Annotated in this window: 101 protein-coding genes, 19 tRNA genes, 2 rRNA genes, 1 pseudogene and 1 other annotated feature (2 of these 124 running past the window's edge); of the genes and pseudogenes, 93 read left to right on the forward strand and 30 right to left on the reverse strand. The window is 38.8% G+C overall.

Annotation, left to right across the window (positions count from 1 at the left end):
* The 23 genes from MKY06_RS03130 to aceA all read left to right on the forward strand — a co-directional run.
* Window positions 1-504, forward strand: a 23S ribosomal RNA gene (locus MKY06_RS03130); it begins 2,432 nt to the left of the window's first position.
* A 63-nt stretch (window positions 505-567) separates the two neighbouring features.
* Window positions 568-683: ribosomal RNA gene (gene rrf, locus MKY06_RS03135) — 5S ribosomal RNA — on the forward strand.
* A 104-nt stretch (window positions 684-787) separates the two neighbouring features.
* Window positions 788-863: transfer RNA gene (locus tag MKY06_RS03140), tRNA-Val, on the forward strand.
* Between the two features lie 4 nt (window positions 864-867).
* Window positions 868-943: transfer RNA gene (locus MKY06_RS03145), tRNA-Thr, on the forward strand.
* Window positions 944-951: 8 nt separating this feature from the next.
* Window positions 952-1,035: transfer RNA gene (locus tag MKY06_RS03150), tRNA-Tyr, on the forward strand.
* Between the two features lie 7 nt (window positions 1,036-1,042).
* Window positions 1,043-1,117: transfer RNA gene (locus tag MKY06_RS03155), tRNA-Gln, on the forward strand.
* Between the two features lie 4 nt (window positions 1,118-1,121).
* Window positions 1,122-1,194: transfer RNA gene (locus MKY06_RS03160), tRNA-Lys, on the forward strand.
* A 9-nt stretch (window positions 1,195-1,203) separates the two neighbouring features.
* A tRNA-Gly gene (locus MKY06_RS03165) sits at window positions 1,204-1,278 on the forward strand.
* Between the two features lie 6 nt (window positions 1,279-1,284).
* Window positions 1,285-1,361 (forward strand) — tRNA-Arg (locus tag MKY06_RS03170).
* A gap of 4 nt (window positions 1,362-1,365) precedes the next feature.
* Window positions 1,366-1,442, forward strand: a tRNA-Pro gene (locus MKY06_RS03175).
* A gap of 5 nt (window positions 1,443-1,447) precedes the next feature.
* Window positions 1,448-1,523, forward strand: a tRNA-Ala gene (locus tag MKY06_RS03180).
* 30 nt (window positions 1,524-1,553) lie between these two features.
* Window positions 1,554-1,630: transfer RNA gene (locus tag MKY06_RS03185), tRNA-Met, on the forward strand.
* A gap of 27 nt (window positions 1,631-1,657) precedes the next feature.
* A tRNA-Ser gene (locus MKY06_RS03190) sits at window positions 1,658-1,750 on the forward strand.
* A 25-nt stretch (window positions 1,751-1,775) separates the two neighbouring features.
* A tRNA-Met gene (locus MKY06_RS03195) sits at window positions 1,776-1,852 on the forward strand.
* A gap of 4 nt (window positions 1,853-1,856) precedes the next feature.
* Window positions 1,857-1,932, forward strand: a tRNA-Asp gene (locus tag MKY06_RS03200).
* 10 nt (window positions 1,933-1,942) lie between these two features.
* Window positions 1,943-2,018, forward strand: a tRNA-Phe gene (locus tag MKY06_RS03205).
* Window positions 2,019-2,028: 10 nt separating this feature from the next.
* Window positions 2,029-2,104: transfer RNA gene (locus tag MKY06_RS03210), tRNA-His, on the forward strand.
* Between the two features lie 11 nt (window positions 2,105-2,115).
* Window positions 2,116-2,189, forward strand: a tRNA-Gly gene (locus MKY06_RS03215).
* 6 nt (window positions 2,190-2,195) lie between these two features.
* Window positions 2,196-2,272, forward strand: a tRNA-Ile gene (locus tag MKY06_RS03220).
* 3 nt (window positions 2,273-2,275) lie between these two features.
* Window positions 2,276-2,350: transfer RNA gene (locus MKY06_RS03225), tRNA-Asn, on the forward strand.
* A 4-nt stretch (window positions 2,351-2,354) separates the two neighbouring features.
* A tRNA-Glu gene (locus tag MKY06_RS03230) sits at window positions 2,355-2,426 on the forward strand.
* A 209-nt stretch (window positions 2,427-2,635) separates the two neighbouring features.
* Complete coding sequence (locus MKY06_RS03235) at window positions 2,636-3,895, forward strand: M48 family metallopeptidase (RefSeq protein WP_013055342.1); 1,260 nt, start codon at window positions 2,636-2,638, stop codon at window positions 3,893-3,895.
* A gap of 392 nt (window positions 3,896-4,287) precedes the next feature.
* Window positions 4,288-5,571, forward strand: a complete 1,284-nt coding sequence (gene aceA, locus MKY06_RS03240; protein ID WP_013055343.1) for an isocitrate lyase — start codon at window positions 4,288-4,290, stop codon at window positions 5,569-5,571.
* A gap of 195 nt (window positions 5,572-5,766) precedes the next feature.
* Here the strand turns inward: aceA and MKY06_RS03245 are convergent, their stop codons facing one another.
* The gene (locus MKY06_RS03245) at window positions 5,767-6,003 is read right to left on the reverse strand and encodes an IDEAL domain-containing protein (protein ID WP_013055344.1); all 237 of its coding nucleotides are present in this window, start codon (window positions 6,001-6,003) and stop codon (window positions 5,767-5,769) included.
* Window positions 6,004-6,179: 176 nt separating this feature from the next.
* Between MKY06_RS03245 and MKY06_RS03250 the strand changes: the two genes are divergently transcribed.
* The 8 genes from MKY06_RS03250 (at window position 6,180) to MKY06_RS03285 (ending at window position 22,700) form a co-directional block, all read left to right on the forward strand.
* The gene (locus MKY06_RS03250) at window positions 6,180-8,159 is read left to right on the forward strand and encodes a S9 family peptidase (protein WP_146273764.1); all 1,980 of its coding nucleotides are present in this window, start codon (window positions 6,180-6,182) and stop codon (window positions 8,157-8,159) included.
* 162 nt (window positions 8,160-8,321) lie between these two features.
* On the forward strand, window positions 8,322-8,939 hold the full coding sequence (locus tag MKY06_RS03255; RefSeq protein ID WP_013055346.1) for a TVP38/TMEM64 family protein: 618 nt from the start codon (window positions 8,322-8,324) through the stop codon (window positions 8,937-8,939).
* A gap of 580 nt (window positions 8,940-9,519) precedes the next feature.
* Window positions 9,520-10,260, forward strand: a complete 741-nt coding sequence (gene fabG / locus MKY06_RS03260; protein WP_013055347.1) for a 3-oxoacyl-ACP reductase FabG — start codon at window positions 9,520-9,522, stop codon at window positions 10,258-10,260.
* Window positions 10,261-10,522: 262 nt separating this feature from the next.
* Window positions 10,523-14,023, forward strand: a complete 3,501-nt coding sequence (gene addB, locus MKY06_RS03265) for a helicase-exonuclease AddAB subunit AddB (RefSeq protein WP_098278220.1) — start codon at window positions 10,523-10,525, stop codon at window positions 14,021-14,023.
* On the forward strand, window positions 14,016-17,753 hold the full coding sequence (gene addA / locus MKY06_RS03270) for a helicase-exonuclease AddAB subunit AddA (protein WP_013055349.1): 3,738 nt from the start codon (window positions 14,016-14,018) through the stop codon (window positions 17,751-17,753). Before addB ends, addA begins: the two co-directional genes overlap by 8 nt.
* Before the next feature lie 53 nt (window positions 17,754-17,806).
* Entirely contained in the window at window positions 17,807-18,991 is a 1,185-nt protein-coding gene (locus MKY06_RS03275; RefSeq protein ID WP_029324680.1) for an exonuclease SbcCD subunit D, read from the forward strand.
* Window positions 18,988-22,380, forward strand: a complete 3,393-nt coding sequence (locus MKY06_RS03280) for an AAA family ATPase (RefSeq protein WP_029324682.1) — start codon at window positions 18,988-18,990, stop codon at window positions 22,378-22,380. Before MKY06_RS03275 ends, MKY06_RS03280 begins: the two co-directional genes overlap by 4 nt.
* 14 nt (window positions 22,381-22,394) lie before the next feature.
* Entirely contained in the window at window positions 22,395-22,700 is a 306-nt protein-coding gene (locus tag MKY06_RS03285; protein ID WP_013081707.1) for an HNH endonuclease, read from the forward strand.
* A gap of 46 nt (window positions 22,701-22,746) precedes the next feature.
* On the opposite strand, the gene MKY06_RS03290 is transcribed toward MKY06_RS03285, so the two are convergent.
* The 6 genes from MKY06_RS03290 to MKY06_RS03315 all read right to left on the reverse strand — a co-directional run bounded on the left by MKY06_RS03290 (window position 22,747) and on the right by MKY06_RS03315 (window position 24,960).
* Window positions 22,747-22,965, reverse strand: coding sequence for a spore germination protein (locus MKY06_RS03290; protein ID WP_013055353.1), 219 nt, complete (start codon window positions 22,963-22,965; stop codon window positions 22,747-22,749).
* A gap of 59 nt (window positions 22,966-23,024) precedes the next feature.
* The gene (locus tag MKY06_RS03295; protein ID WP_013055354.1) at window positions 23,025-23,456 is read right to left on the reverse strand and encodes a spore germination protein GerPE; all 432 of its coding nucleotides are present in this window, start codon (window positions 23,454-23,456) and stop codon (window positions 23,025-23,027) included.
* A 12-nt stretch (window positions 23,457-23,468) separates the two neighbouring features.
* The gene (locus tag MKY06_RS03300) at window positions 23,469-23,645 is read right to left on the reverse strand and encodes a hypothetical protein (protein ID WP_013055355.1); all 177 of its coding nucleotides are present in this window, start codon (window positions 23,643-23,645) and stop codon (window positions 23,469-23,471) included.
* Window positions 23,642-24,343, reverse strand: a complete 702-nt coding sequence (gerPC, locus tag MKY06_RS03305) for a spore germination protein GerPC (protein ID WP_098278222.1) — start codon at window positions 24,341-24,343, stop codon at window positions 23,642-23,644. Before gerPC ends, MKY06_RS03300 begins: the two co-directional genes overlap by 4 nt.
* 89 nt (window positions 24,344-24,432) lie before the next feature.
* Window positions 24,433-24,708 (reverse strand): spore germination protein GerPB, encoded by a 276-nt coding sequence (locus MKY06_RS03310; protein WP_029324687.1) that lies wholly within the window; start codon window positions 24,706-24,708, stop codon window positions 24,433-24,435.
* A gap of 30 nt (window positions 24,709-24,738) precedes the next feature.
* Window positions 24,739-24,960 carry a spore germination protein gene (locus MKY06_RS03315; protein WP_013055358.1) on the reverse strand — a complete coding sequence of 74 codons (222 nt, stop codon included), beginning with the start codon at window positions 24,958-24,960 and terminating at the stop codon, window positions 24,739-24,741.
* Between the two features lie 198 nt (window positions 24,961-25,158).
* On the opposite strand from MKY06_RS03315, the gene MKY06_RS03320 reads away from it, so the two are divergent.
* Entirely contained in the window at window positions 25,159-26,331 is a 1,173-nt protein-coding gene (locus MKY06_RS03320) for a DUF418 domain-containing protein (RefSeq protein WP_098278223.1), read from the forward strand.
* 78 nt (window positions 26,332-26,409) lie between these two features.
* A complete protein-coding gene (locus MKY06_RS03325) occupies window positions 26,410-26,757 on the forward strand; it encodes a DUF1516 family protein (protein WP_013055360.1) in 348 nt (115 codons plus the stop codon).
* Between the two features lie 41 nt (window positions 26,758-26,798).
* On the opposite strand, the gene MKY06_RS03330 is transcribed toward MKY06_RS03325, so the two are convergent.
* Window positions 26,799-27,359 carry a DUF2777 domain-containing protein gene (locus tag MKY06_RS03330; protein ID WP_013055361.1) on the reverse strand — a complete coding sequence of 187 codons (561 nt, stop codon included), beginning with the start codon at window positions 27,357-27,359 and terminating at the stop codon, window positions 26,799-26,801.
* A 171-nt stretch (window positions 27,360-27,530) separates the two neighbouring features.
* On the opposite strand from MKY06_RS03330, the gene asnB reads away from it, so the two are divergent.
* From asnB to MKY06_RS03385, 11 genes and pseudogenes are all read left to right on the forward strand, one after another.
* Window positions 27,531-29,378, forward strand: coding sequence for an asparagine synthase (glutamine-hydrolyzing) (asnB, locus tag MKY06_RS03335; protein WP_013055362.1), 1,848 nt, complete (start codon window positions 27,531-27,533; stop codon window positions 29,376-29,378).
* 315 nt (window positions 29,379-29,693) lie between these two features.
* A complete protein-coding gene (locus MKY06_RS03340; protein ID WP_029324694.1) occupies window positions 29,694-31,226 on the forward strand; it encodes a phytoene desaturase family protein in 1,533 nt (510 codons plus the stop codon).
* Complete coding sequence (locus tag MKY06_RS03345; RefSeq protein ID WP_218812823.1) at window positions 31,223-32,680, forward strand: phytoene desaturase family protein; 1,458 nt, start codon at window positions 31,223-31,225, stop codon at window positions 32,678-32,680. Before MKY06_RS03340 ends, MKY06_RS03345 begins: the two co-directional genes overlap by 4 nt.
* A 58-nt stretch (window positions 32,681-32,738) precedes the next feature.
* Entirely contained in the window at window positions 32,739-33,587 is an 849-nt protein-coding gene (locus MKY06_RS03350; protein ID WP_016763013.1) for a phytoene/squalene synthase family protein, read from the forward strand.
* A 122-nt stretch (window positions 33,588-33,709) separates the two neighbouring features.
* Window positions 33,710-34,495 (forward strand): annotated as a pseudogene (locus MKY06_RS03355) (ammonium transporter); the annotation flags it as partial.
* Between the two features lie 149 nt (window positions 34,496-34,644).
* Window positions 34,645-36,159 carry an alpha-amylase family glycosyl hydrolase gene (locus MKY06_RS03360; protein WP_013055368.1) on the forward strand — a complete coding sequence of 505 codons (1,515 nt, stop codon included), beginning with the start codon at window positions 34,645-34,647 and terminating at the stop codon, window positions 36,157-36,159.
* A 57-nt stretch (window positions 36,160-36,216) separates the two neighbouring features.
* On the forward strand, window positions 36,217-37,251 hold the full coding sequence (locus MKY06_RS03365) for a LacI family DNA-binding transcriptional regulator (RefSeq protein ID WP_013055369.1): 1,035 nt from the start codon (window positions 36,217-36,219) through the stop codon (window positions 37,249-37,251).
* Window positions 37,252-37,633: 382 nt separating this feature from the next.
* Window positions 37,634-39,181, forward strand: a complete 1,548-nt coding sequence (gene pruA / locus MKY06_RS03370; protein WP_013055370.1) for an L-glutamate gamma-semialdehyde dehydrogenase — start codon at window positions 37,634-37,636, stop codon at window positions 39,179-39,181.
* 23 nt (window positions 39,182-39,204) lie between these two features.
* Window positions 39,205-40,410, forward strand: coding sequence for an ornithine--oxo-acid transaminase (locus MKY06_RS03375; protein WP_194758032.1), 1,206 nt, complete (start codon window positions 39,205-39,207; stop codon window positions 40,408-40,410).
* Between the two features lie 103 nt (window positions 40,411-40,513).
* Complete coding sequence (locus MKY06_RS03380) at window positions 40,514-42,193, forward strand: M20/M25/M40 family metallo-hydrolase (protein ID WP_194758031.1); 1,680 nt, start codon at window positions 40,514-40,516, stop codon at window positions 42,191-42,193.
* Window positions 42,194-42,216: 23 nt separating this feature from the next.
* Window positions 42,217-43,635 carry an amino acid permease gene (locus MKY06_RS03385; RefSeq protein ID WP_013055373.1) on the forward strand — a complete coding sequence of 473 codons (1,419 nt, stop codon included), beginning with the start codon at window positions 42,217-42,219 and terminating at the stop codon, window positions 43,633-43,635.
* Between the two features lie 27 nt (window positions 43,636-43,662).
* On the opposite strand, the gene MKY06_RS03390 is transcribed toward MKY06_RS03385, so the two are convergent.
* The 3 genes from MKY06_RS03390 to MKY06_RS03400 form a co-directional block, all read right to left on the reverse strand.
* Window positions 43,663-45,075, reverse strand: a complete 1,413-nt coding sequence (locus tag MKY06_RS03390) for a sigma-54 interaction domain-containing protein (protein ID WP_340960233.1) — start codon at window positions 45,073-45,075, stop codon at window positions 43,663-43,665.
* 104 nt (window positions 45,076-45,179) lie between these two features.
* A complete protein-coding gene (locus tag MKY06_RS03395; protein ID WP_013055375.1) occupies window positions 45,180-46,043 on the reverse strand; it encodes an SDR family oxidoreductase in 864 nt (287 codons plus the stop codon).
* Between the two features lie 140 nt (window positions 46,044-46,183).
* Window positions 46,184-46,675, reverse strand: coding sequence for a YajQ family cyclic di-GMP-binding protein (locus MKY06_RS03400; RefSeq protein WP_013055376.1), 492 nt, complete (start codon window positions 46,673-46,675; stop codon window positions 46,184-46,186).
* Between the two features lie 255 nt (window positions 46,676-46,930).
* On the opposite strand from MKY06_RS03400, the gene MKY06_RS03405 reads away from it, so the two are divergent.
* The gene (locus MKY06_RS03405) at window positions 46,931-47,794 is read left to right on the forward strand and encodes a CvfB family protein (RefSeq protein WP_013055377.1); all 864 of its coding nucleotides are present in this window, start codon (window positions 46,931-46,933) and stop codon (window positions 47,792-47,794) included.
* Between the two features lie 34 nt (window positions 47,795-47,828).
* Here the strand turns inward: MKY06_RS03405 and MKY06_RS03410 are convergent, their stop codons facing one another.
* Both MKY06_RS03410 and MKY06_RS03415 read right to left on the reverse strand, forming a co-directional pair.
* Window positions 47,829-47,960 (reverse strand): DUF3941 domain-containing protein, encoded by a 132-nt coding sequence (locus MKY06_RS03410; protein ID WP_013055378.1) that lies wholly within the window; start codon window positions 47,958-47,960, stop codon window positions 47,829-47,831.
* A gap of 52 nt (window positions 47,961-48,012) precedes the next feature.
* Complete coding sequence (locus tag MKY06_RS03415) at window positions 48,013-48,873, reverse strand: DegV family protein (RefSeq protein ID WP_013055379.1); 861 nt, start codon at window positions 48,871-48,873, stop codon at window positions 48,013-48,015.
* Window positions 48,874-49,129: 256 nt separating this feature from the next.
* On the opposite strand from MKY06_RS03415, the gene MKY06_RS03420 reads away from it, so the two are divergent.
* Window positions 49,130-49,969 (forward strand): YitT family protein, encoded by an 840-nt coding sequence (locus MKY06_RS03420; protein WP_025749916.1) that lies wholly within the window; start codon window positions 49,130-49,132, stop codon window positions 49,967-49,969.
* A gap of 37 nt (window positions 49,970-50,006) precedes the next feature.
* On the opposite strand, the gene MKY06_RS03425 is transcribed toward MKY06_RS03420, so the two are convergent.
* The 3 genes from MKY06_RS03425 to MKY06_RS03435 all read right to left on the reverse strand — a co-directional run bounded on the left by MKY06_RS03425 (window position 50,007) and on the right by MKY06_RS03435 (window position 51,855).
* Complete coding sequence (locus MKY06_RS03425) at window positions 50,007-50,768, reverse strand: DUF3813 family protein (RefSeq protein ID WP_098321937.1); 762 nt, start codon at window positions 50,766-50,768, stop codon at window positions 50,007-50,009.
* A 3-nt stretch (window positions 50,769-50,771) separates the two neighbouring features.
* Window positions 50,772-50,921: a hypothetical protein gene (locus MKY06_RS03430; protein ID WP_013081728.1), complete on the reverse strand. Its 150-nt coding sequence runs from the start codon at window positions 50,919-50,921 to the stop codon at window positions 50,772-50,774.
* A gap of 121 nt (window positions 50,922-51,042) precedes the next feature.
* Complete coding sequence (locus tag MKY06_RS03435) at window positions 51,043-51,855, reverse strand: Cof-type HAD-IIB family hydrolase (protein WP_289911251.1); 813 nt, start codon at window positions 51,853-51,855, stop codon at window positions 51,043-51,045.
* A 235-nt stretch (window positions 51,856-52,090) separates the two neighbouring features.
* On the opposite strand from MKY06_RS03435, the gene MKY06_RS03440 reads away from it, so the two are divergent.
* Complete coding sequence (locus MKY06_RS03440; protein ID WP_013055384.1) at window positions 52,091-52,399, forward strand: metal-sulfur cluster assembly factor; 309 nt, start codon at window positions 52,091-52,093, stop codon at window positions 52,397-52,399.
* Window positions 52,400-52,429: 30 nt separating this feature from the next.
* Here the strand turns inward: MKY06_RS03440 and MKY06_RS03445 are convergent, their stop codons facing one another.
* A complete protein-coding gene (locus tag MKY06_RS03445; protein ID WP_029324714.1) occupies window positions 52,430-53,128 on the reverse strand; it encodes a Crp/Fnr family transcriptional regulator in 699 nt (232 codons plus the stop codon).
* 351 nt (window positions 53,129-53,479) lie between these two features.
* Between MKY06_RS03445 and argC the strand changes: the two genes are divergently transcribed.
* The 11 genes from argC (at window position 53,480) to MKY06_RS03500 (ending at window position 67,181) form a co-directional block, all read left to right on the forward strand.
* Window positions 53,480-54,523, forward strand: a complete 1,044-nt coding sequence (gene argC / locus MKY06_RS03450; RefSeq protein ID WP_029324716.1) for an N-acetyl-gamma-glutamyl-phosphate reductase — start codon at window positions 53,480-53,482, stop codon at window positions 54,521-54,523.
* A gap of 48 nt (window positions 54,524-54,571) precedes the next feature.
* Window positions 54,572-55,804, forward strand: coding sequence for a bifunctional ornithine acetyltransferase/N-acetylglutamate synthase (gene argJ / locus MKY06_RS03455; RefSeq protein ID WP_371410265.1), 1,233 nt, complete (start codon window positions 54,572-54,574; stop codon window positions 55,802-55,804).
* A 12-nt stretch (window positions 55,805-55,816) separates the two neighbouring features.
* Window positions 55,817-56,641: an acetylglutamate kinase gene (argB, locus tag MKY06_RS03460; RefSeq protein ID WP_013055388.1), complete on the forward strand. Its 825-nt coding sequence runs from the start codon at window positions 55,817-55,819 to the stop codon at window positions 56,639-56,641.
* Window positions 56,607-57,761, forward strand: a complete 1,155-nt coding sequence (locus tag MKY06_RS03465; RefSeq protein WP_029324719.1) for an acetylornithine transaminase — start codon at window positions 56,607-56,609, stop codon at window positions 57,759-57,761. Before argB ends, MKY06_RS03465 begins: the two co-directional genes overlap by 35 nt.
* 70 nt (window positions 57,762-57,831) lie before the next feature.
* Window positions 57,832-58,905 (forward strand): carbamoyl phosphate synthase small subunit, encoded by a 1,074-nt coding sequence (locus tag MKY06_RS03470; RefSeq protein WP_013055390.1) that lies wholly within the window; start codon window positions 57,832-57,834, stop codon window positions 58,903-58,905.
* On the forward strand, window positions 58,898-62,008 hold the full coding sequence (locus MKY06_RS03475) for a carbamoyl phosphate synthase large subunit (RefSeq protein WP_218812820.1): 3,111 nt from the start codon (window positions 58,898-58,900) through the stop codon (window positions 62,006-62,008). The genes MKY06_RS03470 and MKY06_RS03475 overlap by 8 nt, the downstream gene beginning before the upstream one ends.
* Window positions 62,005-62,955, forward strand: coding sequence for an ornithine carbamoyltransferase (gene argF, locus MKY06_RS03480; protein WP_013055392.1), 951 nt, complete (start codon window positions 62,005-62,007; stop codon window positions 62,953-62,955). The genes MKY06_RS03475 and argF overlap by 4 nt, the downstream gene beginning before the upstream one ends.
* A 103-nt stretch (window positions 62,956-63,058) precedes the next feature.
* Entirely contained in the window at window positions 63,059-63,703 is a 645-nt protein-coding gene (locus tag MKY06_RS03485) for an SDR family oxidoreductase (RefSeq protein WP_013055393.1), read from the forward strand.
* Between the two features lie 129 nt (window positions 63,704-63,832).
* A complete protein-coding gene (locus MKY06_RS03490; RefSeq protein ID WP_013055394.1) occupies window positions 63,833-64,012 on the forward strand; it encodes a YjzC family protein in 180 nt (59 codons plus the stop codon).
* A gap of 114 nt (window positions 64,013-64,126) precedes the next feature.
* Entirely contained in the window at window positions 64,127-66,730 is a 2,604-nt protein-coding gene (gene clpB, locus MKY06_RS03495) for an ATP-dependent chaperone ClpB (RefSeq protein WP_028407457.1), read from the forward strand.
* Between the two features lie 199 nt (window positions 66,731-66,929).
* Window positions 66,930-67,181, forward strand: a complete 252-nt coding sequence (locus MKY06_RS03500; protein ID WP_029324741.1) for a hypothetical protein — start codon at window positions 66,930-66,932, stop codon at window positions 67,179-67,181.
* 28 nt (window positions 67,182-67,209) lie between these two features.
* Here the strand turns inward: MKY06_RS03500 and MKY06_RS03505 are convergent, their stop codons facing one another.
* Window positions 67,210-68,103 (reverse strand): helix-turn-helix domain-containing protein, encoded by an 894-nt coding sequence (locus MKY06_RS03505; protein WP_013081740.1) that lies wholly within the window; start codon window positions 68,101-68,103, stop codon window positions 67,210-67,212.
* 338 nt (window positions 68,104-68,441) lie between these two features.
* Between MKY06_RS03505 and MKY06_RS03510 the strand changes: the two genes are divergently transcribed.
* Together MKY06_RS03510 and galT are read left to right on the forward strand one after the other, a co-directional pair.
* Window positions 68,442-69,620, forward strand: a complete 1,179-nt coding sequence (locus MKY06_RS03510; RefSeq protein ID WP_013055397.1) for a galactokinase — start codon at window positions 68,442-68,444, stop codon at window positions 69,618-69,620.
* Window positions 69,621-69,650: 30 nt separating this feature from the next.
* Window positions 69,651-71,174, forward strand: a complete 1,524-nt coding sequence (gene galT, locus MKY06_RS03515; protein WP_098278227.1) for a UDP-glucose--hexose-1-phosphate uridylyltransferase — start codon at window positions 69,651-69,653, stop codon at window positions 71,172-71,174.
* A 42-nt stretch (window positions 71,175-71,216) separates the two neighbouring features.
* Here galT and MKY06_RS03520 read toward each other — a convergent pair whose 3' ends face one another.
* Both MKY06_RS03520 and MKY06_RS03525 read right to left on the reverse strand, forming a co-directional pair.
* Window positions 71,217-72,101 carry an NAD(P)-dependent oxidoreductase gene (locus MKY06_RS03520; RefSeq protein WP_029324745.1) on the reverse strand — a complete coding sequence of 295 codons (885 nt, stop codon included), beginning with the start codon at window positions 72,099-72,101 and terminating at the stop codon, window positions 71,217-71,219.
* A 203-nt stretch (window positions 72,102-72,304) separates the two neighbouring features.
* The gene (locus MKY06_RS03525) at window positions 72,305-72,493 is read right to left on the reverse strand and encodes a YjzD family protein (RefSeq protein WP_013055400.1); all 189 of its coding nucleotides are present in this window, start codon (window positions 72,491-72,493) and stop codon (window positions 72,305-72,307) included.
* Between the two features lie 209 nt (window positions 72,494-72,702).
* On the opposite strand from MKY06_RS03525, the gene MKY06_RS03530 reads away from it, so the two are divergent.
* From MKY06_RS03530 to MKY06_RS03540, 3 genes are all read left to right on the forward strand, one after another.
* A complete protein-coding gene (locus MKY06_RS03530) occupies window positions 72,703-73,443 on the forward strand; it encodes a hypothetical protein (protein ID WP_013055401.1) in 741 nt (246 codons plus the stop codon).
* A gap of 182 nt (window positions 73,444-73,625) precedes the next feature.
* Window positions 73,626-74,510, forward strand: a complete 885-nt coding sequence (locus MKY06_RS03535) for an NAD-dependent epimerase/dehydratase family protein (RefSeq protein ID WP_013055402.1) — start codon at window positions 73,626-73,628, stop codon at window positions 74,508-74,510.
* Window positions 74,511-74,588: 78 nt separating this feature from the next.
* Window positions 74,589-74,783: a ComZ family protein gene (locus MKY06_RS03540; RefSeq protein ID WP_029324748.1), complete on the forward strand. Its 195-nt coding sequence runs from the start codon at window positions 74,589-74,591 to the stop codon at window positions 74,781-74,783.
* Between the two features lie 28 nt (window positions 74,784-74,811).
* On the opposite strand, the gene MKY06_RS03545 is transcribed toward MKY06_RS03540, so the two are convergent.
* Entirely contained in the window at window positions 74,812-75,012 is a 201-nt protein-coding gene (locus MKY06_RS03545; RefSeq protein WP_029324750.1) for a hypothetical protein, read from the reverse strand.
* A 256-nt stretch (window positions 75,013-75,268) separates the two neighbouring features.
* Here MKY06_RS03545 and MKY06_RS03550 point away from each other — a divergent pair, with 256 nt between their 5' ends.
* The 9 genes from MKY06_RS03550 (at window position 75,269) to MKY06_RS03590 (ending at window position 85,352) form a co-directional block, all read left to right on the forward strand.
* On the forward strand, window positions 75,269-76,207 hold the full coding sequence (locus tag MKY06_RS03550; RefSeq protein ID WP_013055404.1) for a beta-ketoacyl-ACP synthase III: 939 nt from the start codon (window positions 75,269-75,271) through the stop codon (window positions 76,205-76,207).
* Between the two features lie 39 nt (window positions 76,208-76,246).
* Window positions 76,247-77,488 (forward strand): beta-ketoacyl-ACP synthase II, encoded by a 1,242-nt coding sequence (gene fabF / locus MKY06_RS03555; RefSeq protein WP_098321938.1) that lies wholly within the window; start codon window positions 76,247-76,249, stop codon window positions 77,486-77,488.
* A gap of 105 nt (window positions 77,489-77,593) precedes the next feature.
* Window positions 77,594-78,367, forward strand: a complete 774-nt coding sequence (locus MKY06_RS03560; RefSeq protein WP_013055406.1) for a DUF2268 domain-containing protein — start codon at window positions 77,594-77,596, stop codon at window positions 78,365-78,367.
* Window positions 78,368-78,593: 226 nt separating this feature from the next.
* Entirely contained in the window at window positions 78,594-79,616 is a 1,023-nt protein-coding gene (locus tag MKY06_RS03565; protein ID WP_013055407.1) for an ABC transporter ATP-binding protein, read from the forward strand.
* Window positions 79,616-80,599, forward strand: coding sequence for an ABC transporter ATP-binding protein (locus MKY06_RS03570; RefSeq protein WP_078081464.1), 984 nt, complete (start codon window positions 79,616-79,618; stop codon window positions 80,597-80,599). The genes MKY06_RS03565 and MKY06_RS03570 overlap by 1 nt, the downstream gene beginning before the upstream one ends.
* Before the next feature lie 43 nt (window positions 80,600-80,642).
* Window positions 80,643-82,382, forward strand: coding sequence for an oligopeptide ABC transporter substrate-binding protein (gene opp4A, locus MKY06_RS03575; protein WP_078081465.1), 1,740 nt, complete (start codon window positions 80,643-80,645; stop codon window positions 82,380-82,382).
* Window positions 82,383-82,410: 28 nt separating this feature from the next.
* Window positions 82,411-83,376 (forward strand): oligopeptide ABC transporter permease, encoded by a 966-nt coding sequence (gene opp4B, locus MKY06_RS03580; protein WP_013055410.1) that lies wholly within the window; start codon window positions 82,411-82,413, stop codon window positions 83,374-83,376.
* 11 nt (window positions 83,377-83,387) lie between these two features.
* A complete protein-coding gene (gene opp4C / locus MKY06_RS03585; protein WP_013055411.1) occupies window positions 83,388-84,302 on the forward strand; it encodes an oligopeptide ABC transporter permease in 915 nt (304 codons plus the stop codon).
* 300 nt (window positions 84,303-84,602) lie between these two features.
* Window positions 84,603-85,352: a YjbA family protein gene (locus MKY06_RS03590; protein ID WP_013055412.1), complete on the forward strand. Its 750-nt coding sequence runs from the start codon at window positions 84,603-84,605 to the stop codon at window positions 85,350-85,352.
* Between the two features lie 27 nt (window positions 85,353-85,379).
* On the opposite strand, the gene trpS is transcribed toward MKY06_RS03590, so the two are convergent.
* Complete coding sequence (gene trpS, locus MKY06_RS03595) at window positions 85,380-86,369, reverse strand: tryptophan--tRNA ligase (protein ID WP_097824320.1); 990 nt, start codon at window positions 86,367-86,369, stop codon at window positions 85,380-85,382.
* Window positions 86,370-86,445: 76 nt separating this feature from the next.
* Window positions 86,446-86,650: a binding site (T-box leader), on the reverse strand.
* A gap of 666 nt (window positions 86,651-87,316) precedes the next feature.
* Between trpS and MKY06_RS03600 the strand changes: the two genes are divergently transcribed.
* The 5 genes from MKY06_RS03600 to MKY06_RS03620 all read left to right on the forward strand — a co-directional run bounded on the left by MKY06_RS03600 (window position 87,317) and on the right by MKY06_RS03620 (window position 92,929).
* Window positions 87,317-88,963 (forward strand): peptide ABC transporter substrate-binding protein, encoded by a 1,647-nt coding sequence (locus tag MKY06_RS03600; RefSeq protein ID WP_013055414.1) that lies wholly within the window; start codon window positions 87,317-87,319, stop codon window positions 88,961-88,963.
* 97 nt (window positions 88,964-89,060) lie between these two features.
* Entirely contained in the window at window positions 89,061-89,996 is a 936-nt protein-coding gene (locus MKY06_RS03605; protein WP_013055415.1) for an ABC transporter permease, read from the forward strand.
* A 2-nt stretch (window positions 89,997-89,998) separates the two neighbouring features.
* The gene (locus MKY06_RS03610) at window positions 89,999-90,925 is read left to right on the forward strand and encodes an ABC transporter permease (protein ID WP_013055416.1); all 927 of its coding nucleotides are present in this window, start codon (window positions 89,999-90,001) and stop codon (window positions 90,923-90,925) included.
* A gap of 14 nt (window positions 90,926-90,939) precedes the next feature.
* The gene (locus tag MKY06_RS03615) at window positions 90,940-92,010 is read left to right on the forward strand and encodes an ABC transporter ATP-binding protein (protein WP_013055417.1); all 1,071 of its coding nucleotides are present in this window, start codon (window positions 90,940-90,942) and stop codon (window positions 92,008-92,010) included.
* A 1-nt stretch (window position 92,011) separates the two neighbouring features.
* Window positions 92,012-92,929, forward strand: a complete 918-nt coding sequence (locus MKY06_RS03620) for an ABC transporter ATP-binding protein (RefSeq protein WP_098278230.1) — start codon at window positions 92,012-92,014, stop codon at window positions 92,927-92,929.
* A gap of 283 nt (window positions 92,930-93,212) precedes the next feature.
* Here MKY06_RS03620 and MKY06_RS03625 read toward each other — a convergent pair whose 3' ends face one another.
* The gene (locus MKY06_RS03625; RefSeq protein ID WP_013055419.1) at window positions 93,213-93,788 is read right to left on the reverse strand and encodes a GNAT family N-acetyltransferase; all 576 of its coding nucleotides are present in this window, start codon (window positions 93,786-93,788) and stop codon (window positions 93,213-93,215) included.
* A gap of 451 nt (window positions 93,789-94,239) precedes the next feature.
* On the opposite strand from MKY06_RS03625, the gene MKY06_RS03630 reads away from it, so the two are divergent.
* The 7 genes from MKY06_RS03630 (at window position 94,240) to madM (ending at window position 100,815) form a co-directional block, all read left to right on the forward strand.
* On the forward strand, window positions 94,240-95,604 hold the full coding sequence (locus MKY06_RS03630; RefSeq protein WP_335406100.1) for an amino acid permease: 1,365 nt from the start codon (window positions 94,240-94,242) through the stop codon (window positions 95,602-95,604).
* 137 nt (window positions 95,605-95,741) lie between these two features.
* Window positions 95,742-95,867 (forward strand): hypothetical protein, encoded by a 126-nt coding sequence (locus MKY06_RS03635; RefSeq protein ID WP_255260804.1) that lies wholly within the window; start codon window positions 95,742-95,744, stop codon window positions 95,865-95,867.
* 259 nt (window positions 95,868-96,126) lie between these two features.
* Window positions 96,127-97,533, forward strand: coding sequence for an amino acid permease (locus tag MKY06_RS03640; RefSeq protein ID WP_013055421.1), 1,407 nt, complete (start codon window positions 96,127-96,129; stop codon window positions 97,531-97,533).
* Between the two features lie 418 nt (window positions 97,534-97,951).
* Complete coding sequence (gene spxA / locus MKY06_RS03645) at window positions 97,952-98,350, forward strand: transcriptional regulator SpxA (protein ID WP_013055422.1); 399 nt, start codon at window positions 97,952-97,954, stop codon at window positions 98,348-98,350.
* A 201-nt stretch (window positions 98,351-98,551) separates the two neighbouring features.
* Window positions 98,552-99,448, forward strand: a complete 897-nt coding sequence (locus MKY06_RS03650) for a LysR family transcriptional regulator (protein ID WP_029324765.1) — start codon at window positions 98,552-98,554, stop codon at window positions 99,446-99,448.
* 195 nt (window positions 99,449-99,643) lie between these two features.
* The gene (madL, locus tag MKY06_RS03655) at window positions 99,644-100,057 is read left to right on the forward strand and encodes a malonate transporter subunit MadL (RefSeq protein ID WP_013055424.1); all 414 of its coding nucleotides are present in this window, start codon (window positions 99,644-99,646) and stop codon (window positions 100,055-100,057) included.
* Window positions 100,054-100,815 (forward strand): malonate transporter subunit MadM, encoded by a 762-nt coding sequence (gene madM, locus MKY06_RS03660; RefSeq protein ID WP_029324768.1) that lies wholly within the window; start codon window positions 100,054-100,056, stop codon window positions 100,813-100,815. Before madL ends, madM begins: the two co-directional genes overlap by 4 nt.
* A gap of 96 nt (window positions 100,816-100,911) precedes the next feature.
* On the opposite strand, the gene MKY06_RS03665 is transcribed toward madM, so the two are convergent.
* The gene (locus MKY06_RS03665) at window positions 100,912-101,577 is read right to left on the reverse strand and encodes a TerC family protein (protein WP_029324771.1); all 666 of its coding nucleotides are present in this window, start codon (window positions 101,575-101,577) and stop codon (window positions 100,912-100,914) included.
* 360 nt (window positions 101,578-101,937) lie between these two features.
* On the opposite strand from MKY06_RS03665, the gene mecA reads away from it, so the two are divergent.
* The 4 genes from mecA to pepF all read left to right on the forward strand — a co-directional run bounded on the left by mecA (window position 101,938) and on the right by pepF (window position 107,632).
* The gene (gene mecA, locus MKY06_RS03670) at window positions 101,938-102,618 is read left to right on the forward strand and encodes an adaptor protein MecA (RefSeq protein ID WP_013055427.1); all 681 of its coding nucleotides are present in this window, start codon (window positions 101,938-101,940) and stop codon (window positions 102,616-102,618) included.
* Between the two features lie 214 nt (window positions 102,619-102,832).
* Window positions 102,833-104,350 carry a cardiolipin synthase gene (gene cls, locus MKY06_RS03675; RefSeq protein WP_013055428.1) on the forward strand — a complete coding sequence of 506 codons (1,518 nt, stop codon included), beginning with the start codon at window positions 102,833-102,835 and terminating at the stop codon, window positions 104,348-104,350.
* A 119-nt stretch (window positions 104,351-104,469) separates the two neighbouring features.
* A complete protein-coding gene (locus MKY06_RS03680) occupies window positions 104,470-105,651 on the forward strand; it encodes a competence protein CoiA (protein WP_029324772.1) in 1,182 nt (393 codons plus the stop codon).
* A 163-nt stretch (window positions 105,652-105,814) separates the two neighbouring features.
* Complete coding sequence (pepF, locus tag MKY06_RS03685) at window positions 105,815-107,632, forward strand: oligoendopeptidase F (RefSeq protein WP_029324773.1); 1,818 nt, start codon at window positions 105,815-105,817, stop codon at window positions 107,630-107,632.
* Window positions 107,633-107,663: 31 nt separating this feature from the next.
* Here the strand turns inward: pepF and MKY06_RS03690 are convergent, their stop codons facing one another.
* The 5 genes from MKY06_RS03690 to MKY06_RS03710 form a co-directional block, all read right to left on the reverse strand.
* Window positions 107,664-107,843: a hypothetical protein gene (locus tag MKY06_RS03690; RefSeq protein WP_013055431.1), complete on the reverse strand. Its 180-nt coding sequence runs from the start codon at window positions 107,841-107,843 to the stop codon at window positions 107,664-107,666.
* A 294-nt stretch (window positions 107,844-108,137) separates the two neighbouring features.
* Window positions 108,138-108,989: a ClpXP adapter SpxH family protein gene (locus tag MKY06_RS03695; RefSeq protein WP_013055432.1), complete on the reverse strand. Its 852-nt coding sequence runs from the start codon at window positions 108,987-108,989 to the stop codon at window positions 108,138-108,140.
* Window positions 108,990-109,015: 26 nt separating this feature from the next.
* Window positions 109,016-109,426, reverse strand: coding sequence for a globin domain-containing protein (locus MKY06_RS03700; RefSeq protein ID WP_013055433.1), 411 nt, complete (start codon window positions 109,424-109,426; stop codon window positions 109,016-109,018).
* A 286-nt stretch (window positions 109,427-109,712) separates the two neighbouring features.
* Window positions 109,713-110,402 (reverse strand): lytic transglycosylase domain-containing protein, encoded by a 690-nt coding sequence (locus MKY06_RS03705; protein ID WP_013055434.1) that lies wholly within the window; start codon window positions 110,400-110,402, stop codon window positions 109,713-109,715.
* A 4-nt stretch (window positions 110,403-110,406) separates the two neighbouring features.
* Entirely contained in the window at window positions 110,407-110,997 is a 591-nt protein-coding gene (locus tag MKY06_RS03710; protein WP_029324774.1) for a CYTH domain-containing protein, read from the reverse strand.
* Between the two features lie 216 nt (window positions 110,998-111,213).
* On the opposite strand from MKY06_RS03710, the gene MKY06_RS03715 reads away from it, so the two are divergent.
* The 4 genes from MKY06_RS03715 to MKY06_RS03730 all read left to right on the forward strand — a co-directional run bounded on the left by MKY06_RS03715 (window position 111,214) and on the right by MKY06_RS03730 (window position 114,045).
* Complete coding sequence (locus tag MKY06_RS03715) at window positions 111,214-111,600, forward strand: UPF0738 family protein (protein WP_013055436.1); 387 nt, start codon at window positions 111,214-111,216, stop codon at window positions 111,598-111,600.
* Window positions 111,601-111,627: 27 nt separating this feature from the next.
* Window positions 111,628-112,263, forward strand: coding sequence for a GTP pyrophosphokinase (locus MKY06_RS03720; RefSeq protein WP_014461566.1), 636 nt, complete (start codon window positions 111,628-111,630; stop codon window positions 112,261-112,263).
* A gap of 61 nt (window positions 112,264-112,324) precedes the next feature.
* Window positions 112,325-113,122: an NAD kinase gene (locus MKY06_RS03725; protein WP_025749877.1), complete on the forward strand. Its 798-nt coding sequence runs from the start codon at window positions 112,325-112,327 to the stop codon at window positions 113,120-113,122.
* 14 nt (window positions 113,123-113,136) lie between these two features.
* Entirely contained in the window at window positions 113,137-114,045 is a 909-nt protein-coding gene (locus MKY06_RS03730) for an RluA family pseudouridine synthase (RefSeq protein WP_013055439.1), read from the forward strand.
* Window positions 114,046-114,063: 18 nt separating this feature from the next.
* Here MKY06_RS03730 and prpE read toward each other — a convergent pair whose 3' ends face one another.
* A complete protein-coding gene (gene prpE / locus MKY06_RS03735; protein WP_025749875.1) occupies window positions 114,064-114,804 on the reverse strand; it encodes a bis(5'-nucleosyl)-tetraphosphatase PrpE in 741 nt (246 codons plus the stop codon).
* A 177-nt stretch (window positions 114,805-114,981) separates the two neighbouring features.
* Here prpE and mgtE point away from each other — a divergent pair, with 177 nt between their 5' ends.
* A protein-coding gene (gene mgtE, locus MKY06_RS03740) for a magnesium transporter (protein WP_029324775.1) crosses the window boundary here: on the forward strand, window positions 114,982-115,343 show its 5' end (the start). The gene runs 1,015 nt beyond the window's last position; only the first 362 of its 1,377 coding nucleotides appear in the window; it begins with the start codon at window positions 114,982-114,984; its stop codon lies off the right edge, out of view.

Consider the following 115,343-nt stretch of genomic DNA (forward strand, 5'->3'; position numbering starts at 1 on the left):
GGTGGTTCCGCATGGAAGGGCCATCGCTCAACGGATAAAAGCTACCCCGGGGATAACAGGCTTATCTCCCCCAAGAGTCCACATCGACGGGGAGGTTTGGCACCTCGATGTCGGCTCATCGCATCCTGGGGCTGTAGTCGGTCCCAAGGGTTGGGCTGTTCGCCCATTAAAGCGGTACGCGAGCTGGGTTCAGAACGTCGTGAGACAGTTCGGTCCCTATCCGTCGTGGGCGTAGGAAATTTGAGAGGAGCTGTCCTTAGTACGAGAGGACCGGGATGGACACACCGCTGGTGTACCAGTTGTCTTGCCAAAGGCATCGCTGGGTAGCTATGTGTGGACGGGATAAGTGCTGAAAGCATCTAAGCATGAAGCCCCCCTCAAGATGAGATTTCCCATAGCGCAAGCTAGTAAGATCCCTGAAAGATGATCAGGTTGATAGGTCAGAGGTGGAAGCGTGGCGACATGTGTAGCTGACTGATACTAATCGATCGAGGACTTAACCAAAACTTTAAAAGCGTAAGCTTTACTCAGCAAACTGTTATCTAGTTTTGAGAGAGCAATCTCTTGTCTGGTGGCGATAGCGAAGAGGTCACACCCGTTCCCATACCGAACACGGAAGTTAAGCTCTTTAGCGCCAATGGTAGTTGGGACTTTGTCCCTGTGAGAGTAGGACGTTGCCAGGCAATGAATAAGACCCCTTTTTATGCTCTTATAAAAGAGTCTAGGGGTTTTTTATTTGGCTCATTTATAAAAATCTTCTATACAATGAATATTGTGTATGATACGTGGAGGATTAGCTCAGCTGGGAGAGCACCTGCCTTACAAGCAGGGGGTCGGCGGTTCGATCCCGTCATCCTCCACCACCGTGCCGGTGTAGCTCAACTGGTAGAGCAACTGACTTGTAATCAGTAGGTTGGGGGTTCAAGTCCTCTTGCCGGCACCATTTATATCGGAGGGGTAGCGAAGTGGCTAAACGCGGCGGACTGTAAATCCGCTCCTTCGGGTTCGGCAGTTCGAATCTGCCCCCCTCCACCATTTTTATTGGGCTATCGCCAAGCGGTAAGGCAACGGATTTTGATTCCGTCATGCGTTGGTTCGAATCCAGCTAGCCCAGCCATAGAGAGCCATTAGCTCAGTTGGTAGAGCATCTGACTTTTAATCAGAGGGTCGAAGGTTCGAGTCCTTCATGGCTCATTTTAATAAGCGGAAGTAGTTCAGTGGTAGAACACCACCTTGCCAAGGTGGGGGTCGCGAGTTCGAACCTCGTCTTCCGCTCCATATAAAGCGCCCGTAGCTCAATTGGATAGAGCGTTTGACTACGGATCAAAAGGTTAGGGGTTCGACTCCTCTCGGGCGCGCCATAAACGGGAAGTAGCTCAGCTTGGTAGAGCACTTGGTTTGGGACCAAGGGGTCGCAGGTTCGAATCCTGTCTTCCCGACCATTTATGGGGCCTTAGCTCAGCTGGGAGAGCGCCTGCCTTGCACGCAGGAGGTCAGCGGTTCGATCCCGCTAGGCTCCACCAATTAAACTGAATAATTGTAACGAATAATATGGCGGTGTAGCTCAGCTGGCTAGAGCGTACGGTTCATACCCGTGAGGTCGTGGGTTCGACTCCCTCCGCCGCTACCATATAAGTTACATTTGTTATAAATATACGGAGGAATACCCAAGTCCGGCTGAAGGGATCGGTCTTGAAAACCGACAGGGGTGTTAAAGCCCGCGGGGGTTCGAATCCCTCTTCCTCCGCCATTTATTTATATCATATTCATATCATCGCGGGGTGGAGCAGTTCGGTAGCTCGTCGGGCTCATAACCCGAAGGTCGCAGGTTCAAATCCTGTCCCCGCAACCAAAGTGGTCCCGTGGTGTAGCGGTTAACATGCCTGCCTGTCACGCAGGAGATCGCGGGTTCGATTCCCGTCGGGACCGCCATTTACATAAAGGCTCGGTAGCTCAGTTGGTAGAGCAAAGGACTGAAAATCCTTGTGTCGGCGGTTCGATTCCGTCCCGAGCCACCATTTTAAGACGGCGATTGTGGCGAAGTGGTTAACGCACCGGATTGTGGTTCCGGCATTCGTGGGTTCGATTCCCATCAGTCGCCCCATCTTAAGTAACGCGGGTGTAGTTTAGTGGTAAAACCTCAGCCTTCCAAGCTGATGTCGTGAGTTCGATTCTCATCACCCGCTCCAAATGAAGGGCCTATAGCTCAGCTGGTTAGAGCGCACGCCTGATAAGCGTGAGGTCGGTGGTTCGAGTCCACTTAGGCCCACCATATTCCACAGTAGCTCAGTGGTAGAGCTATCGGCTGTTAACCGATCGGTCGTAGGTTCGAGTCCTACCTGTGGAGCCATACTGGCCCGTTGGTCAAGCGGTTAAGACACCGCCCTTTCACGGCGGTAACACGGGTTCGAATCCCGTACGGGTCATCTTAAAAGCAGTTTGCATATGCAAACTGCTTTTTTTGTTTGGAAACAGAGTTTATTCTTTTGTCTAAACTCTATTTTTCGTTTTTCTATGATTTCCTCGCCCTAAATTGCATTTCTTATAGCACATCTATAAACGCTTGTTCTAAATTTCGAAAAAAAACCTACAATAGTAATAACGGCATACTGTTTGTACAAAAGGAGGGGAATGCGTGAAAAAAATTGTTTGGTGGTCCATCGGAGTTTTTCTTGTGTATGGAGCGTGTATTTGGGTTTATTTATTCTATATAAGCGATACCTCTATTCCACAATCATTAAAAGGCACCAGCGTAGACCCGGCTACGTTTATGAATGCACGAGAACTTATGTTAACCGAAAAATATTCAAAAATTAGAGATGCGCTCTTTTTTATCCGAATTCCATATGAGTGGCTAGGGTTTATTTTAATTTTAGTGTTAGGTGTGTCTAAGAAAGTTAATAAGTGGTCTAAAGACGTCAGCCGTTTCAGTCTTCTCCAAACTGCTATTTATGTATTTTGGTTATCCGTTCTGCTGCTGATCTATTCTTTTCCTATGGACTGGATTAGCTATAAGCTTTCAAAGGCTTACCATATTACGACGCAACCTTTCCAAGGATGGATGAAAGATCTTTTTACAGATTTTTGGGTGAACTATGCCACCATGTTTTTAGTGATTGCTGTGTTATATGCATTCATTCGTAAGTTTTCAAAAAGATGGTGGCTGTATGCGTGGATAGTATCTATTCCATTTACGCTATTTTTGACGTTTATTCAACCAGTGGTTATCGATCCGTTATATAACGATTTTTATCCATTAAAGAATAAAGAGCTGGAGACGAAAATTTTACATTTAGCAGATGAAGCTCACATACCTGCTAAGCATGTATATGAAGTAAACATGTCTGAAAAAACGAACTCTCTTAATGCATATGTGACGGGAATAGGTTCTAATTCAAGAATTGTGTTATGGGATACTACTCTTAATAAATTAACGGAACGTGAAATTTTGTTTATCATGGCGCATGAAATGGGTCATTATGTAAAGAAGCATATTTATGTGGGGATTGCTTCAGCATTAGTTTTATCGATCGTAGGCTTATGGCTAACGAAGCACTTAGCTCGCTTTGTGATTAAGAGATGGGGGAAAGCATTAAAAATTACTTCTCTTAGTGATTTAAATTCTTTACCGCTTATTCTACTTATTTTTTCTATTCTTACATTTGCTGTGAGTCCGTTAACAAATATGCAGTCGCGTCATCATGAACTTCAATCTGACACGTACGCCATGGACCTAACAGGAGATAAGCAAGCTGCTATTAAAACGTTTCAGGACTTAACGAAATCAGGACTGTCTCAGGTAAATCCGCCGTATTTAGTGAAGATTTTTCGATATGGTCACCCAACAATACTGGAAAGAATTTCATTTGTTGAGAAGTATGAAAGAAATGAATAAGTGATATAAGAAAAAGTAAAGGATATATGAAGCCTTTTATACGTAGGTATTAATAGAAAAGCCTCCTTGCGAGTAGGAAAAAAATTCTAAAAGGAGGTTTCATTTTCGAAAGTACTGTTATATAATAACGTATGTAAAATAAAAACTGTTTTATAACAATAGGGAGGAATAGTTATTTGTGATTGAAAAGATAGCAGTCTAAATTCTCAGCGTATATTCACCTCAGCTAAGTCTTACTACATGTCCTTCAACTACTTACTTATTTCATCTACGTTCTTGCTAATATTATGGCAAGCTGCTAATTTACTTCATCATGAAACAGACATATTCTAACTGCTGCGTTTTATATTTTTATGAATATAGAATTTTAAATTCATTAGGGGGTATAAAGAATGAAAGACATTCGTGTAAAAAACCTTGAAGAGAACTGGAAAAGCGATGAGCGTTGGAAAGGAATTGAACGTCCATATTCTGCAGAAAAAGTCATTGGGCTAAGAGGGTCCATTGATATTGAACATACGCTTGCTAGAAGAGGAGCCGAAAAGTTCTGGAACTTATTAAAAACAGAGCCATACGTTCATGCCTTAGGAGCTTTAACAGGAAATCAAGCAGTACAACAGGTAAAAGCAGGGTTAAAAGCAATTTACTTAAGCGGATGGCAAGTAGCTGCAGATGCAAATCTTTCAGGAAACATGTATCCTGATCAAAGTTTATACCCGGCAAACAGCGTGCCGCATGTTGTGAAACGAATCAATCAAGCGCTGCAGCGTGCCGATCAAATTCAGCATTTAGAAGGAGAAGGGAATATCGATTACTTTGCTCCAATTGTAGCAGATGCAGAAGCAGGGTTTGGAGGACAGTTAAACGTATTTGAACTCATGAAAGGAATGATTGAGTCGGGAGCATCTGCCGTACACTTTGAAGATCAATTATCCTCTGAGAAAAAGTGTGGTCATCTCGGCGGGAAGGTATTGCTTCCAACTCAAACCGCTGTGAAAAACTTGATTGCTGCTCGTTTAGCTGCTGATGTAATGGGTGTTCCAACACTTCTGATTGCTCGTACCGATGCTGATGCTGCTGATTTAATTACAAGTGATGTTGATCCTGTAGATCGCCAGTTTATTACAGGTGAACGCACTGCTGAAGGTTTTTATCGCACGAGAGCCGGAATCGATCAAGCTATTGCTCGCGGCTTAGCATATGCGCCATATGCGGATCTAGTGTGGTGTGAGACGTCTGAACCAAACTTGGAACAAGCACAAAAATTTGCAGATGCTATTCATGAAAAATTCCCAGGTAAAATGCTTGCTTATAACTGTTCACCATCTTTCAACTGGAAGAAAAAATTAGATAAGAAAACGATTGAAAAATTCCAAAGAGAAATCGCAAAAATGGGCTACAAATTCCAATTCGTTACGCTTGCTGGCTTCCACGCTTTAAATCACAGCATGTTTGAGCTGGCACGAGGATATAAAACAAGAGGAATGGCAGCTTATTCAGAGTTACAAGAAAGAGAGTTTGCTAGTGAAATAAATGGATATACTGCTACAAGACATCAGCGTGAAGTAGGCACGGGTTATTTTGATGAAGTGGCGCAAGTAGTTTCTGGTGGGACTTCCTCTACAACAGCTTTAAAAGGTTCAACGGAAGAAGAGCAGTTTCAAGCCCATAAATAACAAAAAACCTATGGGTGGAACGGTTGGTTACTTCCACTCATAGGAAAAATCCTAACAAAAAAGATTCTTACAGATGTAAGAATCTTTTTTTATGTAGTAAACACGATTTAACAGACAGCTGTTCTTCCTGAGAAGAAAGGATCTGCCTGTTAAACGTACATATAAATCATTAACATGAATTAAGTTCTTAAAATATTAAGTAGATGTTTGAAGCAGGGATTGGTACTGGGCTGATAGCTCATAAAAAGCAATTTCATCACGTTGATCTAATGCCGTGTTAATGTTTGTTTCTAACAGTTCTTTTTGACGCTTAAAAAGCGATTCATCAATTACCATTTCGATATAAACATCCAACATACTCACAGTATCAATTACTTTTTTCTTGCGAGCGAGGGACTTCATCATTTCCGTGTACGATTTTTCATTGTTCATACCTCATCACCTCTGCACCCTTTTTATTATTATATAGATTAAAAGAAGAAAAAACAACTAATTTTCTAAATTTTTAGATTTTTATTTTTGGAAATGATAAAGTAAGAGGGAAACACTACTTTCGTTTTTATCGATTGACTATTTGATTTAAAAATGAATCCTTGGGGGCGAAGAAATTGAATGATTTAAAAAAGCGTACGGTAATGATAGAGGATTTGTATGAATTGAAGTCTGTTTATAATCCTCAGATTTCTCCAGATAGAAAAAGTGTAGTTTATACGGTTCGAGAAACGAAGAAAATAGAAAACGCGTATGAAACGCAGCTGTTTATGTTAGATCTTGAAACGAAAGAAACTAAGCAATTAACGTACTACAAAGGAAATAATCATTCTCCAGTATGGTCTCCTGATGGCAAGTGGATTGCTTTTTTATCCGATCGCAGTCAAGCCGTTCAGCTCTACCTATTAGCAGCGACAGGCGGGGAAGCAGAAGCACTCACAGATCTTGAAAAAGGCGTTAGTAATCCGGTGTGGTCTCCTTATAGTGACGAAATTATGTTTTCTACAAAAGTAGGAGAAAAAGCTGTAAGAGTTGAACAAAATCATGAACATCCCCAGCCGTATGAAGTGGAACGTTTACTTTACAAATCCGATGTTAGCGGTTATTTAAAAGGTGAATATACTCACGTTGCTGTCGTTAAACTTAAAAATAAAGAAGTGACGTTTTTAACGGATGGACCTTATCATCACTCTGTTGGGTGCTGGTCCCCTGATGCAAACTCAATTGTATTTTGCAGCAGCCGAGGAGAGAATCCGGATTTATCATTAACTATGGACGTGTTTATTTTGCATCGCGATACTAAAAAAGTAACATCTATTACAGCAGAAACAGGATATTTTCATCAAGTTTCGTGGTCACCGGATGGGTCATACATAGCATACATTGGAAATGAACGTACATATGGATCAGCTTCAATGAATGACATATACATTTATCAGATCTCTAACCAAAAAACAGCTTGTATCACTGCTGGCATAGACTTAGAAGTAGGAGATATGGTAGCAGGAGATTTTCACTTTGGCAGAACCGCAGCGGGAATTATGTGGGGCAGTAATGAAGAATTTTATTTTGTCGTAAGTGAAAAGGGGTCTGTAGGCATATATAAAGGAAATGTGAATGGAAAGTTAGACCCTGTATTTATGGATAATGCTCACGTATATGGGGTATCTGTTCTTCCAAATTGTGAGAAAGCTATCGTGGCAATCAGTACATTTACACATCCCGGAGATCTTTATTCTCTAAATTTAAAAACAGAGGAATTAGTGAAGCTGACAAACGTTAATGACTCATTTTTAAAGCATGTGCAGCTCACACAAGCAGAATCTTTTTACGCGACTTCTACGGACGGTATACATATCCACAGTTGGGTAGTAAAAGCTGCTGCCACAAACCATGGATCTCCAACCATTTTAGAAATCCACGGAGGTCCGCATCTTATGTATGGTCATACATTTATGCTTGAATTCCAAGTACTTGCATCAAAAGGGTTCAATATCCTCTTTTCTAATCCAAGAGGCGGCAGAGGATATGGTCAAGCATTTACAGATGCGGTTCGAGGGGATTACGGAGGCATGGATTATACGGATTTGATGACAGTGACCGACGAAGCAGTTAAGCGCTACTCTTATATTAATGAAGATAAGCTTGGCGTAACAGGAGGAAGCTACGGAGGGTTTATGACAAACTGGATTGTAGGAAGTACAAATCGATTTAAAGCAGCGGTAACGCAACGGTCTATTTCAAATTGGACAAGTTTTTACGGCGTTAGTGATATTGGCTATTATTTTACCGAATGGGAATTAAAAGCTGATATTTATGAAAATCCGGAAAAACTTTGGAACCACTCGCCGCTTCGTTTAGCGGAGAACGTTAAAACACCGCTGTTAATCTTGCATAGCGAACAGGATTATAGATGTCCAATTGAACAAGCTGAACAGCTTTATGTGGCACTGAAAAGAAAAAATAAGGAAGTAGAATTTATTCGTTTTCCCCAGTCTAATCATGAACTTTCTAGAAGCGGTAAGCCTAATTTACGAACGGCAAGACTAAAATATTTAACAAGCTGGTTTAAACGTTATTTAAAACAGTCTCAGTAAAAAGTGCATGGCTGTTCAACCAAATATGTGTGCGTAAATAAAGGCTGTATGACAAACGTAAAAGGACAGGAAAGGTAAAACGCTGTAAAACTTTTGTTTGGTAAAGGAAAGTAGTACAATAAGTGAAAAGTAGCACAGTTGTTTAAATAAGGAGAACATTCGATGGATTTTGAAACATTAAAGCATTATTTGACATTAGACGGCGTCCTCGAGTTATTAAAACAATATCAATCATTTGGAATCATTCCAGGGCTGCTGTTTCCTATTTTAGAAGCGTTCATCCCCATCTTGCCGCTTTTTGCGTTTGTAATGGCCAATGCTGCCGCTTTTGGCTTATGGTTAGGTTTTTTAATTTCATGGGTTGGCAGCTGCGTTGGATCACTGCTTGTCTTTTTGATTTTTAGAAAATATGGACAGGCGAGGTTTTTACATTTCATCAGCCGGCATGCGCAAATTCGAAAGATTATGATTTGGGTAGAAAGACACGGGTTCGGACCGCTGTTTATTATGCTTTGTTTCCCTTTTACCCCGTCTTCGGCGATTAATGTAGTAGCAGGGCTATCACGTGTTAGTATGGCTCAGTTTATGCTTGCTGTATTAGCCGGTAAAATGGTGATGATATTTATGATGAGCTTTATTGGGGCCGATTTTGTTTCATTTGTGAAACAGCCTCTAAAAGCAGTACTTGTTTTAGTCATCATTTTTGTTCTATGGCTTGTTGGAAAACAAATTGAACGAAGATTAAATGAAAAATCTAAAGTGAAACAGTATGACAAATAGTTTGTTTATATATAACAAATAGTGATGGAAGACTGCTTTTTAATAGGCAGTCTTTTGTTATACATACAGCCAAAAGGGGTATTGTAAACTATAGAAAAACCTTTTCTTATAGGGATACAACAGCATTTTTGAAAGGATCTTAAAATTTTTCTTAAAGAAGTTATTTGTCTGTTTATTCGGTTGGCAGAACAATGCACATGCAGAGTATCTGTCCAGTAATGAACAAGTTTTTTGTTTATCAATTATGAAAAATATGCTAAAATAAAAGAAAAAACTGGGAATAAATTAGACGTCTATTCCTAGTTGCACCTAAGTAATGAACCCTTTGTTTTCTAGAGATATACATGTTTTTTCTCAACATGTATTATCACCTCATGTATTTCAAAACGTTTTCTTAAAAATTATATGAATGATTTTTGAGCTTGACTACTAAGATGTAAGTAGAGGGATCATTACTAGAAAAGCACCGAATGGTCATTAAGACGTGCTTGGCGTCGTTTTGAGGAGGGGAATGCGCTACTAAGATTCAAGCGACTTGCTGATTAATCGTTGTTAGTAAGCATCTTATAGCGCGGGTGACATGAGATTAAAAGATAAAGTGGCAATTATTACGGGTGCAGCAAATGGATTAGGGTTCGAAGCTTCTCGAATATTCGCACAAGAGGGTGCAAAGGTCGCTATGGTTGACTACGATGCAAAAACGGGAGAAGAACGAGCAGCTCAGCTAAAAGAAGAAGGCGGAGATGTAGCATTTTTTCAAGTGAACGTAGCGGATCGAGACAGTGTAGATGCAATGGTAGAAGAAGTAGTGAAACGCTACTCTAAAATAGATATTTTAATTAACAATGCAGGTATCACCAGAGATGGAATGCTAACCAAATTATCAGTTGAAAATTTTCAAGCAGTAATCAACGTAAACCTTACAGGCGTTTTTCACTGTACACAAGCAGTGGTACCGCATATGATTGCTCAAGGTAAAGGGAAAATTATTAGCACATCTTCGGTATCTGGCGTATATGGAAATGTTGGTCAAACAAACTATGCGGCGACAAAGGCAGGCGTAGTAGGAATGACAAAAACATGGGCTAAAGAGTTGGGGCGAAAAGGAATTAATGTAAACGCTGTAGCTCCCGGGTTTATTGAGACGGATATGGTGAAGGCGATGCCAGACAAAATCATTGATCAAATGAAATCCACTATTCCTTTACAAAGATTAGGTCAGCCTTCTGACATTGGTTATGCGTATCTGTATTTAGCATCTGATGAATCCAACTATATTAACGGTACAACACTTCATGTAGATGGTGGAATCATGATGTAAAAGTAGAAAATAATTCGCTTTTCTAAAACTTTTCAGTGGTCTTTTGACTACTGAAAAGTTTTTTTGTTGCATCCAGCATTTCACATATCGGCAAAGTGGAATTTTGTCTGCAAGTTCAGTAAAATAATAAGGAGAGAGATAGAGAGATTTAGATGATTATCACTATAAAATTTTGACGACTGCGTCACGTGTTTACGTGGCGTTTATCCATTTTGTACTTAAACAAATGAAAACATAGAGAAAAAAATGAAGGGGTGAAAACGTGGGGCTACAGTTTTTATTAGGACGTTCAGGAAGCGGGAAAACGGAATATCTTTTAAATAGCATGCGCCAAGAGCTGTTAAATGCTCCGCTTGGGCATCCACTTATTTATATTGTACCTGAACAGATGACATTTCAGTCGGAGTATGCGCTTGTTCAAACACCTGGGTTAGAAGGCATGATGCGTGCTCAAGTTTATAGTTTTACACGTCTTGCATGGCGTATCCTGCAAGAAGTGGGAGGTATTAGCCGCTATCATGTGGATCAAACAGGTATTCATATGATGCTTAAAAAAATTATCGAACATCAAAAAGAAGAGCTTCGACTGTTTGCGAATTCTTCAGAACAAGCAGGGTTTATTGAAGAACTAGAAAAAATGGTTAAAGAATTTAAACAGTACACAGTAGATGCCCCGTCTCTCGAAGAGATGAAGAAAAAGCTTCAAGCAGAAGATGAGAAAGTCCTTGCTGATAAATTACGTGATTTACATCTCATTTACGGAGAATTAGAAAAACAGCTGATGACGAAATATGTAGATGGAGAAGATTATTTGAAGCTGCTGAGTGAAAAAGTAGCGTCTTCTGCCTACCTTGCTCAAGCAACGATTTATGTAGATGGATTTCATCACTATACTCCTCAAGAATTAACCGTATTAGTAGAGCTGATGAAAGTTTGTAGAGAAGTAAAAATAGCGGTGACTTCTGATTATTCATATCAAGATTTTATTCCAAATGACTTGCACTTGTTTCGATTAACGAGCGAAACGTACCAAGAACTAATGGGCCTGGCGGCTGAAAACGGGATAGAGATTCAAGAGCCAATCGTATTTAACGAACAAAAAAGGCATCAAAACAGTCCAGAGCTTGCCTATTTAGAACGATATTATGATGAACGGCCAACGCCGGAATTTCAGTCAGAGCCCGAGAACATTCAGCTGCTGCCGGCTGTTAGCCGAAGAGCAGAAGTTGAAGGGATTGCAAGAGAAGTGCTTTCACTTGTGCGCGATCGCGGCTATCGCTACCGTGATATCGCCTTGATTGTTAGAAATGCAGAAGACTACCATGACTTGCTTCAAACCATTTTTCGAGATTATGAAATTCCGTACTTTATTGACCAAAAGCGAGCGATGTTTCACCATCCACTCGTTGAATTTGTTCGCTCAGTCTTAGAGGTGGTAAGCGGGTCATGGCGATATGAAACCATCTTTCGAGCAGTGAAAACAGATCTTTTATTTCCTTTGTCATCTGATGTGCACCAGCTTCGCGAAGAGATGGATGAGTTAGAAAATTATGTACTTGCTTACGGTATTCAAGGATCTAAGTGGACGAGCAAGGAACCATTTACCTACAGAAAATATCGTTCACTTGAAGACATGAACCTTGGGAAAACGGACGAAGAGCTTGCTTTTGAGCAAAAAATAAATGAATTAAAAAATATGATTGTTCCTCCTATTTATTCGCTTCAGCAAAAATTAAAACAAGGGAAAATAGGAAAAGAAAAAGCAGAAGCGCTCTATCGTTTTTTAACGAATTTAGATATTCCACAAAAGATAGAAGCGCTGCGCAATCGATGTGAAGAAGAAGGAAAGCTTCAAGAAGCAAGAGAGCACGAGCAGGTATGGAAAGCAATTCTTCACTTATTTGATCAGTTTGTTGAAATGATGGGAGAAGAGAAAGTATCGATTTCTTTGTTCGCAGATCTATTTGAGACAGGGCTTGACAGCATGCAGTTTGCACTTGTTCCGCCTGCGCTGGATCAAGTGGTTGTGGCAAGTTTTGAGCGTTCGCGTTTATCCGATATCAAAGCAAGCTTTGTGTTAGGTGTAAATGACGGTGTGATTCCAGCTAAACCAAAAAGCGATGGCCTGTTATCTGAGAAGGAGAGAGAGCAGCTGCTTGAATCAGGTTTATTACTTGCGCCAACCGGAAGACAAAAGCTGTTTGACGAACAATTTCTCATTTATTTAGCACTTTCCAGCTCTTCGGAAAAACTTTATGTTTCGTATCCTCTTGCCAATGAGGAAGGGAAGACCCTGCTGCCTTCACTCGTTATTAATCGAGTAAAAGAGCTATTTCCGCTCCTGCAGGAAAAGCTGTTAATGACGGAACCTACAGATTTAGAAGAAGAAAAGCAAGTTGATTATATAACAAATCCTTTAACGAGCATCGCGCATTTAGCCAGCCAGCTGCAAGGATGGAAACGCCATTATCCGATGAGTTCCGCTTGGTGGGATGTGTATAATTTTTATGTGAAAAATCCAGATTGGAACTCATACAGTGAGAAAGTACTAAGCAGCTTATTTTATCAAAATGAAGCAAAACGGTTAACAAAGAAAACTAGTCAGCGTCTGTATGGAAAGCATATTCAAGCAAGCGTATCCAGAATGGAAAAATTTGAAGCCTGTCCATATGCGCATTTTGCTTCTCACGGGCTCAAGCTTAAAGAACGAAAAGTTTTCAAATTGGCGGCTCCTGACATAGGCGAGTTATTTCACGCGGCGTTGAAAATGATTTCAGACGAACTTCGCGGCGGTCAAAAAGAATGGAAGAACTTAACGAGAAAAGACTGTCAGCAGCTTTCTACGGCTGCGGTGCATGAACTTGCTCCGCGCTTGCAAAATGAGATTTTATTGAGCTCGAATCGCCACCACTATTTAACACATAAGCTGCAGCAAATTATTGAACGTGCGTCGTTTGTGTTAAGTGAGCACGCTAAGATGAGCGGCTTTGTTCCTGTTGGATTGGAGCTTGGATTTGGACCTAGCGCAGAGCTGCCTTCTATGCAGTTCACACTGCCAAATGGCCATACGATGGAACTCGTTGGCCGAATTGACAGGGTAGATAAAGCGGAAAGCTCAAAAGGACTTTTACTGCGTATTGTCGACTATAAATCAAGCGATAAAGCATTAAACTTAGTGGAAGTGTACTACGGTTTATCTCTTCAAATTTTAGCTTATTTAGACATAGTCGTGACGTATGCTGAACAGCTTCTTCATGATAATAGAGGAGCATTGCCTGCTGGCGTTCTTTATTTCCACGTTCATAACCCAATGATCAACAGTACTAAAGCATTACAGCCTGATCAAATTGAAGCTGAAATCTTCAAGAAGTTTAAAATGAAAGGACTGCTTGTAGGAGACGAGGAAGCAGTAAGGTTAATGGACGAAACGTTAGAATCAGGGCACTCACAGGTTATATCAGCTGGCATTAAAAAGACAGGGGGCTTTTATTCCAATTCTTCGGTTGCGAGCGAAGAAGATTTTACACATCTCCGTCAGTATGTGCGAGGTAAATTTGTGGAGGCAGGTACAGAGATTACAAATGGGAAAATTGATATTTCGCCTTATAAACTAAAAGATAAAACACCATGTGCGTTTTGTGAATACCGCTCAATTTGTCAGTTCGATGAATCAATGGAAAACAACGAATATCGTCAGCTTAGTACAGAGAGTCAAAGTGTTATTTTAGATAAAATTCGAGAGGAGGCCAAACGAGATGAGTGAAGATATACACGTAAAACCGGCCGACTCCCAGTGGACGGATGATCAGTGGAACGCCATTGTTTCATCCGGTCAAGATATATTAGTAGCCGCGGCGGCTGGCTCAGGAAAAACAGCGGTTTTAGTTGAACGTATTATTAAAAAGATTACGATGGGTGATGAGCCAATCGATGTTGATAGATTACTCGTTGCTACGTTCACAAATGCTTCTGCAGCCGAAATGAGAAATCGAATTGGAGAAGCATTGGAAAAAGAGTTAAAAAAGAATCCATCTTCTTTGCACTTGCGCAGACAGCTTAATTTATTAAACCGTGCGTCGATTTCTACGCTCCATTCTTTTTGTTTAGAAGTCATTCGAACGTATTATTATTTGATCGATGTAGACCCTGGTTTTCGGATTGCAGATGATACGGAAGCGGATCTTCTGCGTGAAGAAGTATTAGAAGAATTGTTTGAAGAACAGTACAGTATTGAACAGAACGAGCGATTCTTTGATTTAATTGATCGTTATACAAGTGACAGAAATGACTTAGATATTCAGCTTATGGTAAGAAAGCTGTATGACTTTGCAAGATCTAACCCTGACCCAAACGGCTGGCTTGAAATGATCGTGAGTCAATATGATGTGACAGAAGACTCTTCTATTGATTCACTTCCGTTTCTATCTTTTCTTCTACAAGAAGTAACAACGCAGCTGATGGGCATTGAGTCGATTTTAAAACAGGGCTTAGAGTTAACAAAGCTGCCAGGAGGGCCTGCTCCTCGCGCCGTTAATGCAGAGGAAGACCTGGCTCAAATTCATCGGCTGATCAGCGCTTCTAAGCATTCTTTTGCTGATTTGCATGAGGAAATGCAGAATTTGAATTTTACTCGTTTAAAGCCATGTAAAGGAGAAGCATACGACTCGCAGCTTTTAGATGATTTCGGAGAGCTTCGCAAAAAAGCTAAAACAAGTCTTGAAAAACTTCATGCTGATTTGTTTTCTAGGCCTTTGCACGGCTACATGGCTGATTTTGAGAAAATGAAGCCCGTTATTGAAACGCTAATCTTTTTAGTTCAGCGCTTCGGTGAACGATATGAACATATGAAAAAAGAGAAAGGGTTAGTGGACTTTTCTGATTTAGAACATTATTGCCTGCAAATCTTGAGTGTAAAAGAAGATGGAGTGCTTAAGCCTTCGTCCATTGCCCAAAAATATCGCACTCAGTTTGAAGAGGTGCTTGTTGACGAATATCAAGATACAAATATGGTTCAAGAAACACTGATTAAATTAGTGACGAGAGATAGTGAAGAACAAGGGAATTTATTTATGGTTGGAGATGTAAAACAATCCATTTACCGCTTTCGTTTAGCGGAGCCATTTTTGTTTTTAACAAAGTACAAGCGCTTTACACAAGATGGTCGCCAGTTCGGAAAACGTATCGATTTGAATAAAAACTTCCGCAGTCGTTCTCAAGTGCTTGATGCTACAAACTTTATTTTTAATCAGCTGATGGATGAAGAAGTAGGAGAAATTGCATATGACGATGATGCTTCTTTAAAATTAGGAGCATCGTATCCAAAAGTGGAAGGAATGGAAACGGAGCTTCTGCTCATTGCAAAAGAAAATGCAGAAGAAGGAGGGGAAGAAGAATCGGATTCTTCTCTCGTCGCTTTTTCAGAAGCAGAGCTTGAAACGGCTCAGTTAGAGGCAAGAGCAATGGCGCGTAAAATCAAAGAACTCGTTCAAAACCGCTTTCAAATATATGATCGCAAGCTCGATATCATGAGAAATGTGACGTATCGTGACTTTGTTATTTTGCTTCGTTCCATGCCTTGGGCTGCGCAGATTATGGATGAATTTAAGCAAGAAGGCGTGCCCATTTATGCCAATTTATCAACAGGTTATTTTGATGCTACTGAAGTGATGATTATGATGTCTTTATTAAAAGTAGTAGATAACCCGCATCAAGACATTCCGTTAGCTTCTGTTCTTCGCTCACCGGTAGTAGGGCTTTCAGATGAAGAGTTAGCTACACTGAGAGCAGAGCAAAAGAAAGGAACGTATTACGATGCGTTAAAAACGTACTTAGCGGTTTCAGATGATGAAGAACTTCGCGATAAAGTAAAGTATTTCTATGAGCAGTTAAAAGCATGGAGAACACAAGCTAGACAAAGCTCTTTGTCAGAACTGGTATGGCAAATTTACCGCGATACGGGTTTCTTTGAATTTGTTGGCGGACTTCCTGGCGGGAAACAGCGTCAAGCCAATTTACGTGCTCTTTACGATCGCGCTCGCCAGTACGAGGCAACTTCATTTAGAGGTCTGTTTCGATTTTTACGCTTTATTGAACGCATGCAGGACCGAGGCAACGATTTAGGAGCTGCTCGAGCACTGGGAGAACAAGAAGATGTGGTGCGTTTGATGACGATCCACAGCAGTAAAGGTCTTGAGTTTCCTGTTGTTTTTGTAGCTGGTCTTGCTCGCCAGTTTAACTTAATGGACTTGAATAAAGCATATTTACTCGATAAAGAACTAGGTTTTGGATCTAAATATATTGATCCAAAACTGCGTATTACGTACCCTACTCTTCTTCAGCAGACCATGAAGAAAAAAATGAAAAAAGAAAGCATGGCAGAGGAAATGCGGGTATTATACGTAGCTTTGACTCGTGCGAAAGAAAAACTTATTTTAGTTGGAACAGTAAAAGATGCACCAGAAAAGCTCAGACAATGGAGCTCCGTTATGGCACATGAAGATTGGACGCTTCCAGCTCACGTGAGAAGAGATGCAAAATGTTATTTAGACTGGATTGGACCTTCTTTAATTCGTCACCAAAATGTTAGTCATATGGTTGAAGGAGAGGTCCAGCCGGCTGAGATGATTCATCAGCATGCTTCAAGCTGGAAACTTTCAACGTTATTAGCAGGTGATTTAGCCGAACAGCCTCTTGAAGAGCAGCAGCATCATGAAGAGCTTTTAAACGCTCTTCAAAAGCATGAGCCAGTTTCAGAATCGAGCGATTATAAAGACGAAGTGTATAGACGCTTAAATTGGTCTTATGATTATCGTGTAGCTTCCGTTCATCGTTCGAAGCAATCTGTTTCTGAATTAAAAAGGCAGCAGCAGCTGACGGATGCAGGTGGAAGCGACGATCTCGTTCGGGGATCTAAAGCACCTCTTGAAAATCGTCCGCTGTTTCTTCAAGAGAAATCTCTCACAGGAGCTGAAAGAGGAACAGCTACACATGCCGTTATGCAGCAGCTTCCATTAAATAAAGCTTATACCCTTGAAATGGTTCAAGACTTTATTCAATCAATGGTTACCAAAGAATTATTGACGCAAGAACAAGCGGATGCTGTTGATGCAAATGATGTAGCAGACTTTCTAGACAGTGACATTGCACAAGGTATTCGAACGGCTCGCACGGTTTATAGAGAGATGCCTTTTAGTTTAGGTGTCTCCGCTAAAGAAATCTATGATCACTGGGAGCAGGAAGACGAAACAATTTTAGTGCAAGGTATTATTGATTGTTTGTATGAAACGGAAGAAGGCCTCGTTTTACTTGATTTTAAAACAGATAATATTTCGGATCGTTTTCAAGGGGATTTTGAACGAGCAAAACCATTTCTAATTGACAGATACCGCATTCAGTTAGAGCTTTACGCAAAGGCCATTGAGCGGATTGTAAAACAACCTGTGCAGCATCGCTATCTGTACTTTTTAGATGGTGGACATGCTGTTGAAATATAAAAAAAGAAGAAGGCCCTAGTCTTCTTCTTTTTCAACAATAAGGAGAGAGTAACATGCGTTTATTACATACAGCGGATTGGCATTTGGGGCGAACGTTAGAAGGTCGAAGCCGTCTGGCTGAGCAAGCACAGTTTTTAGATGAACTGGCAGACATTGTGGAAGAAGAAAAGATAGATGCTATTCTCATGGCGGGAGATGCCTTTGATACGGTTAACCCTCCAGCAGCGGCAGAGCAGCTTTTTTACGAAAGTATGTCTAGGTTGAGCAACAATGGAAGACGTCCGATTATTGTTATTGCAGGTAATCATGATAACCCAGATCGGCTGTCGGCGGCTTCTCCATTAGCTGTTCATCAAAATATTACGCTTCTTGGTTTGCCTACTACCGATGTAGAAAGCATTCACATTCCTACATCAGATGAAATGTTAAAGGTTGCGGCTCTTCCTTACCCATCTGAATCAAGGTTAAAGGAACTGTTAGCAGAAGAAAATGATGAGCTGGCTCTTCGAAACTCATATGATGCCAGAGTAAAAGGTATTTTCGATAAAATGAGTGAACAGTTCACAACAGATAGCGTTAATATTGCCATGAGTCATATTTACGTAGCAGGCGGAAGTTCAACGGACTCAGAACGTCCAATTGAAGTAGGAGGAGCTTATACGGTGGCGGCAACTAGTTTACCTGCTAATGCTCAATATGTAGCTCTAGGACATTTGCATCGCCCGCAAATGATCAATCGCGCCAGCACCCTTGCAAGATATTCCGGTTCACCTCTTGCCTATAGTTTTTCAGAGTCAGGATATGCAAAGTCCGTTACCATTTTAGACGCTAAGCCAGGAAAAGAGATTGAGATGACTGAAATTCCATTATCTAGTGGAAAGCCTTTGGCACGTTGGAAAGCGAAAAACGGATTGGCAGAAGTATATACGTGGCTTGATGAGCAAAAAGATACGCAGGCATGGGTTGATTTAGAAGTTCACGTAGAAGATGCACTTTCACTAGAAGAAATCCATCGCCTTCGCAAGCTTCATCCAGGCTTTATTCATATTCGTCCGGTATTCAAAGCAGAAGAACTAGCACTTGAAACACGTTCACAGCGCGAAGTGCCGATCGAAGAACTGTTTACAAAGTTCTACAGCAGGCAAACCGGCGGAGGGGCACCAGATACTGAATTAGTCAAACTGTTTTTAACCTTGATTAACGATGAAGAAGTATCGGGAAAGGAGGATGAAAAATGAAACCTATTAACTTGACCGTTTCGGGGCTTCACAGTTTTAGAGAAAAACAAACTGTCGATTTTGAAGCGCTGTGTTCAGGCGGTGTGTTTGGAATATTTGGTCCTACAGGAAGCGGGAAATCTTCCATTTTGGATGCCATTACACTAGCTTTATACGGAAAAGTAGAGCGTGCAGCCAATAATACACAAGGAATTTTAAATCACGGGGAAAATGAACTGAAAGTATCGTTTACGTTCGAGCTGGAAAACGCTAATCATAAAAAACGCTATACTGTTGAACGAAGCTTTAAACGGACGGATGAGCTTCGTGTAAAATCAGCTTCAAGTCGATTGATTGAAATCGAAGATGAAACGTACGTATTAGCAGATAAAACAAATGATGTAAACCAGCAGGTACAGGAGCTTCTTGGTTTAACAATTGATGATTTTACAAGAGCTGTTGTATTACCGCAAGGAAAATTTGCGGAGTTTTTATCGTTAAAAGGAACGGAGCGTCGTCAAATGCTGCAGCGTCTTTTTAATCTCGAGCAGTACGGAGATCAGCTTAGTAAGAAAATACGCTATCAAGTTCAGCAGCTAAAGACAGACCTAGATAAAATCACGGCAGAACAAACGGGATTAGGTGAAGCTTCAACAGAGAAAGTAACGGAAGCGGAGCAGCTTGTAAGTGATAGCATTGTACTTTTGGAAAAACGAGAAAAAGAAGCGTCTGATTTGCAGGAAAGATACGATCAGCAGGCGTCTCTTTGGAAAGCGCAGCAGGAAAAAGCACTGATAGAAGAAAAACTAGTGCATGCTTCTAAGCAGGAAGAGGAGATTAGACAAAAGCAAGATGTGCTGACGAAAGCTCAGCAGGCAGAACGTCTTTTTCCCTATTTAGAAACATTTGAACAAGCTGAAAAACAGCAGAAGCTTTACGAAGATAAAGTAGAAAAATTAAAAGCACAAATTGTTCAAAAAAGTGAGGAATATAAGCGATCGAATAGTTTATATGAGCAGGCTCGCTTACAAAAAAATGAACAGCAGCCCAAATTAGTTGTTCAAAAAGAACAGCTTCAACAAGCATCTGATCTTCAAAAACAAATTAAAGAAGGACAGCAAGAAATAAAAGAAGGGGAAGTTTCTCTTCAGCAAAAGCAGCAGGCACTTCAAGCGAAAAATGATGAATTAATGGAAGCAGATAAGCGGTATCAGCAAGGCTTGACTCTTCAAAAAGAGTTAAAAGAAGCATTAACAAAAGTGGAGATTCAACCTGATTATCGGCAGGCTGTTCAGCAAGCATTTTACCGTTATCAAGTATGGAATAACGATAAAAAAAACCTAGATGAAGGTCAAAAAACGTATAAAGAAAAAGCCGAACAGCTTAAGCATTTGCACACACAAAAACAAACACACCAAGAGAGATATCAGCAAGCAGTAGAACAAAGTAAAGGGTTATTTTCAGATATTCAAGGCTTGTATCACACTGTATGTGAGCGGGAAAAAGAATTTCAGCAGCTTTTTCAACAAGCAGATCGTTTAATGAGCGATCTAAAAAGACGCAAAGAAAAAGAATGGTCACGCCGTCTGGCTCATCAATTAGCTGAGCAGCTGACCCAAGGTGAGCCTTGTCCAGTTTGTGGCTCTGAGCATCACCCTAACCCCGTGTTACACCAACAAGAAGATGACATCACAACTGAATCAGCGGATCAGTTCGAAGATCAAGTTAATCAATTGCGTGAACAGCGATTTAGTTATTCGTCGCTCAAAATGCAGCTTGAACAGCTAGCTAAACCTCTTGTTGAAAAAATACCTGAGTTAGCTGAGTTTATGAACGAAGCTGGCGAAGTTCCTGCTTTAGGAGAAATGGATACAGATGCCTTTGGCCATTATGCTAAGAAAATAGAAGTTGAAATCAAATCTCTTGAGCAGGATTATTTGCAGGTAAGTGAAAAACAGCAAGCAATTCTCGGGCAGATACAAAAGGTCCAGCAAAGTCTTGAAAAGATTGAATTAGAGCTTGCTCATTATCAAAAAGAACAAGCTGAATTAGAAGGAAAAGTAAATCAGCAAAAACAGGCGCTACAAGCGGGAAAAGAAGCTTTTCAACAAGACTATCCTTCCTTTGTATTTGAAGAGATGGAAAAAATTAATGAAAGGCTGACTGAAAGAGAAAAAGAAGAGCAGACAATAAAGGCTCGAATTGAAAAAAGCAGCGTATTTTTTGAAAATCAGCAAAAGAAAATCGAACGTCTAAAAGAAGAGAAATATGCGGGCGAAAAAGAATTTACAGAATTAAAAGCAATGCTGTCTCATAAACAATCTCTTGTTCACTCGCAAATTGAACGCTTGCGTACGCTTACAGATCAAGAAGATATTGAACAGGCGCTGCAAAAAACAGTTCTTTTACTTGCGGAGTTAGAGACGAATGAACAGCAGGCATATCAACATTGGCAGACTGTTCAAAAAGCGTATCAAACGCTGCAAATGGATGAAAAAGCAGCGAGCGAATCTCTAGAAACAGCTCATATGCAGTATAAAAAAGCAGCTGAAAAATGGGAAGAAGCTATAGGGAATTCTTTATTCAGCGAAGGAAAAGAAGTTCAGCAAGCTTTGTTATCACATGATGAGATGAAATTGTTGGATGAAACTGTTCAGGCTTATTGGGACAACATAAAACAGATGAAATCATCAATTGAACAGTTAAATATCCAGCTGAATCACCAGTCCATAGAAGAGCAGCAATTTGAAGAAACTCAGCAGCTGCTTCATGATATAAAAGCGGCTGTGAAAGAAGCCGTTCAGCTCAAGGGAGCAGCTGAGCAAACGTTAAAAAGCGTCAAAGAACGACATGAGCGATTTTTAGTGCTTGAACAAGACCGTGAAGAAAAACAAGCCTTATTTGAACAGTATCAAAAGCTTCAAACAGTATTTAAAGGAAATGCTTTCGTGGAATACATTGCTGAAGAACAGCTGATGTCCGTTAGCCGAGATGCTTCAGAGCGTCTGGGTATATTAACACGTCAGCGCTATGCGATTGAAGTTGATTCCCAAGGCGGCTTTATTATGAGAGATGATGCAAATGGAGGCGTAAAACGTCCGGTTTCAACTTTATCTGGTGGAGAGACGTTTTTAACTTCGCTGGCTTTAGCCCTTTCATTATCTGCACAAATTCAGCTAAGAGGAGAATATCCACTGCAGTTTTTCTTTTTAGATGAAGGATTTGGAACGCTTGATGGAGAGCTTCTTGATACGGTTGTTACAGCGCTTGAAAAGCTTCAATCAAATAATTTATCAATTGGAGTCATCAGTCACGTTCAAGAACTTCGCGCTCGTCTGCCAAAACGTTTGATTGTTGAGCCATCCGAGCCTTCTGGCAAAGGAACTAGTGTAAGAGTAGAAACTTTATAGGGAAGGAAATCTATATGAAGAAAAAAGACAGGCGGATAGGAACATGCGAATTATGCGGAAGGCAGGATGTCTTGACGACCGTACATCATTTAACGCCAAAGGAAATGGGCGGAGCGTTTGAACCAACGGCAAACTTATGTATTCCGTGTCATAAGCAAATTCATGCATTATACACAAATGATGAATTAGCCATTCGTCTTAACACGATTTCTTTATTACAAGCTGATTCTAAAATTAGCTCTTTTATTAAATGGATTCGTAAACAGCCTTCTTCTAAATTACCTAAAACCAAGAAATCAAACAGCCGAAAATCCAAGTGAATAAAAAACCCCTTATCCGCTTTAGTAGCAAAGATAAGGGGTTTTTTTAAGCATTTGCTGCTATATTTTGATCGAATAAATCTGGATCTAACGTATTTGTTCCGGAAATGCCGTTATTTGTATTAACAAAGTTACCTGTATTTAAAGAACCAGAGCCTGACGCTGTTTTAGCAGCGCTTTTTGGAGAAACATAAAACGTATCTCCAAACGTTACGACACCGCCTCCGACGCTCGTGATACTAACGGGTCCAATTATTGCTGGCATGAGATTCACACCCTTTTTTCGTGATATTAATTTAGTATATGAGCCGCTTTTTAAAAGGTTCACTCACTGCTGCTAGCTTGTGAAGAAGCACTACTTGATGTTCCTGCTTCAGCTTCCTTTGAAGGTTCATCGTTGATCAGTTCGCGAATATGCTTAATGCGAGCTTCTGCATAAACATTGCACGTTGAGCCAACATGAATAACTGATGAGAATGAGCATCCCTTTATATCAATTCTGTTAACACGGATCAAAGGTATTTCATTCCATGTTTGAACAGGAATAGGTTCGTAATCGCCATGAGGAATAGGCTCATTAAAGATAGCGTAATCATCAAAGTTTCCTTCTCGACCATAGAAAAACGGATACTGTCTCCGATCAGCTAAAGCTTTATTAAGTAGATGAATTTCTGTTGAATCTCCAATTTGGCAAAAGGAGCTCGCCGACAAGGAATTAATTTCTATATAATTAACAGAAGATGTGCGTGAAAGCATAGGTAAGCTCCTTTATGATAACGATAATGGAACATAAGGGCCGATAATCAAAGATTCAGCCGGCGTATCAAATGTTGAGGATAGAGAGATGTAATTGGCATCACCAATTAAAAAAAGAGAAGAAGAAGATACGCCTGTAATACTAACGTCTCCAACAAGCAATTCGCGGTTTACAACGTTAAAGTTCATGAAGGGGGTCCACCTTTCTTTAAAGATTCAGGTAAATACGTTAAAAATGCGTCAATTCCTTTTTTCATATCTTCATAAAGTTTACCGATAATTTGAGGTTTGATTTGTTCAAAATTTCGTTCCATTTCTTCCAGCTGAACTTGCTGTATATAAAAAGTAATCCGCTGCTGCAGCTGCTTTTTAATATCTTCTAAAATAAACTCGTAGTACGATTCATCAATCATCATCGAGCGCTCATCAAGCACATGTTGAACCATAGAAAATCCATATTGATTAAGTTCAGCTAAAATCGTTTCGTGGATATCAGAAACCCACTGTTTTTCTAGCTGGCGGTCCAATGGTTTTAAGCTAGGATTTTGCGGTCCAGGACCTCCGGGTTGTCCCGGCTGCTCACCTTGAGGCTGCTGCCCTTGCGAAAACGTTACTTCTGGTTTCTCATTGATAATGATATCTTCTAAATTATCAGGCGTAAGAGGATTTAATCCAATATTTAATGTTCCATCTAATGAATCAATTTTTAACTGTTCAAATTTATATTCAATTTTATCAATTTTAATAGGTGGCTGTTCACCTAACTCTTTTATTTTTTGCTGAAGTTCTTGTACGTTTTTTTCAAGCTGAGCAATGCGTCCTTCTTGCTGTTGAATATACGAAGACATTTGCTGAACATACTGATGTACTTGCTGAATATAGTTCATGTTATCCACCTTCAATCACCTCGATTCCCTTATCTTCTGATAAAGAAAATAGTTATATATATACATATGGCGATGAAGGTTGTAACATGTCAGTCGTTGTCTCGAGCTGGAGGAGTTAACGACTGTGAAAAAGGAGCTGGGGCAGTGCCCGCGCCGGTTCCGGGAGTAAAGGTAGAAGGAGAAACAGATCCAAGAATGCCTTTTTTTGTTTCAGTAGGTGCGGCGCCTGTAAATCCTCCTGTATTAAAGAGATTTGAGTTTGGTTTAATGACACCGACGCTTCCAATTTGAAGTACCGAAGAGTTACTTACAGCACTGATTTTCATACTTTGAATACAGATACTTTGATTCACATAAAAGTTCATAAGCATCCTCCTGTATGAGCTTCATTTCTATTATAGATTTCCAGCGACATTTTGATCATTTACGTCATTGTCTGACGTATTGGTTGAGCTCTGCTGATTCACAACATATAATCCGTCACCTGTATTAAACGAACCTGCGCCAGCAAATGTTTTAGCAGTGGAAATAGGGGCTATTGTATAAACATCTCCAATATGAAAGACGCTGGCTGAACCAACACTGTTAAGATTAACAACACCAACAATGGCAGGCATAGGCAAACACCCTTTTAATTTAGTCTAGTAACAGCATATGAAGCCTAGACAAAAAGGTGATTAATGCTTTTTCTTTATCTATATGCCGAGAGTAAGCAAAACATTAAAGAGAGGAATGGAAATAGTAAACATTGAAGAAAAACTTTTGCGTTCGATATAATGTGAAAGCAATAATGAAATAATGTAAGGTGTGAAAGAATGAAACGTTTCAAAATGAACGCAGCTGATAAAGAACAGCGTATTGAGGCAGCGGATGTATTAAAAGGAATCGCGCTTATTGGTATTTTGCTCATGAACATGCCGAATTTTTATTCACCTGCTTCCTATTACGACCATAATTTGTTGGACGGTTCAAGAATGAATTATGTTGCTAATGGATTAGTTGATGTAGTTGTAGGGCAGACAGGCTACGCGCTGCTCGCTATTTTGTTTGGATTTGGTTTTATGAAAATGTTCCAGCGTACATACGAAAGGCAAGTAAGCTTTACTCCTTTTTATGTACGAAGAATCACGGCTTTGCTTCTCATTGGGGCTATTCATGCTTTATTTATTTGGCACGGTGATATGATTGTGATGTACAGCTTCTTTGCTTTGATCATGCTATTTTTTCAAGAAGCAAAGAAAGAAGTGTTATTAGCGTGGGGAACCGGAATATTTAGCATTTATGCTGTGATTATGATTGTTATTTTAACAGCAGCGGCTTTGGTTAATGAAGGAGATACAGCAGCGGGAATTCACCAGCCTATTATTGACCAAGCGCTTCAAGCATATGGACACGGAAGTTTTGCGTCAATCTTTCATCAGCGCTTGCTTGATTGGTACTACGCGTATAATTTAAATACGGTTCCTTTTCTGTTTTTATCGCTATTTCCACTGTTTTTATTAGGCGGTTTTATGGCAAAAAGCGAGTGGTTCGAAGAAATAGAAGAATATATAGTGGAGACAAAGTGGCTTTGTCTTATTTCATTCATCGTGTATGCAGCATCATCTGTATTGCCGTATGTTTTAGATCACAATGTAGCGACATCTTATATTCACGATACAATCGGAGGAACGGCAGGAGCAATTTTTATTGTAACGTTGGTCACATTAGCTATGCGAAGTGTATCTATTCAAAAAGTCATGCAGCCATTTGCCTTTTTGGGGAGAATGATTTTAACTAATTATATTGTCCAGTCCATTGTATGTACATTTCTTTTTTACTCATATGGGTTAGGATACTATGGACATATTTCAATTGTAGAAGGCTTGGCTATTGCGGGGATTATCATTTTTGTTCAACTGCTGGGAAGCTGGATATGGATGAGCCTATTTTCAGATGGACCCCTTGAAAAACTCATTCGGTATGCTACTTATGGACGCAGCCGCTAAAAATCCTTTTCCTTCCTTATATCATTGGTGAAGGAAAGGTTTTCATGATATGATATTTTCAGAAAGGACGTGAGATAAATGGCTCCACTACATATTCATGTAACGCTTTGGACATTATTAATTATCTCGTTTGTGGTTTCGTTGATTTTACATCGAGCAGGTAAAGCTAAAGGTCAAAAAATCCTACATATGGTGGCGAGACTCCTATACTTATTAGTATTAGTATCAGGTCTGCATATGTTAGCAGCTTGGTACCATTTTCAAGGCGCAGCGCTCATTAAAGGGATTGCAGGCGTGTTAGTGCTTGTGGGAATGGAAATGGTACTTGTTCGTACTGAAAAAAGAAAGCGTACAGGCGTTGCTTGGGCAGTTCTTGTAATTGCGCTTATCTTAGTATTCTATTACGGATATGTCGTACTAGGATAAGAAAAAAGCTATCTTGGATAAGATAGCTTTTTTCTTTTGCTTTAATCTAAAAAAAGATTCATTGAACGTTCTCCATCATTAACGGTATATTCAAATCGATCTAGGTGATGCGTGCCTCGTTCGAATAAATGCTGAACGGCACAAATTTTTTCCTCATTGTCATAAATGATAAAATTAGCACCTTTTGTATCACCGTCTGTCGGTAAAAAACATAATGTGTTGTGACAGTAAATACAATCATAAAGAGAGAATTTTAATGAATTTAAGTGCTGAGTGAATGATAAAAAGGTCTCTTTCGGTAGTGATTGAAGAAGCTGTTCGTATGCATAAGGTAGCTTTTTAGTCAGTCTTAGCTTATCCCCATTTCGCAATAAATACGTTCCATCGTGAAGCTTTATTTGACGGTCATCAACCATAATGGCTTTTTCCCAGCGTGTATCAATAAGAAGTTCTAATGTATCATCCATTACTTCATGGAGCATGGAAGCTTCGTCACTTTCATCTTCAAAGAAAATCCACTGTGAATCAACACATTCAACCGTACCAATCACGAAGGAACGCGGCTGATTGTTCAGAGCTTGTTGTTTAGAATAATGATTCATAATCAAACCTCCGTGTGAAATTTATCCATATTTTTTTATTGCCTAAAAAAGCTCTCTTTATAACTCGAAAGTGAAAATAAAATATAAGGACAATTCAACTGTAACTATTGCGTGCATACAATGGCATTATTTCATTCATAAACAAGAGCGTGAAAGAAAGGATGATAAACGATGTGTGGTATAACGGGTTGGGTCGACTTAAAGCGATCGCTTTTAAATGAAACAGCAACAATAACAAAAATGGCTGACACTTTATCGAAAAGAGGTCCTGATGACACCAACGTATGGACACAGCAGCATGTTGCTTTTGGGCACAAACGCTTAGTTGTAGTAGATCCTCAAGGCGGAAGACAGCCGATGACAAGAGAAAAAAATGAACAGCGCTATACGCTTTGCTATAATGGAGAGCTTTACAACACGGAAGATATTCGGAAAGAATTACTAAAAAGAGGTTATCAATTTCAGGGACATTCAGATACGGAAGTACTTCTAACATCTTATATAGAATGGAAAGAATCATGCGTAGATCATTTTAACGGTATCTTTGCTTTTTCAATCTGGGACGAAGCCAATGAAAAGTTATTTATAGCACGCGACAGAATGGGAGTGAAGCCCTTATTCTATCGATCTTATGAAGGTGGAATTCAATTTGCATCGGAATTAAAAGCGATATTAGCTCATCCTGAGGTGAAAGCCGAAGTAGGATTAGATGGATTAGCAGAAGTGTTTGGCTTAGGACCTTCTCGTTCTCCCGGCCACGGCGTATTTAAAGAAATAAATGAATTGCGCCCGGCTCACGCCCTCACGCTTACGCGTAACGGGTTGAAGATTTGGCGATACTGGAACGTAAAAAGTGAGCAGCATACAGATGATTTAGGTGAAACTACAGAAAAAGTTAAATTTTTAGTGCAAGACGCGATTGTAAGACAGCTAGTGTCCGATGTCCCGGTTTGTACATTTTTATCAGGTGGAGTAGATTCAAGCGCCATTACAGCAATTGCTGCAAATGCGTTCAAAGAAAGCGGCAAGGGCTCTCTTCATACGTATTCTATCGATTATGAAGACAATGATAAATTTTTTAAAGCAAATGAGTTTCAGCCAAATTCTGATGGAACTTATATCAAGCTCATGTCGGATACGTTTCAAACAAATCATCACCGCTGCATTATTTCAACGGAGGACCTTGTGCAGCATTTAACAGAGGCTGTAGAGGTGAGAGACCTTCCTGGAATGGCTGATGTAGATTCATCGCTGCTTTGGTTTTGCCGCGAAATCAAACAAGATTTTGTTGTGAGCTTATCAGGAGAATGTGCGGATGAAATTTTTGGAGGATATCCGTGGTTTCACCGAAAACATGATTTGTCTTCGGATACCTTCCCATGGATGCGTTCATTAGATGCTCGAATTGATTTGCTGCAAAGTTCATGGAGAAAGAAATTACAGTTAGAAGATTATGTGCGTGCAAGATATGAAGAAACATTAAAGGAAGTGCCTGAATTAGAAGGTGAATCGTTAGAAGATGCGCAGCGAAGAAAGCTGTTTTATTTAAATCAGATTTGGTTTATGACAACTTTATTAGATCGTAAAGATCGTATGAGCATGGGCGCGAGCTTAGAAGTACGCGTACCTTTTGCAGATCATCGCCTTGTGGAATATGCATGGAATATTCCGTGGGAGATGAAAATGACGGGCAATAAAGAGAAGGGGATTTTACGAAAAGCGCTTGAAGGAATTTTGCCTCATGATGTTCTTTATCGCAAGAAAAGCCCTTATCCTAAAACGCATAACCCAGCTTATACAAAAGCTGTAACTGTATGGCTTCAATCTCTTTTACAAGATAAACAGTCACCTCTTCATGAATTTTTTGATAAGCAGCAGTTAAAGCATATTATTGATACAGGCGGAGAAGGATTTAAAGCACCTTGGTTTGGTCAATTAATGACAGGACCTCAGCTGCTAGCTCATCTAGCTCAAATTCACGTCTGGTTTACTCACAATAATATTCAAATTGTTGAATGACAGGACCCTCTCAGTACAGAGGGTTTTTTTTATGAAATAAGTCATCTGTTTCTCTTTTTTGTACGTTTAACTAGAGAAGAAGACCGCAGTCTATTTTTGTATAACTTTACATAGATATAAAATAAAAGCTTGAAAGCACCGAATAAAGGGAAAGTGTACTGAAACCCTGGAAAAATGGTACAAACGTCATGTTTTAATGGTTTAGTTATTGGTAATTTTATGATTCGAATAAAGACAAGCAGTTTATCGTTGTGTTTAATAATAAAGATTTGTATAATGTTTGTATAACTATTGTATAGGATTAGGAGTGTATGTATGCAAAAAAACGTAATCGTGATTGGAGCGGGTCCAGGAGGACTAGCGGCAGCGATGCTGTTAGCAAGTCATGGCTATAAAGTAGATGTATATGAAAAGCAAGGATACGTGGGCGGGCGAAATTCAGCGATTAAAATGTCAGGTTATACGTTTGATATGGGTCCTACATTTTTGAGCATGCCACAGATTTTTGAAGAATTATTTCAAGCTGCTAATCGCAATGCGCATGATTATATGGACTTAAAACGTCTAAATCTCATGTATGAGCTTATTTTCGATGATGCGCAGATTCAGATGACGGATAACCATAAAAAGATGAAAGAAGAAATCGAACGTTTATACCCAGGAAACGGAGAAGGCTATGAGCGCTTTATGAAAGACACCGAAGCAAAGATGGCGGCTTTGCTGCCTTTATTGCAGGGCGAGATGGATCGTTTTCATCACTATTTAAAGCCTGAAGCAATTCGAGCACTGCCGCATTTATCCTTAGGTAAAACGCTCTATGATGTACTTGGCAAGTATTTCACTGATGAGAAATTGAAATTAGCTTTTACTTTTCAATCTAAGTACTTGGGAATGTCCCCTTGGGAATGTCCAGGAGCCTTTTCTATTTTATCGTTTATGGAACACGCTTACGGTATCTTCCATCCGATAGGAGGAGTAAACCAACTATCTCAAGCAATGGCAAAAGTAGTGGAAGAACATCAAGGGCACATCCACTTAAACCAAGGTGTCCAAAAACTATGGATTGAAAATAAGAGAGTAAAAGGAATTATTCTAGAAAATGGAGAGCGAATAGGGGCAGACGACGTCATTATCAATGGAGATTTTGCTCATGCCATGACGAATTTAATAGATGAAGGTACCCTTAAAAAATATGCAGTTAAAAAACTTGAAAAGAAAAAATACTCTTGTTCTACTTTCATGATTTATCTAGGCATAGACAAACAGTACAAAGATCTGCCTCATCACACGATTGTGTTCGCTGAAGATTATAAAAAAAATGTAGAAGAGATCACAAAAACGCTAGCTCTTTCAGAGGACCCTTCTATCTACATCCAAAACCCAGGTGTAACAGACCCAACTTTAGCACCAGAAGGAAAGTCTGCTCTTTATATTTTAGCGCCGGTTCCAAATAATTTCAGCGGTGTAAACTGGGATGAAAAACAAAAAGATTTTCGGGATGCAGTATTAAAAATTGTAGAAAAGAAAACGGGTTTCAAAGATTTAGAGAGTCATATTGAAGTTGAAAAAATCATTTCACCAAAGCAGTGGGAAGAAGACGTGCTGGTCTATAAAGGAGCGACATTTAACCTTGGACATCAGCTCACTCAAATGATGGTGCTGCGTCCGCATAATAAATTTGAAGAATTAGAAAACTGCTGGCTAGTTGGAGGAGGAACTCATCCAGGAAGCGGTCTACCAACTATTCTCGAATCATCTCGCATTACGACAAAGCTCATCTTAAAAAGAGACGGACAATTACTGAATGAGCCGTTTAAAACCATGAAGGAAATGGAGAGTGCATTATGAGAACAGCAATTGTTGGAGGCGGCATAGGCGGTTTAATTACCGCTTTGTTATTAAGCAAACGAGGATTTTCTGTTGATATTTTCGAAAAAGAAAACAAGCTTGGCGGCCGGTTGGCGTTTGTAGAAAAAGACGGTTATAAAATTGATGAAGGTCCCACGATTGTCTTACTGCCTTTAATGCTTGAACGTATTTTAGATGAAGCAGGCATTTCTGCTTCTCAATATGAACTAATACGCTGTGATCCACTTTATGATATTCATTTTCCAGACGGTACGACCTATACAAAAAAAGCGACTGAAAAAGATCAGTTAGAGGAGATTAGCCGTTTGTTTCCAGGCGAAGAGCAAAACTACCGGCGTTTTATGACTGAATTAAAAAAGCGATTTGAATTAGGAAGTAAGGCATTTTTGGAAAAAACATTTGTAAATAAACGAGATTTTTGGACATGGCAAAACATCAAGGCATTAAAAAAAATGAATGCAAATAAATCAATGAGAAAATTTGTTTCAACGTATTTCCATGATGAACGTCTAGTAGATGCCTATTCCCTGCAATCTCTCTATATTGGAGGAAATCCTTATTCGGCGCCAGCTATTTATTCCCTTGTTCCTTACAGTGAGCATGCTCATGGCATCTATTACGTAAAAGGCGGATACGCAAGTCTTGTGCCACTTCTTGAAAAGGCGCTGATAGAGCAAGGTGTAAACATTCATTTGAATAAGGCGGTTCAAGAGCTTTCTATATCAGGAGACAAGACGGAAGGGGTTATTGTTGACGAAAAACTTTATCCGTTTGATCAAGTTGTTTTAAATGGCGACTTTCCTAATATGGCGAAAATTGCTCGAAAAAAAGAAAAGAAGTATGTGCCTTCGTCCAGCTGTCTGCTGCTTTATCTTGGTTTGAAGAGAAAATATGATCATCACAATGTGCATCAATACTTTATGGGCAATGATTTAGCTAAACATATGGAAGCAGTGTTTAAGCATAAAACGATTCCTGAAGATCCCGCTATTTATACATTTAATCCCTCTGTTATTGATCCATCGTTAGCCCCTGAAGGGAAAAGTGTGCTATATGCACTTGTACCGGTTCCATCAGGTGGCCACATTGATTGGAGCAATCAGCAAGATTTTGTTGATGGAATCATTCGAACTTTAGAAGAAAAAGGGTTTGAAGAGCTTTGTAAAGAAATAGAGTGGGTAAAAGTACGCACGCCAAATGATGCTCAAGCATTTGGACTTTACGAAGGAGGAAGCTTTGGTATTGCTCCTGAGCTGTTTCAATCGGGCGTATTCAGACCCCAGTACCAGCCGTACGAATATAAAAATGTTTTTGCGGTCGGAGCATCTATTCATCCAGGCGGAGGCGTGCCAATTGTTATGCAAGGAGCAAAAATGTTAGCTGATCATCTTATTGAACAATCATCTGTTCAAACGGTTGCAAAGCTTTCTTAAGATCTTGTAAGCCATAAGGAAATGATGGTTTATCCTTTAATAGAGAAAGGGGTCCTATATGATGAACATTTCGTTAGACAAAGCGTACAATCAGTGTGAAGAAATTATTAAAGAAAACTCAAAAACGTTTTACAAAGCTTTTTCCATGCTGCCGTCAAAACAAAGAAAGGCAGTATGGGCAGTATATGCATTTTGCCGTCAAGTCGATGATATTGTAGATGAAGGATGCAACCCTGAAATAGAGCTGCAGCAATTCGAATCAGAATTTGCCCGATTTAAAAATGGAGAACTATTAAACGAAAGCGCCATGTGGGTAGCTCTGCGCAATGTATTTGAACAATATGAGATGAATGTTCAAGCGTTTGATGATATGATTACCGGCCAGAGAATGGATTTAGTAAAAAAAGAATACGATACGCTTGATGAAGTGAAAACATACTCTTATCACGTAGCGAGTACGGTAGGGTTAATGCTTTTACCGATTTTAGCTCCAACTACTCATAAAGAATTAGAAGAAGAAGCAGTTGCATTAGGCATTGCGATGCAGCTGACCAACATTTTAAGAGACGTTGGGGAAGACTTAGAGCGAGGGCGCATTTATTTACCGAAAGACCTTATGAATTCTTACGGATATACGCGCATGCTATTAGAGAACCGGTGGGTCACTTCTGAATTCATAGAGATGTGGGAGCACCTGGCCAAAGAAGCGGAAATGTATTATATAAAAGGACTTCAGTCGATTCATAAATATCCGGTGGCTTCTCGTTTGCCTCTTACAGGAGCGGCGCATTTATACCGAGCGATTCTTGATAAAATTCGAAAAGAAAATTATGACGTATTTACAGAAAAGCACTTTGTCACAAGTCAAGTGAAAAAGAAAATTATGACATCTATTTCTACGGGGTAACGCAAAGGAATTACTTTTCCTTTGCGTTACTTTTTTTTGAAAAGGTATGAAAGCGTTAACTATTATGTAAATAAGAAAAAAGTCTCATTTTTATCACGTATTAACTTGGATATTCAGAAAATTACCCATATGATAATATAAATAACATTAAAGGACATAATATTCTACTTGGCGCATTAGGTGTATTTATCCTCCGGTTTGGATGGTTTGGATTTAATGGAGGAAGTACATTAGCAGCGGATCCTGCCCTTGTACCAGGAATCATCGCAACTACATTAATGTCTGGGTCATGCGGAGTCCTGTCTTCTGCTTTATATACAAAGTTTCGCTACAAACGTATTGACGCTAGCTTAACATTAAACGGTGCCTTAGCTGGACTTGTAGGGATTACAGCTGGAACAGCAAACGTATCGATTCCAGGTGCGATCGTCATTGGGCTAATTGCAGGAATTATTCTAGTAGAAGCTGTGCATTTTATCGATAGCAAAATGAAGTTAGATGATCCAGTTGGTGCTATTACTGTTCATGGAATTTGCGGTATTTGGGGGACGTTAGCAGTGGGACTGTTTGATACAGCTAATGGTTTATTTTATGGCGGTGGCGTACAGCTATTAGGTATTCAAGCTCTTGGAATTATAGCTGTGATGGGCTGGACAATTGGAACGGTTGGGTTATTCTTATTTGTTCTCACGCGTTTTTCTTCTATTCGAGTATCAAGCGAAGAAGAAATTGCTGGTTTAGATTTTGCTGAACACGGTTCATCCGCATACGAATTTCTTGAAAGTTTCGTAGCGACAGGAGATGGTAACCTTCATCCTGAATTTGGTGTTGGATTGATTGATCGATTAAATAAAGTTGGTAAAGTATCGGATAAACCTCATATATCGAACGTAAATGAGACGGTATAGCAGTATATAGATGGAAAAAAGTGATTAAAAGTAAAAACTTTTAATCACTTTTTTTGTTTTTATCAACTTATTTAACAATAATGTAAGCGTTAACGTTATAATGGAAACAAAAGTGAGTTTGAAACAGTTCGTCTATAGGAGGGGAATAGATGAAATGGAAAAGGACAAGTATGCTACTTATACTATTATTGCTTTTTGGAAGCAGTGCCTCAGCGCAAGATCATAAAGATATACGTGATGAGGTAATATACTCATTGATGATCAACCGTTTTTATAACGGAAGTGAACAGAATGATCGAAATGTTAACTATGAACGCTCAGATGCCTATTATGGAGGCGATTTACAGGGAATAGCACAAAAGTTAGACTATATTCAAGAGATGGGATTTACCGCTGTTTTATTAACTCCTTTTATGGAAAATGATGAGACAGGCTATCATGGATATGCGGTGACCAACCATTATAAAATAGACGATCATTTTGGAACGTTAAAAGACTTACAAAATCTTGTGAAGAAAGCACATGAGCGCAATATAAAAATTATGGTCGAATTTCCTTTGACAATCAGTAACAATCATACCTGGGTAGCAGATAAAGGAAAACAAACATGGATAAGTAATGAATCCGGTACAGATAACGAAGTAATTAAAGCATTGCCTCACCTTAATTTAAAAGAAAGTGCTGTGCAGAAATACCTTATTAAAAATGCTGCTTGGTGGAGCAAACAAGCAGATATTGACGGATATTACGTTAAAGATATCGATCAAGCTCCTTCTGCATTTATTTCATCCTTTTCTAAGACGCTAAAAAGCATGGATCCTTCTTTTCTATTAATAGGAGAAATAAACGGGCAACCATTAAAAAAAAATGAGCAGGCTGATTCGTTAGGAGTAGATTTGCTTGTAGATAGAACGCTAGCCGAAGCCACTGCTGCTACGTTTAGCGGTACTAATCGTCCGCAGAAAATGTTGTATGACAAGTGGGGGAAAAGAAGTAATCAGCCTTTAGCCAATTTTTTAGATGATGTTCATAGCACACGTTTTACAGCACAAGCATTAAAGAGTGAAAATCATCCTGGAGCCCGAACAAAGCAAGGGCTTTCCTACCTTTATACTTCGCCGAGTGTACCAATCGTTTTTTATGGAACGGAAATTGCGCTGAATGGGGGAAAGGGAGCAGAAAATTATGGCATGATGAATTTTTTAGCTAATCCCGATATTATAGATCATTTAAAAAAACTGGCTGAACTTAGAGCAAAGTCGCCTTCTCTTCGAAAAGGAAGCTTTACCCTTGTGTCTGAGCAAAAAGGTGTGGCTGTATACAAGAGAAGGTATAAGGACGAAACGACGTTTGTTGTGATTAATAATACAAAGGAAACGTCGGTCATTAATGTCCCGCTTAAAAAAGTTGGAAAAGAAAATGAACTAAGAGGGTTAATAACGGAAGGAATTATACGACCCGTTGACGATGTATACAACATTTCATCGGAGCCTGAGACCACAAATGTATATAAAGTAGTGAAAAAGTCAGGGTTTAATATTGGATATATCGCAGCGGTTGCTGCTGTTTATACGGGATTTGGCATCTTTTTGTACAAAGCATCTTCAAAAAGAAGAAAAGAAAAGAAAATTTCTCAATCTCGTAAAAAGGACAGCGCGTCGTAGTTGTCAAATTATATTGGATAAGTATTAATGAAGAAAACATAATTAAGAGGTGGAATTATGGGTGTAACAATAAAAGATGTGGCAAATTTAGCAAATGTAGCCCCTTCGACGGTATCTCGCGTCATTGCAGACAGCTCAAGAATTAGTGAAAAAACAAAACAGCGCGTGCGATCGGCTATGAAAGAACTTGGTTATCACCCAAATATTATTGCGCGAAGTCTAGCAAATCAAACGACAGAGGCAGTCGGCCTAGTGATGCCGAGCTCAGCAGACAAGGTGTTTCAAAATCCATTCTTTCCCGAAGTGCTAAGAGGAATCAGCACCGGAGCTCACGAAAACAAAAGAGCGATTTATATGTCCACTGGAGAAACGGAAGAAGAGATTTTTGCAGAAGTTGTTCAAATGGTACAGGGGAGACGAGTGGATGGATTAATTTTGCTGTACTCCAAAGTTGATGATCAAGTACTTTCTTATTTGCAAGAACAGAGCGTGCCGTTTGTAGTTATTGGAAAGCCGTTTAAACATAGTGAAAGCATCACGTTTGTTGATAATGATAATTTTAAAGCTGGAAAAGAAGCGACGGAATATTTAATTGAATCTGGGCATGAGCGTATTGCTTTTATTGGCGGAAGTCTTGAATTAGTCGTTACCATTGACCGTTTAACAGGCTATGATAAAGCGATTCAAAAAGCAAACATTCCTTACCGGGACGAGTATGTGATTCATGAAGAATTTCTACAGAAGGGAGGAAAAGAAGCTGTTTGCGAACTTTTATCTCTAAAAGAACGTCCAACGGCTCTGGTAGTAGCAGACGATCTAATGGCATTAGGCGTTTTAAATACATTGGATGAAATGGGGATTTCAGTTCCTGAAGACATTTCGATTGTCAGTTTTAATAATGTTCTGATCGCCGAAATGGCTAGACCTGCTCTCACATCTATTGATATTAATATTTTTGAACTTGGTTATCAGGCTGTACGCTGCTTGATTAAGCAGATTGAAACGCCATATGCTGTTGCAGAACAAGTGCGCGTTCCTCACAAAATGATTAAAAGACAGTCCTGTAAAACTATTCAAATGACGAAGAGATAACTTTATATACAAATAGAAAAGAGGCTGGAACAAAAGTATTGTAGTTGAAGGAAGATCCGAACGAGTTTGATTCTTGATGGAGAATCAAACTTGTTCGGATTTTTTCGTTGGGAGGGTAAACGTAGGTAGCTGCTTCTTAGCTGTTGATTGGGTTGATTTAGGTATGTCTCAATATATTCTTTATGCCAAAGATATTGGCGTTTGAAGTGCAAAAAAAATATACACATGCCAATTATTTTTTCCTTTATCAAAAAGAAAGAAAGAATGATATAAGTGGTGAAAACCTTGATGACAAATAGGCTGTAAAGTTTTATTAAAAGTTGGCACGCTATTTGCATAACTATAAAGTAAACAAAGATTTGCATACTAGGAGGTATATATCATGGTAGTTTCTTATTCTCATGAACCATTTACAAATTTTAAGGAAGAAAACAATAAAAAGGCATTTCAAGAAGCATTAACATATGTAAATACACAGCTTGGCAAAACGTACCCACTTGTGATCGACGGTGAAAAAGTGGAAACTGAAGAGAAAATTACGTCTGTTAACCCAGCGAATATAAAAGAAGTGATTGGATATGTCTCTACAGTAAATAAAGATCTAGCAGAGCAAGCGATGCAGTCAGCTTTAAAAGCTTTTGAAACGTGGAAAAAATGGAAAGTAGAACATCGAGCAGATATTCTTTTCCGTGCAGCGGCCATCATCCGTCGCAGAAAGCATGAATTTTCTAGCTATCTTGTAAAAGAAGCAGGAAAGCCTTGGAACGAAGCAGATGCTGATACAGCAGAAGCAATTGATTTTTTAGAGTACTATGCACGTCAAGTCCTGACGTTAAAAGATGGTTCTCCAGTACAGAGTCGAGACGGTGAGTATAATCAGTACAATTATATTCCGCTTGGCGTAGGTATTATCATTTCACCATTTAACTTCCCGTTAGCTATCATGGCTGGAACAGCAGTAGCAGCTATCGTAACAGGCAACACGATTTTATTAAAGCCAGCTGATGCCACTCCTGTAGTAGCAGCGAAATTTGTAGAAGTAATGGAAGAAGCAGGTTTACCGAAAGGCGTATTAAACTTTATTCCTGGTGCTACACCTGAAATCGGTGACTACTTAGTTGAACATCCAAAAACACGCTTTGTTTCATTTACCGGCTCGCGCGCAGTAGGTTGCCGCATTTACGAAAGAGCAGCAAAAGTACAGCCGGGCCAAAAATGGCTAAAACGCGTTATTGCTGAAATGGGGGGAAAAGATACGGTGGTTGTAGACAAAGATGCGGATCTTGATTTAGCTGCTTCTTCAATCGTATACTCTGCATTTGGTTTTGCAGGGCAAAAGTGCTCCGCTGGTTCGCGTGCTGTTGTGCATCAAGATGTGTATGATGAAGTGCTTGAAAAAGCAGTTGCGCTAACAAAAACATTAACTGTTGGAACCCCGGAAGAAGTTTCAACTTATATGGGACCTGTTATTCACGAGGCGTCGTATAACAAAGTATTATCGTATATTGAAATTGGAAAAGAAGAAGGACGGCTTGTTGCGGGAGGAGAAGCAGACAATTCAACTGGATACTTTATTCAGCCAACTATTTTTGCGGATGTAGATGAAAAAGCTCGTCTCATGCAAGAAGAAATTTTTGGTCCGGTAGTAGCATTCTCTAAAGCGCGAGATTTTGATCATATGATGGAGATTGCAAACAATACAGAATATGCATTAACAGGCGCTTTATTATCAAACAACCGCGAGCATATTGAGCGCGCTCGTGAAGAGTTCCATGTTGGAAATCTGTATTTTAACAGAGGATGTACGGGAGCGATTGTTGGTTACCAGCCTTTTGGCGGATTTAATATGTCAGGAACGGATTCAAAAGCAGGCGGACCGGATTATCTTGTTCTTCACATGCAAGCAAAAACAACATCTGAAACATTCTAATTGGAAAATAAGGAGGAGTAAATATGACAACTGAAACACAAAAAACGGTGAAAATCATTGAGCAAACAGAAAAATTTGGGGCACACAACTATCATCCGCTGCCGATTGTAATTGAAAAGGCAGAAGGCGTATGGGTACATGATCCAGAAAATAATAAATATATGGATATGCTAAGTGCTTATTCCGCTGTTAACCAAGGACATCGTCATCCAAAAATTATTGAAGCATTAAAACGTCAAGCTGATAAAGTAACGTTAACGTCACGAGCGTTTCATAATGATCAGCTTGGTCCATGGTATGAAAAGATTTGTAAATTAACAAATAAAAATATGGCTCTTCCAATGAATACGGGAGCAGAAGCGGTGGAAACAGCCATTAAAGCTGCACGCCGCTGGGCTTACGATGTGAAAGGCGTTCCTGAAAATCAAGCACAAATCATCGCATGTGTGGGCAACTTCCACGGTCGTACAATGACAGCTGTTTCCTTATCGTCTGAAGCAGAATATCAACGTGGTTTTGGACCGATGCTTCCAGGGCTTCAAACCATTCCTTATGGTGATTTAGAAGCGTTAAAAGCTGCTATTACACCAAATACAGCCGCATTTTTAATTGAGCCAATTCAAGGTGAAGCAGGTATCGTTTTACCTCCAGAAGGCTTCTTAAAAGCTGCAGCTGATTTATGTAAAGAACATAATGTGCTATTTATTGCTGATGAAATCCAAGTTGGCTTAGCGCGTACAGGCAAAATGTTTGCTTGTGATTGGGAAGGCGTAGAACCAGATATGCTGATTTTAGGTAAAGCGCTTGGAGGAGGAGTTTTCCCTATTTCTTGCGTAGTCGCTAACGAAGACATTTTAAGTGTCTTTAACCCTGGCTCTCATGGTTCAACATTTGGAGGAAACCCGCTTGCTTGTGCCGTATCATTAGCTGCTTTGGAAGTAATTGAAGATGAAGAACTTCCAGCGCGTTCATTAGAATTAGGTTCTTATTTCAAGCAGAAGCTCCAAAGCTTAAGCAATCCAGTTATTAAAGAAGTGCGCGGCCGAGGTCTATTCATCGGGGTAGAATTACACGAAGAAGCTCGTCCTTATTGTGAAAAATTAAAAGACCAAGGTTTGCTTTGTAAAGAAACGCACAGTACGGTTATTCGTTTTGCTCCGCCGCTAACGATTTCAAAAGAAGAGTTAGACTGGGCAATTGAACGAATTGAAAAAGTATTTGCTGAGTAATCGGTTTAAAATAAATAAAAATAGTACGATATGTATATATCGTACTATTTTTATTCATATGCAGCTAAATGACGTTTTTATTTGATAGGCAGGAGGAATAGAAGTGTATATCCAACTCTCACAGCTAAGCATGGAAGAGCAAGTTGAATGTTTAACAAAGGCGTTAGTGAAAATCAAAAGTATCAATGGGACAAGCGGCGAAGTAAAGATTGCTGATTTCATTAAAAACACGCTTCAAAGTTTTCCTTATTTCAAAGAAAATCCCCTTCACGTTTGGGAACAGAAAATTAATGGCGATACGCTAGGTAGAAAAAATGTATTTGCTTTTATTCAAGGCAGCAAAAAAAATGCTCAAACAATGATTTATCACGCTCACTTAGATACGGTTGGCATTGAAGATTTTGGTCCATTAAAAGACATAGCATTAGACCCAGAAGAACTTCAGCGCTATTTCTCTATGCATAACATTAATGAAGATGTACAGCGAGATGCTCGCTCAGGTGAATGGATGTTTGGAAGAGGAGCCGTTGATATGCAAAGTGGAATTGCTGTACATTTAGCCAATGTGCTGCATTTTACTAAGCATCCAAATAAATTAGAAGGAAACGTCCTTTTTATGGTCAACCCAGATGAGGAAAGTCAGCATGCTGGAATTATTTCTGCTGTTTCTGAACTGAACCGTTTGAAAAAAGAAAAAAATCTTTCATATGTAGCAGCGATTAATACCGACTTTATTACACCTCTTTACGATGGAGATTCCACGCGCTATATTTATACAGGAGCCGCTGGGAAACTGCTTCCATGTTTTTATATTTACGGAAGGGAGGTACACGTAGGAGATACGCTTGCTGGTATAGATCCTAATTTGATTGCATCTGAGATTACGGGAAGCATCCATAACAATATTAATCTAGCTGAAAATATTGAAGGAGAGCTGGTACTGCCACCTTCCTGTCTGTATCAACGAGATAATAAAGAGGCTTATAATGTGCAAACTGCTGTAAGCAGTCATTTGTATTTTAACTATTTCATCTATGAACGAACGGCAAAAGAAGTGATGAGTCAATTAATTGGATTATCAATCGAAGCATGTGAAAAAGTGGAGAAAAAACTTTCTGATTATTACGAACTTTTTGTTCGGAGAACGAATTTACCAAAGCGAAACTTGTCTTGGAAAGTGGATGTTGTGAGTTTGGAAGATTACCTGGAAGAATTGGATCAAAAAGGGATAAATGCTCAGGCTTGTATTGAACGAGCTTTCGAACAGTATGCGCATTTAGAACTTAGAACAAGGTGCTTTAAAGTAATTGAAGAACTTCAAAAGTTAGATCCGCATCAAAGTCCGCGCGTAATTGTCTTTTTTGCACCGCCTTACTTGCCTCATAATCACTTGAAGAAAGACGAAAGCAGAGATCAGCAGCTTCTTTATCCCTTGCAAGCAGCTGTGGAGAAGGTTGGAAAACAGACGGGAGAGACGTTTCAGTTTAAAAAATTTTTTCCCTACCTAGCAGATGGCAGCTTTTTATCTCTTCATGAGACAGATGAGGAAATCGATGCTTTTACACGTAACTTTCCGGGGTGGGGGATTGCAGGGGCGATTCCTTTCCGTGAAATTCGAGAGTTAAATATTCCGTCCATCAATATAGGAGTATATGGGAAAGACGGACATAAGTGGACAGAGCGAGTGTATAAGCCTTATTCGTTCGGAGTTCTTCCTAAGTTGATTCAAGAAACAACTGTTCAGATGCTAAAAAGTAGGAATGCTTGTACAAACCACATATAAGAAAATGAAGAACGGAGGTACCGATGAATAGACATACAGAACAAAACCAATTACAGAGAACAATGAAAAGCAGACATTTATTTATGATTGCGTTAGGAGGCGTGATTGGAACAGGCCTATTTTTAGGTTCGGGTTTTACTATTAGCCAGGCAGGGCCGGGAGGAGCCATTCTTGCATATATAATAGGCGGCTTCCTCATGTACTTAGTTATGCTTTGTTTAGGAGAGCTAGCGGTAGCAATGCCGGTTTCAGGTTCCTTTCAAGAATACGCTACAAGGTTTTTAGGACCTTCTACAGGCTTTATGATTGGATGGCTGTACTGGTTCAGCTGGGCAAATACGACAGGGCTTGAATTTACGTCAGCAGGAATTTTAATGCAGAGATGGTTTCCTGATGTACCTGTATGGTCTTGGTGCTTGATTTTTGGCGTCATTACATTTTTAATTAACGCTCTTTCTGCTCGAAGCTATGCTGAAACTGAGTTTTGGTTTTCGAGTATTAAAGTTACGGCTATTATTCTATTTATTTTAATTGGAGGAGCTGCTGTCTTTGGTTTTATCGACTTCAAGGGAGGAGAACCCGCACCGTTTCTTTCGCATTTCACGCAAGGTGCAGGTCTTTTTCCAAATGGAATACTGGCAGTTCTATTGACTTTAGTAACGGTTAACTTTTCGTTTCAAGGAACGGAGCTTGTCGGCATTGCAGCAGGAGAAAGTGAAAGTCCTGAGAAAACGTTGCCGAGATCTATTCGAAACGTCATTTGGAGAACGCTGTTTTTCTTTGTGTTAGCTATGTTTGTTTTAGTCTCTATTCTGCCATACAAAACAGCAGGCGTCATTGAAAGTCCGTTTGTTGCCGTATTAGATCAAATTGGCATTCCATACGCAGCGGATATCATGAACTTTGTCATTTTAACAGCCGTTCTATCAGTGGCGAACTCCGGCGTTTATGCTGCTTCTCGTATGCTTTGGTCACTGTCAAACAGCAATATGGGGCCAAAATCTTTGAAGAAATTATCTTCAAAAGGTGTTCCAATTAACGCATTAATTGTGACAATGATTATTTCAGGGTGCTCGTTGATTACAAGCATCGTGGCTGCTGAAACCGTATATCTTTGGTTTATTTCGATTTCAGGAATGGTGACCATTATTGTTTGGATGTCCATTTGTGCCTCTCAATTTATGTTCCGCCGTCGTTTTTTAGCGGAAGGAGGAGACATAAAGGAACTGAAATTTAAAACGCCGCTTTATCCGTTCGTTCCTATTCTAGGTTTTTGTTTGTATGGACTTGTATTAATCAGCTTAATTTTTATTCCGGATCAACGAATTGGTCTTTACTGTGGTGTCCCTTTAATCATTGTACTCTACGTGTATTATCACGTAGGAATCAAGAAAAATATTGATCAAAAACAATCGGATTCACCGGTTTATAAAGCAAAATAAAAAAGAAGTGCACTGTGCACTTCTTTTTTATTTAGAGCGGATGTTTAATCGTTTCATACGATACTGCAAGCTTTGTCTGGTCAGCCCTAGTATCTTAGCACTTTTTGAGATGTTGTGTCTGTGTTGTTCAAGCGTTTGTTTAATACATTCTGCTTCGAACGCTAACAGCTGTTCCTTTAAAGGAAGAGAAGGGTGAAAAGCGCTTGGATAAGAAGGTGCGTCACTGCTTGCTTTATTTTCAAAATGTTCATGCTGCTTTAGCTGGAACTTCGTTCTGTATTGGAAAGGAAGGTGAGAATAGTGAATAACATCTTCGTCCATTACCAAGTTCATTGCACCTTCAATAATGTGTTCTAATTCCCGTACGTTCCCTGGCCATTCATAAGAGAGAAAAGAAGACATGACTTGGTGATCTACGGTTTTTACATTCATCTGAAACAAATCATTGTATTTTTTGATGAAAAACTTTGTCAATTCAATAATATCTTCTTTTCGTTCACGAAGAGGAGGAATAAAAAGCGTCACGACGCCAAGTCGATAATATAAGTCTTTGCGTAATCGGTTTTCTGCAATTGCATCGATTGGATCTTCATTCATGTTCGCGATCACTCGAACGTTAACCGGTTTGTCCACTGTATCCCCAATTCTTCGTACGGTTTTTTCCTGCAACACTCGAAGAAGCTTAGCCTGAAGATTTGGGTTTAACGAGTTGATTTCATCTAGCAGTAATGTGCCTCCTTGCGCTTGTTCGAAAAGACCAGGATTATCCATTGCACCTGTAAAAGCTCCGCGTTTCGTACCGAACAAAAGGCTTTCAATTAAATTATCCGGTAGCGCAGCACAGTTTTGTGAAATAAAAGGAGCAGAAGAGCGGCTGCTGCCATTATGTATGCTCTGAGCAAACAGTTCTTTCCCTGTGCCTGTTTCTCCAATAATTAAGACATAAGAAGGAGTTCTAGTTGCACGCTTGGCATCTTCAATCACATCGTGAACCGCTTGACTGCTTCCGATGATGCTATCAAACGTAAAGCGTGTGTTTCCTTTTTGCCTAATGTTTTGCCGGATTAGACGCTCTAGTTTCGTCACGTCCTGAGCAATTTCAACCGCTCCTTGAATGACCCCGTCTTTTAAAATAGGGAAGGTATTATTAATCGTCGTGATTTCTTGTCCTTGATTGTTGAAATACGTTTGCTTGACGTTAACCGTTTCTTTTCCTTTTTGCAGCGCCTGTACAAGTGTGCTTTGCTGATTTTCTTTGAACATAAACACATCTAACAAGTTTTTATGTAAAACGTCTTGTTCATCCATCAGCTCCATCTTTGTCATCTTTTCATTATAAATAATAGTTTTTCCTGTTTCATCGACCGCATGGATACCGGCATCGACTTTATTTAAAATGGTTTCATATATATGTTTAAGAGTGCTTAATGTATCGGTCATTCAAATACTCTCCTTTAGCGGTGTTCATATCTCTATTTAAACAAAAATAACTGAATTCTGATAGTGTTTCCACATAAAAATAAATGAATGACCGAAGAGAAATGTTATCCGTTTACAATGGATCCCCCATTAATGTGCAGAACTTGCCCGGACATATAAGAAGAATCAGAGCTTGCCAAGTATACATAGGCCGGTCCGAGCTCAGAAGGCTGTCCTGCCCGTTTCATAGGTGTATTAGACCCAAATGTCGCAACTTGCTGTTCGTCGAACGTAGACGGAATAAGAGGTGTCCAAATGGGTCCCGGAGCTACGCCGTTTACGCGAATGCCTTTTGTTGCGAGCGAAGCTGATAAAGAACGTGTAAAAGCAACGATAGCACCTTTGGTTGAAGAGTAATCAATCAGCTGATCATGCCCATGGTAAGCTGTCACAGACGTTGTATTAATAATAGCGCTTCCTTGTTTTAAATGAGGCAATGCAGCTTTGGTGAGATGAAAAATTGAAAAAATATTCGTTTGAAACGTACGAGTAAGCTGTTCAGTCGTAATATCCGTAATACTTTTTTGAGGATGCTGTTCAGCTGCATTATTGACTAAGATGTCTATTTTTCCGAAAGTCTGAATGGCCTTTGAGACGACTTCTTGACAAAAATGCTCATCTCCTATATCACCAGCAAGCAATAAACAAGAAGCTTCCATTCGTTCAACTTGTTTTTTGGTTTCATTTGCATCATCATGTTCATTAAGATAGGTTATGACAACATTTGCGCCTTCTTTAGCGTAATGATAAGCGACGGAACGTCCAATGCCGCTGTCTCCTCCGGTGATAATGGCTACTTTGTTCTGTAATTTTCCGCTTGCCTTATAGTCTGGAGCGATAGAGGTAGGGATTGGATGCATATCTTTCTCAATACCTGGCTGAGTTTGCTGATGCTGAGGAGGGAAGTTTTGTTTTTGATTTTGATTCATTGGTATACACTCCTTAATTAATATGAGTATGTAAGCGTATACTAGTATTTGTTAAGAAAGTGTATCTATGCATAGGAATAAGCCTGAACGAATAAAAAAAGGCTTTAAAAGAAAAAATGAATGCCGGGGCATCCATTTTTTTAGCGGTAATTAATAAATTGTACGTCAATAGGTAAATCAGCGCTGCGAATAGCTGAAATAATTTGCTGCAGGTCATCACGATTTTTACCGCTTACGCGAAGCTGATCATCTTGGATCTGGCTTTTTACTTTTAAACCAGTATTTTTAATAATTGTATTTAGCTTTTTAGCGTTGTCTTTGTCGATACCTTGAATTAGCTTGGCGCGTTGTCTAACCGTTCCTCCAGATGCGTTCTCAATTTTTCCATATGAGATATTGCGTGTAGGTACGCCGCGTTTAATAAGCTTAGAGATCAGTACGTCTTTTAACTGTTCAAGCTTAAATTCATCATCAGAAATAAGAACAAGCTCTTCGTTTTCAAGCGAGATTTCGCTTTTACTGCCTTTAAAATCGTAGCGGGTTTTAATTTCTTTTGTTGCCATGGTAATGCCGTTTGTTACCTCTGATAAATCGACTTGTGACACAATGTCAAATGAACTATCTTTAGCCATAATAACCTCCATATGTAAAGAGTTTGTTCTTTTATTATAAATAAAACACAAACTGTATACAACTGATATTGAATAGAGAGCCGGTAATTGATACAATACAAGTTATGCTTTTTGTTGTAAGCTATAGAAGCAGCTTTTTTAAACAATGCATGCATTTAAGTTGATTTGAAATTTAAAATGCTGTTCGATGCAAAGTGAGAAGGTATGTGGTGACGGAATAGTCACTACTAATTTATATAAAGGATGGATAGAACGATGAATGTAGAAGCTGGGATGAAAGCGTATTTAACAGTAAACCGGGAAACGCCGATTGGTTATATGTTAGCAGAAGGTGAAGAAGAAATTTTGCTACATAAAAATGAAACAACAAGAGAACTTGCTGAAGGAGAAGAAGTAGAAGTTTTTCTATACCTTGATCAGCATGACCGTTTAACGGCAACGATGCACTTACCTCTTGTTGAAGAAGGTGTTTATGAGTGGGTCGAGGTCGTAGATGTTAATCCAGGTTTGGGCGTGTTTGTAAATATCGGCATGAACAAAGATATGTTAATTGGTTCAACAGACTTACCTGCGCTAGAAGATCTGTGGCCAGAAGTCGGAAACAAGGTTTACTGTACAATGAAGATTTCAAAGCGCGGTAAGATGTACGGAAAAATTGCTACAGACGATGTGATGAAAGCAATGGCATTAGATGCTCCGCCCGAACTTTTTAATCGTGAAGTGAGCGGATACATCTATCGCGTACTGCGCGTAGGTTCATTTATTATGACAGATGAAGGATATGTTGGATTTATTCATGAAAGCGAGAGACGCAAAGAACCAAAGCTTGGTACGTATGTAACAGGCCGCGTAATTAATGTAAAAGAAGACGGAACGCTAAACGTATCGCTTCTTCCGCGCAAGCAAGAAAGCATGGATGAAGATGCACAAGTACTATACGATTACATGGAAAGCCGCGGTGGCGTTATGCCATTTTGGGATAAAAGCTATCCGGAAGATATTCGCGAGCGCTTTAATATGAGTAAAGCTGCGTTCAAACGTGCGCTTGGTAAACTGATGAAAGAAGGAAAAGTTTATCAAGAAGAAGGATGGACATATTTTAAAAAAGAAGAAAACTAAAAGGAGAAGCCGCTGAAAATTCAGCGGCTTCTTTTTATAAGTGATCAGTTTTTTTAGAAAATGAATGTTTTCCAAGCTCACGGTTATGCTTAGCTTGCAGATTCTTTTCGTGAAGCTTTGCGTTATTATCTTTTGCTTTTTTATCGTTATCGCTCGTTTTTGGCATTGTGATACACCCCTTTTTGATCGTACCTTTAGAATGCCCTGACCTCTTTAAATTATTCGATGGTTTCGTTCAAAAAGAAGACTGCAATCGTCCCTGGGCCAGAGTGAGAACCTATGGCTGCACCAATAATATTAATAATAAAATGTTTGGTTCCAAAACGTTCTTGAATCATCTCTTTCAGCTGAAGAGCTGTTTCTAAATCATCTCCATGGCTAATTCCAATGGTTTGAGAAGAGAGGTTTTTTCCTCGCTCTTCCATTACATCAAGCATGCGCTTAAATACTTTTTTACGGCCGCGGATTTTTTCGATTGGAATCAATTTTCCATCTTCCACATGAAGCAGCGGTTTAATATTAAGCAGACCTCCTACAAAAGCAGAAGCTTTGCTCACGCGTCCTCCTTGAGCAAGAAAATCTAAGTCATCGACCGTAAAAATATGTTCCATATGCAGCGCGTATTGTTTTATTTTTTCTGTCATCTCTACTAGTGAGAGGTTTTGTTGTAGTAATTGTGCTGCATAATAAGTAACTACTCCCTGGCCAAGAGATGCACATTTCGTATCGATTATCTCTAATTGGAAATCGGGATACTTTTCTAGGAGTTCTTCTCGAATCATCATTGCTGTTTGATATGTACCGGATAATTCTGAAGAAAAAGCTAAATAAACGCAAGAATCACCTGATTTAGCTATGTCCTCAAAGACTTCATACATAGTAGTTGGAGCCGCTTGAGATGTTTTTGGCATCTTGCCTTTACGGATGGCTTCGTAGACAGAAGCTGGTTCAATCGTTTGTAGATCTAAAAATTCTTGATTATCCAGGCTTACGCGAAGCGGTAAAAAGCCAACGTTATTTTCTTGAAAAAAGGATAAAGGCAAATCGCTTGCACTATCGGTTAAAAGTTTAATTGACATAAATGTCACCTTCCTAATTGCATTTATAAAATATTAAATGAATTTGATGTATAAACATTGAGAAGCGTTATATACGACATAGTATTAGTGTATAAGCACTTTGAGGAAAATACAATTTTTGAATAAGTTTTTTTAATTCTGCCAAATCGTACATACTATATGTACTAACTATTTTAAAGATGCTGACTTTATTCATTTTATAAATGGGTATAGGAGAGTAAGAAGTTTTAAAAAAGCGGAGGTCGGTCATTTGAATATGTGGCTTGAAACAAAAAAAGCGATAGTCGTCTTGGTAGGAGCATTATTGAATGCGCTTGCGCTCAACTTGTTTTTGATACCTGCTAATGTATATTCGAGCGGCTTTACAGGAGTAGCGCAGCTTGTTTCGAGTATCGTGACAGATTACACCCCTTTTACTATTTCCACGGGAGTGCTGCTGTTGTTGTTAAATATTCCTGTAACTATTTTAGGGTGGAAAAAAGTTGGGAAGTCATTTACTGTTTACAGCTTTATCAGCGTTGCTGCAACAACTTTGTTTCTTGGAATTATTCCTATTCAAGCACTTTCTAAAGACATCATCCTTAACGCAGTTTTTGGAGGCGTTATTTTAGCGGTAGGGGTAGGAATTACGTTAAAATTTGGAGCTTCAACTGGTGGGCTCGATATTATTGCCCTGATTTTGTCTCGAGTAAAAGACCGACCAATTGGCACTTATATGTTCATATTAAACGCAATTATTATCGTGCTAGCAGGTCTTTTATATGGGGCTGAGAAGTCACTCTATACGCTTGTGACGCTTTATACAACTACTCGCGTCATTGATGTTATTCATACGCGTCATGTCAAACTCACAGCAATGATCGTAACGAAAAAAGGAGTGGAGCTAAGAAAGGCGATTCACGCCAAACTCGTGCGAGGGATTACGGCGGTGCCGGCTAAAGGCGGCTTTACAAACGAAGATAAAGAAATGCTAATGATTGTTTTGACCAGATATGAATTATTTGACTTGGAACGAGTGATTAAAGAGGTAGATCCTAAAGCATTTACTAATATCGTTCAGACAACGGGAATCTTTGGTTTGTTTCGCAAGGATTAAAAAAGGGTCCAGGTATTAATTACCTGGACCCTTTGTATTAATGTGTACCTTTTAAGTCATTAGAAAGTTCTTGAAGCTGAGCTTGTTCTTCAGGAGAAGCATTTTGCTGCGCATGAGACAGCATATCAGCTGCAATGTTTTCATCAGAAGCTGCAGACGTATGAGCTTGAGACGTTTGATGATTTTGACCAGCAGCTCCCAATGTATTCTGAAGCTGCTGAAGCTGAGCTTGTTCTTCAGGAGAAGTGCTTTGCTGTGCATGAGACAGCATATCAGCTGCTACGTTTTCACTAGACGTGTGAGCTTCACCGTGAGCATGAGGCTGACCGCCTTCTAAAGTGCTTTGAAGCTGTTCAAGCTGGCTCTTTTCTTCGGGAGAAGCATTTTGCTGTGCATGAGATAATATATCAGCTGCCACGCTTTCACTGGACGTGGGAGCTTTACCGTGAGCGTGAGACTGACCGCCTTCTAAAGTGTTTTGAAGCTGTTCAAGCTGTGCCTTCTCTTCTGGAGAAGCATTCTGAACGATATGAGACAGCGTATCAGACGTAATGTCTGCGCTTTTCTCTTGTGAATGTGATTCTCCATCTGTATCATACGCTTGATGCAATGAGTTTTGGAATTGCTTCAGCTGCTCTTGCTCCTCAGGAGAAGCGTTAGAAGCAATACTATTTAATACGCCTTCTGAAATATCAAGCTCACCATTGCCGTGCTTTTGACGGTGAAGCTGATCTTCTGAATGGCCGGATACTGCATTTCGAATCGCGTCTTTTACTTGACCAAAAAGTGAATTTTTCATAAGTTACTGTCCTCCATGAGGAGTTTGGCGCTGCTGAGCTTGAAATGCTTCTGCCTCTGCCATAGTCATATGATAAGGAATTCGTTCATCATGTTTTTGAACTGCGTCTGCACCTTGTTTCACAAAACGTTTTGATCGATTGCCTCTGCCCATCATAAATTCCTCCTCGTAATATAAATAAAACCGACACCTTAAGAAGTGTCGGTTATAGTGTGTGCTAAATAAAAAAAATGATAGCGATAAAAATTTACCTTGCTTTTCAAAAAAAGCTAAGTTATAAATTTAACGTTTTTTCCAAATAATAAGCAATACCATCATTTTCATTCGATTTTGTTACTTCACGCGCTAGCTGTTTTAATTCGCTAATACCATTTTCCATGGCGATACCGTGTCCTGCAAATTTAATCATTTCAAAATCATTGTCTTCATCTCCAAACGCAATAATTCGTTCGCGTGGAATTTGATAATGATTAGCTACGCGCTCAAGACCTACAGCTTTATTAAGTCCTTTTTTTACAATTTCAACGACATGCCAAGGTGCTCCCCAGCGTCTATGTTCTAGTACTTCTGCATGAACATCTGAAAGGTGAGAGCGTATATCTTGTACATGTTCTTCATCTGCGTGAATTAAAATAGACGTTGGATCGTGCAGCAGCGTATGACGCAAATCACCCATTTGTAATTTAGGATCCCCTAGGCTAAGTACATCCATTAATTTTCGATCTTCAAAATGAAGATACACATCATCTTGTACTTCTGCCATGATATTGTTGATGCGATAGTCTTGCATAGCTGTCACAATGTCATGGACAGTGCGGCGGTTTAAAGGTTCGTGATGCGTGCCGAAATCAGGCTGAAGGGGGTGATGGACAAGCGCTCCGTTAAAGTTTACGATAGGTGTGGATAAATCTAATTCGCTGTAATACATAGCACTGGAACGATAAGGTCTACCAGTTGCAATCATTACAATATGTCCTTCTTGTTTGGCTTTTTCTAATACCCGTTTTGTTGTAGGTGAAATGGTTTTTTCATTCGTTAACAATGTTCCATCCAGATCTAAGGCGATTAAGTGTTGATCGTTTCTCATATAGGGCTCCTTTTAAATTGAAGTAGTTATACGATTATATTGAATTCTACTAATATTCATGCTTGTATTCCCATATTTTACACAACTTTTCCTTAGGAGCAAAGCAGAACGATTGACATGCAAAAGCTGTCTTGTTACGGTGTAAGACATAGTTATTGATTGCTTACGATAAATTGTTTAAGGGTATATTTAATACGTGAAGATAATTACGGAAGTAAAAGAAAGGAGAATGAATATGGATAAACAGTTAGAAGATAAAATCATGGAATCACTAGAAGAAGTAATTGATCCAGAGCTTGGCGTTGATATCGTAAATTTAGGCTTAGTGTATGGTGTAGAAATGGAAGAAAACAACACGGTTATCGTGACGATGACGTTAACTTCTATCGGCTGCCCGCTAGCTGGTGTGATTGGCGAACAAGTGAAAAAACAATTAATTTCGCTTGAAGAAGTAGAAAATGTAGAAGTGAATATCACATTTAATCCGCCATGGGATAAAGATCGCATGACGCGCTACGCTAAAATTGCATTAGGTGTTCAATAAGAAAAAAGCCATCAACGATGGCTTTTTTTCTTACTCAATTCTGCACAATTCCACAGGGCAGTCCTCACAGTCTATTTCTTTCTTTAAAAAAGAAAGCTTATGAATGATAATTTTTCCATCTGCCATTGAAATCACTTCGTTTTTTCGCAACTCAGCGAGCATGCGGTTGACCACTTCTCGAGATGTCCCGCATAGATTGGCGATTTCTTGATTTGTCAACGTTACGTTTAATAAAATACCATTTGGCTTCATTACTCCAAAGCTATTAGACATGCGGATCAGAGTAGAATAGAGAGCACCTTTTTTTCCATTTAGAATTAAGTCTCTAAATTTTGTCTGCATTCGCTTAATTTGTAGTCCCATCCACTTCATATACTCCATAGAAAGAGCAGGGTATTGTGCTAGTTCGTTTTCTAACACCCCTTTTTGAATACTGATTGCCGTACAAGGTTCAATAGCTTTTGCTTGAAGCATATGGGGAGTAGATCCGCAAAATAGCATGACTTCCCCGACTAAGTCTCCTGAACTCGCCAGCTGAAGCGTCAGCTCGCGTCCTTCCGGTGTCACTTTACCTACTTGCACGGCCCCTGACGTAATAAAAAATAAATGAGTTGAAGTCGAACCTTCTTGAAAGAGAAAGTCACCTTTTTTAAACGAAATTTTATGATCAAAGTTCATAAAAAATTGCTGCAGCTCATTCGAAAAAGAATCCGTTGTGATGTTCATCATGTTATCACCTTTTAATTAAAAATTTTTCGACTGCTACTTATTAATCTATTAAGTTAGAACAGTCTGTATATGCTGTACGTCCACTAGCCGTATAAAAAATATCATACGGATGATTTTTATCGATATTCTTATTATACACAAAAACAACCAGTGTTTTCCAAAACTATCTGTGAACAATTTCTAAACAAAAATAGAAAGGTGGTTATAAAAATAAAAACTTATGAATAAATAAAAATGTTTAAAAATATAGAATAAAGTGTTGGATTTTTTAAATATTCATTTGATTTTATTTTTATACGGTATTATAATGATAAATAATTCAAATAGATACGTGGAAAAAGGAGTTTTAAAATGAAAGAATACAAGGTAGGAATTGTTGGAGCAACAGGGTATGGAGGAGTAGAACTGATTCGTTTGTTAGCGAATCACCCACATTTTCATGTTTATGCAGTTTATTCATCATCTCAGGATGGGACAGAACTAGCAGAAGTTTATCCTCACCTTTCTAATACTGTATATACACTGCAAGATATAAACCCTAAGAATATGGCTGAAGAATTAGATTTAGTGTTTACAGCAACTCCGTCCGGTGTTTCTAGCAAACTTGTACCTCAATTAATAGAAGAAGGAATAAAAGTGGTAGATCTATCTGGAGATTTTAGATTAAAAACAGAAGCGCTTTATGAAAAATGGTACAAAAAGCCTGCTGCAGCCGAAGCGTTTTTACAACAGTCTGTGTATGGATTATCAGAATGGTTTGCAGATGAAGTCGAAAGCAGTACATTCGTTGCGAACCCGGGTTGTTATCCAACAGCTACACTGCTTGGGCTAGCTCCCCTCGTTAGTAAACAAATGGTGAAATCAAACTCTATTATCATTGATGCAAAGTCCGGAATCTCAGGAGCAGGACGCGGTCTTTCGCAAATGGTTCATTATGCTGAAATCAATGAAAATATGAAAATATACAAAGTTAATCAACATCAGCATATCCCAGAAATCGAATCTATTTTAGAAAAGTGGGATGAGGAAATTGGCCACGTTACGTTCAGTACGCACTTAGTTCCAATGACGCGAGGGATTATGAGTACAATATACGCTGAACTTTCTGAAGAAAGCTCAGTACAAGAACTTCATCAGCTATATGTAGATACATATCAAAACTCCCCGTTCGTTCGCGTTCGAAAAGCTGGTGAATTTCCGTCTACTAAAGAAGTAAGTGCATCAAATTATTGCGATATCGGTGTTGCATTTGACGAACGAACAAAGCGTGTCACGATTGTTTCTGTCATTGATAACTTAGTTAAAGGGGCAGCCGGTCAGGCCATTCAAAATGCCAATATCATGATGGGATTTGAACAGCAAGCGGGTATCGGGCTACTGCCTGTCTTCCCATAAAGACACAGCATCACTAATCACGATAAAAGCAGGAGGGAACGTATAGTGATTACGGTTAAACAAACGAAAGAAAAGATAAAGAAAATAGAGAACGGTACAATTGTAACGCCGCTAGGTTTTTCAGCAGATGGCGTTCACGCTGGTTTACGTTATGCTAAAAAAGATTTAGGAGTTATTGTAAGCGACGTGCCAGCTAATTGCGCAGCTGTTTACACGCTTAATGCCTTTCAAGCAGCGCCTTTAGCTGTTACAAAAGAAAGTGTAGCGGTGGAGCAGAAGCTGCAAGCGATCGTTGTGAACAGCGCATGTGCAAATGCATGTACTGGAGAACAAGGATTAAAAGATGCATACCAAATGCGAAATACATGTGCAGAAAAGCTTAATATCCTACCTCATCATGTAGCGGTAGCTTCTACAGGCGTAATTGGAGAGCTTCTGGATATGGAAAAAATTGTTAAAGGTATTGGGTTATTAAGTCCTTCGTCGAACAAAGAAAAAGCAGAAGAATTTCAAACGGCTATTTTAACAACAGATACAGTGATGAAGTCAGCTTGCTATGAAACAAAAATTGACGGCAAAGTAGTTACCATTGGCGGCACAGCGAAAGGATCAGGCATGATTCACCCAAATATGGCTACGATGCTTAGCTTTATCACAACGGATGCTAAGGTTGAAGCTTCAGTGCTACAAGATGCGCTAGGTTCTATTACAAATAAAAGCTTTAATCAAATTACAGTGGATGGTGATACGTCAACCAACGATATGGTTGTTGTTTTAGCAAATGGAAAAGCTGGTCACCAGTCGCTTACACCAGATCATCCTGAATGGAATTCGTTTTATGAAGCACTGCGCTTGACGTGTGAAGATTTAGCCAAACAAATTGCACGCGACGGTGAAGGAGCAACAAAACTAATTGAAGTAAACGTATCTGGTGCTCATACAAACGAAGAAGCAAATGTGATTGCTAAACAAATTGTGGGCTCGAACCTAGTGAAAACGGCCATGTATGGAGCCGATGCTAATTGGGGACGAATTATTTGTTCAGTTGGGTACAGCGGAGTAGCGCTTAATCCAGAAACAGTGAATGTTTCGTTAGGCAATATCCAGATGTTAGAAAACAGTCAGCCTGTTTCATTTAGTGAAGAAGAAGCAAAGGCTTATCTAGAAAATGATACGGTCGAAGTCTATGTTGACTTGCAGCAGGGAAATGGAATTGGCAAGGCGTGGGGCTGCGATTTGACTTACGATTATGTCAAAATCAACGCCAGTTATCGAACGTAAGGAGAGAGTGAAATGAGCAGTGAAAAAATCGTCGTTGTAAAATGCGGAGGCAGCATTGTCAATCAGTTAACAAGCGCTTTTTTTGAAAGTATTCAGCAGTTAAAAGCGAGTGGATATCAAATCATTGTTGTGCACGGAGGCGGGCCTGATATTCAAGATACGCTTACCAAACTTCACATTGAAACGGAATTTGTAGATGGGCTTCGAAAAACGTCCAAAGAAGCATTAGAAGTTGTGACGATGGTATTAGCAGGCAAGGTTAATAAGCAGCTTGTAAAAGAACTACAAAAAGCGAACTTAAAAGCGGTAGGACTATCAGGAATTGATGGATTATTGCTTAAAGCAGAGGCTATCGATGTTGAACGTCTAGGTTACGTTGGAGAAGTAAAAGGCGTAAATGATACATTATTAAAACAACTAACTGACAGTCAGTATATTCCAGTTATTTCTTCCATTGGAGCCGATGAAGAAGGCAATAGCTATAATATTAATGCTGACGTGGCAGCCGGAGCCGTTGCACAAGCAGTAAATGCTGAAAAGCTGATGTTTGTAACGGATGTAAAAGGTGTGTTAAAGGATGGAGCATTGCTTCCTGAGCTTACAAAGTCAGAGATTGATGCACTTATTGAAGAAAAAGTAATTTACGGCGGAATGATTCCGAAAGTAACATCAGCGGTAAATGCGTTATCTCCTTTGCTTGAAGAAGTTCATATTATTAGCGGAACTGATGGATTTTTAGATAAGGAAGGAAAGCTGATTGGTACAGCAATTAAATATAGTGGAAAAGGTGGAGAAGATAGCGATGAGTTCATTGTTTCCAACATATCAACGGTTTGATATCCATGTGGAAGAGGCGCAAGGAACAAAATTAATAGATAACAAAGGAAATGAGTATTTAGATTTTATTTCAGGTATCGCTGTTTGTAACGTAGGTCATCGTCATCCTGATGTTCAAAAAGCGGTCGAAGAGCAGTTAAATAAAGTGTGGCACGTGTCAAATTTATTTCATCAATCGATTCAAGAAGACGTAGCAGGTAAGCTTTTGGAACACTCAAACGGTGATGCAGTATTTTTCTGTAACAGCGGTGCAGAAGCCAACGAAGCGGCGATTAAATTAGCGCGCAAGTACACGCAAAAACACAAAATTATTACGTTTACAAAATCATTTCATGGACGTACATTTGCTACAATGACAGCTACAGGGCAGGCAAAAATTCATGATGGCTTCGGTCCTCTTGTTAATGAGTTTGTTTACGTGCCATACAATGATGAAGAAGCATTAAAACAAGAAATGGACGATAGCGTAGCAGCAATTATGGTTGAAGTCATTCAAGGAGAAGGCGGAGTGGTTCCAGGAACCGAAGCATTTTTATTAACCATTCAAGAGCTGTGTAAAAAGCACGAAGCACTGTTTATAGTCGATGAAGTGCAAACTGGAATCGGCAGAACAGGAAAACCGTTCGCTTATCAGCATTTTAACGTGTCACCAGACATTATTACAGCAGCCAAAGGGTTAGGAAGCGGAATGCCGGTTGGTGCGATGATTGGAAAAGGCTATCTCAAAGATGCATTTGGACCTGGTACTCACGGAACAACCTTTGGAGGAAACCCAATTGCACTAGCTTCAGCCAAAGCAACCTTAAACATTATTTTTAATGAAGCATTTTTGGCAGAGGTTACAGAAAAAAGCCTTTATTTTACCAATGCTTTGAAAAATAGCATAGCAGATTATTCATTTGTAACCGATGTTCGTGGAAAAGGTTTTATGATTGGGATTGAATGCGGAGAACATCAGTCAGCATTGCTTGCAGCTATGCGTGAAAAAGGATTGCTAGCACTGGGAGCAGGACCGCACGTAGTACGATTGCTGCCGCCTTTAACTGTAACAAAAGAAGAGTTGGACCAAGCGATTCATATCATTGAAGAAGCGTTTAGCCAAACAAAAATTACTTCATAATACAAATTTTTTTGAATATGTTTGTATAAAAATTCTGTTTTATAAATAATTATTCGAAGAGGGATGCACAATGAACGGATATTTACACTTAGCAAACGGCGATTCGTTCGCCGGACACATTGAACATACAGCAACGCACCAGGCAGAAGGAGAAATTGTTTTCTTTACTGGAATGACTGGTTATCAAGAAGTTGTGACTGATCCATCTTACAAAGATCAAATTATCGTCTTTACGTACCCTTTGATTGGGAACTATGGTATCAATGAAAAAGATTATGAAAGCAAAAAGCCTCATGTAGCAGGCGTTGTCGTATACGAATGTTCAGATGAAGGGTTCCATTACGAAGCGATGTACAGCTTTAAACAATATTTAAAGAAATGGAACATTCCGCTTATTACACATGTGGATACGAGAGCGGTCGTAAAACGAATTCGAAAAGAAGGTACGATGCAATCTGCCTTTTCGACATCTGCTGAGCCGCCAGCATTTACTGCTGAATGCGATGGATATGTAGTAAAAGAAGTATCAACAAAAGAGCCTGTTACTTACGGAAACGGTGAAAAACACGTTGTATTAATGGACTTTGGCTATAAAAAATCAATTTTACAAGAGCTGTTAAATCGAGAGTGCAAAGTAACAGTTGTTCCTTATTCTACAAGTTCTTCAAAAGTAAAAGAACTGCAGCCGGATGGCATTGTCTTATCAAACGGACCTGGAGATCCAACTCAAGTGAGCAGTCAGCTGGATGAATTAAAAGAAATTATTTCATCTTATCCAACTTTGGGAATTTGCTTTGGACATCAGTTAATTGGGCTTGCTTTTGGGGCACAAACCAAAAAGCTGGCGTTCGGTCACCGAGGAGCTAATCAGCCTGTAATTGATTTAACGAATAACAAAGTGTGTATGACGTCTCAAAACCATAGCTATGTCGTAGACGAACAGACGATTACGTCTACGCCATTAAACGTTCGATTTAAAAATGTGAATGACGGATCGGTTGAAGGTTTAATGCATAAAGACCTTCCTGTTATGTCGGTTCAATACCATCCAGAAGCACATCCTGGACCAAGTGACAGCACGTATATCTTTGATGAATTTATGACGAAAGTACAGCAAGTAGGGAGCGGAAAAGTATATGCCTAAAGACCAAACGTTAAAAAAGATTTTAGTAATCGGATCAGGACCAATCGTAATCGGGCAAGCAGCAGAATTTGATTATTCAGGAACTCAGGCATGCTTGTCATTAAAAGAAGAAGGTTATGAAGTTATCTTAATCAATAATAATCCAGCTACAATTATGACGGACACTCACGTAGCAGATCGAATCTATTTTGAACCATTAACAGTAGACTGCGTGGAGAAAATTATTGCAAAAGAAAAGCCGGATGGTTTGTTAGCCACATTAGGCGGACAGACGGGTTTAAACTTAGCCCTTGAGCTTCATGAACAAAACATTTTGCCGAAATACGATGTGAAACTTTTAGGAACACCGATTGAATCAATCAAAAAAGGTGAAAGCCGTGAAGAGTTCCGTGCATTGATGAATGAACTGAATGAACCGGTGCCGGAAAGTGAAGTTGTCACAAAAGTAGAAGAAGCGTTAGCTTTTGCCGAGAAAATTGGTTTTCCTGTTATTGTACGTCCTGCTTATACGTTAGGCGGAACGGGCGGAGGAATTGCTCATTCTATGGAAGAGCTTGAAAAGCTTTCAGCGTCAGGTTTGCGTGAAAGTGCTATTACTCAATGCTTAATTGAAAAAAGCATCGCTGGATTTAAAGAGGTTGAGTACGAGGTTATGCGTGACGTGAACAATACGTGCATCACAATTTGTAATATGGAAAACATCGATCCCGTAGGCGTCCATACTGGAGATTCGGTAGTCGTTGCTCCTTCTCAAACGTTAACAGACGTGGAATATCAAATGCTTCGCTCTGCTTCAGTTAAAATTATTTCATCGCTTGGCATTATTGGGGGCTGCAACATCCAGTTTGCGCTTGATCCAAAAAGCAAGCAGTATTATCTAATTGAAGTAAATCCGCGTGTGAGCCGTTCGTCTGCTCTTGCATCAAAAGCAACGGGCTATCCGATTGCCAAAATTGCTGCAAAGCTATCGGTAGGCTACACGCTTCATGAGTTATTAAATCCTGTCACAGGAGACACGTATGCAAGCTTTGAACCTGCTCTTGACTACGTAGTAGTCAAATTTCCAAGATGGCCGTTTGACAAGTTTTTCTACGCTGAAAGAACGCTTGGTACGCAAATGAAAGCAACTGGAGAAGTAATGGCTATTGACCGTAACTTTACACGTAGCTTCCAAAAAGCATTGTCTTCTTTAGAAATTGACTTACAAGGATTAGAAGTAGAAGAACTGCAAGAACTTTCAACGGATGAATTAAAAAGCAAGCTTAGCGAACAAAGCGATGAACGTATTTTTGTTATCTTAGAGCTTTTACGCCGTGGCACAACGCCTGAGTATATCCATGAAGTAACGCAGATTGATTATTTCTATTTAACACACTTTGCACAGCTGATTAAAATGGAAGCCTCTTTAAAGGAAGTGCGTTTTGATTCGATTACAGCTGAACACTTCAAGCAAGTGAAAGAGCATGGATTTACAGATGCGTATCTAGCAAACGTATGGAATGTGCCTGAGCTTGACGTAAGAGCGAAGCGTAAAGCACTACATATTACGCCGAGTTATAAAATGGTGGATACATGTGCAGCGGAGTTTGAATCTTCAACGGCTTATTTCTATTCCAGTTATTACGGGGAGAGCGAAATTGAACCATCAACGAATAAAAAAGTGGCGATTATCGGTTCTGGACCAATTCGTATCGGGCAAGGAGTAGAGTTCGACTACAGCTCTGTACATGGTGTGCTAGCTCTTGAAAAAGAAGGATACGAAACGATTTTAATTAACAATAATCCAGAAACGGTAAGTACGGATTTTGAAGTAGCAGATCGCTTATATTTTGAACCTGTAACAGTAGAAGACGTATTAAATGTTCTTGATGCTGAAAATGTGAAGGATGTAATTGTTCAATACGGAGGTCAAACAGCTATTTCGCTTGTTAAAGGGCTAGAAGAAGCTGGCGTCAATTTACTAGGGATTACAAATGATGTCATTGATGCACTTGAAGATCGTGACTTGTTTTACAAGCTTTTAGATGAGTGTGATATCCCTCATATCCCAGGTGAAATGGCGAAAGATGAGCAAGAGCTTGTCCAAAAAGCAAAAGATATGGGATTCCCATTACTTATTCGTCCTTCTTACGTAATTGGCGGAAAAGGGATGCTGACAATTCAAAACGAAACAGAGCTTCAGGCTTGTTTACCGGCTATTAAAGCGTCTCATTTCCCAATGCTTATTGATGCTTACTTCCCTGGAAAAGAAGCAGAAGTTGATGTGGTAGCAGACGGAAAAGATGTGTTGATTCCGACAATCGTTGAACATATTGAAAAAGCCGGGGTTCATTCAGGAGACAGCTATGCGCTTTTACCAGCCAACACAGTAGAAGCAGCACATAAAGAAAAAATGGTGAGCTACGCTCAAAAAATTGTAAACAAACTCCAATATAGAGGGATTATGAATATCCAATATGTTATTTACAACGATGAAGTCTACATGCTGGAAGTTAATCCGCGTGCCAGCCGTACAGTGCCTGTAGTAAGCAAAGTATGCAACACGCCGCTTGTTTCGCTATCAACTCAAATATTGCTTGGGAAATCATTGTCGGAAATTAGTGAAAAGCTAGGTTTATTGCCGGATCCGGCTTACACAACTATCAAGTTTCCAGTGTTTTCGACAAGTAAATTATCAGGAGTTGATCCACTTGTTGGACCGGAAATGAAGTCAACTGGTGAAGGAATTGCGATTTCTTCAAGGATTGAAGAAGCAGCAAAAAAAGTATTCCATCAGTATGTGTTAAGTAAAAACGGTGCTGCGGAAGTATATATCAACGGAGAAGCGCAAGGTCTTGAAGCACTTGTGCAAAGCGCGGGCTTAACTCTTGTTAAAGATAAAGAAGTTAGTGAATGGGTGAAAACGAAAGAAGCTTTATTATACGTAAGCTTACAGCCTGAAGATAAAGAAAGCCGTATGTCAGCATTAAAACACGGTTTGATGGTCATGACGGAGGCAGAAACGGCATCGCTATTTTTCCAATCGTTCCAAGTCGATGAATATCAGGTTTCATCACTACAAGAATGGTTTCAAAAAACTAAAAAGGAAGTGACAGTATCATGAGTACAGTATCGGTAAATACCAATTTAAAAGGAAAAGATTTGCTTACGCTTAAAGATTTATCATCAGACGATATTATGTCACTTTTGGAAAGCGCCATTGAGCTGAAACAAAAGCATAAAAATGGTGAAATCGTAACATCGTTAAAAGGAAAAACGCTGGGGCTCATTTTTGAAAAATCTTCAACAAGAACAAGAGTTTCATTTGAAGCGGGAATGATGCAGCTTGGAGGAAACGCCCTCTTTTTAAGCAGCCAAGATTTACAGATTGGACGCGGAGAAACGATTGCTGATACAGCACGCGTACTATCTGAATTCATCGATGCTATAATGATTCGTACGTTTGAACACAGCAAGATCGAAGAGCTTGCAGATTACGCATCCATTCCCGTTATTAATGGTTTGACAGATGATTATCATCCTTGTCAGGCTCTAGCTGATTTATTAACAATTTACGAGCACAAGAAATCATTTGAAGGGCTAAAAGTAGCTTATGTTGGAGACGGAAATAATGTAGCGCATTCGTTAATGATTGCATGTGCAAAAATGGGGATAGATATTTCAATTGGATGCCCTGATGGTTATGAGCCAAAAGACTTTGTAACAGCTTATGTTAATGAAATAGCTGCTACAACAGGTGCGAAGGTTACGATTACAAAAGATCCTGTAGAGGCTGTGAAAAATGCCGATGCTATTTATGCAGACGTATGGACAAGTATGGGACAGGAAGAAGAAGCACAGCAGCGCTTGAAAATATTTGCTCCTTATCAAGTAAATGAAGAACTAGCTGCCTATGCTAAGTCAGACTATTTATTTCTGCACTGTTTGCCTGCGCATCGGGAAGAAGAAGTAACAGCAAGCATTATTGACGGACCAAATTCTGTTGTCTTTCAGCAGGCTGGAAATCGTATGCATGTACAAAAAGCTTTGCTACAAGCCATTTTAGCTTAAGAGAAAAACCCTTTCTGAGAATATCAGAAGGGGTTTTTTGTTTAAAGGGAATTAATTGAGGGAACACCCATTGTATACTAAACAGAACGAAAGGTGATTTATGATGAAAGTATTAGTTGTTGGAGCAAACGGAACAACGGGAAAACAAGTGGTAGAAAAAGTTGCAAACAGCAAGCAGCACGAAGCTTATGCGATGATTCGCGACGAAAAGCAAGCAGACGCGTTAAAGAAGCTAGGTGCCAACGTTGTGCTTGCTGACTTGGAGCAAGATGTTTCAGATGCTTTAAGAGGTATGGACGCTGTCATATTTGCAGCAGGTTCTGGAGGACATACCGGAGACAAAAAGACAATCGCTGTAGATCAAAACGGTGCTAAAAATATCATTGATGAAGCAAAAAATCAAGGTGTAAAGCGCTTTGTTATGTTAAGTTCAATGGGAACAGACGCACCTGAGCAAGGACCAGAAGGCTTACAGCTTTACCTGCGTGCTAAAGCGATAGCGGATGAATACCTAAAGCAGTCTAATCTACAGTATACAATTGTACGACCAGGAACTTTATCGAATGATCAAGCTACTGGGAAAATTGATATCAATAATGATATTGAAGATAAATCTCAGACGATTCCCCGAGCAGATGTAGCAACCGTGCTTGTAGAATGCCTAAACGAAGAAGCTACGATAGGAAAAACGTTTGAAATGCTAGCTGGAGAAACTGAAATCGAAAAAGCTATTAAATTTACTCATTAATATAAAAGAGCGGATCTAAAGGTCTGCTCTTTTTCTCTTCCTAATATGAAAACATCTCCATTATGAAACAGAAATCTTAAGGGAATAGTATAGGAGAACATTTCATTTCAGGAATGAGGAGGCAGGACAATGGGACAAAATCGTCATTTTACACCGGGTCAAAAAGCTCCTAATAACGGAGTGTATATTGAAATTGGTGAAACAGGAAGCAACGTAAATAATCCTCAAAAGGTTAAATTAAAAGCAGGAGAGCGTTTTCCAGAGACGGCCAACGATGATCGCCACTGGACGTACATGCGCAAGCCTTAAATAGTAAAAAATAAAGAAGCCATTCTAAATTGAATGGCTTTACTTGTTTTCCTATTGCTGGGTATAATGAAATAAAGGTCAATAAAGGTCAAATGTATCGAAGGAGGATGTTCAATGGATATAAATAAAATGACCCAAAAATTGCAAGAAGGCGTGATGGAAGCACAGTCCGAAGCTATTAAACGAAATCAGCAGGAAGTGGATATTGCTCATTTGCTTTATACGCTCATTCATCAGCAAGATGGTATTGCTCCTCGCATATTAGATCATTTACATATAGATCATCAATCTTTTCAGCAGCAGGTAAATCAATTGCTTGCGAAAAAACCAGCCGTTACAGGAAGTGGTGCTGAAGCAGGGAAGGTTTATATTACGAATAAACTTCAGCAGCTGTTTGTTAAAGCTCAAGAAGAAGCATCTCGTTTGCAAGATGATTATGTTTCAGTTGAGCACATCTTTTTAGCATTAGCACAGGAACCGTCTTCTAGTGAATATGGCAAGTTATTTTCAAGTCACGGTATAACAAAAAAAGCTCTGCAAGATGTGCTTACCAGCCTTCGAGGAAATCAGCGAATTACAAGTCAAAATCCCGAAGTCACATATGAAGCGTTAGCTAAATATGGAAGAGACTTAGTAGCAGAGGTACGAGCAGGGAACATTGATCCAGTCATTGGACGAGACGGAGAAATTCGCCGCGTTATCCGCATTTTATCGCGAAAAACAAAAAACAATCCAGTTTTGATCGGAGAACCTGGCGTTGGTAAAACAGCGATTGTTGAAGGTCTAGCACAGCGTATTGTTCGCCGAGATGTACCTGAAGGATTAAAAGATAAAACCATCTTTTCATTAGATATGGGAGCTTTAGTAGCAGGAGCGAAATTCAGGGGAGAATTTGAAGAGCGTTTAAAAGCTGTTCTTCAAGAAGTTAAGAAAAGCAACGGTCAAATTCTTTTATTCATTGACGAGCTTCATACAATCGTTGGAGCAGGCCGTACGGATGGAGCGATGGATGCAGGGAATATTTTAAAACCAATGCTTGCTAGAGGAGAACTTCACTGTATAGGAGCTACAACTCTTGATGAGTACCGTCAGTATATTGAAAAAGATCCAGCGCTTGAAAGACGCTTTCAACAGGTGCTGGTTGAAGAACCTTCAGTAGAAGATACAATCTCTATTTTGCGTGGTTTAAAAGAACGATTTGAAATTCATCACGGCGTGAATATTCACGACCGAGCGATTGTTTCAGCAGCGGTTATGTCTGATCGTTATATCTCAGACCGCTTTTTACCTGATAAAGCAATTGATTTAATTGATGAAGCATGCGCAACCATTCGAACAGAAATTGATTCGATGCCATCAGAATTAGATGAAGTAACACGACGTGTCATGCAGCTTGAAATTGAAGAAGCGGCATTAAGTAAAGAAACAGATCAAGCAAGCATCACAAGGTTAGAGGCAATTCGAAAAGAAGTCTCTGATTTAAAAGAACGTGCAGATACAATGAAGCTGCAGTGGGAAAAAGAAAAGCAGTCGATTCAGACGGTGCAAGATGTCCGGGAGCAGCTTGAGAAAGCGAAGCGAGACCTAGAAGAAGCTGAAGGGAAATATGATTTAAATAAAGCAGCTGAACTTCGCCACGGACGCATTCCAGCTCTTGAAAAAGAACTAAAACAGCTGGAAGAAACAGCTGCTGAAAAAGCACAAGAAAACCGTTTGTTAAGAGAAGAAGTAACAGAAGAAGAAATTGCTGAAATTGTAGGAAGATGGACGGGAATTCCAGTATCAAAACTAGTTGAAGGGGAAAGAGAAAAGCTGTTGAAGCTTGAGTCAATTTTACAGCAGCGTGTAATTGGACAAGACGAAGCCGTATCCTTAGTGACGGATGCTGTGATTCGCGCACGGGCAGGCATTAAAGACCCGAACCGTCCGATTGGGTCATTTATTTTCCTAGGACCTACCGGAGTAGGAAAAACGGAGCTAGCCAAAACATTGGCACATTCTTTATTTGACAGTGAAGAACAAATGGTTCGTATTGATATGTCTGAGTACATGGAAAAACATGCGGTCTCTAGGCTTATAGGAGCGCCTCCTGGCTATGTAGGATATGAAGAAGGCGGCCAGCTAACAGAAGCGGTGAGACGCAAGCCTTATTCAGTCGTTTTGTTGGATGAAATTGAAAAAGCCCATCCCGAAGTATTTAATGTGCTCCTTCAAATACTAGATGATGGAAGAGCAACAGATTCAAAAGGAAAAGTCATTGATTTTAAAAATACAGTCATTATTATGACGTCGAATATCGGTTCTCAATTTTTATTAGACGGTTTAACAAGTGAAGGCGAGATTACTGAAAAAGCCAGAGAGCAAGTGATGGCTCAATTAAGGCAGCATTTTCGCCCAGAATTCTTAAATCGAGTAGACGACACGATTTTATTCAAACCGCTAACTGTTCATGAAGTAAAAGGGATTATTGATAAGCTATTGCTTCAGCTTGAAAAGCGTTTATCCGATCGTCATATTTCGTTAACGTTAACAGAAGAAGCAAAAAATTATATTGCAGCCTCCGGGTTTGATCCGGTATACGGAGCTCGCCCTTTAAAAAGGTTTATTCAAAAATATATTGAAACAAAAATTGCCAGAGAATTAATTGCAGGGCAAATTGAAGATTATAGTCAAGTGACAGTTGATGTAAAAGATGATGAGTTTGTTGTCAGCGTATAAGTTTTCTAAAAAGGCCATTCATGATAAATTGAATGGTCTTTTTTTGCTATTAAAAGCAGCTCTCTTTTTAAAAAAAATAAAAAGAAATGAAAGAAAATACGTGAGAGCTAAGCGTAAAAACTTATACAGTTTTAGGTTGTAGAATATATCTAATTCATTTATGATAATACAAAATGGGCAAAGGAGCATGAATGAGCACATGAAGGACCGTATAGAGCTTATATATGACGAAGCATACGATTTTATAGATCAGGCATTAGCTAAAATAAGAGCGCTGGATAAAAATGATCTTCAAGCTGAAAATGAAGAAGTGCAGGAAAAGGCAGAACGGACAGAGTTTGCACTTCAAGCTGCACGAGATATTTTAGAAAATATGATTATCCCGGGTAAAAAATTGACTTTTATTTACGAAAAAGGTTCTGTGGTAGTAGAAATTCCCGATAAAAAATAAAAACGACTTCCTTTTATGGAAGTCGTTTTTATTTTGGCAATGCAAAGTGCTCATCAATGGATGCATCACTTTTTCGATACTGTCCGGGTGTCATATTGGTTGTTTTGCGAAATACTTTTGTTAAATAATTGGCATTTGCATAGCCGACGTTTTCAGCAATTTCTTCGATTGAATACTTGGTTTGATGCAATAGCTCGGCCGCTTTTTGAATGCGAAGCTTCGTTAAATATTGAATCGGCGTAATTCCAGTTGTTTGTTTGAATAACCGGCTAAAATGATAGCGAGATAAATGAGCTGCATCTGCCATTTCATCCGGACCGATTTCTTCATGATAATGATTACGGGCAAATAAAATAGAGCTAATGATACTTTCAGGCCAATCTTCTGTAAAACTGTCCATGCTTTTAATATATTGGTACAGCTCCATTACAAAGCGGTAAGATAAGCTTGAGGCATGAAATGGATCTGCTATATGTTTTTCACTTGCCCGCTTATATATTTGAGCAAGCAGCTGAACAGGTGCTGATTCAGGATGAAACCTAATTACAGGGGAGTGGGTTGACTGAATATAATCCCAGCATTTTTGTACTTCATCTCCGTATAATGTAAGAAAAATAAACTCCCAGTTTTCACTTTCCTTTGGTAAGTAATAGCGATAATTTCCAGGTATATTGACGATGAATGCTTTACCAGCATCCACTTTATATTCTTGTCCATCTATTTCAATCATCCCGTACCCAGAAACCGTGTATTGAAAAATATATTTCCCTACGTCTTTTCGCTGATTTCCGCTCCAGTTATAAAGGGGAGAGAAAACTTCATCCCACCCAACCGACCATAGCTGCGCAACTTCGTTTGTGCGGGATTCTAAAAACCTGTATGCGTACGTTGAATATTCTTGAGCTTGGAAATGTGAGAGCAAATTTTCACCTTCTTTTTGAAATAAAGTAGTACTTAATTCTTACTTTAACGTAATCGCTTTCATTTTTCTATAATTTTTTGAAAATATCGTGATTATTTTTAGGGAATGTCTCTAAATCTATTATTTTCTTATCATTTGCAAGTCAAGGCTCACATAAAGATAACACCTTTTTGGCGCAAGAGTAGTTCATCGTCAATTCAAAAGAATCATTTTTAAAGTGATAAGCAAAAAAGTACCGATTATCGATAGTAATTTTACCATTGAGGCAAGGAAAATTGGACTTTACAATGTACATATGAATCCGTTTCCAAAAAACTACTTAAAATAGGTGATAATAAATGCTGGAAAAATTAATCGAAGAGTTCAAACAAATATTTCATTCGTCAGAAGCTATTCGCTGCTTTTTTGCGCCAGGACGTGTCAATTTAATTGGAGAACATACTGATTATAACGGAGGGCATGTTTTTCCTTGTTCATTGAGTATAGGAACGTATGCGGTAGTACAAAAACGTCATGATCGAAAAATACGTATGTACTCTAAAAACTTCTCTGAAGCAGGCGTTATTGAATCCTCTTTAGAGCAATTAACGTACAAAACCGAAGATGATTGGGCTAATTATCCAAAAGGAGTAATGGACACCTTTAAAAAGCACGGATATGATCTTCCTTTTGGTTTTGATATCTTGTTTTTCGGCAACATTCCTAACGGAGCAGGGCTTTCATCGTCGGCATCAATTGAGTTAGTCACATGCGTACTTTTAAATAAAATTCTTGAATTGAATATTGATATGATGGACCTTGTAAAAATGGCGCAGCAAGCTGAAAATGAATTTATCGGCGTAAGCTGCGGGATTATGGATCAGTTTGCAATTGGAATGGGAAAGGAAAATCAAGCCGTATTGTTAAACTGTCAAACTCTTGAATACCAGTATAGCCCGCTGCAATTAACAGATGCTGTGCTCGTTATTTCTAATACAAATAAGCGAAGAGGGCTGGCAGACTCAAAATATAATGAACGCCGAATGGAGTGTGAAAGAGCGCTGTCAGATTTGCAAACTTCACTTTCCATTAATTCGCTTGGTGATTTAACCAAAGAGCAATTTGAAAAGCACAAATCTTTGATACAAAACGAAGTAGATTGTAAGCGCGCTAAACATGCGGTATATGAAAATGAACGCACAAAAGAAGCGGTTGCTAAATTGCAAAACGGTGATTTAAAAGGGTTTGGTCAATTGATGAATGAATCGCACTGCTCACTGCGAGATGACTATGAAGTAAGTGGGAAAGAACTAGATGCTCTTGTAGAAGCAGCTTGGCTGCAAGAAGGTGTGATTGGATCACGCATGACGGGTGCAGGCTTTGGCGGCTGTACAATTAGCATCGTACAAAAAGCGCAGGTTGATAGGTTTGTTGAAAAAGTAAGGAATACCTATTATGAGAAAACGAGTTTAGAAGCTGAATTTTATGTGGTTACGGTTGGAGAAGGAGCGCGTGAACTCACATTAGAAGCAGTATAAGAGAAAACAGATAGAGAAAGGAACGAGTGTATGTCAGTCAACATTCATGAAGAAATCACCCGACTTATTCAATATGGTTTACAAAAGAATCTATTAACAAAATGGGATATAGATGTGGTGAGAAATAAACTGCTGGAAGTGTTAAGGCTCGACGAATGTATTATAGTAGAAGTCAATGAAGAACGTCTGGAACATCCAGCTGCTATTTTAGACAACATGCTTGATTGGGCTGCAGAAAACAATCGAATCGCCGAGAATTCTATCACGTATAGAGATTTATTCGATACCAAAATAATGGGATGCTTTGCAAGCATGCCTTCAGAGGTTAATCGGACATTTTATGATCACTATCAGCAAAGCCCTCAAAAAGCCACAAGCTATTATTATAAGCTGTCAAAAGACATTCACTATATTCGCAGAGATCGAATTGCTAAAAACGAAAGATGGGTAACAAACACTGACTTTGGAGAACTTGAAATTACCATCAACTTATCCAAGCCGGAAAAAGATCCAAAAGCAATTGCAGCAAGCAAATCATTGAAGGAAAGCAACTATCCGCTGTGCCTTCTCTGTAAAGAAAATGCTGGTTATGCAGGTCGCATTAACCACCCAGCTCGTCAAAATCACCGGATTATTCCTGTGGAATTGCAGGAAGAGCTGTGGTACATGCAGTTTTCACCTTATGTTTATTATAATGAACATGCCATTGTTTTTGCGAGTGAACATACACCCATGCATATTTCAAAGCAAACGTTTAAGCGGCTGCTTGCCTTCGTTGAACAATTTCCACATTATTTTTTAGGATCAAATGCAGATCTACCCATCGTAGGAGGATCTATTTTAACTCATGACCACTTTCAAGGCGGCTATCATGATTTTCCTATGGCTAAAGCAAAAATAAATAAATTGTTCTCTCTTAAAGCATATCCAGACGTGAAAGCTGGAATTGTTCATTGGCCGATGTCGGTCGTTCGTCTTCAAAGTTCGCGCCTTGCACCATTAGTGGAAGCAGCGGATTTCATTTTGAAGAAATGGAAATCATATAGTGATCAAAGTGCTGATATTTTAGCTTTTACAGATCAAACTCCTCACAACACGGTCACGCCTATTGCTCGAAAAAGAGGAGATTTGTATGAATTAGATTTAGTACTGCGAAACAATCGAACAAACGGCAAACATCCAGATGGCATTTATCATCCGCATGCAGAAGTTCATCATATCAAAAAAGAGAACATAGGTTTAATTGAAGTAATGGGGCTTGCGGTTTTACCCGGTCGTTTGAAAGACGAAATGAGTCTAGTGGCCAAAGGGTTAGTTCAGAATAACCTGAGCGAATTAGCCAGCAGACATGATCAAGTGAAAAAACACGTGAAGTGGGCCGAACAAATCAAGAAAAAATATCCACATATTGAAGCAGAAAATGTCCAAAGCATTCTCCAACAAGAGCTCGGTTTGGTCTTTGCAACTATTTTAGAACATGCAGGTGTATTTAAACAAACTGCTGAAGGGCAGTTCGCATTCAGTCGTTTTATGAATTCGTTAAATGAAGCGTAAATCATTAATAAAAACAGGCAGCTCGTAATGAGCTGCCTGTTTTTATACAGTTAGGGCATGCTGTTTTAAAAGGGTATACAGAGCCTGTGTTCCTTTATTATCATCGCCTTGTTTTTCGAGCTGTTCATAAAGCGATTTTGCTAATTTTAGCCCTGGTGTATACAGCTCCATTTCTTCAGCTGATTCAATGGCAATCTTCATATCTTTAAGAAAGTGTTTAATATAAAAACCTGGTTCGAAGTCTCCTTTAATCATGCGAGGAGCTAAATTACTTAACGACCAGCTTCCCGCTGCGCCTGTTTCAATACTTTTTAGAACAGTATTCGGATCTAATCCGGCTTTTTCAGCATAAAGTATAGCTTCGCATACACCCATCATATTAGAGGCAATAGCGATTTGATTGCACATTTTTGTATGTTGACCAGCACCAGCGCTTCCTTGAAGAACGATATTTGTCCCCATTTTTTCAAGTATAGGCGTAACGGCAGAGAATGCTTCAGAATCGCCTCCTACCATAATCGCTAATGTTGCTTTCTGAGCCCCAATATCGCCTCCTGAAACAGGAGCGTCAAGCGCATGAATGTGCTTCTCTTTTGCTGCTTGATAAATCTCACGAGCAAGTATAGGGCTCGATGTCGTCATATCAATTGTATAGCAGCCTTTCTTTGCATTATGTATAATGCCGTCTTTGCCTAAATAAATCTCTTTTACATCGTGAGGGTAGCCTACCATGGTGATAATAACATCAGATTGTTCGGCCACTTCTCGAACGGTTTCTTTCCATTTGGCCCCGTTTTCAAGTAATGCTTGAGCACGAGTTTTTGTTCGTGTATAAACAAGGACTTCATATCCTGCGTCAATTAAATGCCCGGCCATGCTTTGACCCATAACGCCTGTTCCGATAAAACCAATTTTTTCTTTAGTCACAGCAGTATTCACTCCTAAAGTTAATAGTTTGATTATTCTAAAATTATATAGTTAAAGTTTGGGATAATCAATGATTCCGACTATATACAAATCTAGAAAAGTACTCTCAGTCCTGTGTCTTGAATACGAGGTAAGGAAAGAAAGTACTGAGAAGAGCCTATGCCAAAAGATAAAAAAAGCGCTGGCTTTACAGCCAACACTTTTTAGTGGTGATTATTTGCTGGTTTATTCGGTACACCCAGTTCTCCAATCAAAATTACAACTAGCGTGAAAACTACTCCAAGGATGGAAGCGGTTGCGAAACTGTAAGTACCGCCCGTCATTGCAGAGATTACGTACACTGCCATATTCATTAGTAAAAAGCCCCAAACAAAAGCCATTACGACACGCATTCTATTCACCTCGTTTACAGTACAGTTTGATTTCATTTTAGCATATAGCAGTCAAATAAGAAATTGAATTTTTTATGAATAAATAAGGGGCGTGTTCCCACATAGAAACAAAAGAGCAATAAGTCAGAAATAGGCATTATTCTAGTGCGCTTTTTGATGGTTCTATCATACACTGTATGGAACAACTAGTAAGTTACGGAGGAAGAGCTATGATACATCGACGCTTTTTTAGCTTAGATACGCAATGGAATGTCGTACATGTCCCTGAACGACCGAATGGTTTCGGTGTGTTAGTATTGGGTGATAAAGATCATTTTGTTGAAAGTTCAACTAGCTTATGGATTCAGCACGGCGGAAGGTCACAGCTGTTGCAATGTTTACAAGATGAAGGATACACAGTATTTTATTCCAATTTATATGGCCGGCATTGGGGGTCCCCTGAAGCATATCACCTTGCAAAACAACTTTATCATTTAGTAATGAAACAAGAAATTTTAAATAAACGAATTCATATTTTAGCTGAAGGAATGGGGGCTCTGTTAGCGCTGCAGCTAATGGAAAATGACGGGAATACGTTCATTCGATCAGCTGGTTTACTAAATCCATGTATTGATCTTCATACGCATGCAGAACATGAAAAAAACAATAAATTCTTTTATAAACAATTCACGAAGGACTTGACTCAAGCTTATAAAGTGGAGCGGAAGCAAGTATCAAAGCTAATTAAGGAGTACCCTTCTGTTACAGAATTAAAATCAACGCTGCCCGTGAAGATATGGACCGCGCCTAATGCCTCTACTCATTATCCAATTGCACACAGTAAAAAATATGAACTACATCGTGAAGAACTTCACTCTCCGATTATGCTTTCACTTTATTTGCCGGAAAAAAACTATTTGTTTGAACGGTCCCTTCTCCAATTTTATAAACAGCATGAAAAAGTGTTATAAGCAAAGCTTCTATGATTATACATATCATAGGGGCTTTTTGTATAAGAGATAAAAGGAAAAAAAGAGTTCGTGATGCTTTTACAGATGAACTTCTTTGAAATAAGGAATGAGTACTCTCTATAACTATAGGGCTTTAAGCTTTTTGTTGAATAAATGATGAATGAAGAATTGGAGGAAGCGATATGGGAAATGTAGTAGTAATAGGGGCAAACCGCTTTATTGGTTTTCATTTATGTATGGCTTTTTTAGACGAAGGTACAGAAGTAAAAGGATATACACATTCTGCTCATAAAGAAGAAGATGATTTGCAGGAAGAGATGAAATTTTTCTTAGGGCGAAACGCTAATTATGCATCGACTGAAGTAGGAGAGTCATTAGATATGATTACCTCAGAAACGGATATTGTCTACTTCACGTATTTCGATGGAGGAGATTTTTATCATCCTGCTTTTTTAAGACAAGAAATGCAAAAAGCCCAGCAAGTGCTCATTCAAGCACTTAACAAATGCCGTCAATTCAACATTCGATTTGTGTTTGTTTCTACCATGCGCGTATTTGGAGACCAGCAGCGAAAGATTGAAGAAACAACGATTCCAGAACCGGACAGTAGTGAAGGAAGGCTATACGTTCATTTTGAGCGAATGATAGAAAAATATAAAGATGATGGATGGCCCATTATAATTGTCAGAACGCCGACTCTTTACGGACCTTGGCAGCCTTTGTCAATGTGCTATTCTAAAAATATTGCCGGGTACGAAGAAGCTTTTAACATTATGGAAGGCACGGATTTTATTATTTATATTGAAGATGCCGTCAGTGCACTTAGACTCTGTAAAACTGCTGCATATTCATATGAAGTGGTTCATTTAGTTGAAGAAAAGTTACAGCCTTGGAGCGCAGGAGCAAACATTACTCATATGGAGGTGAAGGAAGAAGCGGCTCAAGAAAAATATGAAATCAGCAGGAAAGCGAAAGAACTGCTGCATTTTTCTTCAAGAGTAACGGCTAAAGAAGGCATTTATCTGCAAAAAAAACATATGAGAACATTCTTTTTACCTCTTCATTAAAAGGAGAAAGTTGTACTTATAGAATAGATTCGCTAATATAAGGAGGAATAAATGTTTTTTAATAAAGGAGATTTCACTATGGAAGAGCAAAATATGCAATTCATGCAAATTGCAATGAAGTACTTGCCAGAAGCAAAGCAGATCTTAGATGAAACAGGCGTTGAGTTATCAATGGAACACGTGCAGCCGGTATTGACATTACTAACAAAAGTAATGAGCGACGCCTATGAGCTTGGCAAGCAAGATGCATTAGCTGAAAATGAAAACAACTAAAGAAAACAGCTCGGTAGAATCCGAGCTGTTATTTTTGTTTGGAAAATAAATCGACTAAAGGGGCAAACTGTTTAAGAAGAGGAGCTAGTTCTTCGACGGCGAGTACAATTTCATCGATTTGTTTAAATAATCTTTCCCACTCCTCTCGCTCTCTTTCTTCTCTTGATTTTCTGCCCCTAGCTCCAAACATAAAATCAGAAAAAGCTTCATTTCTTTGTCTTCTTGCCATGATACTCATTCCTTTCACTATTTTAATGGTGGGTAAGTTCTTACCTAATGTCCCATACTAGAGTAAGAGGGTCCCGTATGATTACTATATGTAGCATGATAGATACCTGAGTAGGACGAACACCTATATAGACAAAAAATAAAAAATGAAGTAAAATTAGTACCAACTCATAATAATTGATTATATAATCGATAAATGAAATGACGGATATAGGTTTTATAGGAATATAAGCCTTTTATTTAAAGGAGAGGTTGATATGAACGCTGGTGTTCTAGGAATTGGACGTTATGTACCAGAGAAAGTTGTAACAAATTTAGATCTTGAAAAAGTAATGGATACATCAGATGAGTGGATTCGTACGCGCACAGGTATTCAAGAGCGCCGAATTGCAGCCGATAACGAGGACACATCTGATTTAGCTTATAAAGCAGCAGTTGAAGCTTTACATAAAGCTAACGTCGAGGCAGAAGATATTGACATGATCATTGTTGCTACGGTAACGCCAGATCAACCGTTTCCTACAGTATCATGTATGCTACAAGAAAAATTGGGAGCAAAAAAAGCAGCTTCTTTTGATGTGAGTGCCGCATGTGCAGGGTTTATGTACGGCATGATTACAGCTAAGCAATTTATTGAAACCAATGCTTACAAGCATATATTAGTGGTCGGTGTAGAAAAGCTTTCTAAGATTACAGATTGGGACGACCGTAACACGGCTGTTTTATTCGGAGACGGAGCAGGTGCAGTTGTAATGGGACCTGTATCAGAAGGACGAGGTATTTTATCCTTTGAACTAGGGTCCGACGGTACGGGAGGCAAGCACTTGTATCAAAACGAGCTTGATCATATTGTCATGAACGGACGTGAAGTATTTAAGTTTGCTGTTCGACAAATGGGGGAATCTGCTGTTAATGTAATTGAAAAAGCAGGTTTAACAAAAGAGGATGTTGATTTTCTTGTACCTCATCAAGCGAATATTCGTATTATGGAAGCTGCAAGACAGCGATTAGACTTGCCTGAAGAAAAAATGTCTAAAACAATCCAATACTACGGCAATACATCAGCAGCATCGATTCCAATTTCAATTGTTCATGAGCTTGAAGCAGGGAAAATTCAAGATGATGATTTAATTGTAATGGTTGGCTTCGGAGGCGGCTTAACATGGGGAGCTATTGCTATTAGATGGGGAAAATAACACTACATTTTTAAAGCAACTGAAGGAGATGAATGTACGATGAATAAAAAACGTGTAGTTGTAACAGGACTTGGTGGGCTTACACCAATTGGAAATGATGTAGAAACAGCTTGGAAAAACGCAGTAGCAGGCGTGTCTGGCGTTGGTCCTTTAACAAGACTAGATGCAGATGAATTCCCGGCTAAAGTAGCGGCTGAAGTAAAAGATTTTAACGTGGAAGATTTTATTGACCGCAAAGAGGCTCGTAAGATGGATCGCTTTACTCAATATGCAATGGTAGCTGCATTGGCGGCTGTTAAAGATGCGGATTTGACTATTACAGAAGAAATTGCTCCAAACGTTGGCGTTTGGATTGGTTCTGGAATTGGCGGTATGGAAACGTTTGAAAACCAATATTCAACGTTATTAGAAAAAGGTGCCCGCCGTGTAAGTCCATTCTTCATTCCGATGATGATTCCTGATATGGCAACAGGACAAGTTTCTATTGCTTTAGGGGCGAAAGGCGTGAACTCTTGTACGGTAACGGCATGTGCAACAGGTACAAACTCTATTGGTGATGCGTTTAAAGTAATTCAACGCGGAGATGCAGACGTGATGGTGACGGGCGGTACGGAAGCGCCAATCACGCGTTTATCTATTGCTGGTTTCTGTGCGAATAAAGCACTTTCTACAAATCCAGATCCTGCAACAGCATCTCGTCCGTTTGATAAAGACCGCGACGGCTTCGTTATGGGAGAAGGTGCGGGTGTTATTGTGCTTGAGGAGCTTGAACATGCACTAGCGCGCGGCGTACGTATTTATGCTGAAATTGTGGGCTATGGTTCGACAGGAGATGCTCACCATATCACAGCGCCAGCTCCAGGAGGAGAAGGCGGCGTTCGTGCAATGCGTCATGCGATTGAAGATGCAGGCCTACAGCCAAGTGATATTGATTACATCAATGCTCACGGTACAAGTACAGGATACAATGATAAATTTGAAACAATGGCTATTAAAGAAGTATTTGGTGACCACGCTCAAAAAGTAGCAATTAGTTCAACAAAGTCAATGACTGGCCACTTGTTAGGAGCTGCTGGTGGAGTAGAAGCTATTTTTAGTGTGAAAGCAATTCAAGACGGTATTCTTCCTCCAACAATTAACTATCAAACACCTGATGAAGAGTGCGATTTAGACTACATTCCAAACAAAGCGCGTAAGCAGGAAGTAAAAGCGGTGCTAAGCAACTCACTTGGATTTGGCGGTCACAATGCAACAATCATCTTTAAAAAATACGAAGCATAATGAAAAATTCTAGGCTGATGCCTAGAATTTTTTTATTTTTAATAACCAAAAGAGTAGCAGTGAACATATCATGAAACAAAAGGATGAAGAAAGTGAGGGGAAAACATGCCGATTGTTTCAACTTCTACTTGGACGGAGCCGAAAGAAATAAGCCGTTATCTTGCGCGCTATTTTAAGAAATTAAAAGAAAAAGAATATATGGAATTACTTTTTAACTATGGAATGTGTCCGCCTTCTTTAATGTTTATAAAAGAACTAGAAGAAATGAAGAAAAGACAGGTTTGGAAGAAAGTTAAAGCACATTACGAGAAGCTTAAAAAAGCATGGAATGGGCCCGATGTAGCGGTGTTAGTGCTTCCAAGCAATCCTAGAAATCGAAAAATGCAGCGTGAATTTAACGGAAGAGCAGGTGTCGCTTTTACCGATAAATTATTTGTGTTTATGACAAGTCATACATCCGATGAAGAAATGTTAGCGGTACTTACCCATGAATACCATCACGTTTGCAGGCTAAAAGCCATTAATAAATCTGATGAAACGATTACTTTGTTAGACGCTATGATGATGGAAGGGTTAGCTGAAAGAGCTGTAGAGGAGTATTGTGGTAAAAAATATTTAGCTCCTTGGACAAATTATTATACCATTGAAGAAGCTAAAAAAATGTGGGAAAAGCATGTTAAACCTTATTACAATCTGCACGCTGACGAAAAGAAATATGATCAACTGTTATTCGGTCAAAATTGGTATCCAGAAATGATGGGCTACAATATTGGTTATCATCTTGTTACTTCATGTATGAAGCCTCACACTTTAACTACTACCCAGCTGCTTCCTCTTAGCACCAATACTATCTTAAAAAAATCTGCGTTCCAACTGTAAAAAAACAAGTTCTATATACCTGAAGTTAAAAATAGTAAATTTTATCCTATTTCCAACAAAAAATTAGGAGGTTCGTGCGTTAAAGTGCCGAAGAGATATTCAGAAATCATTATTTTAAAAATAAAAAATATAATTAATTTTCAAAATATATTGATTTTGTAATAAAATTGTAATAATATCTTATTCAAATATAACAATTTTTAGAAAAATGAGGTGTGCACTATAAATGGATAAAAAGCCCGTCGAATCAACACCTTTACTAGAAGTGAAAAATTTACAAACTGCTTTTTCCATTAATGATTCCTGGCATAATGCTGTGGACGACGTGTCGTTTCAAGTCGGACGAAAGCGAATTGTAGGAGTTGTAGGAGAATCTGGCTGTGGAAAAAGCGTATTGTCTTTATCCGTTATTGGGCTATTACCTAAAGTGAATAGTCAAATTAGAAGCGGAAGCGTTTTATTTAAAGGAAAGAATCTTACGCACTTATCAGAAGATGAGATGAATGATGTGCGGGGGAAAGACATCTCAATGATTTTCCAAGAACCGATGACATCCCTTAATCCTGTGTTAACCATTGGGTATCAGCTGCAGGAAGTATTGTTTAACCATATGAATATATCGAAAGCGGAAGCGCGTGAAAAAAGCATTGCGCTTTTAAAAAGCGTTGGTATTTCGAGATCTGAAAAGCTCGTCGATGAATATCCGCATCAGCTGTCAGGAGGAATGAGGCAGCGTGTCATGATTGCCATGGCGGTAGCTTGTCAGCCTAAACTTTTAATTGCTGATGAGCCGACAACAGCCCTAGATGTTACGGTTCAAGCTCAAATTTTAGAATTGCTAAAAGAGATTCAAGAAAGCAATGATATGTCTATTATTATGATTACACATGATTTAGGAGTAGTTGCTGAGATGTGTGATGAAGTGATTGTCATGTATGGCGGAAAAATTGTTGAGCATACAGATGTTGATACGTTATTTTATGCCCCAAAACATCCGTACACGAAAGCGCTTCTTCACTCAATTCCACGCATGGAAGATGATGTAGAAGTATTAAATACGATCAAAGGAATTGTGCCTTCTCTTGTAAACATGCCGCGGACAGGCTGTCGTTTCGTTAACCGATGTCCTCATGCAATGGAAGACTGCAGTTCCGTTACGCCTGTTCTTCGCCAGGATTCACAGGGGCATGATGTCGCATGTCTGCTGTATAAAAATAGCTATCCGTCAAAAGGAGTGAAGACAAGCTAATGACTAAAGCGGTGAAAGATGTATTGCTAGAAGTTCAGCATTTAAAAACCTACTATCCTATTCACGGCGGATTTTTTCGAAAGAAAATTGGTGATGTAAAAGCAGTTGACGGTATTTCTTTTGCTATTCGAAAAGGAGAAACGCTCGGTCTAGTAGGAGAATCTGGCTGTGGAAAATCCACGGCAGGAAGAACGATTCTAAGACTGTTGGAACCAACTAGCGGAAAAATTATTTTCGATGGTAAAGATATCACAGAAGTAAAAGGAACTTCTCTCCGTAAAATTAGACAAGATTTTCAAATGGTTTTTCAAGATCCCTATGCTTCCCTCAATCCAATGCAAATGGTTGGAGATGTTATTTCTGAACCAATTCGGAATTTTACAGGAAAATCAACCAATCAATTAAAATCAGAAGTTATGAATCTACTTACAAAAGTAGGGTTACCGGAAGATGCATACTATAAATATCCTCACGAATTTTCCGGTGGACAGCGTCAGCGGATTGGAATTGCACGTGCACTTGCACTTCGTCCAAAACTTATTATTGCTGATGAACCGGTATCGGCACTCGACGTTTCTGTCCAATCACAAGTTTTAAACCTTCTTAAAGAACTTCAACAAGAATTCGACCTAACCTTTTTATTTATTGCCCATGATTTGAGTGTTGTTAAACATATGAGTGACCGTATCGGTGTTATGTACCTAGGCGGTTTAGTGGAAATTGCTGATAAGAAAAGTCTATACGCAGAGCCATTGCACCCTTATACGCAAGCGCTTGTATCGGCTATACCTGAACCAGATCCGCGAAAGAAAAAACAGCGTATTATTTTACAGGGAGATGTCCCAAGTCCAATTGATCCGCCAAAAGGCTGTGCGTTTCATCCTCGCTGTATACATGCAATGGCAGAGTGCGCCCAAACGAAACCTTCCTTAAAGGAGGTGAGACCTGGCCATCAAGTAGCTTGCCATTTATATAACTCGTAAAAGCTACATACGAACAGATTATTAGTTAAATAGGGGGAACGTCATGATGAAAAAGAAATCGTTTTTATCACTTGTTTCCATTTTGCTTGTGCTATCGCTTTTTCTAGCGGCATGCAGCGGTGGAAGCAGTTCTTCATCTTCTGGTAATAAAGAAGGCGGAGAAACAAAAACTGAAGGTGCAAAAACAGACAAGCCAAAAGATGGCGGAACGATTACGTATGGGATTGACGGAGCGCCGGAAGGGCTTTTTGAGTACGCATTGTATGGTAGTGCGTATGATAGCCAAATCTTAGAATTTATCAATGAAGGTCTCTTTACTTATGATAAGAAATTAAAGATTAAATCTGACTTAGCTACTTGGGACGTGAGTGGTGATAAATTAACTTACACGTTTAAATTAAAGAAGGGCATTAAGTGGCATAACGGAGATCCATTAACTGCAGATGATTTTAAATATACGTATGAAACGATTGCCGATAAAGACTATACAGGTCCACGCTATGTAAACGTTGAGCATATTAAAGGCGCTCAAGAATATCACGACGGCAAAGCGGATTCTATTTCTGGAGTTGAAGTAGTAGATCCGCAAACATTTAAAGTAACGTTTAAAGAAGTTCGTGTAAATAACTTAGACAATCTGTGGCCGTATCCAATGCCGAAAAAGTACTATGAAGGAATTGCTGTAAAAGATCTTGCAGAGTCCAAACAAGTTCGTAAAGAGCCTATTGGTGTTGGACCGTTTAAAGTGAAAAAAGTGGTAGCAAGTGAATATGTCCAAATGGAACGTAATGATGATTATTGGAAAGGTAAACCTCACCTTGATGGTGTTGTTGTAAAAGTACTGGATCCATCTGTTTCCGCCGGAGCATTGAAAAAAGGCGATGTCGACATTATGGATGTTCGCCCAGCTGATCTAGGGCAAGTTGAAAAAGCAGAAAACTTAGACTTTTTGGAAGGGAAATCAACTAGTTATTCGTATATTGGTCTACGATTTGGACATCGTGATCAAAAAGCTGGTAAAAACGTAGATGATTACGAAAAGTTCAAAGATCTAAAACTTCGCCAAGCATTGCTTTATGCAATAGATAGAAAAGCAATGGTAAAAGCATTTATGAACGACAAAGCGGTTGTTTCTAACACAGTTATTCCGTCTGTATTCTGGATTGCTGCTGACCAAAAAGATTTAACAAAGTACAAGTATAGTCCTGAAAAAGCTAAAAAATTATTAGCTGAAGCTGGTTATAAAGACAAGAATAATGACGGTTTTGTAGAAGATCCAAACGGAAAACCATTTACGATCTCATTCGGTCACTATGCTGGTCCAGCCAACTTCGAGGGTCGTGCGAAGGCTATTATGCAAGCATGGAATGATATTGGTATTAAAACAAAATTAGCAACGGGTTCACTTGTTGAATTTAACTTGTACAATGAAATGAAAGATAACGACGATAAGGCGTTAGAAGCGTTCTTTGGTTCTTGGGACACTGGTTCAGATCCAGATCCTACAGGATTATGGAGCTCTGATGCTGAATGGAACTATGGCCGTTGGGTAAATAAGGAATCTGATGAAATGCTTAAAGACGGTTTGAGTGAAAAATCATTTGATGATAAATACCGTAAAGATGTATATGTAAAATGGCAAAAATTCTTTAATGAGCAGCTGCCAGCACTTCCTTTATGGGAAAATATCAATATTTATGCTGTGAATAAGCGTGTGAAAAACGTAACTCTAGATCCATCAACGGTAGTTGTAGATCCGGAGAAATGGTCTGTAACGGAATAAGTATTTTACATGTAAAGGAGAGTCAACGATGCTGCAATACTCACTAAGACGTATTTTAGGGATGATTCCAATGTTGATTCTGATCTCCTTTGTTGTGTTTTCCCTGGCAAAAATGATGCCAGGGGACCCTTTTGGGGGAGAAATCAACCCTAGTAATACAGATCCAAAATACATTGAGGAAATGCGTGATAAGCTAGGATATAACGATCCTATCTACGTTCAATATTGGAACTGGGTAAAGGGAGTGGCACAAGGAGATTTAGGAAAGTCAACAACTCATAAGTTACCGACATTAGATATTATTTTAGAGCGTATGCCTAATACTATCTTTTTAGCTTTGACTTCGCTTTTGATTACGTATGTGTTTGCATTTATTTTAGGTATGTATGCAGGAAGAAAACCGTATACCTTAGCAGATAACTTTATTGCAGGATATAATTACTTTGCATTAGCGGTTCCATCGTTTATCGCAGGAATCGTAGGCATTTATTTATTTTCCTTTCAGTTAGGTTGGTTTCCATTTAGCGGTTCTGTTGAAGTAGGATTGAAAGAGGGATCATGGGAATTTATTCAAAGTAGAATTCATCACGTTATATTACCCGCGCTGATTCTTGGCTTGATGTCGACCGCGCAGTATACCCAATTTTTGCGCAATGATATTATTGAAAACAGTCGCAAAGATTTTGTACGCACAGCTAGAGCAAAAGGGACAAAAGAATCTAAAATTTATAATGTTCATATCTTACGCAACTCAATGATTCCGCTTATTACGTTTTTAGGGTTTGATCTTGTAACAATCATTAGCGGTTCTATCATTACAGAAACGATCTTTACGTATCCAGGAATCGGAAAGTTGTTTGTTGACTCTGTAGCAACTCGTGACTACTCAGTTATGATGTCGCTTACAATGTTGTTTTCAATTTTAACACTGGTTGGGAATCTGGTTGCTGATTTGTTATACGGCGTAGCAGATCCGCGTATTCGTTTGGATTAGGAGGAGAAAGTATGGAAATTGTAACGAAAAAAGATGTACAGCCAGAAGTGAATATGAAAGCTCCTAAAAACCTTTCTCCATGGGCGATTGCGCGAAAGAAGTTTGTTAAAAATAAACTAGCCATGATAAGTTTAGCTTTTATGATTGTGATTACGCTTCTTGCCATTTTTGCACCGCTGCTTACAAAAGCAGATATTACACGTATCGACTATATGGCGATGAATGCAGCGCCTTCTAGTGAGCATTGGTTTGGAACGGATACTAATGGGCGAGACGTATTTGCACGTACATTGTATGGAGGAAGAACTTCGTTACTGATTGGAGTTGCTTGTACAACACTCGTTATTTTAATCGGAACTCTTATTGGTTCGATTGCGGGTTATTACGGAGGCAAAGTGGATCAATTCTTAATGCGTTTTACAGACTTTGTATTAAACTTTCCGCTAATTGTTTTCGTTGTAGTGTTAAATACAATCCTAATTGGAAAGATCTCAGGCGTTTGGACGCTTATCCTAGTTGTTAGTTTCCTAAGCTGGGGAAGTACGGCCCGGTTGGTTCGAAGCAAAATCTTGGCTGAAAAAGAAAATGAATATGTGCTTTCAGCTGTTTCCATTGGGTGCAGCCCGTTTAAAATCATCTTTAAACATTTGCTGCCAAATGTATTTTCAACGATTGTGGTTCAAGCCAGTTTGCAAATGGCGATCCTTATTGTGTTTGAGTCAGCGATTAGCTTTATCGGTTTTGGCGTGCCGGCTGATACGCCAAGCTGGGGGAATATGCTTACAGAAGCAAGGGAATCAGATGTGCTGCAGAATAAGCCTTGGATGTGGGTTCCGCCAGGTTTAGCTATTACATTTACGATCCTAGCTATCAACTTCATTGGTGAAGGATTAAAAGATGCTTTGAATCCCAAATCTCTTCGTTAAAAATCTATCACAAAAGTGTGATAGATTTTTTTAGGTTTGTCAGACCTCCTGACAAACCTATTACTATAGAAGAAACTCGGATTTTTTTCTGCTTATAGGGGTGGATATAGCTCATGAAGCCTTTAGTAATCATTAGCACTGGCGTTATATCTGAGCTTCGAAATAAGTGCATTTGAATAATAGCCAAAAACGAAGGCATTTTACAATTAATTTTTAGAAAAATAACATCATTTGGAATAAAAATTCCTTTCTCTGCCTATACTGATGGATAACAAACAGATAGTAAGTGAGGGGTAAATTATGCTATATCTTCATGATGTATGGGTTAATTGGTTTGAAGGCGAAGAAAACGGTTATAATGTGTGTCATTTCCATGAGTGGAGAAAAGACGATTGTGTAGAACTGCTCGATCAAGCACCATTATTAAAAGTAAATCCGCTTTTATTTCATTACATTGAAAATGATCTTTCCGAGCTACCTCAACAACTACTACAAGATGTCTATCAGAAAGCATACATTCGGAAAAATCATGAACGCACGCAGGTTGAATATTGTTTTATCGTTACAGATGGAACGAATATTTTAGCAATTGATACGATGGGATATCATATTCCGATTCGAAAAAGCCGCTTAATTCCAAGACAAGAACAGTTAGTCTATGAGATGATTGCGGATCAAGAAGAGCTAGAATATAAGTTCAGTGAAGACGAGCTGAATAAAAAAGAGCATCATATTCTTTCGCCGTCTCCTGAAACGATGAGAGGACTAACACGTAAAGAACGTCAGCTAAAACAGCTGTTATTTATGGCACTTGATCAGCTACATACAACAAAAAATACAGCTCAAATCCGCTACTGGTACACAGAGTGGAATCCAACGAAGTACGAAGACATTCAAGAGATGTCGTTTCAAGACGTATGGAATCAGCTATACGATGAAACGAAGTCAGGGTGGTCACCGAAGCATAAATTATTATGCGAGCGCTTAGTAAAAGGACAACCTTTCTTTGAAAAACTTTGGGAAATTGAACAAGAGCCAAAAGTTAATTAAAAAAACGACTGCATAGCAGTCGTTTTTTTAACGTTTACGGCCAATTCCCATTGCGTTTCGCATTTTGCGAAGCATTTTATTAGCCGTTGCATTTGCTTTATCGGCACCTTGATCTAAAATATCATCTAGCTCGCTAGAATCAACTAATTCATAATATCTTTCTTGAATTGGAGCGAGGGCCTCAGCTACTACTTTAGCTGTGTCAGCTTTAAAGTCACCATAACCTTTGCCTTCGTACATTGCTTCAATGTCTTCGATCGATTTATTGGCTAGGATTGAATAAATACTTAATAAGTTTGAAATACCTGGCTTATTTTCTTTATCATAGCGAACAATACCTTCTGAATCCGTTACGGCACTTTTGATTTTCTTTTCAATTGTTTTTGCGTCATCCAAGAGCGTAATGAAAGCTTTTTGGTTTGGATCGGACTTGCTCATTTTTTTCGTAGGATCTTGAAGAGACATGACGCGTGCGCCCACTTTTGGAATACGTACTTCAGGAATAGTGAAGATATCATTGTATTTTTTGTTGAAGCGTTCAGCTAAATCACGCGTTAATTCTAAATGCTGCTTTTGATCTTCACCAACTGGAACCAAATCGGTGTTGTATAAAAGAATATCAGCTGCCATTAATGGAGGATAAGTTAGTAATCCTGCTGATACTGCTTCTTTTCCAGCGGACTTATCTTTAAACTGAGTCATACGTTCAAGTTCACCGATATACGCTACGCACTGTAGCATCCATCCCGCTTCTGTGTGGGCGGGCACTTCCGATTGAATAAATAAAGTCGATTTTGCTGGATCAATTCCTACTGCTACATACAGAGCAGCAAGGCCGCGAATGTTTTTACGAAGTGCTAAACGATCTTGAGGCGTTGTAATCGCATGCTGATCTACAATACAAAAATGACAGTTATAGTCATGTTGAAGTTCAACAAATTGCTTCATCGCTCCAATGTAGTTACCTAAAGTGATTGTACCGCTTGGTTGAATACCTGAAAAAATTGTTTTCATCAAATCTTCCTTTCATCTGCACATATATGATGCTAATTTACGGATACAACATAAAAAGGCCCATCCGCTCCTAGCATAAGCTAGGGGCGAATGGACCGCGTTGCCACCCTAATTAGCACACATAATTGTGAACTATCTTTATTCATATAACGTTGAGGTCAACGTTCAAGCTTTGCACTTGAAAGCTCCAAAGTCCATTCTGCAGGTTTCAATGTTTGTTCTCACCAGCCACAAACTCTCTAAAAATGAAAATTCTGCATACTACTCTTTTTCACAGCTTTAATTATATAGTTATTCGTTATTATAACGCGAAAAAGCAGGAATTTAAACATCTTATCGCTAAAAAGTTTTATAAGACAATTTACTGGAATTTTTCAGCGGCAAAAAAAGACAAGAACCTTTTAATTAAAGCATTTCTTAATGAAAATTTGGTGGAGAATTTGGTAAAAATCTTTTATTTAGTATTTCTAATGGCTTTGTAATACTATTGTAATACCTATACTACAAAAAAGATTTTGGACGTCTGACAAGTAGGCACAATCCTTATAAGATAAGGTTTTTTCTCTCGTGACAAAAAAATACCATTAAATAATAGTATTGCAATAAATTTTTAAAATATTTATAATAGGCGTAACAAACATATTTTTTACAAAGGTATTACAATTTCTTAAGTTTTCAGAAAACACAAAATAGACAATGTTTTGTTTCAATTAGCGAATTTTGTAATGAATGAGTCTTCTACATATTAAGCGCATACATTGGATTTACAGCATGTAAACAATTGATGACAGTTTCATAGGGTAGAAGAATAATTTTGCAGTGAGGTCTTTAATGCTCTACTACGCGAAAAAATAACTGATTATTTTGTATTGAAAGAGGATTAAGAAATTAGTACATATCAAAAAAATATGGTTGCCACACAAACAAAATTTAATAGGGGGTAACACGCAATGAAGAAAAGGTTGTCGATTCTTTTCAGTTTGCTGCTTGTAATGAGCTTGTTTTTAGCTGCATGTGGATTTAACAAAGAATCTGGTGGCAGTGAAAATGCTAGCAGTGATGGCGGCGACAAGAAGAAAGAGCAAGAGCTTCGCGTAAACATTAAAACTGAGCCTTTTTCACTGAACCCAGGCTTAGCTAATGATTCAACGTCATCAAACGTATTATTACAAACATTTGAGGGTTTAACTCGTATCGGTAAAGATGGAAAACCTGAAAATGCAATGGCGAAAGATGTGAAGGTCAGCGATGATCAAACTAAATATACGTTTACTATTCGCGACGATGCAAAATGGTCAAATGGTGACCCTGTAACAGCAAAAGATTTCGAATATGCATGGAAATGGGCGTTAGATCCTAAAAACGAATCTCAATATGCATATCAATTATACTATGTTAAAAATGCACAAGCTGCCAATGAAGGAAAAGGTTCATTAGATGATGTTGCCGTTAAAGCAACAGATGATAAAACGCTTGAGGTAACATTAGAAAACCCAACGCCATATTTCTTAGAATTAACAGCTTTCTATACGTACTTCCCAGTGAATACGAAAATTGCTGAATCAAATGAAAAATGGTACACAAATGCAGGCGAAAACTATACGTCAAACGGTCCTTTCAAGCTTAAAACTTGGAAACATAATGACAAAATCGAGTTAGTTCCTAATGAAAACTATTGGGATAAAGATGCTGTAAAACTTAAAAAAGTTGAAATGTACATGATCAATGATAACAACACTGAACTTTCAATGTTCAAAAACGGTGAATTAGACTGGGCGGGTATGCCTACTGGTCAATTACCGGCTGATGCACTTCCTGAATTAAAGAAAGACGGTTCATTAAACATTCAAGAGATTGCAGGTACTTACTGGTACAAGTTTAATACAGAACAAAAACCTTTAGACAATGTGAACATTCGTAAAGCATTAGCTTATGCAATTGATCGTAAAGGTATTACAGAACAAATTACAAAAGACGGTTCAGTTCCAGCGATGGCGGCTGTACCACCAACAATGTTTGAAGATAACAAAAAAGGCTACTTCAAAGACAATGATGTGAAAAAAGCAAAAGAATATTTAGAAAAAGGCTTGAAAGAAATGGGCCTTAAAGATGCTTCAGAACTACCAGCAATTAAGGTTTCATACAACACGGATGAAAAACATGCAAAAATTGCACAAGCTGTTCAAGATATGTGGAAGAAAAACCTTGGCATTAAAGTACAGTTAGACAACTCTGAGTGGGCTGTTTACATTGAAAAGTTACACCAAGGAGATTATCAAGTTGGACGTATGGGCTGGTTAGGAGATTTTAACGATCCAATCAACTTCTTAGAATTGTTCCGTGATAAAAAAGGCGGAAACAATGATACAAACTGGGAAAACCCAGAATATAAAAAGTTATTAATTGACTCTCAAAAAGAAACAGATCCTAAAAAACGTCTGGAAATGTTGAAAAAAGCAGAAGGTATCTTCATGGATGAAATGCCAGTGGCACCAATCTACTTCTACACAAACGCTTGGGTACAAGACAAGCAGCTGAAAGATGTTGTGATGTCTGGACTTGGAGACATTCAGATTAAGTGGGCTCATTTTGAGTAAGTAACATCAATTGTGACAAAGGGTATATGGGGCCTGGTGCTCCATATACTTTTCTTTCTTGTGCGCGAATTTTGTAAAAATATGGAGGTGTGTCGGGGTGTTCAAATATATAGGAAAACGACTTATTTATATGTTTCTATCATTATGGCTGATCGTAACAGCGACCTTTTTCTTAATGCGTGCTGTTCCAGGAGGTCCATTCACATCAGAAAAGCAGCTTCCCCCTGAAATTCAAAAAAATCTAAATCAGTATTACGGTTTAGACCAGCCTTGGTACCATCAGTACTTTGATTATTTAACATCAATTTTAAAGTGGGATTTTGGTCCATCTTTCAAATATAAAGGCCAAACGGTAAATGATTTGATTAACGGCGGATTCCCTGTTTCATTCATGCTAGGGATGGAAGCTATTTTAATAGCAATTGCTATTGGTGTAGTACTTGGTGTTATTGCTGCTTTAAAACATAATAAGTGGCAAGATTACACGGCGATGGTTATTGCAGTTCTAGGAATCTCAGTTCCGAGTTTTATCATGGCAGCGGTATTACAATACGTTCTGGCTATGAAACTACAAATTTTTCCGGTTGCACGCTGGGAATCTTGGGCACACACGGTGTTACCAGCTCTCGCGCTTGCTTCAACCCCTATGGCATTTATCGCACGATTGACTCGTTCGAGTATGCTTGAAGTATTAAGCAATGATTATATTCGTACAGCGAAAGCAAAAGGTTTAAGCAGAGGCGTTATTACAGTTAAGCACGCCATGCGAAATGCGATGCTTCCAGTCGTATCCTATATGGGACCTTTAGTAGCAGGGATTTTAACGGGTAGCTTTGTTATTGAAAAAATATTTGGTATCCCGGGATTAGGTTCACACTTTGTACTCAGTATCTCAAACCGAGATTACACAACGATTATGGGCGTAACGGTGTTCTACAGTATTTTACTACTTTTTTGTATCTTGCTTGTAGATATTGCATACGGCTTCATTGACCCTCGAATTAAACTTACAGGTGCTAAGAAAGGAGAGTAACTATGCAGCAACTTCCGAAGATTCCTAAAGAAATGTTTGAAACAGCAGGGATTGACCGCGCTCAGGCAGAAAAGATTGAAAAACCGAGTCTTTCATTCTGGCAAGATGTTTTTATTCGTTTTCGCAAAAACAAGCTTGCTATGTTTGGTGTAGTACTAATGGTTCTCCTTGTTTTTATGGCTATATTTGGTCCATTGATGGTGAAATATGATTATGCAACCAATGATTTACTGAATGCTAATCAGGCTCCATCTTCTGAGCACTGGTTCGGTACAGATGAATTAGGGCGTGATGTTTTTGCTCGTACGTGGGAAGGCGCTCGTATTTCATTATTTATCGGGTTAGCAGCAGCTTTAATTGATTTATTCATCGGCGTAGTTTGGGGAAGCATCTCTGGATACCGCGGCGGCCGTACGGATGAAACAATGATGCGTGTTGCGGATATCTTATATGGTGTTCCTTACCTTTTACTGGTTATTATTTTAATGGTTATGCTTGGCCAAGGGTTAGGCACGATGATTTTAGCGATGACCATTACCGGCTGGATTAACATGGCCCGTATTGTGCGTGGACAGGTATTGCAGTTGAAAAACCAAGAGTACGTAATGGCTTCACAAACATTAGGAGCAACAACAAAACGTATTTTATTTAAACATCTTATTCCTAACGCAACAGGTCCAATTTTAGTAACAATGACACTAACGATTCCTTCAGCAATCTTTACAGAAGCATTTTTAAGCTACTTGGGACTAGGCGTTCCGGCACCGCTTGCAAGCTGGGGAACAATGGCTTCAGAAGGCTTACCTGCTTTGGAATACTATCCTTGGCGCTTATTTTTCCCAGGTTTGTTTATCTGTTTAACAATCTTAGCGTTCAACGTAATTGGTGATGGATTACGAGATGCGTTAGATCCAAAACTACGTAAGTAAGGAAGTGAACTCATATGTCACGTTTATTAGAAGTAAAAAATTTAGCTGTATCATTTAAAACATATGGCGGAGAAGTTCAAGCTGTTCGCGGCGTTAACTTCCACTTAAATAAAGGTGAAACTTTAGCAATTGTTGGTGAATCAGGATCTGGTAAAAGTGTAACTTCACAAACGATCATGCGCCTTATTCCGATGCCTCCTGGCCGAATCAAAAGCGGCGAAATGCTGTTTGACGGCATTGATTTAGCTAAGAAAACGGATAAAGAAATGGAAGCTATTCGCGGTAAAGATATCGGTATGATCTTCCAAGATCCGATGACTTCCTTGAATCCAACGATGAAAGTTGGGGCTCAAATTGGTGAAGTCGTAATCAAGCATTCCAAAGTGTCTAAAGCAGAAGCAAAAAAACGGGCAGTCGAGTTATTAACGCTTGTAGGAATTCCTTTTCCAGAACAGCGTGTGAATCAATATCCGCATGAATTCAGCGGCGGGATGAGACAGCGTGTTGTCATTGCGATGGCTCTTGCTTCTAATCCGAAGCTATTGATCGCTGATGAACCAACAACGGCGCTTGATGTAACAATTCAAGCTCAAATTTTAGAATTGATGAAAGACATTCAGAAAAAAACGGATACATCTATTATCTTTATTACCCATGATCTTGGTGTAGTAGCAAATGTAGCAGATCGAGTAGCCGTTATGTATGCTGGTCAAATTGTTGAAATGGGCACAGTGGATGAAGTGTTTTACGATCCAAAACATCCGTATACGTGGGGACTGCTAGCTTCTATGCCAAGCTTAGATAACGAGGCAGAAGAAGAGCTGGCTGCTATTCCTGGAACGCCGCCAGATTTAACGAATCCTCCAAAAGGAGATGCATTTGCAGCGCGAAATCCATACGCAATGAAAATCGATTTTGAGCAAGAACCTCCAATGTTCAAAATATCTGATACGCACTATGCGAAAACATGGCTGTTACATCCCGATGCACCAAAAGTAGAGCCGCCTGCTTCAGTTCAGCGCCGCATGCGTAAAGTTGATAATGTATACAGGACACCTGTACTCGTAGCGAAGGATGGTGAATAACATGACAGATAAATTATTAGAGATTAAAGGCTTAAAGCAACATTTTTTCACAAGTAAAGGAACAATTAAAGCAGTTGATGGTCTGACGTTTGACATCTTCCGCGGAGAAACATTAGGGCTTGTAGGTGAATCCGGTTGCGGAAAGTCAACGACAGGCAGAACGATTATTCGTTTATATGACGCTACTAGCGGTGAGGTGCTATTTAATGGCGAAAATGTACATGGTCGCAAATCTCGCTCAGAGCTTAAAAAATTCAATCGTAAAATGCAAATGATTTTCCAAGATCCATATGCGTCGCTTAACCCTCGTATGACCGTAGCAGATATCATAGCAGAAGGCATTGATATTCACGGTTTAGCTAAGACGAGAAAGGAGCGTATGACAAAGGTTCACGAGCTTCTTGAAACAGTGGGGCTTAACAAAGAACATGCAAATCGCTATCCACATGAGTTTAGTGGCGGCCAGCGTCAGCGTATCGGTATCGCAAGAGCACTGGCAGTAGAACCTGATTTTATCATCGCAGATGAACCAATCTCAGCTTTGGACGTGTCTATACAAGCTCAAGTTGTTAACTTAATGAAGAAGTTACAGCGTGAACGTGGACTAACATATTTATTTATCGCCCATGATTTGTCAATGGTAAAATACATCAGTGACCGCATCGGCGTTATGTACAGAGGTAAGATTGTAGAGCTTGCACCAAGTGATGAACTTTATCGAAACCCTGTTCATCCATATACAAAAGCGTTGCTTTCAGCTATTCCGCTTCCCGATCCTGACAGTGAAAAAACGCGTCAGCGCAAAATTTATGATCCAAGTATCCATGACTATAACGGTGAAGAACCAGAGCTTAGAGAAGTATCTCCAGGTCACTACGTGTCTTGTTCTCAAGCAGAGTTTGCCACATATACAACATAACAAAAACGATCTCACAACGAGGTCGTTTTTTTATTTAGTTATCAAAGAACACTAAGCTTCAAGTTGCAAAAAACATGTAAGAACAAGTAACATTAGCGCTTTACAGGTATTATACAGTAAAGGATTGAAAAATACTATTAAAAATTTTCAGAATTTTATATTTAAGACAAAATATCTATGTATAAACCTTATAACTAAAGGAATATAAGTGATTAATAATGTTTTATTTTGAATAATAATTCAAAAAATACAAAAAGAAGGTAGACGCATGTCTACCTTCTCTTTATAAATCTGCTAAGATATCGCCATCTTTACGATTTTTGTCAATTTTCAGCACTTGATCTGCCGGCTGATAAGACGCACCATATATTTCTTTGTCTTTGTACGTATGAATTAACTCGTACGTTTTTTTCATTTTATTTAAAATGCTTTCCTCTGTTTCAGAGGTAGGAGACCAGTATAGAATTTCCATCTGGTTAATTTCATTTGTAGCTAATGACCGGCGGTTATAGCCAATTGTTTGAGCATGCTTAAAGTCTGCACGTTTATAAAAATGCAGTCGTTTTGCTGAGTCTGAATCTTTATAGTCTACAGGCTCTACTTCTAAAATAATTGGTTTGTTATGCTGTTTTAACTCATCAATTAATTTACCGCCAAGCCCTTGACCTCGAGCGTCTTTTGAAACAAAGAGGTAATCAATAAAGATAAATTGGTCTGTTTCCACGTACATTAATACGTGGTGAGGTCCTTCATTTTTATGATAAATATCGCTGCGTTCTTGTAAAAGCGTTTCGATATGCTTCTTTGATTTCATTTCTTCAATGGGAAAATATTGACTTAGTTTTTCATACCAATTCATAGCACCCTCCTACTGATCGTTTCATGATGATGTTCATAATAGTGTTTAAACAGTTATCTTATCTTTACCCTTTTTAGGGAAAAGTAAGCATCTATAATTGAAAATATAGAAGAATAATCGATTGATTATTCTTAATAGTTAGATAATTATAGTGAGATAAGAACATATAATGTAAAAAATGGTTTTTATTATATTTCGATCGTAAGTTTATTTGTGAAAATCACAAAAAACTATCGCATTTTTTGTGATTTTTGATAAAATGAACAAAGTGAAGTTTTTTTAATATTGTATTTTATAGATGTGATAGCGGTAAAAGTGAAGGTGTGAAACTTGCAATATCAGATTATTAGTACATACACTGCCTAGAATTATTTGGCTGAAAAATAAGTTAATACTATACAAGTAGCCGCTATCGCTATTAAATGAAATGGATATGTTAGGAGAGAGAATTATGCAAGGGAACACGCAAGAAAAAGAATTAAGCCGTGGACTTGAGGAAAGACATATTAGCTTAATGTCTTTAGGTGCAGCTATCGGAGTTGGACTGTTTTTAGGTTCTGCATCCGCTATTCGGTTAGCGGGTCCTGGTATTCTTATCATGTATGGAATCAGTGGTCTTATTATGTTTTTTATTATGAGAGCGTTAGGTGAAATGGCAGTACAAAATCCAGTAGCCGGTTCTTTTAGTAAGTATGCTAACGATTATTTAGGGCCACTTGCTGGTTATTTAACAGGCTGGAACTACTGGTTTATGTGGATTATTACATGTATGGCTGAAATTACAGCTGTTGGAGTATATATGGAGTTTTGGTTCCCAGGTGTACCTCAGTGGATATGGGCACTTGCAGCACTCGTTATCATGACAGGGGTTAACTTTTTAGCTGTAAAAGCATATGGCGAACTAGAGTTTTGGTTTTCTCTTATTAAAGTAGTAACGATTATCCTTATGATTGTGCTGGGACTGGGCATGATTATCTTTGGAATTGGAAATGGCGGTATTGCAACAGGAATCAGTAATTTATGGAGTCACGGGGGCTTTTTCCCGAATGGTATGAAAGGTGTTCTTTTATCACTTCAAATGGTTATGTTTGCTTACCTTGGTATTGAAATGATTGGGGTAACAGCAGGAGAGGTGAAAAATCCGGAAAAAACACTAACAAAAGCAATTGATAATGTACTGTGGAGAATTTTGATTTTTTACATCGGAGCTTTGTTTGTTATTATGTCTATTTATCCTTGGCCAGAGATTGGAACACAAGGAAGTCCATTTGTTTTAACATTTGATAAAGCTGGAATACCCGCTGCAGCAGGGATTATAAACTTTGTAGTGTTAACAGCGGCTTTATCTTCTTGTAACAGTGGAATTTTTAGTACGGGCCGTATGTTATTTAATTTAGCTCAGCACGGAGAAGCTCCAAAACGCTATGCTAACTTAACAAAAGGCGGCGTGCCTGGTGCAGCAGTTATTGCTTCAGCTGTTGTACTGCTAATCGGAGTTGGCTTAAACTATGTTGTTCCTGATAAGGTGTTCACGTGGGTGACGAGTATTGCCACTATTGGAGCAATTTGGACATGGGGAATTATTTTACTTTCTCAAATTCGCTTCCGCAAGGGATTAAGCGATCAGCAAGTAAGTGATTTAAAATATAAGCTTCCGTTCTTCCCGTATACGTCATCTCTCTCTCTTGCTTTCTTAGCGGGAGTAGTAGTGGTGATGGGTTTTTCTTCTGATACAAGAATAGCCCTTATTGTAGGTCCGATATGGTTTATTTTATTGGTTGTTGTCTACTATTCAAAAGGTTTTCATAAAAGATAAAAAATGAGGCTCGGACAAAAGTAGTTTCGTTGAAGAAAGATCCGAACGAGTTGAATTCTTGATTAAGAATCCAACTCGTTCGGATTTTTTTATGGTGATGGTGAACGTAGGTTTACTGTATGTAGGGCTTCTAGCTGTTGATTGGAGGGCAAGGCGAAGACTCCTGCGGGAAAAGCGAGACCCCGCAGGAGCGGAAGCAACGAGAAGGCTCACCGCCCGCCCGCGGAAAGCGAAGTCTTGCACGGAAATCAGCAGCGGTGTAACAAGCGGGATCCATACGAACTCATATATCCCATTTGTTCGCCTTTAGATTGATGTAGTTGTGTCCCAGCCGCATTTTTTTCCAAAAGAAAATGAAGGATTTATTATTTCACTTTTTGCTTTAGTGTGCTAATATATTATATTGTTAAACAAATGAAGAGATGAATGAAGAAACAAATAATTTTTACGTGTTAATAGATTAGCATCGAGCTTTCTATCTCAAAAGTTTAAGCTTTTAGAAAGCAAAAGGAGACAGAGCAAATGAAAGATAAAAAATGGGGACTTTGGTTTTTAACAGCCTTTGTAGTTGGTAATATGGTAGGCGGCGGAGTATTTATGCTTCCTTCTAATTTAGCAAACGTATCAAGTCCAATCGGTTCAACACTTGCTTGGATTGCAACAGGTCTTGGCGTATTCATGATTGCTCTTGTATTCGGGAATTTAGTCATGAGAAAGCCCGAATTAAAAGGAGGGCCTCAAAGTTATGCAGCGAATCTTTTTTCATCGCCTAAAGCAGGTAAAGTAGCAGGGTATAGCATGGCTTGGGGCTATTGGGCAGCTAACTGGGCTGCAACAGCATCTGTCATCATATCGTTTGCGGGATATTTAACAACGTTCTTTCCAGTAATGGAGAGTAAGGATATTTTATTTTCAGTCGGAAATTTTCAATTAGAAGCTGGAAAATTCATTACGTTTTTAGTATGTTCTATTGTCCTATGGGGAATTCAAGCTATTTTGCAGCGAGATATTAATAGCGCCGGTAATATTAACTTTATCACAACGGCAGCTAAAATTATTGGATTCGGTTTATTTATTGTTGTAGCGCTATCGCTATTTAGCGCATCCAACCTGGTCAGTACAGAATTTGTTAATTCAAAGGGTATAAATGTAGGATTGGGAAGTCAGGTCAATGGGGCAGCCATTGCTACGCTGTGGGCGTTTATCGGAATTGAATCGGCTGTACTGTTATCTAACCGTGCAAAATCACAAAAAGTAGTGAAGAAAGCAACGCTGCTTGGATTATTGATTTCAATGGTTATCTATGTGGGGATTACGCTTCTAGCTATGGGGATTCTTTCAACAGCTCAGCTTCAGCAGTCTCAAAAACCTTTGGTAGATACGTTAGAAATGGTGATTGGACATAAAGGTGCTTACGTAATGGCCATTTTAGCACTTATTTCTTTATTAGGTTCTACTGTTGGATGGATTGTTGTTAGTGCAGAAGTTCCTTATCAAGCAGCAAAATCAGGGTTGTTTCCACAGTGGTTTGCTAAAACAAATCAGAACAATAGTCCAGCCCGCTCACTAACATTAACAAATGGCTTAACACAGTTGTTTTTGTTTGCGACTATTTCAGGTACAGTTTCGCAAGCCTATAATTTCGCTATTGTTGTAGCTACTCTCGCTTATTTAGTTCCTTATTTCGTGACGACAGTTTATCAATTAAAGCTTATTGTGACGGGTGAGACGTACGATATCATTAAAGGATCGCGAGTAAAAGACGGAATCATTGCCTCGTTAGCACTTATTTATTCACTTTGGGTGATTAAGACAGGGACAGCTGATTTAAAAACATTTTTCTTAGGTATTGGCTTATTTGTAATCGGGCTGTTACTGTATCCTATCTTAATGAGACGAGGAAAAAGCAGCACATCAGCTATTAAATAAATAAGAGGTTATCTCAAAAGCTTTGCAGAAAAGTCAGTTCTTCTGCAAGGCTTTTTTAGTGACTGAAAAATTTGAGGAATTTGTAAAAGAAAAAAATAATAAAAAAATGAAACTAATCTACAGGTTTATTCGTAATAGTAGTGTGGTAAATAAATAATGAAGAAAATCGGCAATGAAAATAATGACAGTGAAGGAACGAACTAATGTACTAGTTCGCTTCAAAAAGTATATCATTCCGATGAAGTTTATAGTATAATGCAAATAGATATTATTTTTTAAAAGTAATTATAAAGTAGTATCGATTTTCATTATCAGTCATTAAATATTTACACTCGTTGAAGTTTGTATAAAACAACATGATTTACAGTTCATGTTTTAAATGTTATGACCGATTATGATAGAAGGAGTGAAGGAGTAAATGGTTACATTATATACATCACCAAGTTGTACATCTTGTCGTAAAGCGAAAGCTTGGTTAGAGGAAAATGATATTGGATATACAGAGCGTAATATCTTTTCAGAGCCGTTATCAATCGACGAGATTAAAGAAATTTTACGTATGACAGAAGATGGAACAGATGAAATCATTTCAACACGTTCGAAAACTTTCCAAAAACTAGACGTTCAGGTAGACGCTATGCCTTTGCAAGATTTGTATGAATTAATTCAGCAAAATCCTGGCTTATTGCGCCGTCCGATTATCATTGATGAAAAACGTCTACAAGTTGGTTATAATGAAGACGAGATCCGTCGTTTCTTACCACGTAAAGTGCGTACTTTCCAACTTCGCGAAGCTCAAAGACTTGTGAATGGTTAATTTTTATATTTGTCTGTTTAAGATTTAAATAAGAAACCAACCAAGTAACGTTTGCTTGAAGTTGGTATATAAAAAATAAGCAGCAGGGAGCCAAATGGTCTCTGCTGCTTATTTTTTGTCGAAATAGCAGGGGAAATGAAGTATATATGTAATTAGTAAAGAAAGAGAATATTTAAACATATAAAAGTGGTGGTGAACGGATTGGAGCTTTTACAGCTAAAATATTTCCAAGTAGTTGCTAGACTAGAACATATCAGTAAAGCGGCCGAAGAGCTATACGTATCTCAGCCTGCACTCAGCAAAACGATTTCACAGTTAGAAAAAGAGCTAGGCATTCGTTTGTTTGATCGAAACGGTAAATACATTAAATTAAATCGGTATGGTAAAGCATTCTGTGCCAAAGTAGAACTTGCTTTAAAAACATTGGAAGACGCAAAGCACGAGCTAAAGGATATGTCGAACGATCCATGTGAAGAAATTCGCCTTGTTGTATTAGCTAGTTCACATTTACTTCCAGAGCTATTAAGCAGATTTCGTGAGCAATATCCTCAGGTGCGTTTTCGACTGATGCAGCACTTGACTAATTCTAATTCACAGCCTGATTTTGATTTATGTATTTCAGCTTTTCCATTAACAACCCGTCAGATCGAACATACTCCTTTGCTTCGTGAATCGATTTTGCTTGCAGTGCCTCTTGATCATCCTTTGGCCAAGCAATCACGTGTAAAGTTAAATGAACTTAAAAATGAGAAATTCATTGTGCTAAAGAAAGGAAAAGAGCTAAGGAAAATAACGGATGTAATTTGTAAGGAACAGAATTTTGTACCTCAAATTACGTTTGAAAGCGATGATCCAGCAACAGTAAGAGGTTTGATTAGAGCGAAGCAAGGAATAGGTTTTATTCCTGAAGTAACTTGGGGAGGTTCTACAGGCAAAGATGTAAAGCTGCTGAAAATTGAAGAGGGAACATTTGAACGTACTATCTTTTTAGCTTGGAACAACGGGGGCTACGTGACGGATTTACAACAAATCTTCAGGCAGTTTGTGATTGATTATTTTAAACATTTACCCTCCGGTATGCCTCATGAATACATATAAGAATCATGACTAAATGTCATGATTTTTATTTCTTTTTCGAATAAACCTAAAGTGAACAGTAGAGAAAAACTGCATTATGTCATTTTTGATATAAGTATATAACTAAAAATGCATAGGTTATTCAACTTTTTTCCTTTACACTATTTTTAAACTATAAAGTAAACGCTTTCAATAATGGAGTGGGGAGGAAGTAATATGATAATCTTCGGTGTAGCGCTGCTGTCTATTTGCATGTTGATAGGGGTAATTGTAGGGGACGCATTAGGAGGGCTGATGGGAGTCGAAGCCAACGTTGGAGGAGTAGGGGTATCCATGCTTCTTCTTGTACTAGCGGTGGATTATTTAAAGAAGAAAAATAAGCTCCAAGTAAAATCCGAAGAAGGCATTGCTTTTTGGGGAGGTATTTATATTCCTATCGTGGTAGCAATGTCTGCACAGCAAAATGTTGTAGCTGCTCTTGATGGAGGAGGCATGGCGCTTCTTGCAGGGGTGGTAGTAGTCGTAGTAGGCTTTTTATCCATACCATTTATCAGCAGAATAGGAGAGAAAGCGAAGGTGAAAGAACAAGAAATAGAGCTTTCTATTTTACCTAAGGAGCAAATCAAATGATGAATATGATCAAAGAAGGATTAGAAAATAACGGGCTGATTACGGCATTTGCTATTATTGGGATTGTCATGTATATTGCTTATTTTTTATCAGATAAATTAACAAAAGGAAGAGTTCACGGATCTGCTATTGCTATTATGTTTGGATTAATCCTTGCTTATATCGGTGGAGTGAACACAGGAGGAGAGAAAGGAATTTCTGATATACAGTTATTTTCAGGAATTGGTTTAATGGGCGGAGGGATGCTGCGAGATTTTGCCATTATTGCTACTGCGTTCGGCGCCAATTTTAGCGAAGTCAAAAAAACGGGAATCAGCGGGATTACGGCCTTGTTTTTTGGGGTTTTCTATTCCTTTGTAATAGGTGTAATTATTGCTCTTTGTTTTGGATATAGAGATCCCGTTGCTTTGACCACAATCGGAGGAGGAGCCGTGACCTATATTGTGGGGCCGGTTTCTGGAACTGCGATTGGAGCCTCTTCTGATATTATCGCGTTAAGTATAGCTGTAGGATTAATTAAATCCATTTCAGTTATGATTTTGACACCGATATTTGCTAAGAAAATCAAATTAAACAATCCTCGTACAGCAATGATCTATGGAGGAGTTATGGGGACGACGAGCGGTGTAGCAGCTGGTTTAGCCGCGACAGATGTAAAACTTGTACCTTATGGAGCCATGACAGCTACATTTTATACAGGTCTTGGTTGCTTACTCGTACCATCTATTCTTTTTTTACTCACAGAGATTATTTTTTAAGTGTACAAAGTGTTTTATGAATAAAAGACTGCTGTGCTCATTAAACTAAAGAAAAGGCCATACTAAATAAAAATGTTTAGTATGGCCTTTTCTTTATCATTTAGTTGAACGAAAGCTATTAACAACCATGCCGCTTATCAGCACAACAGCAATTGTTATAAACGGAATAAATGTTCCTAGAGATGTATGGTCTGCAAAGAATGAATGTAAGTTCTTTTCATGTCCAATCATATTTCCAGCAGTATAAGCTAAAATAGCTGCCCCACCATAAACGAGCAGGGGAAATCGTTCCATCAAATACAAAATGAGCTTGCTTCCCCAAACAATAATGGGGACGGATACGAGTAATCCGGTGACAACCAAGGTAATATTTCCATGAGCTGCGCCTGCTACAGCTATTACATTATCTAGTCCCATTACAATATCAGCAAATACAATTGTTCTTACAGCGGCGCCTAATGTCACACCTGCACGGATTGAAGATGCATCATCACCTTCTGATACAAGAAGCTTAAAGGCAATGATCACTAATAAAAAACCGCCTATGAGCTGCAAGTAAGGAATAGTTAGTAAATAAACAGCTAAAATAGTAAGTACAATGCGAACTATCACAGCTAAGCCAGTCCCTAAAAAAATAGCTTTATTTCGCTGATATTCAGGTAAGTTGCGGCTTGCTAAGGCAATAACAATAGCGTTGTCTCCACCTAATACAATATCGATACCGATAATAAGAAGAATGGAGGTTATTAATTCTAAATCCAATAGTCTTCCCTCCCAATATGTAAGGATAAGTAGCTCATATTGCTTTATCTGTGTTCATTTTTAACAAAAAGCGTTCATAGGGTAAAGAGATTATGTATATAACAAAGTAAGGTGTAAGGTGGCTATGAGTTGTCAGAGTATTTTTTATTTCCTTTCTTTCGCATTTTGTCATAAAATAGATATACAAGGTTCACTCAAATAGTGTATGCTTGTATATCCCAAGTTAGAATGCTTTACAAAGTGAGAAAGTACATGTAATATTGCTTTAACACGGGGGTAAAATAGTCCCTTCATCGTTTAGGGGTAATGTTCGAAATGGCCGGATTACCTTCACTGATTTTTCCGAAGGGAGAGATGATAATGGAAATCGAACGCATTAATGAAAACACAGTAAAATTCTTTGTCACTTACGTAGATATTGAAGAACGTGGATTTGATCGCAATGAAATTTGGTTTAGCCGAGAGCGCAGTGAAGAGCTATTCTGGGAGATGATGGACGAAATTCATCAAGAAGAAGAGTTTGTAGCAGAAGGTCCTCTTTGGATTCAAGTACATGCGCTTGAGAAGGGGCTAGAGGTTATTGTAACAAGAGCACAAGTTTCAAAAGACGGTCAAAAGTTCGAAGTACCTGTTGGTGAAAATGATAAAATCGATATCCCTGTAGATGGAAAAATTGAAGCGTTGCTTGATCATCAAGCGAATCAAAATAAAAAAGCTGATTTTGAAGAAGAAATTATAGAAGACGAAGGGCTACAGTTCGTCGCACGCTTTCAAGACTTAGAACATTTAATTTCCTTAAGTCACCATTTAGAGTTAGATGATATTATCAACAGCATGTACGTGTTTGAAGGAAAATATTATTTATACGTTGAGTTTACAGATGATGAAGACTTTGTAGCTGAAATTGATAACATTTTAAGTATCATTTTAGAATATGCAAATGAATCAAATGTAACCGTTCATCGTTTAATGGAATATGGAAAAGAATTAATCAGTGAAAATGCACTTGAACAAGTAAAGCAGTATTTTCCTTTACGATAATAGCAGCCGATTTCATGTATATGAAATCGGTCTTTGTTTTGCCCTCTTTTTTGGAAATGCTCTCCGCTCATATCGAACAATATAGGTGGAAAAAGCAGGCGGCTGCTTCCTACACGGGAAAGTGTAGTGTTAAAATAACAAGTTTGAGGATAATAACGGCATAGAGACCTGTTATTAATGATGAAAGATTGGTTTTAGGATAGGTGAAAACAAGTTGAAAAATAGATTACAGCTTTTAATTTTTGTTATTGGTATTATTGCTTTGCTTTATTTTACAAAAGGGTATTGGGACGGTAAATTTATTGGCGTGCTAAGTATCTTAATTACGATTAGTGTTGTTTTCATCGGTCTTGTTATTTCATTAGAAAACCGTCATCCAACTCAAACGCTAACGTGGCTCGTAGTATTAGGCGGTTTCCCGGTAATAGGGTTCTTTTTTTATTTGTTATTTGGACGCAATACGCGAAAACGGCGTTTATTTGCTAAAAAAGCAAAGCTGGATGAACAGGTGCTTTTAAAGATGGAAAGAGATTCCGGTATATTAGAAAATCACTTTGAGCAGTTGGGCACCAGTAGAAAGCAAATGCTGAAGCTAGCCGTCAGGCTTAGCAAGAGTCCAATTTCTTTTTCATCAGATACGCGCGCATTGACGAATGGAAAAGAGACGTTTCACGAAATTATGGAATCATTAAAGCATGCAAGGCATCATATCCACTTAGAGTATTACATCGTACGACATGATCACTTAGGAGAACAAATTAAAGATATTTTAATTCAGAAGGTACAAGAAGGAGTTTATGTACGTTTCTTGTATGATGCCGTGGGCAGTTTTCAGCTTTCACCGCATTATATTCACGAGTTAAGAAACGCGGGCGTAGAAATGATTCCGTTCTTGCCGGTCAGACTTCCATTTCTCAATAATAAAATCAACTTCCGTAATCATCGTAAAATTGTAGTCATTGATGGAACAATTGGATTTGTAGGAGGTTTGAACATTGGTGATGAATATCTCGGGAAAAGTCGGCATTTTGGCTTTTGGAGAGATACCCATTTGATGGTGAAGGGTGAGGCAGTCCGTTCATTGCAGCTTATTTTCTTGCAAGACTGGTATTATATGACAGGTCAGACGATGCTTACTCAAACGTATCTATCGCCGGATTTAATTGACATTGATATGGAAAAGTGCGGCGGTGTTCAAATGATTGCTGGCGGACCAGACCGTGAGTGGGAAATTATCAAACACTTATTTTTTTCGATGATTACGTCTGCGAAAGAGTCCATTTGGATTGCTTCTCCTTACTTCATACCTGATGAAGATATTTTTACTTCCCTCAAAGTAGCTGCTCTAAGCGGTATAGATGTAAGGCTTCTTGTACCTCAGAAGCCCGATAAAAAAATTGTTTTTCATGCATCACGCTCTTATTTTCCGGAGCTGCTAGAAGCAGGTGTGAAAATTTACGAGTATAAAAAAGGATTTATGCACAGCAAGATTGTGATTGTTGATAGAGAAATCGCCTCTATTGGAACAGCTAACATGGACATGAGAAGCTTTCATTTGAATTTTGAAGTAAATGCTTTTTTATATCGCACAGCTAGTACTCAAAATCTTGTATATGAATATATGCAAGATTTAGAAGAAACTAATGAGCTTCACTTTAAAGACTTTGAAAAGCGGCCATTTATACAGCGGCTGTTTGAATCAACAGCCCGTTTGCTTTCACCGCTATTATAATCGCTGTAAACCACATTGCGTATGCTGTAATGTGGTTTTTTTCTGAAAGAAAAGGGTTTAGTAGAAAGGTGTCGAATACAAGGATATAGCTCGCTACTATAGGAAGGAGAAATGTACGATTGTTAGTTGCACAAACAGAAGAAGGCCTCATTTCACTAGCTCAGCGCTTTTCGCTTGAACAGCTTAAGCTGTGGAAAAAAGAAAAGCAGTTCTACTGTCCCTCTTGTCAATCCCCTGTACAGTTAAAGGCAGGTACAAAAAAAATCCCTCATTTTGCTCACCTGAAAAAAACATGCGTCGCTCAGCATGAAGGTGAAACAGATTATCATCTCGACGGAAAACGAAAGCTGTTTCACTGGTTTAGTTCTCATCTTGAAGTCGAGTTAGAAAGTTATCTTCCTGACATTATGCAGCGTCCAGATCTTCTTGTAGATACGCCCTCGCAAAAATATGCAATCGAATTTCAATGTGCTTCCTTATCTTCCTCAGCGCTAACCAAACGTTCTATTCATTATGAGAAAGGAAATTATATGCCCCTTTGGATTATGGGGGCAAAAAGAATGAAGCGCTTATCCACTTATATGTATCAACTTTCTTTTCAAGAGTGGCAGTTTCTTACTCTTTCCGATTATACGCCCACACTTCTTTATTTTTCACCTTCTACTAATCAACTGTTGAAACTTGAACATCTTATTCCTTTTTCATCTCAGATTTGTTATGCACAGCTTGTCGTGCTCTCTCCTCACGAGCATACCTTTCATGATCTTTTTTCTACACATACACAACCTCAATTTTTCTCTTCATGGATAAAGAAAAAGAAGGCATGGAGAACGCATTATATCCTCTATCCTAATCAGAAGCTTCAGCCTTTTTTACACGCTCTTTATGAAAATAATATTCCTCCCTCCCATATTCCAGCAGAAGCAGGCATGCCGCTGCCTTCTTTATACATGGTTGAAACGTCTGCTACTATATGGCAAACGTGGCTGCTTCTCGATTTAATGCAGCAGAAGCAAGTAGGGGATTTAGTTACAGAGAAAGAGTTAGGCCGGCTATGGCTCTACAGAATTCGTAAGAGGCATATTGTATTTCGGTCTTTGCCGATGGCCCCTGTTGCTGTGGAACAGCCCCTGTTTGAGTATATAGAGGTATTATGCCGGCTAGGGATGCTAACGTATATAACTTCTGGGGTATACAAAATCAGAAGGCCCTACACGATTCCAAAGCAAACATCTGATGCTTTTTTAGAAGATGGACAAATGATGAAAAGGTGGTTAAATCAAGCAAAAGAAGTGACATAATCACTGAAAATCAGTACGCTTAAGAAAGAATCCTTTTTTCAAAAGCGTACTGACTTTTGATTAATTCTTTTAAAACAACATACAATAACGAAAGAAATAAAAAGGATTCGCCTTAGAAAAAGCGAACAGTTATAGACAGGTAGAAAAAGATGGAGGGATGACCATGAGTGAACAATCAAAAGTAAAAAAGTTACCAAGTAGAAGCGAGATAAAAGTAGAAGATACGTGGAAACTAGAGGATATTTTTGCTTCAGATGACGCATGGGAAAAAGAATTTGAAGAAGTAAAAGCTCTTATTCCGCAAATGGAAAAATTCAAAGGGAAACTTGGAGAGTCCGCTCAAACTTTATACGACGCTCTTCAAGAGCAAGACGAGCTCACAATGCGCGTTAGTAAACTTTATACATATGCTCATATGCGCTACGATCAAGATACCACTAACTCTTTTTATCAAGGGTTAAATGATCGTATCAAAACACTTTATACCCAAATTGCAAGTGCACTATCGTATGTAACACCAGAAATTTTGTCTATTGAAGAATCAAAAATTAAACAATACATGGCGGAACATAAAGAGCTAAAGTTATATGCTCATGCATTAGATGAAATTACTCGCGAGCGTCCGCACATTTTATCAGAAAGCGAAGAAGCGCTTCTTGCTCAGGCTTCTGAAGTGTTAGGATCTTCAAGCAACACGTTTGGAATGTTAAACAACGCAGATTTAGAATTTCCTTCCATTAAAGATGAAAATGGAGAAGAAGTAGAAATTACGCACGGGCGCTATATTCGTTTCCTAGAAAGCAGCGATCGCCGCGTACGAAAAGAAGCGTTTAAAGCGGTGTACGAAACGTACGGTAAATTTAAAAATACGTTTGCAAGTACGTTAAGCGGCACGGTGAAGAAAGATAATTTTAGCGCCCGCGTTCGTCACTATAATTCAGCTCGTCACTCAGCTCTTAGCACAAATAACATTCCAGAAGAAGTATACGATAACTTAGTTAAAACAGTGAACGATAATTTGCATTTATTGCATCGATATATTGATTTACGTAAGAAAGTATTGGGAATTGAAGACCTTCATATGTATGATCTCTATACGCCTTTAGTAAAAGACGTAAAAATGGAAGTAACCTATGAAGAAGCAAAAGATTATATTTTAAAAGGCCTGAAACCACTAGGTGAAGACTACCTTAACGTGTTAAAAGAAGGATTTGAAAACCGTTGGGTAGACGTTCATGAGAACAAAGGCAAGCGAAGCGGTGCTTATTCTTCAGGAACGTACGGCACCAATCCTTATATCTTAATGAACTGGCAGGATAATGTAAATAACTTGTTTACACTAGCCCATGAATTTGGCCATTCTGTACACAGTTATTACACAAGAAAAACGCAGCCATATCCTTACGGAGATTATTCAATCTTTGTGGCAGAAGTAGCTTCAACGTGTAATGAAGCGCTTCTAAACGATTATTTACTAAAAACGATCGATGATGAAAAGCAGCGCTTGTACTTGCTTAACCATTATCTAGAAGGATTCCGCGGTACGGTATTCCGTCAAACGATGTTTGCTGAATTTGAGCACGATGTGCACGTGCGTGCTCAAAACGGAGAGCCGCTTACACCTGAATTATTAACAAAATTATATTATGACTTAAATAAAAAGTATTTTGGAGACAACTTAGTAATTGACGAAGAGATTGGATTAGAATGGGCTCGTATTCCGCATTTCTACTACAATTACTACGTTTATCAATATGCTACAGGGTTCAGTGCAGCAGCGGCATTAAGCAAGCAAATCCTTGAAGAAGGAGATGCAGCTGTTGAGCGCTATGTAGGTTTCTTAAAGTCAGGAAGCTCTGATTATCCAATTGAAGTGTTGAAAAAAGCAGGAGTAGACATGACAACGTCTCAGCCTATTGAAGAAGCGCTAGCTGTATTTGAAGAGAAATTAACGGAAATGGAACGTTTATTAAATCAATAAAATTAAAATGAAGCAGGAGCTGTATCCTGCTTCATTTTTTAAATCCTCGAAATTTGTTGTGATTGTTAAGCAATGTAAAAATAATAAGAATAGCTAAAAATAAGAGAGGGCCTGCGATAATGAGAGGAACAAGCTGCATAAGAGATAAAATATAGAATAAAAAAGAAACCAAAAGAATAACAACCCCTAGAGTAATTCCAGCAATTTTCATAGTTAACACCTCTATTAAAAGCATAATTGGTTGTACTATATGAGTGAATCTGGCTGTTTATGAAGTTTTTTTATAAAAAAGTGAATAAAATTGAAAAAAGGGGTTGCCAAAAGTCGACATAATTTGCTATAGTATTAATCGTGAAGTTTATCACAAAACAAACATATACCCCTTTGTTTGACCGTGAAAAATTTCTCCCATCCCCTTGTTGTCTTAAGACAAACGAAAAGACTTGGCGAAAGCCAAGTCTTTTTTGTTTATTTGATGCTTAGGATAAGCATCAACATTTAATGATTAACAGCTCTTTTCAGTACTTCTCCAAAAGGTGCCGTATTTGACAGGAACTCTCTCAACCACTTGCTGAAGCTGAAGTTTTTTCAATTCTTTTTCAGCCTCTTCTAATGATAAACCATACACAACCGCAACTTCTTTTGAAGCAACAAATTGAAAATAGCTTAAAAATGAACGAAGAGGCGGAAGACAAGCTGGATCTGGGTCAATTTCTAACATCTCTTTAATGATGTGTACATATGTTTCGTACGAATAGTATCCTGATATCTTAATGCCTTCTTCTTCAACTTTTTCGTTGAAGAACACAAGAGTTGGAATTTCATCGACATCCATTTCCGACGTGATTTTTAAATCACATTGAAAGGCCTTCGCAGCGTAATCTGAATGCAAATCTTTTACAAATTCATTAACATCTAGCCCCACATGTTTTGCACATTGTATTAAGACAGATTCTTCTGTAACATTTTGTTTTTCTAAAAATACTACTTCTTGAAGTCTTCTCAAAAAGCGAATGCCCTGTTTCTTTCCTTGCAGACCGGCCGCTTTAATCGCAATTGATGCAGCGTAAGGAGTATCGATTGGGTTTTCAAGCCACAGATTGCCGTCACATGACATACCGGAGCGGCTTCCAGTTTTCTCCCACGATTTTGCAATATGTTCAAATTTCTGCTGTGCTCCAATATTTAATTGCTGTAAGTTTCCGCCAAGCACATGCTTGAGGGATAACAGCTGACCATATTCTATTTGTAACTTCTTTAGAATAGGCTCGAGTGCCCAGCATTCCGGGCAAAGAGGGTCAACAAATACATAGATTTCAAGCGGTTTTTTATTTGAACCTTGACAAAGCTGATGCAAGGATGGGTATTGGCTATTTAGATTACTCAATGTGAAAATCCTTTCTCATCTGTCTGTTCCGGTGAATTAATCATGTGTTGGGCAGTTAAAATAAGACGATGATAAAGTTCATCTCTCTCAGGGCCTTCTAAATTAATTTCGTCCATTGCTTCATGCATACATGTCAGCCAGGCTTTGGCTCTTGACGGTGTAATTTCAAAAGGAAGATGCCTAGCTCTCAGCATAGGGTGACCATGCTCTTCAGTGTATAACGAAGGCCCTCCTAAATATTGTGTCAGAAATTGCTTTTGCTTTCGTGCTGTTTCTGTTAAATCATCAGGAAAAATTGGCGCGAGCTCAGGATGTTGTCCAACGCGTGTATAAAAAGCATCAACAAGTTTTGAAATCGTATGTTCACCGCCTAATAATTCGTAAGGGGAGTGGATTTTTTCTCTCATGTTGATAACTCCTTTGTTATAAGAAATATACGTCTTAACTCTTTGGTGTTTTTTACTTTCCTTAATTTTAGCAGTGTCATTTCGTTAACTCAAACTATCCGCTTACTTCTTCTACTGGAAAAGAGATAAAGTCGAATTTTACATAAGAAAAGTCTATGATGCTGTGGCAAATCACTAATTATGAGAAACAAAGGAATACTTTCACAAACGTTTCCTTCTATTTATATAGTGTAACCTCGACAAACTACAGCCATTCCATGTTCGAGTGGCGAATGCTTTGGCTCATTTACACAAGATAAGAAGACATAATTTTATTTACATATTTTTGCGTTTCCTGAAAAGGGGGTACTCCGCCGTATTTATCAACGTTACCTGGTCCAGCATTATAGGCCGCCAATGCTAATTTCACGTTTCCGTTGTATTTATCTAACATTTGTCGAAGATATTTGGCTCCTCCAAACACATTTTGCTTGGAGTCATACGGATCTTCTACACCAAGAGCTTTAGCGGTTGCTGGCATTAGCTGCATAAGCCCAGCCGCTCCTACAGAACTTTTGGCAGATGGATTAAAGTTTGATTCTTGTTTAATAACAGAACGAATAAGTTTAGGATCCAGCTGGTAGCGTGCAGCTGCTTCTGTAATTATCGTTTGTACATCCTGAGAACTGGCCTTTGCCGTTTCATTTTTTTGTGCAGGTAAGGCAGCATTTGAAGCCGCTGCTTTACTTGAGGAAGAAATAGATGGCTCGGACTGCATTTGAACCGCCGTAGATGGAAACATCTGCGCTGCCTTCAAGTAAAGATTGGTACTCATTTGAGGCTCTTGATTGACGTAGTCTTGAAAAAGCTGAGCAAATACAGAGAGTAAAGTTGTACCAAGCATCACGTTAGCTGTTGGCATCTGGTTGTTAACTGAAAATGGCTGAGTTCCAGGAAATTGAACGGAAGACATGTAATTGTTAATATTCATGCTCATGAATTTATTCTCCATCCATTAACGTATACTTTCGCTTGTAAAACCGTCGAATTTTATTTTCCGTTGGTTTCTTTTTAATATCAAGCTCCGTAAGCAATTGCTCAAAATATTTTGCTCCTTCATTGGCATCGGTTACTTCGTATTCAAGTTCATAATCCTCAGCACCTAGATAAAAGCTATGATCGAGTACAAGTAACCCGTTTTTATATGGAATTTCTGCTCGACTTGTACGCAAAGTGCCAAAATAAGTTAGCGCATGGCTATCGACTTGTAAATCAGTAATAAGCTGTTGAATTGTTGACGGAATCTTGGCGCTGCCATCTCGCAATTCTTTAGCTTGTTCATTTGTTAATGCTTCATGTGTTTCTAAAAGACCCTCTTGATGAGGCTGTTTGAGCGTGAGAACGGACTTATCTTTTTTGCTTCTAATTCGCAGGGCAGCCCCGCAGTCTTTTAATGAGAAAGCAGGTGTATCAAAATAGTGGTTTTCTTGAGAAACAAACTGATCTTCAGTTAGTTGAAAGTGTGAGCGGAGACGATCAAACTCTTCTTTCGTTACTATATTTTTAAATTCAATTTCAATTTCTTGTTTCAATGAAATCATCCTTTTAATTTAGGTCTTTTGGTAAGGCACTTTCCATCTTAATTTATCACACTTTTTGAGACAGTAAAACTACATTTCCTAACAGGAATAACCATATGGGGAACTTGGAAAATGAAGAAATACGGATTGTTTAGGTTTTACCTTTATTAAACGTTCCTGGAATGTGTTAAAATAGTAACGAATTGTATAGTTGGAAGGAGTTTATTTATGCACAATCGAATTGACATCACTACCTGTGTGATGAAATCAAATGAATTACATTTAAAAGCAGACCCTATTGAGACGGAAATTGAACAATTGGAAGATACAAAACAAATGCTTGTTGACTCAGATAACATGTCATTTGTATATGTTGTAGATATTAATGATCAATTTATGTATGTTGGCCTTAGTGATAATATTTGGGCAAATTTAAAGCACGTCTTACATAAAGATATGAAAGTATTTTTAGAAATTAATAAGAAAGTAATTGAGCTATCAGCCGTTAAAGAAGAGCTATCTTATCTCATCAGTAACATCGAAGGAAATGTGAATTATGGAGACGAGATGGTAGCAAGAGTAGAGGAAGTTTTTTTAGATAAAGAAAATAAGTAATAGAGAGAAAAAAGGGGGGTGTTATTAATGATCAGGCATTGGGATTTATTTTTAGCACCGTATAAACAAGCCGTTGAAGAACTTAAGGTGAAATTAAAGGGAATTCGTTCACAGTATGATATGAAGTCTACACATTCACCTATTGAATTCGTGACGGGACGAGTAAAGCCTATCGCCAGTATTTTGGATAAAGCGACTCGAAAAGGAATTTCTCTCGATCGCTTAGAGGAAGAGATGCAGGACATTGCGGGACTCCGTATGATGTGTCAATTTACGGACGATATTAAAGCGGTCGTAGAGCTCCTTCGTCAGCGAACAGACTTTGAATTGATTGAAGAAAGAGATTATATTCTTCATAAAAAAGAAAGCGGCTATCGTTCATATCATGTGGTCGTATGTTATCCTGTTCAAACAATTAAAGGTGAAAAGAAAATTTTAGTGGAAATTCAAATTCGTACACTGGCTATGAATTTTTGGGCTACAATTGAGCATTCTTTAAATTATAAGTACAGCGGGAAATTTCCTGAGAATATCAAAAAACGACTTCAGCGTGCTTCTGAAGCGGCTACTCAGCTCGATGAAGAAATGTCTCAAATACGAGGTGAGATTCAAGAAGCTCAGGCTATTTTCTCACGAAAAAAAGAATCGGCGGAAGAATCTTAGGTATGACTCAGCAACAGCTTTGTACATTGGATGGATAGGGGGAGAGAATTAGGTGGAGAAAATAAAATTTGCTATTACATCAAAAGGCAACCAAATATCAAATACGCTTATGCAAAAAATGAAAACGTATTTATTAGATTTTCATTTAGAATATGATGAAAACCAGCCTGATATTGTAGTGTCAGTAGGAGGGGATGGAACGCTTCTCTACGCGTTTCACCGCTATCGAAACCGACTTGACAAGACGGCTTTTATTGGGGTTCATACCGGCCATTTAGGCTTTTACGCAGATTGGACACCTGATGAGATTGAGAAGCTGGTGATTGCTATTGCAAAGACACCCTATCAGACTGTAGAGTATCCACTGCTCGAAGTGATTATTCGCTACACAAACGGTGGACGCGAAGCTCGATACTTAGCTCTGAATGAATGTACGGTAAAAAGTGTAGAAGGTTCTTTAGTAATGGATGTGGAAATTAAAGGGCAGCGATTTGAGACATTCCGAGGAGACGGCCTTTGCGTATCCACTCCCTCGGGAAGTACAGCTTACAACAAATCCCTTGGAGGCGCGATTTTACATCCTTCGCTTCAAGCTATTCAAATTGCTGAAATGGCTTCTATTAACAATCGAGTGTTCCGTACGATAGGTTCTCCATTGGTTCTTCCTGGACATCATACAGCGCTGTTAAAGCCTGTCAACGACGCAGACTTTCAAATTACCATTGATCATTTAACTCTTTTACATAAAGATGTAAAGTCGATTCAATTTCGGGTAGCAAGCGAAAAAATTCGATTTGCTCGCTTTCGTGCGTTTCCTTTCTGGCAGCGTGTCAGAGACTCTTTTGTATGTGATGATTAAAGGCAGGGAAGAGAATGAAACAAGTTTTTACGTTGAGTTGGACCGTAGATAATTCTTTCGAGGGTGTAGCGGTTCGTGAATTTTTAAAAGAACATGATATTTCCAAAGCTTCTCTGACGGACATTAAGTTCAGAGGAGGAGCAATTGAAGTAAATGGAAAGCATGCAACGGTTCGATATATTCTGCAAAAAGGTGACGAAATCAAGGTGGCGTTTCCACCAGAAAAAGCAAGTGAAAGTCTTCTTCCTAGAGCTATACCTTTGGATATTGTATACGAAGATGAGTATATATTAGTTTTGAATAAGCAGCCAAACATGCCAAGTATACCTTCTCGAGAACATTTAACGTGGTCACTAAGTAATGCTGTGCTCTATTATTATGAGGAAAATAACATTAACTCGACTGTTCATCTTGTGAATAGGTTGGACCGAGACACATCTGGGCTGCTTATTGTCGCTAAGCATAGGCACGTTCATTACTTATTCTCTAAAGCACAAAAAGAACATGAAATTAAACGCGTGTACCGAGCTTTTGTTCATGGTAAGCTTGTTGGCAAAGAAACGATAGAGGCACCGATTGGCCGAAAAGAGTCAAGTATCATTGAACGGGAAGTAAGAGAAGATGGGCAGTTTGCTATTACACACTATACGGCGCTTCGTCAGTATTCTTCTTTTACAGAAGTTGCTCTTTCGCTTGAGACGGGGAGAACTCACCAAATTCGTGTTCATATGGCTTATAAAGGATATCCACTGCTTGGAGATACCTTATATGGCGGAACGAATCATCTTATTTCTCGTCAAGCTCTTCACAGCTATGAGCTCACTTTTTTTCATCCTTTTTTACAAAAAACTTTGTCTTTTACAGCACCTTTGCCGCCAGATATGCAGAAACTTCAAATCGTAAAAGAAAGTCGCTTTTTTTAATGAAAAGCGACTTTCTTTTTACACGAAGTGATTAAATTTTTCCTCTACGTAAGGCATAGATGAAGGCACCGATATAATATTCCTTTCAGGATACTGAAACGCCGTTAAAGCCCCTCCAAAAACTGCGCCTGTATCAATATTAATGGTATTATGAATTTTTCTGGCTTTTACTACGGGTGTATGCCCATACACGATAAAAGGTTTTCCATTATAATGTTGGGCCCAATCCCGTCGGACAGGCATGCCGTTTAGATGTTTTTCACCCGTAATGTCTCCGTATAGCACAAAGGTTTTTACTTTTTTATCCGTTCTGCCGATGTATTCAGCTTTAAGACCGGCGTGAGCAATAATTAATTGGTTTTGATCAAGCTGCACATATAGAGGCGATTGCTCATAAAGCTCAATGAACTTTTTCTTAATGAATTTCTGTTCTCTTGAAGGTAAAGCTTCGTACTCAGCAACGGTCGTTTCTAACCCATGAGTAATTTGCACTTTGTTACCGCAAAAGAAGCGATATAGCTTATTGCAGTGATTGCCTGGACAGTAGTAAGCTTGCTGATGCTTTATTACAAGTGACCATACGAGCTCAATCACTTTTAGTGAATGAGGTCCTCGGTCTGTTAAATCACCTACAAATCCAAGGCGCCGTCCGTCAGAGTGGACAGGAATCCCGTCTTGCCACTCATACCCAAGTTTTTCTGTTAACGCTTTTAATTCATCATAGCACCCATGGATATCGCCTATTATATCTACTTTCATCTTTTATCCACATCCTTAAAAGGTTTTTCCTTTGACGATATAAAATTACCCTTATATGGAGCAAACTATGTGTAGAACTTATATATTATTGGGAAAAGAGTAAAGAGCTGTGAGTTGAAAAAAAACAAAATTCATCATAAAGTTAAATGAGTTTTGTGCGACAGGGAGGTTGAAGACATGACAGATTCAATTGAAAAAGAAGAAAAGGCATGGTTCGCCGAACATTTATTATCACTTTTAGAAAAAAATGAAATCGATGCATTTCGTGAAGAATTTTTACATATGCATACGTATGACCAAGCTCAATTTTTTGAAGAATTAGATGAGCGTTCTAGATTTGCGCTGTACGAGATGTTATCTCCGGAAGAAATGGCGGATATCTTTGAAAATGTAGAGATACGAGAAGAAGATTATCAAGAAATTCTCTCAGAGATGCATCCCAATTTTGCAGCAGACATGCTGTCGGAAATGTCGGCGGATGATGCCGTTGACGTATTAAATGAATTGGATAAAGAACAAGTGGCGAGCTATTTAACGAT

The organism is Priestia sp. FSL P4-0332 (genome assembly GCF_038005845.1).
Classification (GTDB): domain Bacteria; phylum Bacillota; class Bacilli; order Bacillales; family Bacillaceae_H; genus Priestia.

What these genes read in the sequence shown, in the direction of transcription:
- opp4B (WP_013055410.1), top strand. Translation starts at nt 82,411, where the DNA reads ATGCTGCAATACTCACTAAGACGTATTTTAGGGATGATTCCAATGTTG.
- argC (WP_029324716.1), top strand. Translation starts at nt 53,480, where the DNA reads ATGAAAGAATACAAGGTAGGAATTGTTGGAGCAACAGGGTATGGAGGA.
- MKY06_RS03310 (WP_029324687.1), bottom strand. Translation starts at nt 24,708, where the DNA reads ATGAACTTTTATGTGAATCAAAGTATCTGTATTCAAAGTATGAAAATC.
- MKY06_RS03540 (WP_029324748.1), top strand. Translation starts at nt 74,589, where the DNA reads ATGGAAGAGCAAAATATGCAATTCATGCAAATTGCAATGAAGTACTTG.
- opp4C (WP_013055411.1), top strand. Translation starts at nt 83,388, where the DNA reads ATGGAAATTGTAACGAAAAAAGATGTACAGCCAGAAGTGAATATGAAA.
- MKY06_RS03700 (WP_013055433.1), bottom strand. Translation starts at nt 109,426, where the DNA reads ATGAGAGAAAAAATCCACTCCCCTTACGAATTATTAGGCGGTGAACAT.
- MKY06_RS03470 (WP_013055390.1), top strand. Translation starts at nt 57,832, where the DNA reads ATGAACGGATATTTACACTTAGCAAACGGCGATTCGTTCGCCGGACAC.
- MKY06_RS03560 (WP_013055406.1), top strand. Translation starts at nt 77,594, where the DNA reads ATGCCGATTGTTTCAACTTCTACTTGGACGGAGCCGAAAGAAATAAGC.
- MKY06_RS03550 (WP_013055404.1), top strand. Translation starts at nt 75,269, where the DNA reads ATGAACGCTGGTGTTCTAGGAATTGGACGTTATGTACCAGAGAAAGTT.
- MKY06_RS03320 (WP_098278223.1), top strand. Translation starts at nt 25,159, where the DNA reads ATGAAACGTTTCAAAATGAACGCAGCTGATAAAGAACAGCGTATTGAG.
- MKY06_RS03730 (WP_013055439.1), top strand. Translation starts at nt 113,137, where the DNA reads ATGAAACAAGTTTTTACGTTGAGTTGGACCGTAGATAATTCTTTCGAG.
- MKY06_RS03285 (WP_013081707.1), top strand. Translation starts at nt 22,395, where the DNA reads ATGAAGAAAAAAGACAGGCGGATAGGAACATGCGAATTATGCGGAAGG.
- MKY06_RS03715 (WP_013055436.1), top strand. Translation starts at nt 111,214, where the DNA reads ATGCACAATCGAATTGACATCACTACCTGTGTGATGAAATCAAATGAA.
- MKY06_RS03565 (WP_013055407.1), top strand. Translation starts at nt 78,594, where the DNA reads ATGGATAAAAAGCCCGTCGAATCAACACCTTTACTAGAAGTGAAAAAT.
- addA (WP_013055349.1), top strand. Translation starts at nt 14,016, where the DNA reads ATGAGTGAAGATATACACGTAAAACCGGCCGACTCCCAGTGGACGGAT.
- MKY06_RS03420 (WP_025749916.1), top strand. Translation starts at nt 49,130, where the DNA reads ATGTGGCTTGAAACAAAAAAAGCGATAGTCGTCTTGGTAGGAGCATTA.
- MKY06_RS03365 (WP_013055369.1), top strand. Translation starts at nt 36,217, where the DNA reads ATGGGTGTAACAATAAAAGATGTGGCAAATTTAGCAAATGTAGCCCCT.
- MKY06_RS03410 (WP_013055378.1), bottom strand. Translation starts at nt 47,960, where the DNA reads ATGCCAAAAACGAGCGATAACGATAAAAAAGCAAAAGATAATAACGCA.
- MKY06_RS03525 (WP_013055400.1), bottom strand. Translation starts at nt 72,493, where the DNA reads ATGCGTGTCGTAATGGCTTTTGTTTGGGGCTTTTTACTAATGAATATG.
- MKY06_RS03430 (WP_013081728.1), bottom strand. Translation starts at nt 50,921, where the DNA reads ATGGGCAGAGGCAATCGATCAAAACGTTTTGTGAAACAAGGTGCAGAC.
- MKY06_RS03350 (WP_016763013.1), top strand. Translation starts at nt 32,739, where the DNA reads ATGATGAACATTTCGTTAGACAAAGCGTACAATCAGTGTGAAGAAATT.
- MKY06_RS03390 (WP_340960233.1), bottom strand. Translation starts at nt 45,075, where the DNA reads ATGACCGATACATTAAGCACTCTTAAACATATATATGAAACCATTTTA.
- MKY06_RS03315 (WP_013055358.1), bottom strand. Translation starts at nt 24,960, where the DNA reads ATGCCTGCCATTGTTGGTGTTGTTAATCTTAACAGTGTTGGTTCAGCC.
- aceA (WP_013055343.1), top strand. Translation starts at nt 4,288, where the DNA reads ATGAAAGACATTCGTGTAAAAAACCTTGAAGAGAACTGGAAAAGCGAT.
- MKY06_RS03465 (WP_029324719.1), top strand. Translation starts at nt 56,607, where the DNA reads ATGAGTTCATTGTTTCCAACATATCAACGGTTTGATATCCATGTGGAA.
- fabG (WP_013055347.1), top strand. Translation starts at nt 9,520, where the DNA reads ATGAGATTAAAAGATAAAGTGGCAATTATTACGGGTGCAGCAAATGGA.
- MKY06_RS03440 (WP_013055384.1), top strand. Translation starts at nt 52,091, where the DNA reads ATGGATAAACAGTTAGAAGATAAAATCATGGAATCACTAGAAGAAGTA.
- MKY06_RS03290 (WP_013055353.1), bottom strand. Translation starts at nt 22,965, where the DNA reads ATGCCAGCAATAATTGGACCCGTTAGTATCACGAGCGTCGGAGGCGGT.
- MKY06_RS03445 (WP_029324714.1), bottom strand. Translation starts at nt 53,128, where the DNA reads ATGATGAACATCACAACGGATTCTTTTTCGAATGAGCTGCAGCAATTT.
- argF (WP_013055392.1), top strand. Translation starts at nt 62,005, where the DNA reads ATGAGTACAGTATCGGTAAATACCAATTTAAAAGGAAAAGATTTGCTT.
- MKY06_RS03395 (WP_013055375.1), bottom strand. Translation starts at nt 46,043, where the DNA reads ATGAATCAAAATCAAAAACAAAACTTCCCTCCTCAGCATCAGCAAACT.
- madM (WP_029324768.1), top strand. Translation starts at nt 100,054, where the DNA reads ATGATGAATATGATCAAAGAAGGATTAGAAAATAACGGGCTGATTACG.
- MKY06_RS03425 (WP_098321937.1), bottom strand. Translation starts at nt 50,768, where the DNA reads ATGAAAAATTCACTTTTTGGTCAAGTAAAAGACGCGATTCGAAATGCA.
- MKY06_RS03570 (WP_078081464.1), top strand. Translation starts at nt 79,616, where the DNA reads ATGACTAAAGCGGTGAAAGATGTATTGCTAGAAGTTCAGCATTTAAAA.
- MKY06_RS03385 (WP_013055373.1), top strand. Translation starts at nt 42,217, where the DNA reads ATGAATAGACATACAGAACAAAACCAATTACAGAGAACAATGAAAAGC.
- MKY06_RS03615 (WP_013055417.1), top strand. Translation starts at nt 90,940, where the DNA reads ATGTCACGTTTATTAGAAGTAAAAAATTTAGCTGTATCATTTAAAACA.
- opp4A (WP_078081465.1), top strand. Translation starts at nt 80,643, where the DNA reads ATGATGAAAAAGAAATCGTTTTTATCACTTGTTTCCATTTTGCTTGTG.
- MKY06_RS03255 (WP_013055346.1), top strand. Translation starts at nt 8,322, where the DNA reads ATGGATTTTGAAACATTAAAGCATTATTTGACATTAGACGGCGTCCTC.
- MKY06_RS03510 (WP_013055397.1), top strand. Translation starts at nt 68,442, where the DNA reads ATGCTGGAAAAATTAATCGAAGAGTTCAAACAAATATTTCATTCGTCA.
- MKY06_RS03705 (WP_013055434.1), bottom strand. Translation starts at nt 110,402, where the DNA reads ATGAGCATGAATATTAACAATTACATGTCTTCCGTTCAATTTCCTGGA.
- MKY06_RS03485 (WP_013055393.1), top strand. Translation starts at nt 63,059, where the DNA reads ATGAAAGTATTAGTTGTTGGAGCAAACGGAACAACGGGAAAACAAGTG.
- MKY06_RS03300 (WP_013055355.1), bottom strand. Translation starts at nt 23,645, where the DNA reads ATGAACTTTAACGTTGTAAACCGCGAATTGCTTGTTGGAGACGTTAGT.
- fabF (WP_098321938.1), top strand. Translation starts at nt 76,247, where the DNA reads ATGAATAAAAAACGTGTAGTTGTAACAGGACTTGGTGGGCTTACACCA.
- MKY06_RS03475 (WP_218812820.1), top strand. Translation starts at nt 58,898, where the DNA reads ATGCCTAAAGACCAAACGTTAAAAAAGATTTTAGTAATCGGATCAGGA.
- MKY06_RS03245 (WP_013055344.1), bottom strand. Translation starts at nt 6,003, where the DNA reads ATGAACAATGAAAAATCGTACACGGAAATGATGAAGTCCCTCGCTCGC.
- galT (WP_098278227.1), top strand. Translation starts at nt 69,651, where the DNA reads ATGTCAGTCAACATTCATGAAGAAATCACCCGACTTATTCAATATGGT.
- MKY06_RS03360 (WP_013055368.1), top strand. Translation starts at nt 34,645, where the DNA reads ATGAAATGGAAAAGGACAAGTATGCTACTTATACTATTATTGCTTTTT.
- MKY06_RS03620 (WP_098278230.1), top strand. Translation starts at nt 92,012, where the DNA reads ATGACAGATAAATTATTAGAGATTAAAGGCTTAAAGCAACATTTTTTC.
- MKY06_RS03490 (WP_013055394.1), top strand. Translation starts at nt 63,833, where the DNA reads ATGGGACAAAATCGTCATTTTACACCGGGTCAAAAAGCTCCTAATAAC.
- MKY06_RS03640 (WP_013055421.1), top strand. Translation starts at nt 96,127, where the DNA reads ATGAAAGATAAAAAATGGGGACTTTGGTTTTTAACAGCCTTTGTAGTT.
- MKY06_RS03325 (WP_013055360.1), top strand. Translation starts at nt 26,410, where the DNA reads ATGGCTCCACTACATATTCATGTAACGCTTTGGACATTATTAATTATC.
- MKY06_RS03340 (WP_029324694.1), top strand. Translation starts at nt 29,694, where the DNA reads ATGCAAAAAAACGTAATCGTGATTGGAGCGGGTCCAGGAGGACTAGCG.
- MKY06_RS03345 (WP_218812823.1), top strand. Translation starts at nt 31,223, where the DNA reads ATGAGAACAGCAATTGTTGGAGGCGGCATAGGCGGTTTAATTACCGCT.
- MKY06_RS03435 (WP_289911251.1), bottom strand. Translation starts at nt 51,855, where the DNA reads ATGAGAAACGATCAACACTTAATCGCCTTAGATCTGGATGGAACATTG.
- spxA (WP_013055422.1), top strand. Translation starts at nt 97,952, where the DNA reads ATGGTTACATTATATACATCACCAAGTTGTACATCTTGTCGTAAAGCG.
- MKY06_RS03610 (WP_013055416.1), top strand. Translation starts at nt 89,999, where the DNA reads ATGCAGCAACTTCCGAAGATTCCTAAAGAAATGTTTGAAACAGCAGGG.
- MKY06_RS03600 (WP_013055414.1), top strand. Translation starts at nt 87,317, where the DNA reads ATGAAGAAAAGGTTGTCGATTCTTTTCAGTTTGCTGCTTGTAATGAGC.
- MKY06_RS03275 (WP_029324680.1), top strand. Translation starts at nt 17,807, where the DNA reads ATGCGTTTATTACATACAGCGGATTGGCATTTGGGGCGAACGTTAGAA.
- MKY06_RS03280 (WP_029324682.1), top strand. Translation starts at nt 18,988, where the DNA reads ATGAAACCTATTAACTTGACCGTTTCGGGGCTTCACAGTTTTAGAGAA.
- gerPC (WP_098278222.1), bottom strand. Translation starts at nt 24,343, where the DNA reads ATGAACTATATTCAGCAAGTACATCAGTATGTTCAGCAAATGTCTTCG.
- MKY06_RS03330 (WP_013055361.1), bottom strand. Translation starts at nt 27,359, where the DNA reads ATGAATCATTATTCTAAACAACAAGCTCTGAACAATCAGCCGCGTTCC.
- argB (WP_013055388.1), top strand. Translation starts at nt 55,817, where the DNA reads ATGAGCAGTGAAAAAATCGTCGTTGTAAAATGCGGAGGCAGCATTGTC.
- MKY06_RS03500 (WP_029324741.1), top strand. Translation starts at nt 66,930, where the DNA reads ATGAAGGACCGTATAGAGCTTATATATGACGAAGCATACGATTTTATA.
- MKY06_RS03535 (WP_013055402.1), top strand. Translation starts at nt 73,626, where the DNA reads ATGGGAAATGTAGTAGTAATAGGGGCAAACCGCTTTATTGGTTTTCAT.
- MKY06_RS03375 (WP_194758032.1), top strand. Translation starts at nt 39,205, where the DNA reads ATGACAACTGAAACACAAAAAACGGTGAAAATCATTGAGCAAACAGAA.
- MKY06_RS03720 (WP_014461566.1), top strand. Translation starts at nt 111,628, where the DNA reads ATGATCAGGCATTGGGATTTATTTTTAGCACCGTATAAACAAGCCGTT.
- MKY06_RS03590 (WP_013055412.1), top strand. Translation starts at nt 84,603, where the DNA reads ATGCTATATCTTCATGATGTATGGGTTAATTGGTTTGAAGGCGAAGAA.
- MKY06_RS03690 (WP_013055431.1), bottom strand. Translation starts at nt 107,843, where the DNA reads ATGAAAATTGCTGGAATTACTCTAGGGGTTGTTATTCTTTTGGTTTCT.
- MKY06_RS03295 (WP_013055354.1), bottom strand. Translation starts at nt 23,456, where the DNA reads ATGCTTTCACGCACATCTTCTGTTAATTATATAGAAATTAATTCCTTG.
- clpB (WP_028407457.1), top strand. Translation starts at nt 64,127, where the DNA reads ATGGATATAAATAAAATGACCCAAAAATTGCAAGAAGGCGTGATGGAA.
- pepF (WP_029324773.1), top strand. Translation starts at nt 105,815, where the DNA reads ATGAGTGAACAATCAAAAGTAAAAAAGTTACCAAGTAGAAGCGAGATA.
- MKY06_RS03625 (WP_013055419.1), bottom strand. Translation starts at nt 93,788, where the DNA reads ATGAATTGGTATGAAAAACTAAGTCAATATTTTCCCATTGAAGAAATG.
- MKY06_RS03545 (WP_029324750.1), bottom strand. Translation starts at nt 75,012, where the DNA reads ATGGCAAGAAGACAAAGAAATGAAGCTTTTTCTGATTTTATGTTTGGA.
- asnB (WP_013055362.1), top strand. Translation starts at nt 27,531, where the DNA reads ATGTGTGGTATAACGGGTTGGGTCGACTTAAAGCGATCGCTTTTAAAT.
- madL (WP_013055424.1), top strand. Translation starts at nt 99,644, where the DNA reads ATGATAATCTTCGGTGTAGCGCTGCTGTCTATTTGCATGTTGATAGGG.
- MKY06_RS03415 (WP_013055379.1), bottom strand. Translation starts at nt 48,873, where the DNA reads ATGTCAATTAAACTTTTAACCGATAGTGCAAGCGATTTGCCTTTATCC.
- MKY06_RS03630 (WP_335406100.1), top strand. Translation starts at nt 94,240, where the DNA reads ATGCAAGGGAACACGCAAGAAAAAGAATTAAGCCGTGGACTTGAGGAA.
- MKY06_RS03400 (WP_013055376.1), bottom strand. Translation starts at nt 46,675, where the DNA reads ATGGCTAAAGATAGTTCATTTGACATTGTGTCACAAGTCGATTTATCA.
- prpE (WP_025749875.1), bottom strand. Translation starts at nt 114,804, where the DNA reads ATGAAAGTAGATATAATAGGCGATATCCATGGGTGCTATGATGAATTA.
- MKY06_RS03405 (WP_013055377.1), top strand. Translation starts at nt 46,931, where the DNA reads ATGAATGTAGAAGCTGGGATGAAAGCGTATTTAACAGTAAACCGGGAA.
- mecA (WP_013055427.1), top strand. Translation starts at nt 101,938, where the DNA reads ATGGAAATCGAACGCATTAATGAAAACACAGTAAAATTCTTTGTCACT.
- MKY06_RS03530 (WP_013055401.1), top strand. Translation starts at nt 72,703, where the DNA reads ATGATACATCGACGCTTTTTTAGCTTAGATACGCAATGGAATGTCGTA.
- pruA (WP_013055370.1), top strand. Translation starts at nt 37,634, where the DNA reads ATGGTAGTTTCTTATTCTCATGAACCATTTACAAATTTTAAGGAAGAA.